108 protein-coding genes and 4 tRNA genes (2 of these 112 running past the window's edge) are annotated in these 112,009 nt (G+C 65.1%); 23 read left to right on the top strand and 89 right to left on the bottom strand.

Annotated elements, in window-relative coordinates:
* The 4 genes from ACNKW1_RS05530 to ACNKW1_RS05545 form a co-directional block, all read right to left on the bottom strand.
* On the bottom strand, positions 1–1,132 hold the 5' portion of the coding sequence (locus ACNKW1_RS05530) for a TIGR03016 family PEP-CTERM system-associated outer membrane protein (protein WP_418363596.1). 389 nt of this gene lie to the left of the window's left edge; 1,132 of the gene's 1,521 nt are visible here — the first part of the coding sequence; its start codon is at positions 1,130–1,132; its stop codon lies off the left edge, out of view.
* Complete coding sequence (locus ACNKW1_RS05535) at positions 1,116–2,072, bottom strand: XrtA-associated tyrosine autokinase (RefSeq protein WP_418363597.1); 957 nt, start codon at positions 2,070–2,072, stop codon at positions 1,116–1,118. The genes ACNKW1_RS05530 and ACNKW1_RS05535 overlap by 17 nt, the downstream gene beginning before the upstream one ends.
* A gap of 13 nt (positions 2,073–2,085) precedes the next feature.
* Positions 2,086–3,630 carry an XrtA system polysaccharide chain length determinant gene (locus ACNKW1_RS05540; protein WP_418363598.1) on the bottom strand — a complete coding sequence of 515 codons (1,545 nt, stop codon included), beginning with the start codon at positions 3,628–3,630 and terminating at the stop codon, positions 2,086–2,088.
* An 86-nt stretch (positions 3,631–3,716) separates the two neighbouring features.
* The gene (locus tag ACNKW1_RS05545; RefSeq protein WP_418363780.1) at positions 3,717–4,298 is read right to left on the bottom strand and encodes an XrtA/PEP-CTERM system exopolysaccharide export protein; all 582 of its coding nucleotides are present in this window, start codon (positions 4,296–4,298) and stop codon (positions 3,717–3,719) included.
* A 355-nt stretch (positions 4,299–4,653) separates the two neighbouring features.
* Between ACNKW1_RS05545 and ACNKW1_RS05550 the strand changes: the two genes are divergently transcribed.
* On the top strand, positions 4,654–5,451 hold the full coding sequence (locus ACNKW1_RS05550) for an N-acyl amino acid synthase FeeM domain-containing protein (protein WP_418363599.1): 798 nt from the start codon (positions 4,654–4,656) through the stop codon (positions 5,449–5,451).
* Positions 5,452–5,504: 53 nt separating this feature from the next.
* On the opposite strand, the gene ACNKW1_RS05555 is transcribed toward ACNKW1_RS05550, so the two are convergent.
* Both ACNKW1_RS05555 and ACNKW1_RS05560 read right to left on the bottom strand, forming a co-directional pair.
* The gene (locus tag ACNKW1_RS05555; protein WP_418363600.1) at positions 5,505–6,887 is read right to left on the bottom strand and encodes a DUF1302 family protein; all 1,383 of its coding nucleotides are present in this window, start codon (positions 6,885–6,887) and stop codon (positions 5,505–5,507) included.
* Between the two features lie 3 nt (positions 6,888–6,890).
* Entirely contained in the window at positions 6,891–7,649 is a 759-nt protein-coding gene (locus ACNKW1_RS05560) for an ABC transporter ATP-binding protein (RefSeq protein ID WP_418363601.1), read from the bottom strand.
* A gap of 44 nt (positions 7,650–7,693) precedes the next feature.
* Between ACNKW1_RS05560 and ACNKW1_RS05565 the strand changes: the two genes are divergently transcribed.
* On the top strand, positions 7,694–8,485 hold the full coding sequence (locus ACNKW1_RS05565; RefSeq protein ID WP_418363602.1) for an outer membrane lipoprotein-sorting protein: 792 nt from the start codon (positions 7,694–7,696) through the stop codon (positions 8,483–8,485).
* Positions 8,486–8,554: 69 nt separating this feature from the next.
* Here ACNKW1_RS05565 and ACNKW1_RS05570 read toward each other — a convergent pair whose 3' ends face one another.
* The 4 genes from ACNKW1_RS05570 to ACNKW1_RS05585 all read right to left on the bottom strand — a co-directional run bounded on the left by ACNKW1_RS05570 (position 8,555) and on the right by ACNKW1_RS05585 (position 13,249).
* On the bottom strand, positions 8,555–9,964 hold the full coding sequence (locus tag ACNKW1_RS05570; RefSeq protein WP_418363603.1) for an MBL fold metallo-hydrolase RNA specificity domain-containing protein: 1,410 nt from the start codon (positions 9,962–9,964) through the stop codon (positions 8,555–8,557).
* A 75-nt stretch (positions 9,965–10,039) separates the two neighbouring features.
* Positions 10,040–11,437 carry a sigma-54-dependent transcriptional regulator gene (locus tag ACNKW1_RS05575; RefSeq protein WP_418363604.1) on the bottom strand — a complete coding sequence of 466 codons (1,398 nt, stop codon included), beginning with the start codon at positions 11,435–11,437 and terminating at the stop codon, positions 10,040–10,042.
* The gene (locus ACNKW1_RS05580; RefSeq protein ID WP_418363781.1) at positions 11,434–12,990 is read right to left on the bottom strand and encodes a sensor histidine kinase; all 1,557 of its coding nucleotides are present in this window, start codon (positions 12,988–12,990) and stop codon (positions 11,434–11,436) included. Before ACNKW1_RS05580 ends, ACNKW1_RS05575 begins: the two co-directional genes overlap by 4 nt.
* A gap of 16 nt (positions 12,991–13,006) precedes the next feature.
* A complete protein-coding gene (locus ACNKW1_RS05585; protein WP_418363605.1) occupies positions 13,007–13,249 on the bottom strand; it encodes a PP0621 family protein in 243 nt (80 codons plus the stop codon).
* Positions 13,250–13,378: 129 nt separating this feature from the next.
* Between ACNKW1_RS05585 and ACNKW1_RS05590 the strand changes: the two genes are divergently transcribed.
* The 3 genes from ACNKW1_RS05590 to ACNKW1_RS05600 all read left to right on the top strand — a co-directional run bounded on the left by ACNKW1_RS05590 (position 13,379) and on the right by ACNKW1_RS05600 (position 16,403).
* Positions 13,379–14,536, top strand: coding sequence for a pyridoxal phosphate-dependent aminotransferase (locus ACNKW1_RS05590; protein ID WP_418363782.1), 1,158 nt, complete (start codon positions 13,379–13,381; stop codon positions 14,534–14,536).
* Between the two features lie 86 nt (positions 14,537–14,622).
* Entirely contained in the window at positions 14,623–15,693 is a 1,071-nt protein-coding gene (gene mtnA, locus ACNKW1_RS05595) for an S-methyl-5-thioribose-1-phosphate isomerase (RefSeq protein WP_418363606.1), read from the top strand.
* The gene (locus ACNKW1_RS05600) at positions 15,690–16,403 is read left to right on the top strand and encodes a class II aldolase/adducin family protein (RefSeq protein WP_418363607.1); all 714 of its coding nucleotides are present in this window, start codon (positions 15,690–15,692) and stop codon (positions 16,401–16,403) included. Before mtnA ends, ACNKW1_RS05600 begins: the two co-directional genes overlap by 4 nt.
* A gap of 79 nt (positions 16,404–16,482) precedes the next feature.
* Here the strand turns inward: ACNKW1_RS05600 and ACNKW1_RS05605 are convergent, their stop codons facing one another.
* The gene (locus ACNKW1_RS05605; protein ID WP_418363608.1) at positions 16,483–17,343 is read right to left on the bottom strand and encodes an NAD(P)-dependent oxidoreductase; all 861 of its coding nucleotides are present in this window, start codon (positions 17,341–17,343) and stop codon (positions 16,483–16,485) included.
* A 20-nt stretch (positions 17,344–17,363) separates the two neighbouring features.
* A complete protein-coding gene (locus tag ACNKW1_RS05610; RefSeq protein WP_418363609.1) occupies positions 17,364–18,245 on the bottom strand; it encodes an NAD(P)-dependent oxidoreductase in 882 nt (293 codons plus the stop codon).
* Positions 18,246–18,370: 125 nt separating this feature from the next.
* Between ACNKW1_RS05610 and ybiB the strand changes: the two genes are divergently transcribed.
* Entirely contained in the window at positions 18,371–19,285 is a 915-nt protein-coding gene (ybiB, locus tag ACNKW1_RS05615) for a DNA-binding protein YbiB (protein ID WP_418363610.1), read from the top strand.
* 16 nt (positions 19,286–19,301) lie between these two features.
* Here ybiB and ACNKW1_RS05620 read toward each other — a convergent pair whose 3' ends face one another.
* A complete protein-coding gene (locus tag ACNKW1_RS05620; protein ID WP_418363611.1) occupies positions 19,302–19,601 on the bottom strand; it encodes a PilZ domain-containing protein in 300 nt (99 codons plus the stop codon).
* Between the two features lie 173 nt (positions 19,602–19,774).
* Between ACNKW1_RS05620 and ACNKW1_RS05625 the strand changes: the two genes are divergently transcribed.
* Positions 19,775–20,143: a PilZ domain-containing protein gene (locus ACNKW1_RS05625; RefSeq protein ID WP_418363612.1), complete on the top strand. Its 369-nt coding sequence runs from the start codon at positions 19,775–19,777 to the stop codon at positions 20,141–20,143.
* A gap of 19 nt (positions 20,144–20,162) precedes the next feature.
* On the opposite strand, the gene ACNKW1_RS05630 is transcribed toward ACNKW1_RS05625, so the two are convergent.
* Together ACNKW1_RS05630 and ACNKW1_RS05635 are read right to left on the bottom strand one after the other, a co-directional pair.
* Positions 20,163–21,053 carry a pirin family protein gene (locus ACNKW1_RS05630; protein ID WP_418363613.1) on the bottom strand — a complete coding sequence of 297 codons (891 nt, stop codon included), beginning with the start codon at positions 21,051–21,053 and terminating at the stop codon, positions 20,163–20,165.
* Between the two features lie 82 nt (positions 21,054–21,135).
* A complete protein-coding gene (locus ACNKW1_RS05635; RefSeq protein ID WP_418363614.1) occupies positions 21,136–21,735 on the bottom strand; it encodes an FMN-dependent NADH-azoreductase in 600 nt (199 codons plus the stop codon).
* Between the two features lie 95 nt (positions 21,736–21,830).
* Here ACNKW1_RS05635 and ACNKW1_RS05640 point away from each other — a divergent pair, with 95 nt between their 5' ends.
* On the top strand, positions 21,831–22,727 hold the full coding sequence (locus tag ACNKW1_RS05640) for a LysR substrate-binding domain-containing protein (RefSeq protein ID WP_418363615.1): 897 nt from the start codon (positions 21,831–21,833) through the stop codon (positions 22,725–22,727).
* Positions 22,728–22,940: 213 nt separating this feature from the next.
* Complete coding sequence (locus tag ACNKW1_RS05645; RefSeq protein ID WP_418363616.1) at positions 22,941–23,447, top strand: disulfide bond formation protein B; 507 nt, start codon at positions 22,941–22,943, stop codon at positions 23,445–23,447.
* Between the two features lie 85 nt (positions 23,448–23,532).
* On the opposite strand, the gene ACNKW1_RS05650 is transcribed toward ACNKW1_RS05645, so the two are convergent.
* The 8 genes from ACNKW1_RS05650 to ACNKW1_RS05685 form a co-directional block, all read right to left on the bottom strand.
* The gene (locus ACNKW1_RS05650; protein ID WP_418363617.1) at positions 23,533–23,754 is read right to left on the bottom strand and encodes a DUF2892 domain-containing protein; all 222 of its coding nucleotides are present in this window, start codon (positions 23,752–23,754) and stop codon (positions 23,533–23,535) included.
* The gene (locus ACNKW1_RS05655) at positions 23,751–27,026 is read right to left on the bottom strand and encodes an efflux RND transporter permease subunit (RefSeq protein ID WP_418363618.1); all 3,276 of its coding nucleotides are present in this window, start codon (positions 27,024–27,026) and stop codon (positions 23,751–23,753) included. The genes ACNKW1_RS05650 and ACNKW1_RS05655 overlap by 4 nt, the downstream gene beginning before the upstream one ends.
* Positions 27,027–27,040: 14 nt before the next feature.
* Entirely contained in the window at positions 27,041–28,126 is a 1,086-nt protein-coding gene (locus ACNKW1_RS05660) for an efflux RND transporter periplasmic adaptor subunit (protein ID WP_418363783.1), read from the bottom strand.
* Positions 28,127–28,187: 61 nt separating this feature from the next.
* Positions 28,188–28,574, bottom strand: a complete 387-nt coding sequence (locus ACNKW1_RS05665) for a sirohydrochlorin chelatase (RefSeq protein WP_418363619.1) — start codon at positions 28,572–28,574, stop codon at positions 28,188–28,190.
* Complete coding sequence (locus ACNKW1_RS05670; RefSeq protein WP_418363620.1) at positions 28,571–29,392, bottom strand: ThiF family adenylyltransferase; 822 nt, start codon at positions 29,390–29,392, stop codon at positions 28,571–28,573. Before ACNKW1_RS05670 ends, ACNKW1_RS05665 begins: the two co-directional genes overlap by 4 nt.
* Positions 29,393–29,403: 11 nt before the next feature.
* Entirely contained in the window at positions 29,404–30,369 is a 966-nt protein-coding gene (locus tag ACNKW1_RS05675; RefSeq protein ID WP_418363621.1) for an MBL fold metallo-hydrolase, read from the bottom strand.
* Between the two features lie 96 nt (positions 30,370–30,465).
* Positions 30,466–30,960, bottom strand: coding sequence for a single-stranded DNA-binding protein (ssb, locus tag ACNKW1_RS05680; protein ID WP_418363622.1), 495 nt, complete (start codon positions 30,958–30,960; stop codon positions 30,466–30,468).
* A gap of 68 nt (positions 30,961–31,028) precedes the next feature.
* Positions 31,029–32,234, bottom strand: coding sequence for an MFS transporter (locus ACNKW1_RS05685; RefSeq protein WP_418363623.1), 1,206 nt, complete (start codon positions 32,232–32,234; stop codon positions 31,029–31,031).
* A gap of 118 nt (positions 32,235–32,352) precedes the next feature.
* On the opposite strand from ACNKW1_RS05685, the gene uvrA reads away from it, so the two are divergent.
* Positions 32,353–35,172: an excinuclease ABC subunit UvrA gene (gene uvrA / locus ACNKW1_RS05690; RefSeq protein WP_418363624.1), complete on the top strand. Its 2,820-nt coding sequence runs from the start codon at positions 32,353–32,355 to the stop codon at positions 35,170–35,172.
* Positions 35,173–35,180: 8 nt separating this feature from the next.
* Here uvrA and galE read toward each other — a convergent pair whose 3' ends face one another.
* From galE to ACNKW1_RS05925, 47 genes are all read right to left on the bottom strand, one after another.
* A complete protein-coding gene (gene galE / locus ACNKW1_RS05695; protein ID WP_418363625.1) occupies positions 35,181–36,203 on the bottom strand; it encodes a UDP-glucose 4-epimerase GalE in 1,023 nt (340 codons plus the stop codon).
* Between the two features lie 129 nt (positions 36,204–36,332).
* Positions 36,333–36,731 carry a 50S ribosomal protein L17 gene (gene rplQ / locus ACNKW1_RS05700; RefSeq protein WP_418363626.1) on the bottom strand — a complete coding sequence of 133 codons (399 nt, stop codon included), beginning with the start codon at positions 36,729–36,731 and terminating at the stop codon, positions 36,333–36,335.
* 25 nt (positions 36,732–36,756) lie between these two features.
* Positions 36,757–37,743, bottom strand: coding sequence for a DNA-directed RNA polymerase subunit alpha (locus ACNKW1_RS05705; protein ID WP_418363627.1), 987 nt, complete (start codon positions 37,741–37,743; stop codon positions 36,757–36,759).
* Positions 37,744–37,776: 33 nt separating this feature from the next.
* Entirely contained in the window at positions 37,777–38,406 is a 630-nt protein-coding gene (gene rpsD / locus ACNKW1_RS05710; RefSeq protein ID WP_418363628.1) for a 30S ribosomal protein S4, read from the bottom strand.
* Between the two features lie 14 nt (positions 38,407–38,420).
* Positions 38,421–38,810, bottom strand: a complete 390-nt coding sequence (rpsK, locus tag ACNKW1_RS05715; RefSeq protein ID WP_418363629.1) for a 30S ribosomal protein S11 — start codon at positions 38,808–38,810, stop codon at positions 38,421–38,423.
* Positions 38,811–38,822: 12 nt separating this feature from the next.
* Entirely contained in the window at positions 38,823–39,185 is a 363-nt protein-coding gene (rpsM, locus tag ACNKW1_RS05720; protein WP_418363630.1) for a 30S ribosomal protein S13, read from the bottom strand.
* Between the two features lie 53 nt (positions 39,186–39,238).
* Positions 39,239–39,352 (bottom strand): 50S ribosomal protein L36, encoded by a 114-nt coding sequence (gene rpmJ, locus ACNKW1_RS05725; RefSeq protein WP_002931619.1) that lies wholly within the window; start codon positions 39,350–39,352, stop codon positions 39,239–39,241.
* 25 nt (positions 39,353–39,377) lie between these two features.
* The gene (gene infA, locus ACNKW1_RS05730; RefSeq protein ID WP_002931617.1) at positions 39,378–39,596 is read right to left on the bottom strand and encodes a translation initiation factor IF-1; all 219 of its coding nucleotides are present in this window, start codon (positions 39,594–39,596) and stop codon (positions 39,378–39,380) included.
* Between the two features lie 3 nt (positions 39,597–39,599).
* A complete protein-coding gene (gene secY, locus ACNKW1_RS05735) occupies positions 39,600–40,862 on the bottom strand; it encodes a preprotein translocase subunit SecY (protein ID WP_418363784.1) in 1,263 nt (420 codons plus the stop codon).
* A gap of 79 nt (positions 40,863–40,941) precedes the next feature.
* Positions 40,942–41,379, bottom strand: a complete 438-nt coding sequence (gene rplO, locus ACNKW1_RS05740; RefSeq protein ID WP_418363631.1) for a 50S ribosomal protein L15 — start codon at positions 41,377–41,379, stop codon at positions 40,942–40,944.
* 1 nt (position 41,380) lies between these two features.
* Entirely contained in the window at positions 41,381–41,563 is a 183-nt protein-coding gene (gene rpmD / locus ACNKW1_RS05745) for a 50S ribosomal protein L30 (protein ID WP_418363632.1), read from the bottom strand.
* A 3-nt stretch (positions 41,564–41,566) separates the two neighbouring features.
* Positions 41,567–42,091: a 30S ribosomal protein S5 gene (rpsE, locus tag ACNKW1_RS05750; protein WP_324537969.1), complete on the bottom strand. Its 525-nt coding sequence runs from the start codon at positions 42,089–42,091 to the stop codon at positions 41,567–41,569.
* A 12-nt stretch (positions 42,092–42,103) separates the two neighbouring features.
* Positions 42,104–42,457: a 50S ribosomal protein L18 gene (rplR, locus tag ACNKW1_RS05755; RefSeq protein WP_418363633.1), complete on the bottom strand. Its 354-nt coding sequence runs from the start codon at positions 42,455–42,457 to the stop codon at positions 42,104–42,106.
* A gap of 11 nt (positions 42,458–42,468) precedes the next feature.
* Complete coding sequence (gene rplF, locus ACNKW1_RS05760) at positions 42,469–43,002, bottom strand: 50S ribosomal protein L6 (protein WP_418363634.1); 534 nt, start codon at positions 43,000–43,002, stop codon at positions 42,469–42,471.
* A gap of 10 nt (positions 43,003–43,012) precedes the next feature.
* A complete protein-coding gene (rpsH, locus tag ACNKW1_RS05765) occupies positions 43,013–43,408 on the bottom strand; it encodes a 30S ribosomal protein S8 (RefSeq protein WP_418363635.1) in 396 nt (131 codons plus the stop codon).
* A 13-nt stretch (positions 43,409–43,421) separates the two neighbouring features.
* Entirely contained in the window at positions 43,422–43,727 is a 306-nt protein-coding gene (gene rpsN / locus ACNKW1_RS05770; protein WP_418363636.1) for a 30S ribosomal protein S14, read from the bottom strand.
* Positions 43,728–43,734: 7 nt separating this feature from the next.
* A complete protein-coding gene (rplE, locus tag ACNKW1_RS05775) occupies positions 43,735–44,274 on the bottom strand; it encodes a 50S ribosomal protein L5 (protein ID WP_418363785.1) in 540 nt (179 codons plus the stop codon).
* Between the two features lie 9 nt (positions 44,275–44,283).
* On the bottom strand, positions 44,284–44,601 hold the full coding sequence (rplX, locus tag ACNKW1_RS05780) for a 50S ribosomal protein L24 (protein ID WP_418363637.1): 318 nt from the start codon (positions 44,599–44,601) through the stop codon (positions 44,284–44,286).
* Positions 44,602–44,612: 11 nt separating this feature from the next.
* A complete protein-coding gene (gene rplN, locus ACNKW1_RS05785; RefSeq protein WP_418363638.1) occupies positions 44,613–44,981 on the bottom strand; it encodes a 50S ribosomal protein L14 in 369 nt (122 codons plus the stop codon).
* Between the two features lie 154 nt (positions 44,982–45,135).
* Entirely contained in the window at positions 45,136–45,405 is a 270-nt protein-coding gene (rpsQ, locus tag ACNKW1_RS05790) for a 30S ribosomal protein S17 (protein ID WP_281050845.1), read from the bottom strand.
* Positions 45,402–45,596, bottom strand: coding sequence for a 50S ribosomal protein L29 (rpmC, locus tag ACNKW1_RS05795; protein WP_418363639.1), 195 nt, complete (start codon positions 45,594–45,596; stop codon positions 45,402–45,404). Before rpmC ends, rpsQ begins: the two co-directional genes overlap by 4 nt.
* A gap of 2 nt (positions 45,597–45,598) precedes the next feature.
* Complete coding sequence (gene rplP / locus ACNKW1_RS05800) at positions 45,599–46,015, bottom strand: 50S ribosomal protein L16 (protein ID WP_002931592.1); 417 nt, start codon at positions 46,013–46,015, stop codon at positions 45,599–45,601.
* A complete protein-coding gene (rpsC, locus tag ACNKW1_RS05805; RefSeq protein WP_418363640.1) occupies positions 46,015–46,785 on the bottom strand; it encodes a 30S ribosomal protein S3 in 771 nt (256 codons plus the stop codon). The genes rplP and rpsC overlap by 1 nt, the downstream gene beginning before the upstream one ends.
* Before the next feature lie 9 nt (positions 46,786–46,794).
* A complete protein-coding gene (gene rplV / locus ACNKW1_RS05810) occupies positions 46,795–47,124 on the bottom strand; it encodes a 50S ribosomal protein L22 (RefSeq protein WP_418363641.1) in 330 nt (109 codons plus the stop codon).
* A 9-nt stretch (positions 47,125–47,133) separates the two neighbouring features.
* Entirely contained in the window at positions 47,134–47,409 is a 276-nt protein-coding gene (gene rpsS / locus ACNKW1_RS05815; protein WP_004258198.1) for a 30S ribosomal protein S19, read from the bottom strand.
* Positions 47,410–47,419: 10 nt separating this feature from the next.
* Positions 47,420–48,247: a 50S ribosomal protein L2 gene (gene rplB, locus ACNKW1_RS05820; RefSeq protein ID WP_418363642.1), complete on the bottom strand. Its 828-nt coding sequence runs from the start codon at positions 48,245–48,247 to the stop codon at positions 47,420–47,422.
* Positions 48,248–48,253: 6 nt separating this feature from the next.
* Positions 48,254–48,550, bottom strand: a complete 297-nt coding sequence (rplW, locus tag ACNKW1_RS05825) for a 50S ribosomal protein L23 (RefSeq protein ID WP_418363786.1) — start codon at positions 48,548–48,550, stop codon at positions 48,254–48,256.
* Positions 48,551–48,555: 5 nt separating this feature from the next.
* Entirely contained in the window at positions 48,556–49,176 is a 621-nt protein-coding gene (rplD, locus tag ACNKW1_RS05830; RefSeq protein ID WP_418363643.1) for a 50S ribosomal protein L4, read from the bottom strand.
* Between the two features lie 10 nt (positions 49,177–49,186).
* Complete coding sequence (gene rplC, locus ACNKW1_RS05835) at positions 49,187–49,825, bottom strand: 50S ribosomal protein L3 (RefSeq protein ID WP_418363644.1); 639 nt, start codon at positions 49,823–49,825, stop codon at positions 49,187–49,189.
* A gap of 111 nt (positions 49,826–49,936) precedes the next feature.
* Positions 49,937–50,248 (bottom strand): 30S ribosomal protein S10, encoded by a 312-nt coding sequence (gene rpsJ, locus ACNKW1_RS05840; RefSeq protein WP_004332388.1) that lies wholly within the window; start codon positions 50,246–50,248, stop codon positions 49,937–49,939.
* Between the two features lie 81 nt (positions 50,249–50,329).
* A complete protein-coding gene (tuf, locus tag ACNKW1_RS05845) occupies positions 50,330–51,520 on the bottom strand; it encodes an elongation factor Tu (protein ID WP_418363645.1) in 1,191 nt (396 codons plus the stop codon).
* Positions 51,521–51,550: 30 nt separating this feature from the next.
* The gene (fusA, locus tag ACNKW1_RS05850) at positions 51,551–53,650 is read right to left on the bottom strand and encodes an elongation factor G (RefSeq protein WP_418363646.1); all 2,100 of its coding nucleotides are present in this window, start codon (positions 53,648–53,650) and stop codon (positions 51,551–51,553) included.
* 109 nt (positions 53,651–53,759) lie between these two features.
* Positions 53,760–54,230 (bottom strand): 30S ribosomal protein S7, encoded by a 471-nt coding sequence (gene rpsG, locus ACNKW1_RS05855; RefSeq protein WP_418363647.1) that lies wholly within the window; start codon positions 54,228–54,230, stop codon positions 53,760–53,762.
* A 33-nt stretch (positions 54,231–54,263) separates the two neighbouring features.
* Positions 54,264–54,641 (bottom strand): 30S ribosomal protein S12, encoded by a 378-nt coding sequence (gene rpsL / locus ACNKW1_RS05860; protein WP_133590486.1) that lies wholly within the window; start codon positions 54,639–54,641, stop codon positions 54,264–54,266.
* A gap of 134 nt (positions 54,642–54,775) precedes the next feature.
* Positions 54,776–58,987, bottom strand: coding sequence for a DNA-directed RNA polymerase subunit beta' (rpoC, locus tag ACNKW1_RS05865; RefSeq protein ID WP_418363648.1), 4,212 nt, complete (start codon positions 58,985–58,987; stop codon positions 54,776–54,778).
* Positions 58,988–59,062: 75 nt separating this feature from the next.
* Positions 59,063–63,196, bottom strand: a complete 4,134-nt coding sequence (gene rpoB, locus ACNKW1_RS05870) for a DNA-directed RNA polymerase subunit beta (protein ID WP_418363649.1) — start codon at positions 63,194–63,196, stop codon at positions 59,063–59,065.
* 210 nt (positions 63,197–63,406) lie between these two features.
* Positions 63,407–63,778 (bottom strand): 50S ribosomal protein L7/L12, encoded by a 372-nt coding sequence (rplL, locus tag ACNKW1_RS05875; RefSeq protein ID WP_418363650.1) that lies wholly within the window; start codon positions 63,776–63,778, stop codon positions 63,407–63,409.
* 57 nt (positions 63,779–63,835) lie between these two features.
* Positions 63,836–64,339 carry a 50S ribosomal protein L10 gene (gene rplJ / locus ACNKW1_RS05880; RefSeq protein ID WP_418363651.1) on the bottom strand — a complete coding sequence of 168 codons (504 nt, stop codon included), beginning with the start codon at positions 64,337–64,339 and terminating at the stop codon, positions 63,836–63,838.
* Positions 64,340–64,581: 242 nt separating this feature from the next.
* On the bottom strand, positions 64,582–65,280 hold the full coding sequence (gene rplA, locus ACNKW1_RS05885; protein WP_418363652.1) for a 50S ribosomal protein L1: 699 nt from the start codon (positions 65,278–65,280) through the stop codon (positions 64,582–64,584).
* 2 nt (positions 65,281–65,282) lie between these two features.
* Positions 65,283–65,714: a 50S ribosomal protein L11 gene (gene rplK, locus ACNKW1_RS05890; RefSeq protein WP_418363653.1), complete on the bottom strand. Its 432-nt coding sequence runs from the start codon at positions 65,712–65,714 to the stop codon at positions 65,283–65,285.
* Positions 65,715–65,818: 104 nt separating this feature from the next.
* Positions 65,819–66,352, bottom strand: coding sequence for a transcription termination/antitermination protein NusG (nusG, locus tag ACNKW1_RS05895; RefSeq protein WP_418363654.1), 534 nt, complete (start codon positions 66,350–66,352; stop codon positions 65,819–65,821).
* A 1-nt stretch (position 66,353) separates the two neighbouring features.
* Positions 66,354–66,701, bottom strand: coding sequence for a preprotein translocase subunit SecE (secE, locus tag ACNKW1_RS05900; RefSeq protein WP_418363655.1), 348 nt, complete (start codon positions 66,699–66,701; stop codon positions 66,354–66,356).
* A gap of 24 nt (positions 66,702–66,725) precedes the next feature.
* A tRNA-Trp gene (locus ACNKW1_RS05905) sits at positions 66,726–66,801 on the bottom strand.
* Between the two features lie 60 nt (positions 66,802–66,861).
* On the bottom strand, positions 66,862–68,052 hold the full coding sequence (gene tuf, locus ACNKW1_RS05910) for an elongation factor Tu (RefSeq protein ID WP_418363645.1): 1,191 nt from the start codon (positions 68,050–68,052) through the stop codon (positions 66,862–66,864).
* Positions 68,053–68,136: 84 nt separating this feature from the next.
* Positions 68,137–68,211 (bottom strand) — tRNA-Thr (locus ACNKW1_RS05915).
* Positions 68,212–68,238: 27 nt separating this feature from the next.
* A tRNA-Gly gene (locus tag ACNKW1_RS05920) sits at positions 68,239–68,312 on the bottom strand.
* A gap of 87 nt (positions 68,313–68,399) precedes the next feature.
* Positions 68,400–68,484 (bottom strand) — tRNA-Tyr (locus ACNKW1_RS05925).
* Positions 68,485–68,776: 292 nt separating this feature from the next.
* Between ACNKW1_RS05925 and ACNKW1_RS05930 the strand changes: the two genes are divergently transcribed.
* From ACNKW1_RS05930 to ACNKW1_RS05940, 3 genes are all read left to right on the top strand, one after another.
* The gene (locus ACNKW1_RS05930; protein WP_418363656.1) at positions 68,777–72,328 is read left to right on the top strand and encodes an indolepyruvate ferredoxin oxidoreductase family protein; all 3,552 of its coding nucleotides are present in this window, start codon (positions 68,777–68,779) and stop codon (positions 72,326–72,328) included.
* 27 nt (positions 72,329–72,355) lie between these two features.
* On the top strand, positions 72,356–73,123 hold the full coding sequence (locus ACNKW1_RS05935; protein WP_418363657.1) for a class I SAM-dependent methyltransferase: 768 nt from the start codon (positions 72,356–72,358) through the stop codon (positions 73,121–73,123).
* Positions 73,124–73,210: 87 nt separating this feature from the next.
* Positions 73,211–73,918 carry a hypothetical protein gene (locus ACNKW1_RS05940; RefSeq protein ID WP_418363658.1) on the top strand — a complete coding sequence of 236 codons (708 nt, stop codon included), beginning with the start codon at positions 73,211–73,213 and terminating at the stop codon, positions 73,916–73,918.
* A 49-nt stretch (positions 73,919–73,967) separates the two neighbouring features.
* Here the strand turns inward: ACNKW1_RS05940 and ACNKW1_RS05945 are convergent, their stop codons facing one another.
* Complete coding sequence (locus ACNKW1_RS05945; RefSeq protein WP_418363659.1) at positions 73,968–74,597, bottom strand: response regulator; 630 nt, start codon at positions 74,595–74,597, stop codon at positions 73,968–73,970.
* 246 nt (positions 74,598–74,843) lie between these two features.
* Here ACNKW1_RS05945 and ACNKW1_RS05950 point away from each other — a divergent pair, with 246 nt between their 5' ends.
* The 3 genes from ACNKW1_RS05950 to ACNKW1_RS05960 all read left to right on the top strand — a co-directional run bounded on the left by ACNKW1_RS05950 (position 74,844) and on the right by ACNKW1_RS05960 (position 78,190).
* Complete coding sequence (locus ACNKW1_RS05950; RefSeq protein WP_418363660.1) at positions 74,844–75,767, top strand: ABC transporter substrate-binding protein; 924 nt, start codon at positions 74,844–74,846, stop codon at positions 75,765–75,767.
* Positions 75,764–77,677 carry an ATP-binding protein gene (locus ACNKW1_RS05955; protein ID WP_418363661.1) on the top strand — a complete coding sequence of 638 codons (1,914 nt, stop codon included), beginning with the start codon at positions 75,764–75,766 and terminating at the stop codon, positions 77,675–77,677. The genes ACNKW1_RS05950 and ACNKW1_RS05955 overlap by 4 nt, the downstream gene beginning before the upstream one ends.
* A 90-nt stretch (positions 77,678–77,767) precedes the next feature.
* Complete coding sequence (locus ACNKW1_RS05960) at positions 77,768–78,190, top strand: PhaM family polyhydroxyalkanoate granule multifunctional regulatory protein (protein ID WP_418363662.1); 423 nt, start codon at positions 77,768–77,770, stop codon at positions 78,188–78,190.
* A 69-nt stretch (positions 78,191–78,259) separates the two neighbouring features.
* Here ACNKW1_RS05960 and ACNKW1_RS05965 read toward each other — a convergent pair whose 3' ends face one another.
* The 8 genes from ACNKW1_RS05965 to ACNKW1_RS06000 all read right to left on the bottom strand — a co-directional run bounded on the left by ACNKW1_RS05965 (position 78,260) and on the right by ACNKW1_RS06000 (position 87,945).
* Positions 78,260–79,447, bottom strand: coding sequence for a CaiB/BaiF CoA transferase family protein (locus tag ACNKW1_RS05965; protein ID WP_418363663.1), 1,188 nt, complete (start codon positions 79,445–79,447; stop codon positions 78,260–78,262).
* Between the two features lie 77 nt (positions 79,448–79,524).
* Positions 79,525–80,760: a phenylacetate--CoA ligase family protein gene (locus ACNKW1_RS05970; RefSeq protein WP_418363664.1), complete on the bottom strand. Its 1,236-nt coding sequence runs from the start codon at positions 80,758–80,760 to the stop codon at positions 79,525–79,527.
* Between the two features lie 52 nt (positions 80,761–80,812).
* Entirely contained in the window at positions 80,813–81,628 is an 816-nt protein-coding gene (locus ACNKW1_RS05975; protein WP_418363665.1) for an ABC transporter ATP-binding protein, read from the bottom strand.
* A gap of 76 nt (positions 81,629–81,704) precedes the next feature.
* Positions 81,705–83,036 (bottom strand): ABC transporter substrate-binding protein, encoded by a 1,332-nt coding sequence (locus ACNKW1_RS05980; RefSeq protein ID WP_418363666.1) that lies wholly within the window; start codon positions 83,034–83,036, stop codon positions 81,705–81,707.
* A gap of 53 nt (positions 83,037–83,089) precedes the next feature.
* Positions 83,090–84,166 carry a branched-chain amino acid ABC transporter permease gene (locus tag ACNKW1_RS05985; protein WP_418363667.1) on the bottom strand — a complete coding sequence of 359 codons (1,077 nt, stop codon included), beginning with the start codon at positions 84,164–84,166 and terminating at the stop codon, positions 83,090–83,092.
* A 15-nt stretch (positions 84,167–84,181) separates the two neighbouring features.
* The gene (locus tag ACNKW1_RS05990) at positions 84,182–85,111 is read right to left on the bottom strand and encodes a branched-chain amino acid ABC transporter permease (RefSeq protein ID WP_418363668.1); all 930 of its coding nucleotides are present in this window, start codon (positions 85,109–85,111) and stop codon (positions 84,182–84,184) included.
* A gap of 12 nt (positions 85,112–85,123) precedes the next feature.
* Positions 85,124–85,948, bottom strand: coding sequence for an ABC transporter ATP-binding protein (locus ACNKW1_RS05995; protein WP_418363669.1), 825 nt, complete (start codon positions 85,946–85,948; stop codon positions 85,124–85,126).
* Positions 85,949–85,959: 11 nt separating this feature from the next.
* Entirely contained in the window at positions 85,960–87,945 is a 1,986-nt protein-coding gene (locus ACNKW1_RS06000) for an AMP-dependent synthetase/ligase (protein WP_418363670.1), read from the bottom strand.
* Positions 87,946–88,265: 320 nt separating this feature from the next.
* Between ACNKW1_RS06000 and ACNKW1_RS06005 the strand changes: the two genes are divergently transcribed.
* Both ACNKW1_RS06005 and ACNKW1_RS06010 read left to right on the top strand, forming a co-directional pair.
* Complete coding sequence (locus ACNKW1_RS06005) at positions 88,266–89,345, top strand: flagellar motor protein MotA (RefSeq protein ID WP_418363671.1); 1,080 nt, start codon at positions 88,266–88,268, stop codon at positions 89,343–89,345.
* 3 nt (positions 89,346–89,348) lie between these two features.
* A complete protein-coding gene (locus tag ACNKW1_RS06010; protein ID WP_418363672.1) occupies positions 89,349–90,473 on the top strand; it encodes a peptidoglycan -binding protein in 1,125 nt (374 codons plus the stop codon).
* 98 nt (positions 90,474–90,571) lie between these two features.
* Here the strand turns inward: ACNKW1_RS06010 and ACNKW1_RS06015 are convergent, their stop codons facing one another.
* Together ACNKW1_RS06015 and icmF are read right to left on the bottom strand one after the other, a co-directional pair.
* A complete protein-coding gene (locus ACNKW1_RS06015) occupies positions 90,572–90,979 on the bottom strand; it encodes a DUF2721 domain-containing protein (RefSeq protein WP_418363673.1) in 408 nt (135 codons plus the stop codon).
* A gap of 201 nt (positions 90,980–91,180) precedes the next feature.
* Positions 91,181–94,447 (bottom strand): fused isobutyryl-CoA mutase/GTPase IcmF, encoded by a 3,267-nt coding sequence (gene icmF, locus ACNKW1_RS06020; protein WP_418363674.1) that lies wholly within the window; start codon positions 94,445–94,447, stop codon positions 91,181–91,183.
* Positions 94,448–94,687: 240 nt separating this feature from the next.
* Here icmF and ACNKW1_RS06025 point away from each other — a divergent pair, with 240 nt between their 5' ends.
* The 4 genes from ACNKW1_RS06025 (at position 94,688) to ACNKW1_RS06040 (ending at position 99,276) form a co-directional block, all read left to right on the top strand.
* Positions 94,688–95,668: an AraC family transcriptional regulator gene (locus tag ACNKW1_RS06025; RefSeq protein ID WP_418363787.1), complete on the top strand. Its 981-nt coding sequence runs from the start codon at positions 94,688–94,690 to the stop codon at positions 95,666–95,668.
* A gap of 167 nt (positions 95,669–95,835) precedes the next feature.
* The gene (locus ACNKW1_RS06030) at positions 95,836–97,932 is read left to right on the top strand and encodes a PAS-domain containing protein (protein ID WP_418363675.1); all 2,097 of its coding nucleotides are present in this window, start codon (positions 95,836–95,838) and stop codon (positions 97,930–97,932) included.
* Positions 97,923–98,651 (top strand): response regulator transcription factor, encoded by a 729-nt coding sequence (locus ACNKW1_RS06035; RefSeq protein ID WP_418363676.1) that lies wholly within the window; start codon positions 97,923–97,925, stop codon positions 98,649–98,651. Before ACNKW1_RS06030 ends, ACNKW1_RS06035 begins: the two co-directional genes overlap by 10 nt.
* Positions 98,652–98,796: 145 nt before the next feature.
* Positions 98,797–99,276, top strand: coding sequence for a VOC family protein (locus ACNKW1_RS06040; protein ID WP_418363677.1), 480 nt, complete (start codon positions 98,797–98,799; stop codon positions 99,274–99,276).
* Between the two features lie 118 nt (positions 99,277–99,394).
* Here the strand turns inward: ACNKW1_RS06040 and ACNKW1_RS06045 are convergent, their stop codons facing one another.
* The 6 genes from ACNKW1_RS06045 to scpA form a co-directional block, all read right to left on the bottom strand.
* Positions 99,395–100,261: a neutral zinc metallopeptidase gene (locus tag ACNKW1_RS06045; protein ID WP_418363678.1), complete on the bottom strand. Its 867-nt coding sequence runs from the start codon at positions 100,259–100,261 to the stop codon at positions 99,395–99,397.
* Positions 100,262–100,360: 99 nt separating this feature from the next.
* Positions 100,361–101,764 carry a KamA family radical SAM protein gene (locus ACNKW1_RS06050; RefSeq protein ID WP_418363679.1) on the bottom strand — a complete coding sequence of 468 codons (1,404 nt, stop codon included), beginning with the start codon at positions 101,762–101,764 and terminating at the stop codon, positions 100,361–100,363.
* Positions 101,765–102,206: 442 nt separating this feature from the next.
* The gene (gene accC / locus ACNKW1_RS06055; RefSeq protein WP_418363680.1) at positions 102,207–104,195 is read right to left on the bottom strand and encodes an acetyl-CoA carboxylase biotin carboxylase subunit; all 1,989 of its coding nucleotides are present in this window, start codon (positions 104,193–104,195) and stop codon (positions 102,207–102,209) included.
* A 22-nt stretch (positions 104,196–104,217) separates the two neighbouring features.
* Positions 104,218–105,750: an acyl-CoA carboxylase subunit beta gene (locus ACNKW1_RS06060; protein WP_418363681.1), complete on the bottom strand. Its 1,533-nt coding sequence runs from the start codon at positions 105,748–105,750 to the stop codon at positions 104,218–104,220.
* A gap of 48 nt (positions 105,751–105,798) precedes the next feature.
* A complete protein-coding gene (gene meaB / locus ACNKW1_RS06065) occupies positions 105,799–106,845 on the bottom strand; it encodes a methylmalonyl Co-A mutase-associated GTPase MeaB (RefSeq protein ID WP_418363682.1) in 1,047 nt (348 codons plus the stop codon).
* Positions 106,846–106,910: 65 nt separating this feature from the next.
* Entirely contained in the window at positions 106,911–109,076 is a 2,166-nt protein-coding gene (gene scpA, locus ACNKW1_RS06070) for a methylmalonyl-CoA mutase (protein ID WP_418363683.1), read from the bottom strand.
* 329 nt (positions 109,077–109,405) lie between these two features.
* Here scpA and ACNKW1_RS06075 point away from each other — a divergent pair, with 329 nt between their 5' ends.
* Positions 109,406–110,083: a GntR family transcriptional regulator gene (locus ACNKW1_RS06075; RefSeq protein ID WP_418363684.1), complete on the top strand. Its 678-nt coding sequence runs from the start codon at positions 109,406–109,408 to the stop codon at positions 110,081–110,083.
* On the opposite strand, the gene ACNKW1_RS06080 is transcribed toward ACNKW1_RS06075, so the two are convergent.
* Together ACNKW1_RS06080 and ACNKW1_RS06085 are read right to left on the bottom strand one after the other, a co-directional pair.
* Complete coding sequence (locus ACNKW1_RS06080; RefSeq protein ID WP_418363685.1) at positions 110,067–111,365, bottom strand: hemolysin family protein; 1,299 nt, start codon at positions 111,363–111,365, stop codon at positions 110,067–110,069. The genes ACNKW1_RS06075 and ACNKW1_RS06080 overlap by 17 nt on opposite strands.
* Before the next feature lie 251 nt (positions 111,366–111,616).
* Positions 111,617–112,009, bottom strand: the final stretch of a protein-coding gene (locus tag ACNKW1_RS06085) for a cation acetate symporter (RefSeq protein ID WP_418363686.1). Its footprint extends 1,287 nt past the window's final position; the window shows 393 of its 1,680 coding nt (coding positions 1,288–1,680); its start codon lies off the right edge, out of view; its stop codon occupies positions 111,617–111,619.

Raw genomic sequence — 112,009 nt, forward strand, 5'->3', positions numbered from 1 at the left:
ACGCCCGCTCCAGGAAGTAGGCATTGGAGCGGATGCCCTGCCCGCCGCGCGCGCGGTACTCGTCCAGCGCGATACGCTCGCGCTCGAGGTCGCTGAGCGTGGGGTCGATGGCGCCGAGGATCTGGTAGATGGCCTGGAACAGGGGGTCGATGGCGTAGCCGCCGGCAAGATCCTGCAGCGAGGAGGAGATGTCGCGCCGCGCGGTGAGCGTGAGCGCCGAGCGTGCCATGCGATGTTGCAGGCTGACGTCGTACCCCGTGCCGAAGATACGGTCCTCGCCGGTAACGGAGATCGCCGTGCGCTCGTTGGGGTACCAGTCGAAGCCGCCCCCCCAGATGGCGCCGCGCTCGCCACTGACCGTGGCGTAGTCGTTGGACTCGTACCCGCCGATGGCGCGCACGCGGAACTGCGGGTCGATGTTCACGAACAGGGTGGCCCGACCGACCTCCTGCTCGACGTCACGGTTGGAGCCTTCATCGTAGCGGGTGTCGGTCCGCACGTACTCCAGCCCCCAACCGAAGAGCCGAAGCGCGACCGGATCGGTGACGCTCGCTTGCCAGGCGCCGCTGCGCTGATCGCCCAGGGTACTGTCACCGCCCGTGAGCCAGCGCTGCTGATAGCCGATCCGGCCCTCCCCGCTGCCGCCGAAGCGGAAGGCGAAGCGCGGCGCGATCGAAAACAGGCGGGTCTCGTTGTTCTCGTCGGTGTCGAGCGTGTCGCCACCGAAACGGCCGCTGAAGGCGGAACGGTTATCGCGGCTGATGGAGGCAGCAACGTCGACGAAAAAGGCGTCCTCGATGGCTTCGAGCGTGCCGCGCCCCTGCAGCGCGAGGTAGGTGGTGTTGTCCTCCGTGCGTTCCGCATGCGCGAGGTTGCGCAGACGCATGTCGAGACCACCACTGAAGCGGCCGGATTCGCGACTGATGGACAGACCGGGTGAGATCTCGGCGATCCAGTCCTTCTGTTTGTTGGTCGCGCTCGTATCGACGTTGTCGGTCCAGGTCAGCCGGTTGTCGAGCGAGGGCTGGATCCGCACCGTCTGCGCCTGCGCGTGCCCCGCCATGCCAAGCGCCAGCAGGGCGGCGCCGAGCAGGGAAAGGCACAGCGTACGAGGTTCAGGCTGCGTTTTCACGGGCCGTTTCGCCATAGCCATATCCGTATCCATATCCGTAGTACGAGCCGTGGCTCTGCCTGCGTGCCTTGTTGAGCATCATGAGCTTGATCGGGCAGCTCTCGATGGTCGCCAGGGCCTGCTTGATGGACGCGTGCGTGGTGCGCTCGGCTTCGACGACGACGACCACCTGCCCCATGTGGGTGGCGAGCACGCGCGACTCGGTCGTGACCAGAAGCGGGGGCGAGTCGAAAATGATGATGCGGTCGGAGTAGCGGGTCGCCATCTGCTTGAGCAGGCGGTTCATGTTCTCGGAAGCGAGCAGTTCGGTCGCGCGCGCATGCGGCATGCCCGCCGGCAGGATGGAGAGCTTCTCGATGTTCGTGCGCAACAGCACATCGCCGAGATCGGTGGCGTCACCCGCGAGCACGTCCATCAGGCCGCGCTCCGGCGGCAGGCCAAGCTGGCGGAACACCGAGGGCCGCGAAACATCGGCATCGACCAGCAGCACGGTGTAGTCGAGCTCCATGGCCATGCTGACCGCCAGGTTGATCGCGCTGAAGGTCTTGCCCTCACCCGGCATGGCGCTGGTGATCATGATCAGGTTGGCGTTCTCGATGCGCGCTTCGCTGGTGTCGGTGGCGTTGCGCAGCAGCGGCCGCTTGATGACGCGGTACTCCTCGGCAATGGCCGAGCGTGGGCGGTCGGGCGTGACCATGCCCTTGGCTTCGAGCATCGCGAGATCGATGTACACGCCGCGCGAGGCATGCGCAGGCTGGGCAGCCGCCGCAGCTTGCGACGGAGCCTCCGACACGGGCGCGGGCTCCGGCACGGGAGCGGCCTTTGCCGCCGCCGGCTCTGCGGCCCGGGCGACCGCCTGCTGCAGCGCTTCGTCGGAGGGCTCGGCAGAGGCCTGCTTGAGTTGGTCAAGCCGCTGTGCGGCTCTTTCGATAAGACTCATCGTGTTGTCCCGTTCAACCCTGAATCAGCCGCAAGGCGACGACTGCGGCGGCGAACGCCCCCGTGTACGCAACCAGCCCCAAACCGAACGCAAACAGGCCGCGCCGCCGCGCCGAAATGCGCTCGGGGGTGGGCAGCATGGACACCATGCCCAGCACCGGCAGGCCGGTGACCTCGCGCAGCATGCGCGGGTCGCTGAATGCGGGACGAAGCTGGCTGATCAGGAAAGTAAGCGCGAAACCCGCGGCCAGGCCTGCCAGACCGGCAAGCGGGATGAGCAGGATGCGGTTGGGCGCGGAGGGCGCGGTGGGCAGCGTGGGCGGGTCGATGACGCGGAAGTCGGCCACCCCGGTCTGGGTGTTCATCTCGACGGCGATGTTGGCGGATTCACGGCGCTCCACGAGGGCATCGTAGTTGCTCTTGTGGACCGCGTAGTCGCGGTTGAGCTGGGCAAGTTCGGCCTCCACCTCGGGCACCATCCGCGCCCGCTCGCCGAGTTGAGAGAGCCGGCTCTGGAACTCCGAGACGCGCGCCCGCAGCGCGGCAACGCGCGACTCGGCCTGGGCGAACGCGAGCTTCATCTGCTGATAGACCGGGTTCGAGTCGAGCGCACCGAACTGGCTGCCACCACCTGCCTGCATGGCCTCGACCTGCTTGAGCTTCTGCGCGTCGAGATCTTCGATGAGGCGGCGGGTGCCGAGCACGTCGGGGTGCTGGTCGGTGTAGCGCAGCAGAAGCTCGTCCAGATTGCGCTTGAGGGTGTCGATGCGGCCGTCGATCTCGGGGATGGACACCGCGGACGCCGAGGGTGTCTGCGGCAGCAGCACCGGCTCCTCACCGACGAGCTGGCGCTGCAGGGAGTCGCGGGCATTCTCGGCTTCGCGCAGTTCGAGCTGAGCCGCCTGAAGTTGCGCATTGAGGGCACCAATCTGCGAGACGTAATCTGCCGCGCCATCGCCCAGCACCCCCATGTTGCGCAGACGGAACTCCTTGACGCGGTTCTCCGCCTCGGTGAGCTTCTGCTCGTAGCTGCGGATCTGCTCCTCGATGAAGCGACGGGCAGCGTCCGCGTCCTGGCGCTTGCTGCCCAGGCCGGACTCGACGAACAGCGACAGCAGCGACTGCACCACACGCTGCGCCTGGTCGGGGCGCGTGTCGGCATAGGACAGGGTGAAGAGGTTGGTGCGGTCGGCCGAGCCGATGCGGAGATCCTTGGACAGGCGGGTGATCAGCGCCTCACGCTCTTCGGTCGAGTGGATGCCGAGGTCGAGGTCGGCCATGGTGATGAGCTTCTCGACGTTGGGGCGGCTGATCAGGGTACGGCTGAGCATGGCGATCTGCTGGTCGACATTGGGCTGCACCGCCAGCCCGGCCATCAGCGGGCGAAGCACCGACTGCGTGTCTACGAACACCCGAGCACTCGACTCGTACTTGTCCGGCATCTTGTAGATGACGACCCCGGCAACGATGCCGACGATCCACGCCAGCGCCAGGCCCCACCAGCGGTAACGCCACATGCCGCGCAGGTAGCCGGTGATCTGCGATACGAGTTCTTCCATGAATCGACTTCACGTGGTTCGCGCCGAACCCCGCCGCGGTCGCAGCGTGGGTCCTGCACGGGGGTTGAGTCGGAAGCGTGACTGGATCAGAACCAGCTCTGCGGGATGATCAGGACGTCGCCCGGACGCATCTCGACGTTGGCCGAGACATCGCCGCGCTTGATCAGATCCTTGATGCGCACGCTGTACTGCTTGTTACCCTCACCGGTGCGCAGGATGCTCGCGCTGTTGCCGTCCGCGAACTGGGTGAGCCCGCCGACCGCGATCATGACGTCGAGCAGCGTCATCTTCTGCGTGTAGGGGAGGATGCGCGGCTGCGCGGCCTCGCCGACGACGCGGATCTGCTCGCTGTAGGGGCCGGAGAATCCGGTGGCGATGACGGTGACCACCGGCTCGCGGATGAACTTGGAGAGTTCCTTTTCGATGTCGCGCGCCAGCGTGGTGGTGTCCTTGCCCTGCGCGACGAGGTCTTCGACCAGTGGGGTGGTGATCTTGCCGTCGGGGCGCACCGGCACCGACATCGACAGCTCTGGGTTGCGCCATACGACGATGTTGAGCGTATCGCCCGAACCTACGACGTAGTTGTATTCCTCGTCCGCTGCTGCGGACGGCGCCGGCGGGAAGGACGAGGCGCACCCGGCGAGCGCACCCGCCGCCCCGACGAGCATCACGACACGAACAATCCTCGACCACATGCCTCGAGCGCTGATGACCATGACAACACCCCTTCAGAGTTCCATGAATTGGGAATGATACGACGATCGATTCAATTATTCGACGCTGAGCGTACCCGATGACAGCGCCCTGCGCACGCCAGGACGCGGGAAAACGCGTTTCAACGATTCAGCGTACCGGCGCAGGCGCATGCAGTTCCAGGAACAATCGCACACAATCGCTTACACTAGGTGCAGGCGCTGCGCTAGCTTGAGGAATGTTTGTTGCAAGACAATGGATGGCAAGCGCGCAGCCCGATCGTGGACACACCCGAAGCTGCCGCACCGCAAACCACACCGGGCACAATCGATGCACACCAACCTCGGCACGGCACACGCCCAGTGTGCCCCCATGGCGGCCGATCTGCTGCACGCCGCAGGCGCGTCACCCGACAAGCGCAATGGACCGCACAGGCCCATCGCGAAGGACTTCACCTGGACGGCACTGCCCCTGCATGCCTTCAGCTTCGAGCGCAAGGGCTACATCATCCGCATCGCGAACGGGAATGACCCGCTGAAGCGCGAGACGGCAAGACTGATCGAGCGCATGTACTCGGCGCGCGGACTCTTCCCCTACGGCACCACGGTCGAACTCGACCGGCGCGACCTGACCATCGTGGCATTGAAGGATCAACGCGCGGTTGCGACCCTGACCGTGCGCCTGGACCACGGCAGCGGATTGCTTGCCGATACCTTATACCGCAAGGAGATCGATGCGATCCGGGCGAAAGGCGGGCGAGTGTGCGAAATTACACAACTCGCGATCGATCCCGAGCTCGGCTCGCAGGACGCACTCGCCGGCCTGCTGCAGGCGCTGTATGCGCTTGCCAGGCTGACCGAGCGCATGAGCGACGTGTTCATCGAGGTGCACCCACGTCATGCACGCTTCTACCAGCGCATTTTCGGCTACCGCCTCGCAGGACCGCGCCTGATCTGCCCGCGCGTGGGCGCGGCGGCCGTGCTGCTGCATCTGTCGCAGAACGAGTTCGAGGACGCCGTGGCCCGCGGCGAACAGACGGAGGATCGCCGCAGCCGTCGCGCAGCGCGGCTGCTGCCGACGAGCAACGACGTGCAGCAACTGCTCCAGGATCTGCAGTCCGCCGGCTGAATACCCGCCTGCCCCTCCCCGCGTTGGCGCCGGGACGCTGGCCGGCTCGACGCTCAGAACCAGTGACGCAGTTCGACGTAGGCGCGGTCGCTGCGGTCGTAGCTGCCAAACAGCCCCGCATCGTCACCGCCGAACACATCCAGGCCCGTCACCATGCGCCAGGCCGGCGCAAACTTCCAGGTGAGCTTGGGGCGCAGCATGTAGTCGCTGCGGTTGAGGCTGGTGACCGCGAGCATCTCGACTTCCACGTCGCTGCCAAAGCTGCGCACGGCCTGGAAGGTCAGCCCTGTTTCGCTACGGTCGCTCGCCATCGCGGGGTGGTGGTCGTCGAGCCAACGCCCGTAGTACTGAGCGTTGAAGCGCCAGTCGCCCACTGGCACATCCACACCGAGGGCATAGTCGACCATGTCGGTAGGGGCTAGCCCGACGGCAACCCCACCGGGCACACCTGCGGGCGTGAAGGTATTGAGGCTGCGGCCGCGCGTATGGACCGCCTCGCCCTTGAGCACAAAGCGCCCCAGATCCTTGCTGAAGGTGCCGCCCACCTGATGCAGCCGGTCGTGGCGCATCGACGCCAGCCCGGGCTGGAGCGCTTCGACGGTGGGCGAGATATCGTGGCTGCGGTAATAGAAGGCGGACAGATCCCAGCCGTCGACCAGGTGCGAGACCCGCAGACCCCAGTTGCCGTCACCAAGGTCGTCGTTGTCAGGCTTGCGCTCATCGACGGCCGTACCCGCCGGAATCCAGGGGAAGGCGTAGAAGTCACCGCCGGGCTTGCCGATCTCGTCATAGGACGGCTTGGGCACCCAGAGCATCTCGAAGTGCGTGTCGCCGCCGAAGTACTCTGCACGCACCGCCCATTGCGCGATGCGCATGCTCTCGAACTCGGGCAGCAGGAAGTCGCGCAGGTCGCGCGCCGACACTACGTCGGCAAAGAAGAAGCCGACCATCTCCCCCCAGATGATCTGCTGGCGCCCGAAGCGGAACTCCCAGTCGCCGTGGCCGACGTCCACGTACGCCTCGCGCAGCAGGAAATCGCGGCGCTGGTCACGGCGTACCGCGGCCGGGTAGCGCCCGTCCTCCAGGTCGAAAGCGCCATCGGCCTCGGCGCGCGCAGTGAGCTTCCAGCGCACGCGCGGGGCAAGCTCGCCACTGCCGGTCACCTCGGCACGCGCGCGCAGATGCGACCAGTGATCGGGCGCGGGCAGCGTATAGGCCGCACTCAGGTCTGCATAGCCGCTCCAGCGAAGGCCGGAGCCTCCCGGCTCGGATGGCGAGCCGACGTCGAGCAAGGCGTCAAGCTCGGCGTCGAGCTCTGCATCCAGCGCCGGCTCCGCTCCGGCCTCCTCGGCGGCCATTGCGGGCATACCTGAGGCTAGGGCTGCGAGGGTCAGGGCGGCAAGCGTACGCCGCGCGTGCTGTGTGAATCCGGGCATTGCTCATTCTTCCTGGGCTTGAGGTGGTTCCTGTACACGCTGGCTGCCGTTCGGGACGAAGGTCCAGTGCTGGGCGTTCTTCATGCCGAGCGCGGTGATCCTGCCGTCGCCGATGCGTACCAGGCGGTCGGCCATGCTCATGACCTTGCGGTCGTGGGTGGAAAAAACGAAGGTGGTGCCGGCGCTGCGATTGATGTCGCGCATCAGCTTGAGGATCTCGGTTCCGGTCTTGCTGTCGAGGTTGGCCGTTGGCTCGTCGGCGAGCACGATCTTCGAGTGCGTGGCCAGGGCGCGGGCGATCGCAACGCGCTGGCGCTGGCCACCGGAGAGCTGGTTGGGGCGATGGTGGGCGTATTTTTCCAGACCGACCACGTCGAGATAGCGGCGCACGCGCTCGGCACGCTCCTTCTTCGAGAGCTCGGGAAACTGCAACAGCGGGTATTCGACGTTCTCCTCGGCCGAGAGCACCGGGAGCAGGTTGAAGGTCTGGAAGATGAAGCCGATGGTCCTGGCGCGCAGGTCCGCGAGCTGGTCGGGCGTGCGGTCGGACACGTCGTGACCGTCGATGACGACGCGCCCCTCATCGGCGGTATCGATACAGCCTATGATGTTGAGCAGAGTGGACTTGCCGCTGCCGGAGGGGCCCGCGATGGCGAGAAACACCCCCTCTTCGATCGACAGCGAGACGTCGTCCAGCGCCAGCACGAGCTGCTCGCCAAGGAGGAAACGCTTGCTGACGTGTTCGATCTGGACGATTGCCATCGCAAGGACCGAGAATGAATGCAAACGCCAAGAGGATAGCACTCATGACGCAAAGCTTACGATTCCGCCGCAGATTCCTCGCCACCCTGGCAGCCGGCCTGTGTGTGCCCGGCGCGCTGATGGCTGCCGACGACGCCGCACCGGCCGCACCGGCGAACGATGACGAGGCCGCCGGGCTCGTGCAACGCGCGGACGCGATCCGTTTTCCGCGCGAGAGCTTCCAGACCGAGATCGTGGTACGCAACCTCAGCGACGGCGTCGAGAAGGACGCGCGCACCTTCCGCGTGCTGTCGCGTGGCAACGAGAACACCATCGTGCTGACGCTCGAGCCCGCCAGCGAGCGCGGCCAGGCACTGCTGATGCGCGGGCGCGACCTGTGGGTGTTCATGCCCAGCGTCTCGCAGCCGGTGCGCCTGTCACTCGCGCAGCGCCTGACCGGGCAGGTGGCCAATGGCGACCTGGCGCGCGCGAACTTCGCCGGCGACTACCGACCGAGCCTCTCCGGGCGCGAGGCGCTGGAGGGCACGGATGCGCTGGTGCTGGATCTGGCGGCGGTGGACCGCTCGGTGACCTATGCGCGCGTGAAGTACTGGATCGCCGCAGCCGACAGCCGGCCGCTGAAAGCGGAGTTCTACGCGCTCTCGGGCCGCTTGCTAAAGACCGCGCGCTACGAGGACTTCCGCGAGATGGCCGGCCAGGTTCGCCCCACCCGGCTGGTGATGGAAGACGCACTCAAGCCGGGCGAGGTGTCGGTGCTGACCTACGAGAACATGAACGTGCGCGATCTGCCCGAACGCATGTTCACCCGCGAGTACCTGCGCCGCCTGCAGCAGTGACGCAACGTCCGCAGCCGCAAGCGCCGCGCGGCAGAAAGGGGGTGACGCGGCAAGCCCCCGAAGCGCTGCTCACAACACCACCCTGACCTTGCCGCCAGTGGCCGCGACGAGATGCCGCGCCAGCGCGGCACGCACGTCGTCCTCGCCATGCACCAGCCGCACCTCGTCCGGCAGGTGGCGCATGCGGGTGACGAAACGGGTCAGATCGTCGCGGTCGGCGTGGGCGGAATAGCCTGACAAGGTGTGGATGCGGGCGCGGATGTCGATGCGCTCGCCGTCGAACTCCACGTAGCCCCCGCGCGGGCCGTAGGTCTGGATCGCGTGACCGGGCGTGCCGCGCGCCTGATAGCCGACAAAAAGCACATCGTGGCGCGGATCGCCCAACATAGCCCTGAGGTAGTTGACCACCCTGCCCCCGGCGCACATGCCGCTTGCCGCGATGACGATGGCCGGCGCGCGATTGCGCGCCAGGCGCTGAACGTTGGCAAGGTGGGCGTCATGCGTGTCGATGGCGACGAGTTGATCGAAGCCCAGCGGCTGACGGCCCGATCGCACGCGGGCACGCGCCTCGGCGTCCCAGAAGGGCTGCAACTCGCGGTACAGCGCGGTGAAGCGCTGCGCGAGCGGCGAATCGAGAAAGATCCGCAGCGCGCCCCACTTTTCTGCGTGCCGGCCGGGGCGCTGGCGCTCGCGGTGCAGGATGTCCTCGAACTCGTACAGCAGTTCCTGCGTGCGGCCGATGCTGAAGGCCGGGATGATGACCGTGCCGCCATCCTCCAGCGCATGCTCCACCACGGTCTGCAGGCGCTTGCGCCGGTTGCGGCGATCCTCGTGGCTGCGGTCGCCGTAGGTGGACTCGAGCACGAGTACGTCGGCCTGCCAGGGCGGGCGCGGCGCCGTCAGCAGCGGCGCATGCGGCGCCCCCAGATCGCCGGAGAAGACGATACGGCGCTTGTCCGGCCAGGCAGCGCCCGATAGCTCGCACTCGACATAGGCCGAACCAAGGATGTGCCCCGCACGCTTGAGCCGGATGCGACAGGTGGCCCCCGCACTGCGGTACAGCGTCTGCCACTTGCCGTAGGGCAGCGGCCGGAGGCGCGGCTCGACCAGGCCGAGATAGCGCTCGACAAGCCGGGCGTCTCGACTCACGCCAACCTGAAAGGCGTCTGCCAGTACCGTGGGCAACAGCCGCGCGGAGGGCTCGCTGCAGAAGATCGGTCCCTTGAAGCCCGCCGCAAGCAGCCAGGGAAGGCGGCCACAGTGGTCGATGTGCACATGCGTGAGCACGAGCGCCCCGATCCCCTGCACCGGAAAGTCAATCTCGAGCCGGTCGGCACCCGCCTTGCCGTCGGGCGCGGTTTCGGTGCCCTGAAACAGGCCGCAGTCGATGAGCAGGCTGTTTTCGCCCTCGATGAAGAGCTGGTGGCACGAGCCGGTAACGCCGTTGCGGGCGCCGTGGTGAAGGATGACCGGGTTCATGACGAAATTCTATTCAAACCCCTTTCGCCAGGCCAGACAAAAATGCAATCAACATCGTAAAAACAGGTCCGCGCGCTACTCCATCCCCCACTTCTGCAGGCGGTAGCGCAGCTGGCGCAGGGTCATGCCGAGGTTGCGCGCGGCCGCGGAGCGGTTCCAGCGCGTCTGCTCGAGGGCACGAATGATGCGCAGGCGTTCAGCCTCATCGACGGAGGCCGCCTGCGGATCATCGAACTCCGGCGGTTCGTCATGGTACGCAGGCATCCCGAACCCGGAGTCGGTGAGCCAGGCCGAGCTCGTCTGGTCGGGATGGAGCTCGATGTCGGCGGCGCCGATCTCGTCGCGGTCGCACAGCGCGCAGGCGCGTTCGAGGAGGTTCTCCAGCTCGCGTACGTTGCCGGGGAAGGCGTAGCCTTGCAGCGCCTGCAGGGCGTCGGAGGCGAGCCGCCGCGGCGTGCCGCCCTCGCGCGCCGCGAGGCGTTCGAGGATGTGCATGGCGAGCTCGGCGATGTCTTCACGACGCTCGCGCAGGGACGGTACGCGCAGGGTGATCACGTTGATGCGGAAGAAGAGGTCCTGACGGAAGCGTCCCTCGGCGACCAGCCGCCCCAGGTCCTGGTGCGAGGCGGAGAGGATGCGCACATCCACCGCCTCCTCGGCGTGGGCACCGACGGGTCGCACTGCGCGCTCCTGGATGGCCCGCAGCAGCTTGACCTGCATGGCCAGCGGCAATTCACCGATCTCGTCCAGGAACAGCGTGCCGCCATTGGCGGCCTGAAAGAGCCCCTCCTTGTCCGCGGCGGCGCCGGTGAAGCTGCCCTTGCGGTGGCCGAAGAATTCGCTTTCCATCAGTTCGGGCGAGATGGCACCGCAGTTCACCGGGACGAAGGGCCGGGTGGCCCGCGCGCCGAGGCTGTGGATGTAGCGCGCGATGACCTCCTTGCCGGTACCCGATTCGCCGTGGATGAACACCGGCGCCTGGTTGCGCGCGAGCTTCTCGGCCTGGGCGCGCAGTTGCAGGAAGGCCGGCGAGTGGCCGATCAGCGCCCGTCCTCCCGCCGGCGGCGTGGCGGGCTCGTCGGCCTGACGCAGGGCGTTGTGGACGAGTTCGCGCAAGGCCTTGAGCTCGACCGGCTTGGTGACGAAATCGAAGGCACCGAGCTTGAGCGCACGGATGGCGGTCTCGATGCTACCGAATGCGGTGATGACGGCAACGGGCAGGCCGGGCTGTGCGCTCTGGATGTGCTCGACGAGCTCGAGACCGTCGCCATCGGGCAGGCGCATGTCGGTGAGGCACAGCCGATAGCGGCGGTCAGCGAGGCACTCGCGCGCCTCGCTGACCGAGCCGGCAGTGTCGCAGGCCAGGCCCATGCGCATGAGCGAGAGCTCGAGCAGTTCGCGAATGTCGTCCTCGTCGTCCACGACGAGCACATCGACGGATTGCGGACGGGAGCGGCGGTCGGCGATTGTCATGGTGTCTGGTGCGCCCGGAGCGTGAAGTCGGCCCCCGGACCGGCGGTCGACAGCTCGAGCTCCGCGTCGTTGGCCTCTGCGAGCTCGCGGGCGATGTAGAGCCCCAGGCCGGTCCCCTTGGGGTGGGTGGTGAAGAAAGGTTCGAACAGGTGCGTGCGGGTATCTTCGTCGAAGCCGGGGCCATCGTCCCGCACGTGCAGCGCCACACGATCGCCCGGCTCCGCCTCCGCATGCAGTTGCACAGCGCCCGGCGTCCGCGAACAGTAGCGTGCAGCATTGGCGAGCAGATTGTCGAGGATCTGGTGCAGGTGCGCGCGGTCGATGGCGAGCGTCAGCGCCGGGTCGATATCCACCGCGTACAGCCCCTCCTCGTTCGCATCGCGGAACACCCGCGCCTCGATCACCTCACGCACGAAATCGGCCAGAGGCAGCGCCTCGGGCATGGCCTGCTCGCGCCGGCCGAGCGCCAGCACGTCGCGGATCATGCGTTCGATGCGCTGCGCGTTGTCGTTGATGATGCGCGCAAGGCGGGCCTGCATTTCGGCGCGCTTCTCGTCGCGCAGCAGTTCGGCCGCCTGAGTGACGGCCGAGAGCGGGTTGCGGATCTCGTGCGCCATGCTCGCAGTGAGCCGGCCGAGTGCTGCCAGCTTGATCTGCTGCAGCCGGCGCTGTATGTCCTCGAAGTCGGTAAGGTAGAGCAGCGTATCGCCTTGCGCGGCGCTTCCGGCATCACCCGGCACCGCGCGACAGCGCAGCAGGCGGCCCGCCGGCCCGACCCGGATCAGTCGCCCCTCCTCGCTGACCGGTGCCTGCAGCATGGGCGCGAAGGCGGCATCCAGATCGGGGAGCGCCAGACCCTCCAGGCCCTCGCAGCGCATGTGCGCCATACCCAGCATGTTCGCCGCCTGCGGATTGGCATGCAGGATTCGCCCGCGGGCATCGACCACGATCACGCCATCCTGCATGTCGCGGATGATGTGTTCACTGACCGCCTGCTGCTTGGCGAGCGCCAGCCCGCGCTCGGCAGCCAGCGTGGCATTGGTACTGGCGCGCAGCGCAAGCAGGCGGGCGACGAGCGCGATGGCGAAGAAGCCCGCGCAGAAGATCCCGACCTGCAGCGAATCGACCGGCTGCAGGCCGCCGACATAGCGCCAGGTGTTCTCGATCAGCACGGCGATGGTGGCGATCGCCGCAGCGAACAGCACCATGCGCCCCTGCACGATCAGGCCCGCACCCGCGAGCATGACCATCATCAGCGCCGGCATGCCGCTGCGGTAGCCGCCACTGACCCACATGATCAGCGCCAGGGCCAGCATGTCGATCACCACCTGCAGCGCCACCGTGCGATCGAAGCCGAGCCTGCGCTGCGCATCCGGAAAGCCCAGCGCAAGCACGGCCAGGAGGTAACCGGAGGCGGTGAGGTAGTAGATGCGCGGGCTCTCGGCGCCAAGCCCGAGTTCGCGTCCAGCGACCAGGAAAAGGCCGGCCAGGATCAGGCGAAAGAGGTTCAGATAACGCAGCGACAGACGCCGCCCGCGATCCGCCTCCGGCATCACCGCACGACGGGCTTCATTCTGTGCGGCGGCCGGCACGGCGGTGTGCCTCGCTGCAGAAGAAATCGTCCTCGCCCCGCACGCCCTCGGATTCGGGCACGATCAGCCCGCAATGCGCGCACTCGCGCATGCGCTCGGCTGCGACGGGCTTGCCGCCTGTCTTGCGCCGGATCGTCTGCTGGTCCTTGAAGCGGCGCAGCGCACCACGCGCCCACCAGATGCCGATGAAGACCAGAGCGATGATGAGCAGATTGCGCACGATAGGAGAGGCGGGAACGGTGGCGCCAGCGGCAGTCGGAAACTGGCGGATTCTAGCATGCAGCGCCCCGGCTCCCCGTCATCCGCCGGGTTTGCGACAATGCGCCCTCCCACCTCGACCACTGCCGCCATGCCGAGCTTCCCCGCCCCCATCGAATCCCGCCTGCCGAACGTGGGCACGACCATCTTTACGGTGATGTCGCGCCTCGCCCAGGAATGCGGTGCGATCAACCTCTCGCAGGGTTTCCCCGACTTCAACGCCGAAGACCTGCTGTTCGAGCGCGTTGCTCACTGGATGCGCGCAGGACACAACCAGTACGCACCCATGGCGGGCTGCCTGCCGCTGCGCGAGGCGATCGCCGCCAAGGTCGAGGCGCTGTACGGCGCGCGCTACGACGTCGAGCATGAGATCACCGTGACCGCTGGCGCCACGCAGGCGCTGTTCACCGCGGTGACCGCCTGCGTGCGCCCGGGAGACGAGGTGATCGTGTTCGAACCGGTGTACGACGCCTACGTACCGGCGATCGAGCTGGCCGGGGGGCGGGTGGTGCGCTTGCGCCTGGCCGCGCCCGATTACCGACCCGACTGGGCTGCGGTGGCGGCAGCGATCACGCCGCGCACACGCATGATCATGATCAACACCCCGCACAACCCCACTGCCACGGTGTGGTCGCGGGACGACCTCGACCAGCTCGCCGCGCTCACCCGCAACACCGGCATCGTGGTGGTCGCGGACGAGGTGTATGAGCACATCGTTTTCGACGGCACCACACACGCGAGCTGTGCCGCGCATGAAGAACTCGCGGCGCGCAGCTTCGTGGTATCGAGCTTCGGGAAGACCTATCACATCACCGGCTGGAAGGTGGGCTACCTGCTTGCGCCGCGCGAACTGATGGCGGAATTCCGCAAGGTGCATCAGTTCAACGTGTTCACGGTGAACACGCCGGTGCAACTCGCGCTCACCGACTACATGGCCGACGCCTCACGCCACCTCGGCCTCGCCGGCTTCTACCAGGCCAAGCGTGATTTCTTCCGCGCAGCGCTCGCCGGCTCACGCTTCGAACTGCTCCCCTCGCGGGGCACCTACTTCCAGCTCGCCCGCTACGAGACAATCTCGGACATGGGGGACGCGACCTTCTGCGAGCATCTGACGCGCAATGTGGGCGTGGCAGCGATTCCGGTATCCGCCTTCTTCGCGGACGGCCGCGACGAGCGCGTGATCCGCTTCTGCTTCGCCAAGAACGAGCGCACGCTCGCCGCAGCCTGCGAGCGGCTGTGCAAGGTTTGAACGCTTGAAGTTCGCGGGTGCGCCTGCTGCCGCAGGAGCCCGCGAATGGAGCGCCTGAACGACCGCCACCTTTTAGAGACGAACCGATGTTCACGCAACCCCTCCCCACCCTGCAGCGCGACGGCGACACCGTCCGCATCCTCGACCAGACCGTGCTGCCCTTCCGCACCGAAACCGTGGTGCTGCGCACGCTGAACGACGCCGCCCACGCCATCCGCAGCATGCAGGTACGCGGCGCACCGCTGATCGGCGCCACCGCCGCCTACGGCGTGTCGCTCGCGCTGATGGAGGGCGGCAGCAACGATGAGGCGCTGACTCACGCTCTCGCGGTACTCGGCGCGACCCGCCCCACCGCGGTGAACCTGCACTGGGCGCTGGACCGCATGAACGCCAGGCTCTCCACCCTGCCCGCAGCCGCACGCCTGCAAGCCGCTTGGGACGAAGCCGAGGCCATCCGCGCCGACGACGCCAAGACCTGTGATGCAATTGGCCAACACGGCCTGGCGCTGATGCGCGACATCGCCGCCCGCCGCGCCGGACCGGTGCGGCTGATGACCCACTGCAACGCAGGCTGGCTCGCCACCTGCGGCGCCGGCACCGCACTTGCGCCGATCTACGCTGCGCAGGCCGCGGGCATCCCGGTGGAGGTCTTCGTCAGCGAAACCCGCCCGCGCAACCAGGGCCTGCTCACCGAGTGGGAGCTGCGCGCCGCCGGTGTCCCCCACACCCTGATCGCCGACAACGCGGCGGGCCTGCTGCTGATGCGGGGCGCGGTCGACCTGGTCATCACCGGCGCCGACCGCATCGCCGCCAACGGCGACGCCGCGAACAAGGTCGGCACCTACCTCAAGGCGCTCGCCGCGCAGGCGGCCGGCGTGCCCTTTTACATCGCCGCGCCGCACTCCACCCTGGACTTCGCATGCCCGCACGGCGCCGCCATCCCGATCGAGGACCGCGGCGCCGACGAGGTCTGCCTCATGCGCGGTACCGATGCCGAAGGTCGCATCACCGACGTGCGCCTGGCGCCAGCCCAGACACTTGCTGCGAACCCGGCCTTCGACGTCACGCCGGCGGCGCTGATCCGCGGCATCATCACCGAACGCGGCATCGCACCCGCAAGTGAGCTGGTGCGGCTTTATCCGGAGCAAAAGGCATGAGCGACACCCCGGGCATCTGCATCCACGAAGAAGGCGGCTGGCAACCCGACGACCCGCTGCGCGCGGAGCTGCTGGCAACCCTGCGCGCGATGGGCGAGGCGCGCCTGAACGTCGGCACCTCGGGCAACGCCAGCGTGCGACTGGGGTCTGCGGCATGCAGCCCGGCAGGCGCGCCGCGCATGCTGATCACCCCCAGCGGCAGGCCTGCCGAGCGCAGCCAGCCGCAGGACATGGTGGTGGTCGAGGCCGACGGCAGCTACGCTGGCCCGCTCGCCCCGTCGTCGGAATGGAAGCTGCACCACGATATCTACGCCGCCCACCCCGCAGCCGGTGCGGTGCTGCACGCGCACGCGCCCTTCGCAACCGCGCTCGCCTGCCAGCGCCGCGAGATCCCGCCCTTCCACTACATGATCGCGCGCTTCGGCGGCAGCACCGTGCGCTGCGCCGACTATGCCACCTTCGGCACCCAGGCGCTGTCGGACGCCACCGCCGCCGCACTGCAGGACCGCAACGCCTGCCTGCTCGCCAACCACGGCATGGTCGTCTACGGCCGCGACCTCGTCCACGCGCTGGCGCTGGCGATCGAGTTCGAGACCCTGTGCGAACAGTACTGGCGCAGCCTGCAGCTCGGCCCGCCGGTGCTGCTGTCCGAGACGGAGATGGCCGAAGTGCTCGAACGTTTCAAGTGGTACGGCAAGCCGCGCAGCTAAGACATCGGCAAAGCAGCGCGGGGAAACCTGCAGAAATCGGGCACGCACCCACCGCGGGGCAGGCTTTCCCGCGAGCGGCCTAACGCTCCAGCACCCGCAGCAGGCTCGAAGTGTCGTCGTTCCCCCACCCTGCATGCATCAGCGCGTTGAGCTGCTGCCAGGCCTGGCCAGCCACCGGCAAGGGCACGCCAAGGCGGGCGGCTTCGTCCATCAGGATGGCGAAATCCTTGTGGTGCAGGCGCGCGGCCACGCCAGCGGAGAAGTCGCACGCGACCATCTTCGCACCCATGGTCTCCAGCACGCGTGAAGCCGCCGAACCGCCCAGCAGCGCCTGGCGCACGGCGGCCAGATCCACGCCGTGCGCTGCGGCAAGGTGCATGGCCTCGGCACAGGCCTGGAGGATGGACACGAGGATCATCTGGTTGCAGGCCTTCGCGACCTGGCCGGCGCCGGGCGGGCCGATATGGACGATGCGCTGGCCGAGCACTTCGAGCAGCGGACGCACGCGGTCAAGCGTCTCCTCGTCCGTACCGGCCATGATCGCCAGCGTCGCATCGCGCGCACCCTGCCCGCCGCCGGATACCGGCGCATCGACCCAGCCGACGCCGCGCTCGGCGTAGCGTGCGGCGAGCGAACGTGCCGTAGCCGGGGCAATGGTGCTCATGTCCACATGGATGCTGCCTGGCGCGAAGCCCTCGGCCAGCCCGCCCGAACCGAAGGCGAGCGCTTCGACGTCGGCGCTGGCGGTGACCACGGTAATGACCACCTCGCTGCGTGCTGCGAGCTCGGCCGGCGTGGCCCTCAACTGCATGCCCTCGGCGACGAGCGCCGCGGCAGACTCCGGGCGACGTGCCCAGATCGCCACCGCGTGGCCAGCTGCGTGCAGGTGGCGCACCATCGGTTCGCCCATCACGCCCAGGCCGATGAATCCGATCTTCATAGGCTTTCCTCCTACCCCGGTCATTCGCCGACACATCCGCTCATGCGCTCGAGGAGCTTGAGCATGGCGACCGAATCATCCTCGCCCAGGCCGCTGCCGGCCATGGCATTGAAGAGCTGCGCGGTGGCCGCGGCGGCCGGCAACGCCAGCCCCAGGCGGTGGGCTTCGTCCAGGACGATGCGCATGTCCTTCTGGTGCATCCAGGCCTTGAAGCCGGGGGTGAAGTTACGCGCAAGCATGCGCCGACCGTGGTTCTCGAGGACACGCGACCAGGCCAGGCCGCCGAGCAGCGCCTCGCGCACGGCGGCGCCATCGACACCGCTCTTGTGCGCGAACACGAGGCCTTCAGCCACCGCAGCCACACCGACGCCGGTGAGGATCTGGTTGCAGGCCTTGGCGACCTGACCGGCGCCGGCTTCACCGATGCGGGTGATCGACCCGCCCATGGCCTCGAACAGCGGCCGCACCTGCGCGCAGGCGGCCTCGTCGCCGCCGACCATGATGGTGAGCGTGCCCGCAATCGCCCCGGGTTCGCCGCCCGACACGGGTGCATCGAGTGCGATCACCCCGCGCACAGCCAGGCGCGCGGCGATGGACTGTGCGGCTGCAGGGGCGATGGTGCTCATGTCGATATGGATGTGCCCCTTGCCCGCCCCCTCCGCCACACCGTCGGGGCCGAGCGTGACCTGCTCGACGTCCGGCGCGTCGGCCACCATGCTGATCGTGATCGGGGCACGGCGCGCCACTTCGGCAGCGCTGGCGCAGTCGCCTGCGCCGGCGTCGAGCAGCGGCTGCATGGACGCCCGCCGCCGGCTCCAGACCTGCACGCGATGACCGGCCTGGATAAGGTTGAGGGCCATGGGCCGGCCCATGAGACCGAGTCCGATGAATCCGACATCCATTGGGTGATGATCCTCCAGCGTTGAGCCAAGCCTGGCCATTCCCGACGGGCCCGCGAGCACCGCGCAGCGACGGCCATGCACCGCCCGACTGGTCGCCACGCAGGAAGCCCGCCATAATCTGCGCCATGAACTACGGCGCAATCATCAAGGAAATCGGTCGAGGCGCCAAGGGCGCTCGCGATCTCGACACGGCCGCCGCTGCGGCGCTTTTCGGCGACATCCTGGACGGCAAGGTGCCCGAACTGGAGTTGGGTGCGATCCTGCTCGCCTTCCGCATCAAGAGCGAGACGCTGCCCGAGCTGCTGGGCTTCAAGCAGGCCATGGACGCGCGCACAGCACAGGTGGAAGTACCCGCCGGGCCGCGCTGCGTGGTGCTGCCAACCTACAACGGCGCGCGCCGGCAGGCGAACCTGATGCCGCTGGTGGCGATGCTGCTGGCGCGCGAGGGCGTGCCAGTACTGATCCAGGGACGCCACGATTTCGAGACGCGGGTGAGTCCGTTCGAGCTGCTCGAAGCGCTCGAGCTGCAGCCCGCAGCCGACGCGGCGCGAGCCTCGGCACAGCTCGCGCAGCGGCGCATCGCGTGCATCGGTGTGGACAAGCTGCTCCCGGGGCTCGACCCGCTGCTCGCCCTGCGCACGCGTATGGGCGTGCGCGCCAGCGGCCATACCATGGCCAAGCTCATCGACCCCTGCCGCGGGCGCAGCGTGCGCGTTGTGGCGGTTACGCACCCCGAATATCTGGAACGCATGGACGCTTTCCTGCGCATTGACGGTGGGCGCGCGATGCTGATGCGCGGGACCGAGGGCGAGATCTACGCGAATCCGCGGCGCTGCCCGGAAATGAAGGTCTATGTGGAGGGTGAGGCTTCGATCGGCGTCGCCGGCGAAGATGGCGGAGCCCCGCCGCTCACCGGCCTGCCGGATGCTCCGTCCGTGCCCGAGAATGCGGCCCTGGTGCGGGCGATGCTGGCTGGCGAGGTGCCCGTACCCGGACCGATCCGGTCGCAGGTCGAAGCCTTGAAGACGCTCGCACGCTGACCCCGCGCCACCGGCGCTACGACAGCACTTGCACAATCGCTCCGCCCAACTCGTACAGCCCGTTGCCGAGCGCATGACAGCGCTTGACCTCGAGTTCCGCGACGAGTGGTGTCGCACCGGTTGGCGAATCCACGGTGACGCGCAGGGTTTCCTGCGCCCGCGGCACGTAGGCGGTGTGCAGCGTCATCCCGCCGACGCTCAGCTCGACACACACGCCGGACACGGCAACGCCGTTGGGGGGATGGATGGTCGCGCGGCAACCGAGCGGTATCCGGCGATCCAGCCTGCGATCGCTTCTGGCCGAGTGATCGTGCATGCGACCCGCTTCCTCGAGATGGACAAGCGGTCATTGTATCGCCCACACCCGGCAGCCCTACCGTGAAGGATTCACGCCTTTGCCCCAGAGCCTGTTGCGCACCTCCGGGCAAGCGCCCAGAATCCTGAAGAGGCCTGCGGGGCCGCCCTGAACTCGATCAAAAGGTCACTGCGATGCACTCCCCGGAAAAGCGGCACTTCTCACGCATTCACTTCAGCCACGGCGCGACCCTGACGTTCGAGGGCGGCGAGCTGCCCTGCGAGGTCGTCGACCTGTCGCTCAAGGGAGCGCATATCCGGCTCCCTGCGGGCAGCCCACCGCTGGCGTCCGGGCTTGCGTGCGCACTCGAGTTGCGCCTTGACGATGGCGAATCCAGGCTGCGCATGGAAGCCACGGTCGCACATTGCCGCGGACGGGATGCCGGGCTCACCTGCACGATGATCGACCTCGACAGCATCACCCGCCTGCGCAGGCTGATCGAGCTCAACCTCGGCGACGACGCCCTGCTGCACCGCGAGCTCCACGAACTGGCTTCCCTGTAGCCCCACGCAGCGCGCAGGCTCAGGCTGCGAGACGGCCTGCTCGGTAGTCGGCGATCGCCTGGTAGATCTCCTGCTCGGTGTTCATCACGAAGGGGCCGTACTGGGCAATGGGCTCGCCGAGCGGGCGCCCGGAGATGAGGAGCGCACGCGCGTCGCCTGCGGCCTCAAGGCACACCCCGTCGCTGGCGTCTTCATTGGCGAGGATGGCCATGTTGCCTGCCCGCACCGATTCTTCGCCGACCTTCAATGCCCCGCGGTAGACATATAGAAATGCATTGTGCGCTGCGGGAATAGGCTGCATGAAGCGGCTACCGGCCGGCAGGTTCAGGTCGAGGTAGAGCGGCGCCGTCACGGCGCGGGTCACCGCACCCGTGACGCCATGGCTCTCTCCAGCGATTACGGTCGCCTCGACGCCCGCCTCGGTGGTGAAGCGAGGCAGCTCGCCCGCAGCGAAGTCGCGATACCATGGCACGCTCATCTTGTCCCGGGCAGGCAGGTTGAGCCAGAGCTGGAAACCCTCCATCACACCCTCCTGCTGCTGTGGGATCTCCGAATGGATCACCCCGCGCCCGGCCGTCATCCATTGCACGCCACCGTTCTCGAGCAGGCCTTCGTGCCCTGCACTGTCACGATGCTTCATGCGGCCAGCAATCATGTAGGTGACGGTCTCGAAACCACGGTGCGGATGGTCGGGAAAACCGGCGATGTAGTCGTCGGCGTTGTCGCTCCCAAACGCATCGAGCATGAGGAAGGGGTCGAGCCGGCGCTGCAGGGACTGGCTGAGCACCCGGGTCAGCTTGACGCCGGCGCCGTCCGAGGTCGGGCGGCCCGTTACCAGGCGCTCCACGCTGCGCGAACGCGCCACGCTTGCGCAGGGAATGCGCGCGGAGGAAAGGGTCGGGGTACTCATCTGCGTTCTCCTTGGGGTCGGGGGTGCGGGGCGGGTGGGCCCGCCCTCGTATCCTGCAGCCGCGGCAAGCCGGTCAAGACGCTCAGGCGAGCGCGGCGTCGATGTCCGCCTCGGCCTCCGCGAAACCTTGCCGTGCTGCCTCGTCGCCCATGTTCAGGCCCTCGGCATAGACAAAGCGAAGCTCACTCAGACCGACGAAGCCAAGCACCGTCTGCAGGTACGGGGTCTGCGTGTCCGTGGGCGTGCCACGATAGCGGCCACCGCGCGCGCACGCGGCGATGACCTTCTTGCCCTTGAGCAGGCCCTCCGGGCCGTTCTCGGTATAGCGGAAGGTGACGCCGACGCGGGCGATGGCATCGATCCAGCTCTTGAGTTGGGTCGAGATGGCGAAGTTGTACATCGGCACCCCGATTACGATCACGTCCGCGCCCTGAACCTCGGCGATAAGGGCATCGCTTTCAGCCACACGCGCAGCCTGTTCCGGCGTGCGCTGCTCGGCCGGCGTAAAGAGCGCACCCAGCGCAGCCTCGTCGACCACCGGAGCAGGCTTGCGCGCGAGATCGCGTACAACGAGCTCGGCAGCGGGGTTCTTCGCAGTCAGACGCGAAACGATCTCGTCGGCGAGGCGGGTGGAATTGGCGCCGGCGGTGCGGGCGCTGCCGTTGATTTGCAGGATCTTCATGTTGGGGTCCTCGTCATTTTGAACTGGATGTTGCACACTGTATTACGAACTTGAAATTGAATTAACCCATCAAAATAGACTTCATTGTTCGGATAATGGAACAAATAGACCCGAATGATCTGCTGATCTTTGCCCGTGTCGTCGACGAAGGCAGCTTCACGGCGGCCGCCGAACGACTCGGGCTACCGAAATCGACCGTTTCGCGCAGACTGTCGCAACTGGAAGAGCGGCTGGGCGAACGTCTGTTGCTGCGCACGACCCGCCGGCTCAGCATCACCGAGTTTGGCACTGCCCTGCTCGAACACGCGCGGCAGGTCGATGCCGAGGTGGAGGCCGTGGGCAACCTGGCCGAGAGCCGGCAGGCACGACCCAGCGGTCGCTTGCGGGTATCGATGCCCAACGATTTCGCCAATCTCCTGCTGACGGACATGCTGGCCGCATTCTCAGCCCTGCACCCTGCAGTCACGCTTGAGCTCGACCTGTCACCGCGCCGGGTGGACCTGCTCGGCGAAGGCTTCGATGTCGCCATACGCCTGGGGACCTTGCCCGACGACGCGCTGCTGGCCGCCCGCAGACTGGCCGTGTTCCCGTGGGGGCTGTATGCCTCGCCCACCTATGTCGCCGAGCATGGCGAGCCGAACGCACCGGAGGACCTGCAGCATCACCGCGCACTGCGCCTGCTCGGGCGCACTGGGGAACCCATCGGCTGGACCTTGCTGCGGGGGAGCGAGCGATGGGAGGGCACGCCCCCCGGCTCGATCACCGCCAATGCGCCCGAGTTGCTGATCCGCTTCGCGCGCGCAGGCGCCGGCATCGCGGCAGTGCCTGATTATTTCGCGACCCCGTACTTGCGCCGCGGCGAACTGCAGCGCGTGATGCCGGACTGGCGCCTGCCCTCGATCACTGCATGGGCCGTGTTCCCCGGACGCAGGCTGATGCCCGCCAAGACCCGCGCATTTCTGGACATGCTGCAGGCGGCCCTCGGCGACTGAGCTCCGTTTGCCCAGCGGGTCGTCTAACGCGGGCGCCACGTGGCGGCCACAGCCCACGAACGATCCGGTTGCTGCGGAATCACATGCCTGCCTACGCTGCCGCCGCACGCTGGCGGCGTCACGACCATGGACATGCCGACCGAGGCCATCCCTTGGCCACACGGATGCGACACCCCGCTTACAATGGGCGCCTGTTACGGAACCTGAATCAAGATGACCCTGCTTCGACAATTCTTCGAGCTGCCCGCACGGGTGCTCTATCTGGCGCTGTTCCTTGTCGCCAGCGGCCTTCTCGGTTTTGGCCTCTATCTGCAGCACGTCGTGGGCCTGGAGCCCTGCCCGATGTGCGTCATGCAGCGTTATGCTTTCGCACTCGCAGCGCTCGTTGCCCTGATCGCAGCCGTCCACGGACCCGGGCGGCGCGGGGTGCGCGTCTATGCAGGATTGATCGGAGTGTCTGCGCTGGTGGGGGGCGGAATCGCGGCGCGCCAGAGCTGGATGCAGATCGATCCGCCCCTGATCCCCGAATGCGGGCCAGGGCTGGAGTTCATGCTCGAGAGCTTTCCGCTTGCACAGGCGCTGCCGATGATCTTCCGCGGTGCGGGCGACTGCACGGCGATCGAGTGGACCTTCCTCGGCCTGTCCATCGCAAACTGGTCGCTGCTCAGTTTCACCGCGACCGTGATCTTCGCCGCCTGGATGCTGCTGCGCCGCAACTGACGTCAACGGCCGGCATCGGCGATGGCCCACCCCTGTGGCCGACATCGCCGACCGACCTCGGTCATTGAAGCCGGCCACTGCAGCATCAGTTGCAACGGGCCGGGCCGTCCTTGACGCCGAGCTTGTGCAGGATGTTCACCAGCGGGCACAACCCGGTGAAAGCGCTCTGGAACAGGTTGAGGCCGACGAAGCCGGTCACCCACAGAAAGTGCTTGCTGACGAAGAGCGGCGAAGCCTCGACGCCAAGCGAGAGCGAAATCAGGACGAAAGCGCCGGCGAAGGCGCGGACGTAGTCATTGGTGGTCATGCGGGGTTCTCCTCGGGATTTTGCAGACGGGCGATGCGGCCGCGCATGGCGGCGTAGTAAAGGACCGGGATCACCACCAGGGTGAGCACGGTGGACACGAAGATGCCGAAGATCAGGCTGATGGCCAGGCCGTTGAAGATCGGGTCGTCGAGGATGAACACCGCGCCGATCATCGCCGCCAGCGCGGTGAGCCCGATCGGCTTGGCGCGCACCGCGGCGGCGCGGATCAGAGCCTCGCCGAACTCCATGCCCTCGGCGACCTGCTGATTGACGAAATCCACCAGCAGGATCGAGTTGCGCACGATGATGCCGGCGAGCGCGATCATGCCGATCATCGAGGTGGCGGTGAATTGCGCGCCGAACAGCGCGTGACCGGGCATCACGCCGACGATGGTGAGCGGGATCGGCGCCATGATGATCAGCGGCACCAGATAGCTCCTGAACTGCGCCACCACCAGCAGGTAGATCAGCACCAGTCCCACGGCGTAGGCGGCGCCCATGTCGCGGAAGGTCTCGTAGGTGATCTGCCACTCGCCGTCCCATTTCAGCTGGTAGCCGGCGTAGGGGTCGTCGGGCTGGCTGATGAACCACTCGCCGAGCGTACCGGCGAGCCCCGGCGCGCCGTCGAGCGCCATGCCATTGACCCGCGAGCGGATGTCGAACATGCCGTAGAGCGGCGAATCCAGCTTGCCACCCATGTCACCGGTCACATACACCACCGGCAGCAGGTCCTTGCGATAGAGGATCTGCTCGCGGCGGGTCTCGGCGACCTGCACGACCTCGGAGATCTTCACCAACTGGCCGGCGTTGTCGCCGCCGCGGGCCCGTACCTGCATCGCGAGCAGGTCGGCAAGGTCGGACTGGCGCACCGCGGGCAGCTGGATGCGCACCGGGATCTCGTACTTGTTGTCGCCGCCATGCACCGGGGTGACGTTCTCGCCGGAGAGCCCCAGGCGCACCACCTCGACGATGTCGGCCTGCGCCACGCCCATGCGCGCGGCCTTGGCCTGGTCAACGCGCAGCACGAGCTTGGGCGCGTCCTCGTCCACCGTGTCGTCGACGCCGACAATGTCCGGGGTGTCCTCGAAGGCCGCGCGCACGCGCCTGGCCACTTCCAGCTGGCCGTCGTAGTCGGGGCCGTAGATCTCGGCGACGATCGGCGACAGCACCGGCGGGCCGGGCGGCACCTCCACCACCTTGACGTTGCCGCCGTTGCGCAGCGCGATTTCGGTGACGGCATCGCGCACCGACACGGCGATCTCGTGGCTCTGGCGCTCGCGCGCGGTCTTGTCGACCAGGTTGACCTGGATGTCGCCCTGCTCGGGGGCACTGCGCAGGTAGTACTGGCGCACCAGGCCGTTGAAGTTGATCGGCGCCGCGGCGCCAGCGTAGGACTGCCAGTCGGTGACCTCGGGCACGGTGGCCAGATGGGCGCCGATCTCGTTGAGCACGCGCGCGGTGTCCTCGACCGGCGTGCCCACCGGCATGTCGAGCACGACCTGGAACTCGCTCTTGTTGTCGAAGGGCAACATCTTCATGACCACGAGCTGCACCACCGGCAACGCGCCCGAAGCGCCGATGAGCGCGAATACGACCACCCACAGGGCCAGCCGGTTACGACCGCCACGACGGGCATCGAACATGGGCGTCATCACGCGGCGGAAGAGGCCGTCGAGCCGCCGGGTCATCTTGTCCTCGCCGCCATGCTGATGGACGTCGACGTTCTTCAACATCTTCTGCGCCAGCCAGGGCGTGACCACGAAGGCCACCACCAGCGAGATGAACATGCCCATTGAGGCATTGATCGGGATCGGGCTCATGTAGGGGCCCATCAGCCCGGTGACGAAGGCCATCGGCAAGAGCGCCGCGATGACGGTGAAGGTGGCGAGGATGGTGGGGCCACCGACCTCGTCGACGGCCTTGGGGATCAGCTTCCACAAGGGCGTGTCGGGCTCGAGGGTGTGCCAGCGGTGGATGTTCTCGACCACCACGATGGCGTCGTCGACCAGGATGCCGATCGAAAAGATGAGCGCGAACAGCGACACCCGGTTGAGCGTGAAGCCCCAGGCCCAGGAGGCGAACAAGGTGGCAGCCAGGGTGAGCGTGACAGCGATGCCGACGATGATGGCCTCGCGCCGGCCGAGCACGAAGAACACCAGCGCCACCACTGCGGCGGTGGCGAAGGCGAGCTTGCCGATCAACTGGTTGGCCTTGTCGTTGGCGGTCTTGCCGTAGTCGCGGGTGACGGTGACCTCCACGCCTTCCGGGATGACGCTCCCGCGCAGGTTCTCCAGGCGCTGCATCGCGGCCTGGGCGACATCGGCGGCGTTGGCTCCGGGCTTCTTCGACAACGCCAGCGTGACAGCCGGGAACAGGCCCTGTTGGCCGATGCCGCGCTGCTCCGCGGCAGCGCCGGTGCCGAACCACACGTACTGCGAAGGCTGGTCGGGACCATCGACGACCTCGGCGACGTCGCGCAGGAACACCGGACGGCGCTCGGAGACACCCACCACAAGCTTGCGCACATCCTCGGCAGATTCCAGGTAGGTGCCGGTCTGCACCAGCACTTCACGATTGCCTGCGACCAGGCTGCCCGCCGGCTGCGAGGCGTTGGCCAGTTGCAGCGCGCCGCGCAGGTCCTGCGCGGTGACGCCGTGCGCGTTCATGCGCTCGATGTCCATGTTCACCCGGATCACGTGGCCGGGGCCGCCCAGGGTGGCAACGTCGCGCGTGCCGGGGATGCGCTTCAGCTCGGTCTCGATCGCGCGCGAAACCTGCTGCAGCGAGAAGGCCGCTCGCTCGGGGTCGGCGGTCCACAGCGTGAAGCTGACGATCGGCACGTCGTCGATGCCCTTGGGCTTGATCAGCGGCTTGCCGACGCCGAGTTGCGGCGACAGCCAGTCTGCATGCGAGTCCACGGTGTCGTAGAGGCGCACCAGTGCAGTCTGGTTGGGGACGCCAACCTCGAATTGAACGGTGACCACCGCCATGCCGGGGCGCGACACGGTATAGACGTGCTCGACGCCGGCGATGCGCGACAGCACCTGCTCGGCCGGCCGCGCCACCAGGGACTCGACATCGCGTGCAGACGCCCCCGGGAAAGGCACCAGCACGTTGGCCATGGTGACGTCGATCTGTGGCTCTTCTTCCTTGGGGGTGATCAGGGTGGCGAAGATGCCGGCGAGCAGCAACACCAGCGCCAGCAGCGGCGTGATCGCGTTGCGCTGGAAGCCGGACGCGATGCGGCCGGAGATGCCGAGACGCTTTTCCATGGTCGCCTCCGGATTCAGCGCGCAGCCGAGCCGGCGCGGGCCTGAATGCCGGCCTGCACCGGGTCTAGGGCGAGGGTTTCGTCCCCCCTAAGGCCGGAGAGCACCTCCACCGCATCACCGCCCTGTTGGGTACGGCCGAGGCGGATCTGACGCAGCCCGAAACCGCCATGGCCATCGGCCACGTAAACTGCGGTGAGCTCGCCCCGACGAAGCACGGAAACGGCAGGAATCACCACCGGTTGGGCCGCTCGGGCCGGCGCCGCCTCACCATGTAAGCGCACCCGTGCGAAGCTGCCCGGCAACACGTCCGCGAGGCCCGCGGGGAGGTCGACGCGAACGCGCACGGTGTGGGTGCGGGCGTCGGCCGTGGGGAGCACGGTGACGGAAGCGGCTTCGATCGTGCGCCCGCTGGCGGGCAGCTCCACACTGGCGCGCAGCGTGCCACCGCCGAGCTCGGCGAGGCGCTGTGGCGCGAGGTCGGCCACTGCACGCATCTGCGCAGGGTCGTACACGGTGAGCAGGCTGCGGCCGGGCTGGGCCATTTCACCGGCTTCGATGTGGCGTACGGCAACCAGGCCGGTGAGCGGCGATGTCACCGTAGCGTAGCCCTGGACGGTGCCTGCCTGCGCACGCTGTGCGCGGGCAGCGCCCAGCTGCGCTTCAGCGGCTTCGTACTGCGTCCGCGCGCCATCGAGCGCCGACTGGCTGAGGAATTTCTGCGCGACCAGCTTGCGCGCACGCTCGTACTCAAGGCGCGCGTTGCCGAGCACGGTCTGCGCCTGCGCGATGCCAGCTTCGGCAGCGGCGACCGCTGCAGCCGCCTCGGCGGGATCGATGCGGACCAGCACCTGCCCGCGCTCGACGCGATCGCCGGCATCTACGCCGAGTTCGAGAATGCGGCCAGGCATTTGCGCCGCGAGGGTCGACTGACGCACCGCCTCGATCGTGGCCTCCGCAGCGATAGAGGGTGCAACCATCTGCGCCTGAATGCGTACGGTGGGCACCTCCGCGCGCGCGGGAAGGCTGAAGCTGGCGATCGCCGCGGCCAGCAGAAGAAGGCCGGGCGCGCGCGCAAGAACGGGGAGCATGACGGGTTTCATGTGCATAAGTATATTCTTATACACGCGCCGGTCAAGCACCTCGGTCAGTTCAGCACCTCGGTCAGTTCAGGCAGCTGGCGGCGTAATCGGCCATCGCGACGACAACCGGCTCGGCCTCGCCGGCCGCAGTGGCGAGGCTGATCTCGCACTCCGGATGAGCAGCACGGGCCTCGTCGAGCAGGATCGGCAGATCGCGCTTGAGGTGACCGCCTTGGGCGAGAAACATGGGCACGACCGCGATTTGCCGCACACCGTCAGCAGCAAGCGCGGCGATGGCCTCGGGCAGGGTCGGGGTCATGAACTCGAGGAACGCCAGCTCGGTACGCGGCGCATCGGGACGCGCCAGCACCGTATCGCGGATGCGGCGCATGGGTCCGGCCCATTCCGGGTCGCGTGCACCATGTCCGAACAGGACGATGGCAGATTGGGATCGGGGTGCTGCGGTCATGAGGCAATCTCCGTAGGAATGTCGGCGGACGCGACACGGCGAACTCCAGCGCGAAGCAGGTGCTCCAGCGCCCGTGCAGCACAGAGCAGGCCGACACTGGCCGTGACGGCCATGCTCGAACCATAGCCTGCGCAAGCGAGACCCTGTGGTGCGGCCCGCCCCGCGCCGGCATCGCAGGGCTGGACCGCAGGAAAGCGCAAGGGTTCGGTCGAGAACACCGCCTCGATACCGAATTTCCTCTTCGGGTCGCGTGTGAAACCGTGTTCCTTGCGCAGGCGCGCGCGCACCTTGGACAGCAAGGGATCCTGGACCGTACGCGAGAGGTCATCCACCATGATGCGCGCCGGGTCCAGCTTGCCGCCCGCCCCACCCGCCATGATCAGCGGAATGCCGCGCTCACGGCTCGCCGCGGCAAGCGCCACCTTCGCCCGTACGTTGTCGATGGCATCGATGACCACGTCGAAGCCTGAAAGCAGCCCGGCTGCATTCTCGGGGGTGACGAAGTCCTCGACCGTGATCACCTCGCAGTGCGGGTTGATGCCGGCGATGCGGGCGGACATTGCATCGACCTTGGCCATGCCAAGCGTATCTTCAAGCGCATGCGCCTGGCGATTGATGTTGGATTCGGCAACGTGGTCGAGGTCGATCAGGGTCAACCGCCCCACCCCGCTGCGTGCCAGCGCTTCGACCACCCAAGAGCCCACGCCGCCGATGCCGATCACGCAGGCGTGCGCCTTGCCGAGCGCCTCCGCGGCGCCGGCGCCATACAGGCGGTCGAGGCCGCCGAAGCGTCGCGCGCGGTCGACATCGGACTGCATGAAGCGCGGGCTCAGGCGTTGACCGCTTCGACGGCGCGCAGACTGTCGAGCCAGACGCCGAGGCCTTGTGCGTTGAGCTCCAGGTCCATGCGCAGCAGTTCGAGCGTATCGTCCTCGCTCAGCGCCCATTTCTGGCGCGCCGCCTCCTCGCGCATGACCTGCTCGAGACCGGCGAGGATCTCGACGTGGCGGGCAACCCCCTCACCGCGTGCGGCCTGCGCGACCGCGACCATGGTATCGATGAGGCGGTGCAGGTCCGCACCGAGGCGCTCGACGTCGGTGACGCGGCTGAAATGGGTCAGGTACATCGCCGTGGGCGACATGGCGAGCATGCGGTCGATGGAGGCATGCATCGCGGCAGGATCGAACTGGGTGGGCGTCGTCGTCGGCACCACGAAGGCGCGGCCATCGGTGTCGAGCTCGCGATAGGACAGGCCAAAGGTGTCGCCGGTGAAGAAGGCGCGTGCGACCGAATCCCACACGCAGATATGGTGGCGAGCGTGGCCGGGCGTGTCGAACACGCGCAGCATGCGGCTACCGAGTTGCACCTCGAGTCCATCGGTCGCCGCGACGATGCGCTCGGCGGGTACCGGAACCAGCTGGCCGTAGAGTTCGAACGCGCGCTCCGCGCCATATACGGCAGAGGTGCCTTCCCACAGCCGGGTCGGGTCCGCCATGTGGCGCACACCGCGCGGGTGGACCAGCAGCTTCGCCCGCGGCAGGGCGCACATCAGGCTCCCGGCGCCGCCTGCGTGATCGAGGTGGATGTGGGTGAGGATCACCCAGTCCACGGCCTCGGGCGCGATGCCGAGTGATGCCAGCGCCGCGAGCACATGAGGTACCGATGCATTGCTGCCGGTATCGACGACCGCCGCGCGGCCGTCCTGCACCACAAGGTGAATTGCGCAAAGCTGTGGCCGGCCGTAGGCCGAGTCGAAGGCGAAGACGCCGTCCTGATAGTCGATCAGATTTTTCATCACCCCTCCTCCAGGCATCGATCTGGGGTCGATTGTCCCGGTTTCAATACGTGCCTCGGCCCGGCGCAACGCGCCAGGCACGGCGGCCAAACGGTGTCAGAAGGGAATGTCGTCGTCGAAATCGCCGAACCCACCGGAGGACTGCGCAGGCTGCTGGGACTGCGGACGTTGTGCGGGCGCGGGGCTGCTGCGCGGCGCAGCGGCGGGAGCATCCCAGCCCGCATCGTTGCCACGCATGGATGCATCGCCGCCCTCGCGGCGCCCGCCGAGCATCTTCATCTCGTCGGCACGGATTTCGGTGGTGTAGCGGTCCTGACCGCTCTGGTCCTGCCACTTGCGCGTACGCAGGCTACCCTCGATGTAAACCTGGCTGCCCTTGCGCAGATACTGCCCGGCGATTTCGGCCAGCTTGCCGTAGAAGGACACGCGGTGCCATTCGGTAGCCTCACGGCGCTCGCCAGTATTCTTGTCGCGCCAGGTCTCGGTAGTGGCCAGACGGATGTTGCAGATCGCGTCGCCGGAGGGGGCGAAGCGGTTTTCCGGATCAGCGCCGAGGTTGCCGATCAGGATGACTTTGTTCAGGGATGCCATCCGGTTCTCCTTTGGAAACGTGAACGGGCAGCGTATGGGCGCCGCCCTTGCATGGTGTACCGCCCCGTTCAGCGCCCGGCAGGCGCCGGCGCGGTACGCAGGGGCGGCGGATTCATCGAGGTCGACAGCGCCAGCCATGCAAGCCCGAGCATGACGCAGAACAGGCTTACCACGCCGGTCCCGAAGGTCTGACCCAGCCAGCCGCCGAGCGCGCCGCCCAGGAACAGGCCGAGCGACTGCAGTGTGTTGTAGACCCCGAGCGCAGTCCCCTTCGCGCCCGGGGCGGCGATACGCGAGATCCACGACGGCTGCGTGGCCTCGAGCACGTTGAAGGCGATGAAGAAGAGGGTCAGCAGCAATGCCAATGGTATCAGCGCATCCCCAAAAAGCCAGAGCCCGAACTGAACGATCACAAGCAACGCGATGGCTGCATTGAAGACCGGCTTCATCTTGTCGTGGCGCTCGGCGAGGATCACCGCAGGCACCATGACGACAAAGGATAGCAGCACCGCCGGGAGGTAGACCTTCCAGTGCTCGGGCACCGGCAGGCCGCCGCTGGCGACCAGCGCCGAGGGGACCAGTACCCACATCGTGGTCTGGATCAGGTGCAGCGCGAACACACCGAAGTTGAGCCGCATCAGCTGGCCGTCACGCAAGACGTCGACGATCCGGCCCGTGGCGCGCGGAACGGGGGGCGCCTCGGGCACCACCTTGAGCAGCACGCCGATGGCGCCTACGGCGAGCACCGCGGTGAGCCAGAAGATGCCGGACATGCCGATTACCGCATAGAGCAGCGGCGCGACCACCATGGAGAGTGCGAACACGAGGCCGATGGAGGAGCCGATCATTGCCATGACCTTGGTGCGATGCTGGTCGCGCGTAAGGTCCGCAGCCAACGCGGTGACGGCCGCGGAAATTGCACCCGCGCCCTGCACCACCCGCCCCACGATGATCATCCAGATGTCATCAGCGATTGCTGCAACGACGCTGCCGACGACGAAGAGCACGAGGCCGAACACGATCACCGGCTTACGCCCGAAGCGGTCGGAGGCGGCGCCGTAGGCGATCTGCAGGAAGGCTTGAGTGAGCCCGTAGGCGCCGATGGCCAGGCCGACGAGCATCAGGTCGTCTCCCCCTGGGATCTGCTCGGCATGAGCGGCGAACACGGGGAGGATCAGGAACAGGCCGAGCATGCGCAGCGCGAAGATAGCCGCCAGGCTCATGCCGGCGCGGCGTTCTTCGCGCGTCATCGGATCGCGTGCGGGAACGGACATACTGGATACCGGCTCGATCAAAGAGCGGGATTCTAACACCCCGCAAACGACTGATGCGATTGCGCCGCCGCCGTTACGAGGGCGTATAGTCTGCCGTTTCCCACGCCTCGAACCCGTCATGGACGAGATCCGCATCCGCGGCGCCCGCACCCACAACCTGAAAAACATCAGCATCGACCTTCCCCGGAACCGCCTGACCGTGATCACAGGCCTGTCGGGCTCGGGGAAGTCCTCGCTCGCCTTCGATACCCTGTATGCGGAGGGCCAGCGCCGCTACGTCGAGTCTCTTTCCGCGTACGCGCGCCAGTTCCTCCAACTCATGGAGAAGCCGGATGTGGACCTGATCGAAGGATTGTCGCCCGCGATCTCGATCGAGCAGAAGGCCACCAGCCATAATCCACGTTCTACGGTCGGAACGGTCACCGAGATCCACGATTACCTCCGCCTGCTGTATGCACGCGCAGGCACACCACACTGCCCCGACCATCCGCAGCACGCGCTGGAAGCGCAGAGTGTGGCGCAGATGGTCGACCACGTGCTCGCACTGCCCGCCGAGACGAAGCTGATGATCCTCGCCCCGGTCGTGAGCGGCCGCAAGGGTGAGCAGAGCGATCTGTTCGCAGAGTTGCGCGCGCAGGGCTTCGTGCGCGTACGGGTGGATGGCGAAGTGATGGAACTCGACGCCATGCAGCCCCTGGAGAAGGGCCGACGGCACGACGTGGCGGTGGTGATCGATCGCGTGAAGCTGCGCCCCGATCTGCGCAGCCGGCTCGCCGAGTCCTTCGAGACCGCGCTCACGCATGCCGACGGGCGGGCGATCGCGGTGGAGATGGAAAGCGGCCGCGAGCACCTGTTCTCGGCTCGCTTCGCCTGCCCTGTGTGCAGCTTCTCACTTGCTGAACTGGAGCCACGGCTGTTCTCTTTCAACAATCCTGCCGGCGCATGCCCCAGGTGCGACGGGCTGGGCCAGGTGGAGTTCTTCGATCCCGTGCGGGTGGTTGCACACCCTGAGCTGTCGCTCGCATCGGGCGCGATCCGCGGCTGGGACCGGCGCAACCAGTTCTACTTCCAGTTGCTGGCAAGCCTGGCCTCGCACTACGGCTTCGATATCGAGACGCCGTGGCGGGCACTGCCGGAAGACCTGCGCGAGGTGGTGCTTTCCGGCTCCGGGCGGACAAAGATCGCTTTCCGCTACATGGCGGACAACGGCAGGATGGTGCTCAAGGAGCACCCCTTCGAGGGCATCCTGCCCAACCTCGAGCGGCGCCTGCGCGAAACCGATTCGCAGGCCGTGCGCGAGGAGTTGTCGAAATACCGTGCCACCCAGCGCTGCCCGGCCTGTCACGGCAGCCGCCTGCGCAGCGAGGCACGCCACGTGCTGATCGGCGGCCACCCCCTGCACGAGGTCGCCGCGATGCCGCTTGGGGCAGCGCATGCGTTCTTCGCCCAGCTCGCGCTGGAAGGCGCACGCGCACACATCGCCGAAAGGATCGTGAGCGAGATCACCGCACGCCTGCGCTTCCTCATCGACGTGGGGCTCGACTACCTGGCGCTCGACCGCGCAGCCGATACGCTCTCGGGCGGCGAAGCGCAGCGCATCCGCCTGGCAAGCCAGATCGGCTCCGGGCTGACGGGCGTGATGTACGTGCTCGACGAACCGTCGATTGGCCTGCATCAGCGTGACAACGACCGCCTGCTTGACACCCTCGCCCGCTTGCGCGACATGGGCAACACGGTGATCGTGGTCGAGCACGACGAGGATGCGATCCGCAGCGCGGACTACGTGGTGGACATGGGCCCCGGGGCAGGCGAGCATGGCGGCCAGATCGTTGCACACGGCACGCCTGCCGAGGTGATTGCCAATCCGGACTCCCTCACCGGCGACTATCTTGCCGGAAGGCGCACGATCGTGCCGCCCGGGCGCCGCACCGCGCCTGATCCGGCGCGCATGGTCCGGATCGCGGGCGCCACGGGCAACAACCTCAAGGCCGTCGACGCGAGCCTGCCGGTTGGATTGCTGACCTGCATCACCGGCGTTTCGGGCTCCGGCAAGTCCACCTTGATCAACGACACGCTCGCCACTGCCGCTGCGCACCAGCTCAACCGCAGCGCGAATGACCCTGCGCCGTACGCCGCGATCGAAGGGCTGGAAGCCTTCGACAAGGTCATCGACGTTGACCAGTCCCCAATCGGCCGCACACCGCGCTCCAACCCCGCCACCTACACGGGGCTGCTGACGCCGATCCGCGAGCTATTCGCCGGCGTGCCCGAGGCGCGGGCGCGCGGCTACGGTCCCGGGCGCTTCTCATTCAACGTGCGCGGCGGGCGCTGCGAGGCCTGCCAGGGCGACGGTCTGGTCAAGGTCGAGATGCATTTCCTGCCCGACCTGTACGTCCCGTGCGATGTCTGCCATGGCACGCGCTACAACCGCGAGACGCTAGAAATCCGATACAAGGGCCGCAACATCCGCGAGGTGCTGGAGATGACGGTGGAGGAGGCGCTCGCCTTCTTCGCACCGGTACCCGCAGTCGCACGCAAGCTCGAAACCCTGACCGACGTCGGCCTCGGCTACATCCGCCTGGGGCAGAGCGCGACGACTCTCTCAGGTGGCGAGGCTCAGCGCATCAAGCTCGCCCTCGAACTCTCCAAGCGCGACACGGGCCGAACCCTGTACATCCTCGACGAGCCGACCACCGGGCTGCACTTCCAGGACATCGAACTGCTGCTGAAGGTTCTGCACCGCCTGCGCGACCACGGCAACACCATCATCGTCATCGAGCACAACCTGGACGTAATCAAAACGGCCGACTGGGTCCTCGACCTGGGCCCAGAGGGCGGCGACCGTGGCGGCACGCTGGTATGCTGCGGAACCCCCGAGCAGATTGCCGAACACCCCGAGAGTCATACGGGCCGCTACCTGCGTCGCATGCTCTCCTGACCAGGGCCTCACCCCCCGGCGTAACCGCGCGGATTGAGGCACTGCCAGCGCCATGCGTCCTCGCACATGGCCTGCAAATCGCGCTCGGCGCGCCAGCCAAGCACTTCTTCTGCGCGGGCGGGATCCGCCCAGCACGCAGCGATGTCTCCCGGTCGGCGCTCGACGATGTCGTAGGGGACTGCGCGCCCACTGGCGGCTTCGAAGGCGCGCACCATCTCCAGCACGCTGTAGCCGCGCCCGGTTCCAAGATTCAGCGTGCTCACGCCAGGCAGCCGTTCAATCCGCTCGAGCGCACGTAAATGGCCCAGCGCAAGATCGACCACATGAATGTAATCGCGCACGCCCGTGCCGTCGCGTGTCGGATAATCGTTGCCGAACACGCGCAGTCGCGGCAGTCGCCCGCCCGCAACCTGACTCACGAAAGGCATCAGGTTGTTCGGCAGACCATCCGGATCCTCCCCGATGCGCCCGCTCACATGCGCACCGACCGGGTTGAAGTATCGCAACAGCACAATATTCCAGCCCGCTTCCGCTTGTGCCACGTCACGCAGGATCTGCTCGCCCATCAGCTTCGTCCAGCCGTAGGGATTGGTTGCAGAAGTCGGAAAATCCTCCCGGATGGGGACGGACGCAGGGTCCCCATATACCGTGGCCGACGAGCTGAACACCATGCGCCGGCAACCGGCAATCTCCATCACCTCAAGCACGCTGATCAGGCCGTGCAGGTTGTTGTCGTAATAGGCGAGCGGCTGAGCGACCGACTCACCAACCGCCTTGCGCGCGGCGAAGTGGATCACCGCCTCGACCGGATGCTGCGCGAAAATATGCTCCAGCGCGGCACGGTCCCTCACATCCGCACGAACGAAGCCGGCAAGCGCGCGACCTCCCAGCTCCTGCATACGCGCAACCGCCGTCATGGAAGCGTTGGACAGATCATCCACCACGACGACGTCACGCCCCGCCTGCAGTAGCTCAACACACGTATGCGAACCGATGTAGCCCGCGCCCCCGGTCACCAGCGTCACGCCCATTCGTTCCAACCCTCCACCATTGCAACGCCTCCAGCCTGCCCGTACACCGCACATGTTTGCGCGGAACGATGCCGCGCGGGCGAAAAAAAACCGGGCGTTGCCCGGTTCTTTCGTTCGCTCGCCGATAACTCAGGCGGCTTCGCTTTCTTCAGCTTCAACCGCCTCACCTTCAGGTCGGTCGAGCAATTCGACATACGCCATCGGCGCGTTGTCGCCATCGCGGAAGCCGCACTTCAGAATACGCAGATAGCCACCGTTACGGCTGGCAAAGCGCGGACCCAGTTCGTCGAAAAGCTTCACGACCATATCACGGTCGCGCAGACGGTCGAACGCCAGACGGCGGTTGGCAACGCTGGGCTTCTTGCCCAGCGTGATCATCGGCTCGACCACACGGCGAAGTTCCTTCGCCTTCGGCAGGGTCGTCTTGATCGCTTCGTGACGCAGCAGCGAATTGGCCATGTTGCGGAACATCGCCTGGCGGTGGCTGCTGGTACGATTCAGCTTGCGAAGACCATTACGGTGACGCATTTCAATTCCTCACTTGCCCGGCGACTCAACCGAGCTTCTCAAGCCCGGCCGGCGGCCAGTTTTCCAGTTTCATGCCAAGCGTCAGCCCGCGAGAGGCCAACACTTCCTTGATCTCGTTGAGCGACTTCCGACCCAGGTTCGGGGTTTTCAGCAACTCGGTCTCGGTGCGCTGGATCAGATCACCGATGTAGTAGATGTTCTCGGCCTTCAGGCAGTTCGCAGAACGCACCGTGAGCTCGAGGTCATCGACCGGGCGCAGCAAAACGGGATCGATCGTCTGCGACGGGGCCTCGACCCGCTCGGGCTGAGTGCCTTCGAGGTCGGCGAACACCGAAAGCTGATCCATCAGCACGCGCGCCGCGTAGCGGATCGCCTCTTCCGGATCAACCGCACCGTTGGTCTCGATATCGATGATCAGACGATCGAGGTCGGTACGCTGCTCGACACGAGCGCTTTCTACCAGGTAGCTGACACGGCGCACAGGGCCGAACGACGCATCGAGAACGATACGGCCGATCTGCTTGCTCTCAGCGCTCTGGGGGCGCGCATTACCCGGTACGTACCCGCGTCCTTCCTCGACCCTGATCTGCATGTCCATCTTGCCACCGGGGGCCAGATGCGCGATCACATGATCGGGGTTGATGATCTCGACGTCGTGACCGAGTTCGATGTCGGCCGCCGTCACCAAGCCCTCGCCGGATTTGGCGAGTCGCACGGTGACTTCGCTGCGCCCGTTGAGCTTGAATACCACACCCTTCAGGTTCAGCAGCAGGTCGACGATGTCTTCGCGCACGCCGTCAAGCGTGGAGTACTCGTGCAGCACCCCTTCGATCGTGACTTCCGTGGCAGCGTGCCCCGGGAGCGACGACAGGAGGATGCGCCGCAGCGCATTCCCCAGCGTATGACCGAACCCGCGCTCGAACGGCTCCATCGTCACCCGCGCCTGGACAGGCGAGGTGCTCTGGACGTCGATGATGCGCGGTTTCAGCAGTGCATTGCTTTGCATCAGCATTTCCTCGGAACTAGAAGAGGATCAGACTCCCGATCAACGGGAGTACAGTTCCACCACCAGGCTCTCGTTGATCGTTGCAGGCAGTTCAGTGCGCACCGGGTAGGCTTTGAAGACACCCTTGCCGGCCTTGGTGTCGACTTGGAGCCACTCGGGGAAACCACGCGACTCGGCAGCCTCGAGGGCGGCCTTGACGCGCAGGTGACCGCGCGCACCTTCGGTCAGTTCGACAACATCGCCCGGGCGAACAACGTACGACGGGATATTCACGCGCTTGCCATTGACCAGCACGCCGTTGTGACGGACCACTTGTCGTGCTTCAGCGCGCGAGGCGCCGAAACCCATGCGGTAGGCGACGGAGTCCAGCCGACCTTCCAGCAACTGAAGCAGGTTTTCACCTGTCTGACCACGGCGACGGTCCGCTTCGGCGTACACCTTGCGGAACTGGCGCTCCAGCACACCGTAAATGCGGCGAATCTTCTGCTTCTCACGCAACTGCACGCCATAACCGGACAGACGCTGCCCGGAACGCTGACCGTGCTGGCCAGGGGCATACGCACGGCGCTCGATGGCGCACTTGTCGGTGAAACACTTTTCGCCCTTCAGGAACAGCTTTTCGCCTTCGCGACGGCACTGACGGCACTTAGGATCGAGATTACGAGCCACTTATCAACTCCTTGTCAGATACGACGCTTCTTCGGCGGACGGCAGCCGTTATGCGGGATGGGGGTGATGTCCGTGATGCTGGAAATCTTGATCCCCAGCGCATTGAGCGCACGAACCGAGGACTCGCGCCCAGGACCGGGGCCCTTGATGCGCACTTCCAGGTTCTTGATGCCACATTCCTGGGCAGCCTTGCCAGCCGCTTCGGCAGCGACCTGAGCGGCGAACGGCGTGCTCTTGCGCGAGCCCTTGAAGCCCGCACCGCCCGAAGTCGCCCACGACAGAGCGTTACCCTGACGATCGGTGATGGTGATGATGGTGTTGTTGAAGCTCGCGTGAACGTGAGCGATGCCTTCGGCAACGTTCTTTTTGACCTTCTTGCGAACCTTCGTTCCAGTCTTAGCCATTATCGGTTCCTATTACTTCTTGCCGGCGATCGGCTTGCGCGGACCCTTGCGGGTACGGGCATTGGTGCGGGTGCGCTGGCCACGAAGCGGCAGCCCACGGCGATGACGCACGCCGCGGTAGCAGCCCAGGTCCATCAGGCGCTTGATGTTCATGGTGACTTCACGACGCAGGTCGCCTTCGACGACGAAACGACCGACTTCGTCACGCAGCTTTTCCATGTCCGACTCGGTCAGATCCTTGACCTTGACCGAACGCACGATGCCTGCGGCGTCGCAAATTCTCTGAGCACGCGAACGGCCGATCCCATAGATGGCGGTCAGCGCGATCTCGGCATGCTTGTGATTGGGAATATTAACCCCAGCAATACGGGCCATCCGTATACCCCGAAACGAAAAACGTTAAATTCTAATGCCTGGCGTTGAGTAGATCAACCCTGGCGTTGCTTGTGCCGCGGATCGCTGCAAATGACGCGAACCACACCCTTGCGGCGGATAATCTTGCAGTTGCGGCAGAGCCGCTTGACCGATGCCTGCACTCTCATGATGTTGCTCCTGTTTCTCTAATCTTCACTTGGTCCGGAAAACGATCCGGCCCTTGGTCAGGTCGTAGGGGGTGAGCTGTACGGTCACCTTGTCCCCGGGGAGGATGCGGATGTAGTGCATCCGCATCTTCCCGGAGATATGGCCGAGCACCATGTGACCGTTTTCAAGCCTGACGCGGAACGTTGCATTGGGGAGGTTCTCGGTCACCTCTCCCTGCATCTCGATTACATCTTCCTTCGCCATGGCTCACCTTCCGGGGATACCCGCCCCCTTGAAGTTCGCTTTCTTCAGCAGACTCTCGTACTGGTGCGACATCACGAATGCCTGGACCTGAGCCATGAAGTCCATCGTAACCACCACGATGATCAGCAGCGAAGTGCCACCGAAATAGAACGGCACGTTCCACTTCAGGATCAGGAACTCCGGCAGAAGGCAAACCAGCGTGATGTACACCGCACCGGCCAGCGTCAGCCGCATGAGAATCTTGTCAATGTAGCGCGCGGTCTGATCGCCAGGACGAATCCCGGGAACAAAGGCCCCGCTCTTCTTCAGGTTGTCTGCCGTCTCACGCGCATTGAAGACCAGCGCCGTGTAGAAGAAGCAGAAGAAAATAATCGCCAGCGCATAGAGCATCACGTAGATGGGCTGACCCGGAGAGAGCGTGGAAGCGATGTCTCGCAGCCAGTACATCCCCTCCGACGAACCAAACCACTGCCCCAGCGTGGCAGGGAACAGAATGATGCTCGACGCGAAGATCGGCGGAATCACGCCAGACATGTTCAGCTTCAGGGGAAGGTGGGAACTTTGCCCCCCATACACCTTGTTGCCGACCTGCCGTTTGGCGTAATTCACCAGGATCTTCCGCTGCCCACGCTCCACGAAAACCACAAAGGCCGTCACCAGCACCACGAGAATGCAGATGAAGAGCGCCGTAAAGGGGTGCATCGATCCTGTCCGAACCAACTCGAACAAACCGCCAATCGCACTCGGCAAGCCCGCTATGATGCCGGCGAAGATGATGATCGAGATGCCATTACCGATGCCACGCTCGGTGATCTGCTCACCCAGCCACATCAGGAACATCGTACCGGTCACCAGCGTCGCGACGGTCACGAATCGGAACATGACCCCCGGCTCGAGCACCAGACCAGGCTGCCCTTCGAGCGCGATCGCGATACCCAGCGACTGCGCCAACGCCAGCAGCAAGGTGCCGTACCGCGTGTACTGCGTGATCTTGCGTCTACCCGCCTCCCCTTCCTTCTTCAACGCTTCCAGAGAAGGCACCGCCACGGTCATCAACTGCATGATGATGGACGCGGAGATGTAGGGCATGATGCCCAGCGCGAAGATGGTGAAGCGAGACAGCGCGCCACCCGAAAACAGGTTGAACACGCCAAGGATTCCACCCTGCTGGGACTGGAACAACTCTGCCAGCCCCTGCGGGTCGATACCAGGCACCGGAATGTGCGCGCCGATCCGATACACGATCAACGCGCCCATGAGGAACATCAACCGGCGCTTGAGATCGCCGAATTTCCCCGCGCTTCCCAGCGTGGCAGCAGGATTCGCCACAGCGTATGCCCTTTTCTTACTCGGCCGCCACGGAACCGCCGGCAGCTTCGATCGCCGCCTTGGCACCCGCAGTCGCACCCACGCCGCGCAGGATCACCTTGCGGCTTATGGAACCCGAAACGACGACCTTGGCCGACAGAGCATCGGCGGCGATGACGCCCGCCTGCTTGAGCGTCAGCAGATCGATCTCGTCTACCGGGAGCTTGTCCAGTTCGGACAGGCGCACCTCGACATTGCGAGCCCGCGTCAGCGAAACGAAACCGCGCTTCGGCAGCCGGCGTTGCAGCGGCATCTGACCGCCCTCGAAGCCGACCTTGTGGAACCCGCCGGCGCGGGATTTCTGACCCTTGTGGCCGCGGCCGCAGGTCTTGCCCAAGCCGCTGCCCATTCCGCGACCGACACGGCGCGCAACTTTCTTGGAGCCTTCACCGGGCTTGATGGTATTCAGGCGCATTTCAACCCTCACACTTCAGCAGGTAGGACACCTTGTTGACCATGCCCCGGACTTCCGGGGTATCCGCCAGCTCGACCGTGTGGTTGAGCCGGCGCAGACCCAGCCCGCGCACAGTGGCACGATGGGACTGCTTGGTACCGATCACGCTCTTCACGAGCGTCACCCTGATTTTCTTGTCCGACATCTCTTACCCCAGGATCTCTTCGACGGACTTGCCGCGCTTGGCAGCGATCTCCGCCGGGGTGTTGATCGCCATCAGGCCATTGATGGTGGCACGGACGACGTTGTACGGATTGGCAGAGCCGATGCACTTGCAAATCACATCGGTCACACCCATGACTTCGAACACGGCGCGCATCGGACCGCCGGCGATGATGCCGGTACCAGCGGGAGCCGGCTGCATCAGCACGGAAGCCGCGCCGTGTTTGCCGATCACCGTATGCTGCAAGGTCCCGTTCTTGAGCGAGACCTTACGCATCTTGCGACGCGCTTCGTCCATCGCCTTCTGCACCGCCACCGGAACTTCGCGGGACTTCCCCTTGCCCATGCCGATCGCGCCGTCACCGTCACCGACGACGGTCAGTGCCGCGAAGCCGAGGATACGACCGCCCTTTACGACCTTGGTCACGCGATTGATCGCGACCATTTTTTCCTTCAGGCCGTCATCGCGCTCGTCGGAGGCTTGCGCACGTTTGGTTTGCTGCTTGGCCATACGATTCCTCGCTTAGAACTTGAGACCGCCTTCACGGGCGGCCTCGGCCAGCGCCTTCACGCGGCCGTGATACAGGAAGCCCGAGCGGTCGAAGGAGACCTGCTCCACACCGGCTGCTTTTGCACGCTCGGCGATGAGCTTGCCCACCACCTCCGCGGCCGCCTTGTTGCCGCCATTGGCGACCTTGGCGCGCACATCGGCTTCGACGGTCGATGCAGCGGCGAGAACGCGCGCTCCGCAGCCGGAGATGACCTGAGCGTAGATATGGCAGTTGGACCGGAACACCGTCAGGCGAACCGCCTTGAGCTCCGCAATCTTGGCGCGAGTTTTGCGCGCGCGACGGAGACGAGTTTCTTTCTTGTTCATGACGAACCGCCTTACTTCTTCTTGGTTTCCTTGAGCACCACCACTTCGTCCGAATAACGGACGCCCTTGCCCTTGTAGGGCTCGGGAGCGCGGTAGGCCCGCACCTCGGCAGCGACCTGGCCGACCTTCTGCTTGTCGACCCCTTTGATCAGGATCTCGGTCTGAGTCGGCGTCTCGACCTTCACACCTTCGGGCATCTGATGCACGACCGGGTGAGAGAAGCCGAGTGACAGATTGAGCTTGTCACCCTGCGCTTGCGCACGATAACCGACGCCCACCAGGGTCAGCTTGCGCTCGAAACCCTTACTCACGCCGGTAACCATATTGTTCACCAACGCACGCACGGTGCCAGACATGGCGCGCGCATTGGCAACACCGTCGCGCGCCTTGCACACGATCGCATCGCCTTCGCGCGCAACCTGCACGGCACCCGTCAGCGCCTGGCGCAGCGAGCCGAGCGGACCTTTCACTGCGATCTCAGCGTCGGAAATCATAACTTCCACGCCCTGCGGGATCGCCACCGGATTCTTGGCTACACGAGACATCGTATCCCCCTTACGCGACCAGGCAGATGACCTCGCCACCCACGCGGCCAGCGCGTGCGGAGCGGTCGGTCATCACGCCACGCGGCGTGGAAACAATGGCGACGCCAAGGCCGTTCATCACGCGCGGCAGGTCATCGCTACCCTTGTAGATGCGCAGCCCAGGACGGCTCACACGCTCGAGACGCTCAATGACCGGGCGCCCGGCGTAATACTTGAGCGTAACGTCGAGCGAAGGCTTGCCGCCCTCTTCGCGCACCGCGAAACCATCGATGTAACCTTCGTCATGCAGAACTTTGGCGATCGCAACCTTCAGCTTCGACGAAGGCATCGACACCGAGGCCTTCTGGGCCTGCTGGCCGTTGCGGATGCGCGTCAGCATGTCGGCGATCGGATCGGACATACTCATCTTCGATTTCTCCTTACCAGCTCGCCTTGGTCATACCAGGAACTTCACCACGGAAAGCAATTTCACGCAGCTTGTTACGGCACAGACCGAACTTGCGGAACACGCCACGCGGGCGCCCGGTGAGCGCACAACGATTGCGCTGACGGGTCGGATTCGCGTTGCGCGGCAGTTGCTGCAGGGCCAGACGGGCGGCCATGCGTTCTTCTTCGGACAGACTGGTGTCCTTGATCGTCGCGACCAGGGCGGCACGCTTGGCAGCGAATTTTTCCACCAGCTGCGCGCGCTTCGCTTCGCGGTTGATCAGAGCGAGTTTCGCCATATCACCCTCAATTCTTGAACGGGAACTTGAACGCGGCGAGGAGAGCACGAGCCTCCTCGTCGTTCTTGGCCGTCGTCGTGATGCTGATGTTCATCCCGCGCAGCGCATCGATCTTGTCGTACTCGATCTCAGGAAAAATGATCTGTTCCTTGACACCGAGGTTGTAATTGCCGCGACCATCAAAACCCTTCGACGCGATACCGCGGAAGTCACGGACGCGCGGCAGGGCAATCGTGATCAGACGATCGAGGAATTCGAACATGCGCGGCCCACGCAGGGTCACCATGCAGCCAATCGGATAACCGTCGCGAATCTTGAAACCGGCGATCGACTTGCGAGCTTTGGTGGACACTGGCTTCTGACCGGCGATCTTGGTCATGTCGCCAATGGCGTTCTCGAGAATCTTCTTGTCGCCAACCGCCTCACCGACACCCATATTGAGGGTGATCTTGGTGATGCGAGGAACTTCCATCACGGACTTGTAGCCGAACTGCTGCCTCAGCGCAGGCGCGACCTCATCCTTGTAAACCTGTTGCAAGCGAGCCATCGTCACTCCTTAGGCGTTCACCAGCTCGCCGTTCGACTTGAAGAAACGAACCTTGCGGCCATCTTCAAGCGTCTTGATCCCGACTCGATCACCCTTCTGGGTGGCGGGATTGAACAGCGCGACGTTCGACACATGGATGGGCATCTCCTTCTCGACGATGCCACCCACTTCACCTTTCAGCGGATTCGGGCGCACGTGTTTCTTCACCCGATTCACACCCTCGACCACGACGCGCTCGTCATCGACGCGGCGCAGCACAGTGCCACGACGGCCACGATCCTTGCCCGTCAGCACCATTACTTCGTCACCCTTGCGGATCTTGTTCATCTATCGACTCCTCAGAGCACTTCGGGCGCCAGCGAGACGATCTTCATGAACCGCTCGGTGCGCAGCTCGCGCGTGACCGGCCCAAAGATACGGGTGCCGATCGGCTCAAGCTTGTTGTTCAGAAGCACGGCCGCATTGTTGTCGAACTTGATCAGCGAGCCGTCAGGACGACGAACGCCCTTGGCAGTGCGAACCACGACCGCGTTGTAGACGTCACCCTTCTTGGCGCGACCACGCGGCGCAGCATCCTTCACGGTAACCTTGATGATGTCGCCCACGCCGGCATAGCGACGCTTCGAACCACCCAGGACCTTGATGCACATCACCGAGCGTGCGCCGGAGTTATCGGCCACGTCCAGCCTGGACTGCATTTGAATCATGAAAATATCTCCAACTTATCCCGCATCTGCGGACAGTCTTGGAACCCGTCAGGGTAGGATGCCCCGAGCGAGCCCCGGAGCAAAGAGGCAAAAGTATAACAGCCTGGCGCGTGCGCGCCAAGCTGTTTTTCTTGCGACCTGCCAGTAACTCAATTCAGATGATACGAGCCTTCTCGAGCACCTTGGCCACCCGCCAGGTCTTGGTGCGCGAGATCGGGCGGCACTCCTCGATCTCGACGAGGTCGCCCTGCGCGGCAATGCCGTCTTCCACGTGAGCGTGGTACTTTGCCGAACGGGTGATGATCTTGCCGTACAGCGGGTGCTTCACCCGACGCTCGACAAGAACGGTCACCGTCTTCTGCATCTTGTCGCTCACCACACGCCCAACCAGCGCGCGGCGAACCTTCTCAACCTGTTCGCTCATTGCTGACCCGCCTTTTCGCGCAGAATGGTACGCACGCGCGCGATATCGCGACGAACCTTACCAATCTGACTCGTATTGCCCAGCTGCTGCGTAGCGTGCTGCATGCGCAGCGAAAACTGCGCCTTGAGCAGCTCGAGGAGCTCCTTGTTCAACTCATCTGCGCTCTTGGCGCGGAGTTCAGTAGCGTTCATGTTCAACCCCCAATCTGACGGGTAACGAACACGGTCTCGATCGGAAGCTTGGCGGCAGCGAGCCGGAAAGCCTCACGAGCGAGCTCTTCGGCCACGCCGTCCATTTCATAGAGCACCTTGCCCGGCTGGATCTCGGCGACCCAGTACTCGGGGTTACCCTTACCGTTACCCATCCGGACTTCGGCCGGCTTCTTCGAGATCGGCTTGTCCGGGAAGATGCGAATCCAGATGCGACCACCACGCTTGATATGACGCGTCATCGCACGACGGGCCGACTCGATTTGACGCGCGGTCAGACGACCGCGGCCAACGGCCTTCAGCCCGTACTCGCCGAAGGACACCTTGGCGCCGCGGGTAGCGACACCGGTGTTGCGGCCCTTCTGCTCCTTACGGTACTTCCTTCTAGTCGGCTGCAGCATCATTCACTCCTGCTTTCTTCTTGCCGGCCTTCGCCACGACGAGCGGGACGACGACCCGGACGACCTTCGCCGTCACGCGGCGCGCCACGGCGGCCACGGCGGTTATCCACTTCCGGCTCGGCGGCGACGGGCTGCTCGTTGCGACCCAGCATCTCACCCTTGAACACCCACACCTTGATGCCAATGATGCCGTAGGTGGTCTGCGCTTCGGAGACGCCATAATCGATATTCGCGCGCAGGGTGTGCAGCGGAACACGGCCTTCACGATACCACTCGGTACGCGCGATCTCGGCGCCATTCAGGCGACCGGAGCTCATGATCTTGATGCCCTGTGCACCCAAGCGCATCGCGTTCTGCATGGCCCGCTTCATTGCGCGGCGGAACATGATGCGCTTCTCGAGTTGCTGGGCGATCGAATCAGCGATGAGCTTCGCGTCGAGTTCGGGCTTGCGCACTTCCTCGATATTCACGTGAACCGGAACGCCTACGATCTTCTGCAGATCGCGCTTGAGTGCCTCGATGTCTTCGCCCTTCTTGCCGATCACGACGCCCGGACGCGCGCTGAACAGCGTAATGCGGGCATTCTTGGCCGGCCGCTCGATCAGCACGCGGCCGAGCGATGCGTGCGCGAGGCGCTTCTTGAGGTACTCGCGAACCTTCAGGTCCTCGTGCAGCATGCCCGAGAAGTCCTTGCTGGAAGCAAACCAGCGCGAACCCCAGTCACGCGTGACGGCGAGGCGGAAGCCAGTGGGATGGATTTTCTGACCCATGTTTACTCCTTACTCGCCAACGGTCACGTAGACGTGGCAGGTGGGCTTGAGGATGCGGTTGCCGCGACCCTTCGCACGCGCAGTGAAGCGCTTGAGCGTCATGCCCTCTTCCACGTGAATGGCCTTGACCTTCAGCGTGTCGATATCGGCGCCGTCGTTGTGCTCGGCATTCGCGATTGCCGACTCGAGCACCTTGCGAATGATCTTCGCGCCCTTCTTGGGCGAGAAGGCCAGCGTGTTGAGCGCCTGATCGACGCGTTTGCCCCGAACCAGGTCGGCCACCAGGCGACCCTTCTGGGCCGACAGGCGAACGCCACGGAGAATTGCTTTGGTTTCCATGTCGCCCCCTTAACGCTTGGCTTTCTTGCTGGCGGCGTGACCCTTGAAGGTACGCGTGAGCGCGAATTCGCCGAGCTTGTGTCCGACCATGTTCTCGGTCACGAACACGGGAATGTGCTGCTTGCCGTTGTGCACCGCGATTGTCAGACCGATGAAATCGGGCAGAATCGTGGAGCGACGCGACCAGGTCTTGATCGGGCGCTTGTCGTTGCTCGTCCGTGCCGCGTCGACCTTCTTGAGCAGGTGCGCGTCGATGAACGGGCCTTTCTTGATAGAACGTGCCATCTTTTACCCCTTAACGCTTGTGACGACGCTGCACGATCATGTTGTCGGTGCGCTTGTTCGAGCGCGTCCGATAACCCTTGCTCGGCGTACCCCACGGGCTGACCGGCTCGCGCGCTTCGCCGGTCCGGCCCTCGCCGCCACCATGCGGGTGGTCGACCGGGTTCATCGCCACACCGCGAACGGTCGGGCGGATGCCGCGCCAACGGTTCGCGCCGGCCTTGCCGATCTTGCGCAGACCATGCTCTTCGTTGCCGACTTCACCGATGGTCGCGCGGCACTCGACATGCACGCGACGGATCTCGCCCGAGCGCAGGCGCAGCTGTGCGTACGAACCTTCACGCGCGAGCAGCTGAACCGAGGTGCCCGCAGCACGCGCAAGCTGAGCACCTTTGCCGGGAACCATCTCGATGCAGTGGATCGTCGAGCCGACCGGGATGTTACGAATCGGCAGCGCGTTACCCGGCTTGATAGGCGCCTCGGAGCCGCTAACCAGTTGCTGACCGACTTCCACGCCACGCGGTGCGATGATGTAGCGACGCTCGCCATCCGCGTAGCACAGCAGCGCGATGTGCGCGGAGCGATTGGGGTCGTACTCGATACGTTCGACCTTGGCGGGAATACCATCCTTATTGCGACGGAAGTCGACCAGGCGATAGTGTTGCTTGTGACCACCACCCTGGTGGCGCACCGTGATGCGACCGTTATTGTTACGGCCGGCATTCTTGCTCTGCTTCTCGACCAGCGCCGCGATCGGACGCCCCTTGTAGAGGTCGGCATTGACGACCTTTACCTGGGCACGACGGCCAGCGGAAGTGGGCTTGAGTTTAACGATTGCCATGATCTATCACTCCCCCGCCGCGAAGTTGATTTCCTGACCGGGCTTCAGGCACACGAAGGCCTTCTTCCAGTCCTTGCGGCGACCCATGGTCTTGCCAAAGCGCTTGGCTTTGCCCTTCACGTTCAGAACCTGAACCGACTTCACCTCGACCTTGAACAGCGACTCGACAGCTGCCTTCACTTCGGGCTTGGTTGCATCGGAAGCGACCTTGAACACCACCTGCTCGTTCTTGTCGGCAACATACGTTGCCTTTTCGGAGATCTGCGGAGCGAGCAGCACCTGCAGCAGACGTTCCTGAGTGATCGCGCTCATTGCCACGCTTCCTCCATCTTCGCCAGCGCGCCCTTGGTGACCAGCACCTTCGGGAAGCGCACGAGCGACACCGGATCCGCCTCGTTCACTTCCAGCACCAGAACCTGATGAAGGTTGCGCGAGGACAGGAACAGGTTCTCATCCATTTCGTCGGTAATGACCAGAACCGAGTCCAGGCCCATACCCTTGAGCTTCTGCGACAGCAAGCGGGTCTTCGGCGCCTCGACGCTGAAGTTCTCCACGATGGCCAGACGGTCCTCGCGAGCAAGCTGCGACAGGATCGCAGCGACACCGGCGCGGTACATCTTGCGGTTCACCTTCTGCGAGAAGTTCTCGTCCGGGGTGTTCGGGAAGATCTTGCCGCCTCCGCGCCACAGCGGGCTGGAAGCCATACCAGCACGGGCGTTACCCGTACCCTTCTGACGGAACGGCTTGCGAGTCGACTTGGCGATCTCCGAGCGGTCCTTTTGCTTGCGGTTACCCGAGCGCGCGTTCGCCATGTAGGCGGTCACGACCTGGTGCACAAGCGCTTCATTGTACTCACGGCCGAACAGCACGTCGGACGCCTGAAGCGTCGATGCTGCCTGACCCTGATCATTCAAGAGTTTCAGTTCCATTGCGCGCTCCTCAGGCCTTGACCGCCGGACGGACGACGACGTCGCCACCCTTGGCACCCGGCACCGCACCCTTCACGAGAAGGAGCTGGCGCTCGACATCCACGCGAACGACTTCGAGCCCCTGGGTCGTGCGCTGCACGTTGCCATACTGGCCGGCCATGCGCTTACCCGGAAACACGCGACCCGGATCCTGCGCCATACCGATGGAACCCGGCGAGTTGTGCGAGATGGAGTTGCCGTGCGAGGCACGGTTCGACGAGAAGTTGTGACGCTTGATCGGGCCGGAAAAGCCCTTGCCGATCGTCACACCGGTCACATCAACCTTTTGACCGACCTGGAAGAGGTCTGCGCCCAGCAGGTCGCCGACATTCATGCCGCCTGCCTGCTCGCCTTCAACGCGGAACTCCTTCATGCCGCGACTGGGCTCGACGCCCGCCTTGGCAAGATGACCCGCGACCGGCTTGGTGATACGGCTGGCGCGACGCCTGCCGAAAGCAACCTGAACCGCGGCATAGCCGTCGGTTTCGGTCGTCTTGATCTGGGACACACGATTGTCCGACACGTCCAGCACCGTCACCGGAATGGTCTTGCCATCCTCAGCGAAGATGCGAGTCATGCCGACCTTGCGTCCTACAAGGCCTAGACTCATTTTTTTCTCCTGAATCCCGGTTGCGATTGACCGGGGGTCACAATTATTGCACCCAAAGGCACAAAGGCCGGATTATACCGGCCTGTTCAAAGCTTCCGCAAGCAAAAGCGCTTATTGGAGCTTGATCTCGACGTCCACGCCAGCCGGAAGATCCAGCTTCATCAGAGCGTCAACCGTTTTATCGGTCGGATCGATGATGTCCATCAGGCGCTGATGGGTGCGGATTTCCATCTGATCGCGCGAAGCCTTGTTAACGTGCGGCGAACGCAGCAGGTCGAAACGTTCGATGCGAGTCGGCAGCGGGACGGGGCCGCGAACGACGGCGCCCGTGCGCTTGGCCGTTTCGACGATTTCCAACGCGGACTGGTCGATCAGACGGTAATCGAATGCTTTCAGGCGAATGCGGATTTTCTGGTTCTGCATGTTTATTCCAAAAGAGCGGATGTTTCAGACAAAGAGCACAAAGAGCGTGGGCGGCCCCAAAGGGCCGCCCCGGTTCGAGCATTACTCGATGATCTTGGCGACGACGCCGGCGCCGACGGTACGGCCGCCTTCACGGATCGCGAAGCGCAGGCCTTCTTCCATGGCGATCGGGGCGATCAGCTTGACGGTGATCGACACGTTGTCGCCCGGCATGACCATCTCGGTGCCTTCCGGCAGCGCGATCGAACCGGTCACGTCCGTGGTACGGAAGTAGAACTGCGGACGGTAGTTGTTGAAGAACGGCGTATGACGACCGCCTTCTTCCTTCGACAGCACGTAGATCTCGCCCGTGAAGTGCGTGTGCGGGGTGATCGAACCCGGCTTGCACAGCACTTGACCACGCTCGACGTCTTCACGCTTGGTGCCGCGCAGCAGCACGCCCACGTTGTCGCCCGCCTGGCCCTGGTCCAGCAGCTTGCGAAACATCTCGACGCCGGTGCAGGTGGTCTTGACGGTCGGGCGGATGCCGACAATCTCGATTTCCTCGCCAACCTTGACGATGCCGCGCTCGACACGACCGGTCACCACGGTGCCGCGACCCGAGATCGAGAACACGTCTTCGATCGGCAGCAGGAAGGGCTTGTCGATCGCACGTTCCGGGGTCGGGATGTACGAATCCAGCGCAGCGGCCAGCTCGAAGATCGCCGGCTCGCCGATCGGCGACTGGTCGCCCTCGAGCGCCTTCAGTGCCGAACCCTTGACGATGGGGATGTCATCGCCCGGGAAGTCGTACTTCGACAGAAGCTCGCGCACTTCCATCTCCACCAGCTCGAGCAGCTCTTCGTCGTCGACCATGTCGCACTTGTTCAGGAAGACGATGATGTAGGGCACGCCGACCTGACGGGCCAGCAGGATGTGCTCGCGGGTCTGCGGCATCGGACCGTCCGCGGCCGAGCACACCAGGATCGCGCCATCCATCTGGGCGGCACCGGTGATCATGTTCTTCACGTAGTCGGCGTGACCCGGGCAATCAACGTGCGCGTAGTGACGGGTTTCCGTCTCGTACTCGACGTGCGCCGTGTTGATGGTGATGCCACGCGCCTTTTCTTCGGGCGCCGCGTCGATCTGATCGTACGCCTTGGCTTCGCCGCCGAACTTCTTCGACAGGATCGTGGTGATCGCAGCGGTCAGCGTGGTCTTGCCGTGGTCAACGTGGCCGATGGTGCCGACGTTCACGTGGGGCTTGGTACGTTCGAACTTACCCTTTGCCATGTTCGTGAGTCCTTGAGTTGAGTGTGTTGATTACTTACGGCTGCTGATGACGGCTTCGGCCACGCTCTTCGGAGCTTCGGCGTAGTGCTTGAACTCCATCGAGTAGGTCGCACGACCCTGGGTCAGCGAGCGCAACTGAGTAGCGTAGCCGAACATCTCGGCCAGCGGCACCTCGGCCTTGATTTCCTTCATTCCGCCCGGGATGTCATCCATACCCTGAACGATGCCACGACGACCAGACAGGTCACCCATGACGTTACCCATATAGTCTTCCGGCGTCTCGACCACGACCGCCATCATCGGCTCGAGCAGCACGGGGCTGGCCTTACGCATGGCTTCCTTGAACGCCATCGAACCCGCCATCTTGAAGGCGTTTTCGTTGGAGTCGACATCGTGATAGGAACCGAAGTGCAGCGTGACCTTGACGTCAACCACCGGGAATCCAGCGAGCACGCCATTCGGCAGGGTTTCCTGGATGCCCTTGTCCACCGCAGGGATGTACTCGCGCGGAACCACGCCACCCTTGACGGCATCCACGAACTCGTAGCCCTTACCCTGTTCAGCCGGTTCGAGGTTGATAACGACGTGCCCGTACTGACCACGACCACCGGACTGCTTGACGAACTTGCCTTCGACGTCGTTTGCCGCCTTGCGGATGGTCTCGCGGTAGGCGACCTGGGGCGCGCCGACGTTGGCCTCGACGTTGAACTCGCGCTTCATGCGGTCAACGATGATCTCGAGGTGAAGTTCACCCATCCCCGAAATGATGGTCTGCCCCGACTCCTCGTCGGTGCGCACACGGAAGGACGGATCTTCGGCCGCCAGGCGCGACAGCGCAAGGCCCATCTTTTCCTGGTCGCTCTTGGTCTTCGGCTCGACGGCGACGTGGATCACAGGATCCGGGAACACCATGCGCTCAAGGATGACCGGCGCGCTCGTGTCGCACAGAGTTTCACCCGTGGTGACATCCTTGAGGCCGACAACGGCGGCAATGTCACCGGCGAGCACCTCCTTGATCTCTTCACGGTCGTTGGCGTGCATCTGCAGGATGCGGCCAATGCGTTCCTTGCGGTTCTTCACCGAGTTCAACACGGTCGAACCCGATTCGAGCACACCCGAATACACGCGAATGAAGGTCAACTGGCCAACAAAGGGGTCAGTCATGAGCTTGAACGCGAGCGCGGAGAACTTCTCGTCGTCACGTGCATGACGAACCACTTCCTTCTCATCGTCATCGACGCCCGCGACCGGCGGAATGTCGATCGGCGACGGCAGGTACTGAATCACGGCGTCGAGCATGCGCTGCACACCCTTGTTCTTGAACGCAGTGCCGCACAGCATCGGCTGGATCTCGCAAGCGAGGGTCCGCGCACGCAAACCCGCGATGACTTCTTCCTCAGAAAGCTCGCCTTCCTCGAGATACTTGTTCATCAGGTCTTCATTGGCTTCGGCAGCCGCCTCGACCATGCTCGCGCGCCACTCTTCGGCCGTTGCGAGCAACTCTGCCGGAATTTCGTGGTACTCGAACTTCATGCCCTGGGAGGCTTCGTCCCAAATGATCGCCTTCATCTTCAGCAGATCGACGACACCCTTGAAGGTATCCTCCGCACCGATGGGGATTACCACCGGAACAGGATTGGCCTTCAGGCGATTCTTCATCTGGTCAACGACCTTGAAGAAGTTCGCGCCCGAGCGGTCCATCTTGTTAACGAAGGCGAGGCGCGGCACCTTGTACTTGGTCGCCTGACGCCACACGGTCTCCGACTGAGGCTGAACGCCACCCACCGCGCAGTACACCATGCAGGCACCGTCGAGCACACGCATCGAACGCTCCACCTCGATGGTGAAGTCGACGTGTCCCGGAGTGTCGATGATGTTGAAACGGTGTTCAGGGAGGGATTGATCCATACCCTTCCAGAAGCAGGTCACCGCTGCCGAGGTGATGGTGATGCCGCGCTCCTGCTCCTGCACCATCCAGTCCGTCGTGGCTGCGCCATCGTGCACCTCACCGAGCTTATGGCTCACGCCGGTGTAGAAGAGGATGCGCTCGGTCGTAGTCGTCTTGCCGGCGTCGATGTGAGCGGAGATACCGATGTTGCGGTAGCGCTCGATGGGAGTCTTGCGAGCCACGTTATAACCTGCCTTCAGTTAGTCGCGCACCAGGCGCGATGAACGAGTTTCTTGCGTTGGAAAACAATCGAGCCCTATACAGGGCCCGAGTTACCGCTGCCGATCAGAATCAGAAGCGGAAGTGCGAGAACGCCTTGTTGGCTTCAGCCATGCGGTGAACTTCTTCGCGCTTCTTCATGGCGGCACCGCGACCCTCAGCCGCCTCGAGCAGCTCGCCAGCCAGGCGCTGAGCCATCGACTTCTCGGCACGCTTGCGCGCGGCTTCACGCAGCCAGCGCATCGACAGCGCCATCCGGCGCGACGGACGAACCTCGACCGGAACCTGGTAGTTGGCACCGCCAACACGACGGCTCTTGACCTCGACCACCGGTTTCACGTTACCCACAGCGCTCGAGAAGACTTCGAGCGGATCCTTACCGGACTTGGTCGAGATGTGCTCGAAGGCACCATAGACGATGCGCTCGGCCACAGCCTTCTTGCCCGACTGCATGATGACGTTGATGAACTTGGAGACATCCTGGTTACCGAACTTCGGATCCGGCAGGACCTCGCGCTTGGGTACTTCACGACGACGCGGCATGACAACCTCTCGCTAAATTTCTGTGACCGACAATCAGGCTTTCTTCGGGCGCTTGGCACCGTACTTCGAGCGCGACTGCTTACGATCCTTGACACCCTGCAGATCGAGGGAGCCACGGACGATGTGATAGCGCACACCCGGAAGGTCCTTTACACGACCGCCACGGATCAGCACCACGGAGTGCTCCTGGAGGTTGTGACCTTCACCGCCAATGTACGAGATGACCTCAAAACCATTGGTGAGACGAACCTTGGCGACCTTACGCAGCGCCGAGTTCGGCTTCTTCGGGGTCGTGGTATACACGCGAGTGCAGACGCCGCGCTTCTGCGGGCAAGCTTCAAGCGCCGGAACCTTGCTCTTGGTAACTTCCATTTGGCGCGGCTTGCGGACAAGCTGATTGATTGTTGGCATAGCTTAAGAATTTCCCATAAGACCGCGGCAGCCCACCATGGGCCGCCGCGGGCGGATTATTCCGGCTGCGACTGACTACGATTGGTCAGTCCACAAAAAAGAGGCCGGAGTTTATTCCGAGGTTGGTCCGAAAGTCAACTCGCCTCGATGTCCTGCTGCGTTTCAGCAACATCTGCTGCCGCCCAGGCATGCTCGGCGCCGAGATCCACGCCCTGCTCCTGTGCCTTGCGGCTGCGGTGATAGGCGAGACCCGTACCGGCCGGGATCAGGCGTCCGACGATGACGTTCTCTTTCAGGCCGCGCAGTTCGTCGCGCTTGCCCATGATCGCCGCTTCGGTCAGCACGCGGGTGGTTTCCTGGAAGGACGCTGCGGAAATGAAGGAATCCGTCGACAGCGAGGCCTTGGTGATGCCCAGCAGCACGTTCTCGTACTGCGCCGGCAGCTTGCCATCGGCTTCCACACGGTCGTTCTCGTCCAGCACCTCGGAGCGTTCGACCTGCTCCTCGCGGATGAACTTGGTATCGCCCGGATCCGTAATCACCACGCGGCGCAGCATCTGACGAACAATCACCTCGATGTGCTTGTCGTTGATCTTCACGCCCTGGAGCCGGTACACGTCCTGCACCTCGTCGATGACGTAGCGGGCCAGTTCGCTGATGCCCTGCAAACGCAGGATGTCGTGCGGGTCAGCCGGACCGTCGACGATGAGTTCGCCCTTGTTCACCACCTGACCGTCGTGCACCATAAGGTGCTTGTCCTTCGGAATCAGGAACTCGTGCGAAGTGCCGTCCGGCTCGGTGATGACCAGACGCTGCTTGCCCTTGGTCTCCTTGCCGAAGGATACGGTGCCGGTGCACTCGGCAAGCATGCCGGCGTCCTTGGGTGCCCGTGCCTCGAACAGCTCGGCAACACGCGGCAGACCGCCGGTAATGTCGCGGGTCTTGGCCGATTCCTGCGGAATGCGCGCCAGGATGTCACCCACATTGATCTGCTGACCGTCCTTCACCGTGATCAGCGAACCGACCTGGAAGGTGATGGCCACCGAATGCTCGGTGCCGGCGATCTTCACTTCCTCACCGTTCTCGTCGAGCAGCTTGACCTGAGGACGCACGCCCTTCGTGGCGCCGGTGGTGTTGCGGCGCTTTGCATCGATGACCACCAGGGTCGAAAGGCCCGTCACCTCGTCGATCTGCTTGGCGACGGTGACCCCCTCTTCCACGTTCTCGAACTTCACCGTACCGGTGTATTCGGTGACGATCGGACGGGTGTGCGGATCCCAGCTTGCCAGTTGGGTCCCCGCCTTGACGGCGGCGCCGTCATCAACGAGCAGCAGCGCCCCGTACGGAAGCTTGTGACGCTCGCGCTCGCGACCAAGGTCGTCGGCCACCACAAGTTCAGCCGAACGCGCGATGACGATCTTTTCGCCCTTCGGGTTCGCTACGTAACGCATGTTGCCCGCAAAGCGGATGGAACCCGCAGATTTGGCTTCGACCCCGCTGGCAGCAGCCGCCCGAGAAGCCGCACCACCGACGTGGAAGGTACGCATGGTGAGCTGAGTACCCGGCTCGCCGATCGACTGCGCAGCGATCACGCCCACAGCCTCACCAGCGTTGACCATGCTGCCGCGACCCAGATCTCGGCCGTAGCACTTTGCACACAATCCGTAGCGGGTTTCGCACGTCAGCGGAGTACGGACCTTGACCTCGTCCACACCCAGGCTTTCGATGAGATCGACGGCGTCCTCGTCTAGCAGGCTGCCCGCTTCGATGACGGTTTCCTGCGTCTCGGGGTTGACCACGTCGTCGACGCACACGCGGCCGAGGATGCGCTCACGCAGCGGCTCCACCACCTCGCCGCCCTCGATCAGGGCCTTCATGGCGAAGCCTTCGCGCGTGCCGCAGTCGTCCTCGATCACGACCAGATCCTGAGTCACGTCGACCAGACGACGGGTCAGGTAGCCCGAGTTCGCGGTCTTCAGCGCGGTATCGGCAAGACCCTTACGGGCGCCGTGCGTCGAGATGAAGTACTGCAGAACGTTGAGGCCTTCCCGGAAATTGGTGGTGATCGGCGTCTCGATGATGGAGCCGTCCGGCTTGGCCATCAGGCCACGCATGCCGGCGAGCTGTCGGATCTGTGCCGCGGAGCCGCGTGCCCCCGAGTCGGCCATCATGTAGATCGCGTTGAAGGACTCCTGGCGGACCGTCCTGCCCTCGCGGTCAACCACCTCTTCGGAGCCGAGTTGTTCCATCATGGCCTTGGCGACCTGGTCACCGCAGCGGCCCCAGATGTCCACGACCTTGTTGTAGCGCTCGCCGTCGGTCACCAGACCTGAGGTGTATTGCTGGGCGATCTCCTTCACTTCGGCCTCGGCGGCGCGGATCAGGTCGTGCTTGGCGTTGGGCACCAGCATGTCCTTGACCGCGATCGACAGACCCGCGCGTGTGGCGAGGCCATAGCCGAACTGCATCAGCTTGTCGGCGAAGATCACCGTTGCACGCAAGCCGCAGCGACGGAACGAGGCGTTGATGAGCTTGGAGATTTCCTTTTTCTTCAGCGGCTTGTCGATCACGCTGAAGGGCAGTCCAGCCGGCAGGATCTCGGACAGGATCGCCCGACCCGCGGTGGTGTTGTGACGCACGACTTTCTCGATGCGCTCGCCGTTGGGACCGAGATCGGCCTCCTTCAAGCGCACGGTGACGCGCGCATGCAGCGCGATCTGGCCCGATTCGTAGGCGCGCTTCACTTCCGAAACGTCAGTGAAGATCATGCCCTCGCCCGGCACGTTGATGCCTTCACGGGTGGCGTAATACAGACCCAGAACGATGTCTTGCGACGGCACGATGATCGGCTCGCCGTTGGCGGGCGACAGTACGTTGTTGGAGGCCAGCATCAGGGTGCGGGCTTCCATCTGCGCTTCGAGCGACAGCGGAACGTGGACGGCCATCTGGTCGCCGTCGAAGTCGGCGTTGAACGCGACGCAGACCAGCGGGTGGAGCTGGATTGCCTTGCCTTCGATCAGTACCGGCTCAAAGGCCTGGATGCCAAGACGGTGCAGGGTCGGTGCGCGGTTCAGCAGCACCGGATGCTCGCGGATCACCTCTTCGAGGATGTCCCACACCACCGGCTCCTGAGACTCCACCATCTTCTTGGCCTGCTTGATGGTCGTGGCCAGCCCCATCAGTTCGAGCTTGTTGAAGATGAAGGGCTTGAACAGCTCCAGCGCCATCAGCTTGGGCAGACCGCACTGGTGCAGCTTGAGCTGCGGACCGACGGTAATCACCGAACGGCCCGAGTAGTCGACCCGCTTGCCGAGCAGGTTCTGACGGAATCGGCCGCCCTTGCCCTTGATCATGTCGGCCAGCGACTTCAGCGGGCGCTTGTTGGCCCCGGTCATGGCCTTGCCACGGCGGCCGTTGTCGAGCAGCGAGTCGACGGCTTCCTGCAGCATGCGCTTCTCGTTGCGCACGATGATGTCGGGCGCCTTCAGCTCGAGCAGGCGCTTGAGGCGGTTGTTACGGTTGATGACGCGACGATACAGATCGTTCAGGTCGGACGTCGCGAAGCGGCCACCATCCAGCGGCACCAGCGGGCGCAGGTCGGGCGGCAGCACCGGCAGCACTTCCAGCACCATCCACTCGGGCTTGATGCCGGACTGCTGGAAGGCCTCGAGCACCTTCAGACGCTTGGAGAACTTCTTGATCTTGGCTTCGGAGTTGGTGGTCTCCAGGTCGCCGCGCAGCTTCTCGGCCTCCAGGTTGATGTCCAGGCTGCGCAGCAGCGCAGCGACACCCTCGGCACCCATCACGGCGTCGAACTCGTCGCCGTACTCCTCGACCTTGGCCAGATAGTCGTCCTCGGTCAGCAGCTGGCCGCGATTGAGCGGGGTCATGCCGGGCTCGACCACCACGAAGGCTTCGAAGTAGAGCACGCGCTCGATGTCGCGCAGCGTCATGTCGAGCACCATGCCGAGACGGCTCGGCAGGCTCTTCAGGAACCAGATGTGGGCGACCGGCGAGGCCAGCTCGATGTGGCCCATGCGCTCGCGGCGCACTTTGGAAAGCGTCACCTCGACGCCGCACTTCTCGCAGATCACGCCACGGTGCTTGAGGCGCTTGTACTTGCCGCACAGGCACTCGTAGTCCTTCACCGGGCCAAAGATCTTGGCGCAGAACAGGCCGTCACGCTCCGGCTTGAAAGTGCGGTAGTTGATGGTCTCGGGCTTCTTCACCTCACCGTAGGACCAGGACCGGATCTTGTCCGGCGACGCGAGACCGATGGTGATCGCGTCGAACTCTTCCTCGTTCGGCAGGGTTTGCTTGAACAGGTCAGCGAGCAGGCTCTTCATTGTTCACTCCATGCGGGGGCGCAACCGCTCGGGTCAACGCCCCCTGGATTCATTCGCAGGGTTGTCGGGGACGGCTTATCCGCGGTCGAGATCGATGTCGATCGCGAGCGAACGGATTTCCTTCACCAGCACATTGAAGGACTCCGGCATGCCGGAATCGATCTTGTGCTCGCCCTTGACGATGTTTTCGTACACCTTGGTTCGGCCGGTCACGTCGTCCGACTTGACCGTGAGCATCTCCTGCAGCGTGTAGGCCGCGCCATAGGCTTCGAGGGCCCACACTTCCATCTCGCCGAAACGCTGTCCACCGAACTGCGCCTTGCCGCCCAGCGGCTGCTGGGTGACGAGCGAGTACGGACCGGTCGAACGCGCGTGCATCTTGTCATCGACCAGGTGGTGCAGCTTCAGCACATGCTTGTAGCCCACGGTGACCTTGCGTTCGAACGCCTCGCCGGTGCGACCATCGAAGAGGGTGACCTGGCCTCCCGTCGGCAGGCCAGCGAGCTCCAGCATCTTCTGGATCTCTTCCTCCTTTGCGCCATCGAACACCGGGGTTGCGAAGGGCACGCCCTTCTTCAGGTTCGACGCAAGCTCGCGCACCTCGTCATCGGCAAAGGTGTCGAGCGCCTCCGGCTTGCCGCTCGTGTTGTAGATCTGCTCGAGGAAGCCGCGCAGTTCGGTCGCGGAAGCCTGCGCCTGCAGCATCCTGTCGATCTGCTGGCCGAGCCCCTTCGCGGCCCAGCCGAGGTGGGTCTCGAGAATCTGACCGATGTTCATCCGCGACGGCACGCCGAGCGGGTTGAGCACGATGTCCAGCGGGGTGCCGTCTTCCATGTACGGCATGTCCTCGACCGGCACGATCTTCGAAACGACACCCTTGTTGCCGTGACGGCCGGCCATCTTGTCACCCGGCTGCAGGCGGCGCTTGACGGCCAGGTATACCTTGACCATCTTCTGCACACCCGGGGGCAGCTCGTCACCCTGGGTGAGCTTCTTCTTCTTGATCTCGAAGGCCTGCTCGAAGTCCTTGCGCGTATTCTCCAGGCCTTCGCGCACCGCCTCGAGCTGTACCGCCAAGGTCTCGTCCGCCAAGCGGATGTCGAACCAGTGGTAAAGCTCGAGACCGTCGAGGTAGGCGTCGGTGAGCGCAGTACCCTTGGCGAGCTTCTTCGGGCCGCCGTTGGCGACCTGGCCGACGATCATGCGGCGGATACGGGCAAAAGCATCCCGTTCCACGATACGCATCTGATCCGCAAGGTCCGTCTTGAAGCTGCGCAGCTGGTCGTCGATGATCGACTGCGCGCGCTTGTCGCGCTCGATGCCCTCACGGGTGAAGACCTGAACGTCGATCACCGTTCCGACCATGCCCGAAGGCACGCGCAGCGAGGTGTCCTTCACATCGGACGCCTTCTCACCAAAGATCGCGCGCAGCAGCTTCTCTTCCGGCGTCAGCTGTGTCTCGCCCTTGGGCGTGACCTTGCCAACGAGCACATCACCTGCTTCGACCTCGGCGCCGATATACACGATGCCGGACTCGTCCAGGCGCGAAAGCTGCGCCTCGCCCAGCGAAGCGATGTCGCGGGTGATCTCCTCGGGTCCGAGCTTGGTGTCGCGTGCCACGACCGTCAGTTCCTCGACGTGGATCGAGGTGAAGCGGTCGTCGGCGACCACACGCTCGGAGATGAGGATCGAGTCCTCGAAGTTGTAGCCGTTCCAGGGCATGAAGCCGACCAGCATGTTCTGGCCCAGCGCCAGCTCGCCCAGGTCGGTGGAAGCACCGTCGGCCACCACGTCGCCCTTGGCGATGCGGTCACCGACCTTCACCACAGGACGCTGGTTGATGTTGGTGTTCTGGTTGGAACGGGTGTACTTGATCATGTTGTAGATGTCGACGCCAACCTCGCCCGGCAGGGTTTCGTCGTCATTCACCCGGATCACGACCCGGTTGGCATCCACATAGTCCACCATGCCGCCGCGCGTCGCCTGCACCGCAGTACCCGAGTCCACCGCGACGCGGCGCTCGATGCCGGTGCCGACGAGCGGCTTCTCCGGTCGCAGGCAGGGCACGGCCTGGCGCTGCATGTTCGCGCCCATCAGCGCGCGGTTGGCGTCATCGTGCTCGAGGAATGGAATCAGTGAGGCCGCAACGGACACGATCTGGCCCGGCGCCACGTCCATGTACTGCACCATGTCCGCGGTGGCGAGCAGGAACTCGCCCTTGCTGCGGCACGAAACCAGGTCGCCCGCCAGCATGCCGGCGGCGTCGATTTCAGCGTTCGCCTGCGCGATCACGTACTGGCCCTCCTCGATCGCCGACAGGAAGTCGATCTGGTCGGTGACCTTGCCGTCGACCACCTTGCGATACGGGGTCTCGAGGAAGCCGTGACGGTTCGTGCGCGCATAGACGGCCAGCGAGTTGATCAGACCGATGTTCGGACCTTCCGGCGTCTCGATCGGGCACACGCGACCGTAGTGCGTCGGATGCACGTCGCGCACCTCGAAGCCGGCTCGCTCGCGCGTCAGGCCGCCCGGGCCCAGCGCGGAGACGCGGCGCTTGTGCGTGATCTCGGACAGCGGGTTGGTCTGGTCCATGAACTGCGACAACTGGCTGGAGCCGAAGAACTCCTTGATCGCAGCCGAGATCGGCTTGGCGTTGATCAGGTCGTGCGGCATCAGGTTGTCGGACTCGGCCTGCGACAGGCGCTCCTTGACGGCGCGCTCGACGCGCACCAGACCCGCGCGGAACTGGTTCTCGGCCAGTTCACCGACGGACCGCACACGGCGGTTGCCGAGGTGGTCAATGTCGTCGATCTCGCCACGGCCGTTGCGCAGTTCGACCAGCACGCCGACCACCGCCAGGATGTCGTCGTTGGTGAGCACACCAGGCCCGTCCTCGCCCTGCGGACCGACACGCTCGTGGAAGCGCTTGAGCCAGCCCGGCGCCTTGTCGTCGATCTTCTCGGGGTAGGCGCGGCGGTTGAACTTCATGCGGCCGACGGAGGACAGGTCGTAGCGCTCCTCGGCATAGAACAGGCCCTGGAAGAGACCTTCCACCGCATCCTCGGTGGGCGGCTCGCCCGGACGCATCATGCGGTAGATCGCGACCCGCGCCGCCCACTGGTCCGCCGTTTCGTCGATGCGCAGGGTCTGCGAGATGTAGCCGCCGCGGTCGAGGTCGTTGATGTACAGCGTGCGCAGTTCGGTCACGTTGGCAAGGCGCAGTTTATCGAGCAGATCCTCGGTGATCTCATCGTTTGCGCGCGCCAGGACCTCACCGGTCTCGGGATCCGCGATGTCATTGGCGATCACGCGGCCAAGGATGAAGTCGTCCGGTACCGCCATGGTCTTCACGCCGGCCTGGTCGATCTCACGGATGTGCTTGGAGGTGATGCGCTTGTCGCGCGCGACGATGATCTTGCCGTCCGGGGTCGTGATGTCGAAGCGCGCCATCTCGCCGCGCAGCCGCTCGGGCACCAGTTCGAACTGCGCACCCTCGCCCTGCAGGTGGAAGGTGTCCGTATCGTGGAAGGTGGCGAGAATCTCTTCCGGGGTCAGGCCGATCGCGCGCAGCAGGATCGTCACCGGCATCTTGCGTCGGCGGTCGACGCGGAAGTAGAGGTAGTCCTTCGGGTCGTACTCGAAGTCCAGCCACGAGCCACGGTAGGGGATGATGCGCGCCGAGAACAACAGCTTGCCCGAGGAGTGGGTCTTGCCGCGGTCGTGCTCGAAGAACACGCCCGGCGAGCGGTGCAACTGCGAGACGATGACGCGCTCGGTGCCATTGATGACGAAGGAGCCGGTGTTGGTCATGAGCGGAATCTCGCCCATGTAGACCTCCTGCTCCTTCACCTCCTTGATGGTTTCCTTTGGCGCCTCGCGGTCCATGATGACCAGGCGCACGCGCGCGCGCAGGGGCGACGCGAAAGTCAGGCCACGCTGCTGGCATTCCTTCACATCGAAGGCCGGCTCGCCCAGCATGTACTGCACGTACTCGAGACGCGCGTTGCCGCTGTGACTCGAGATCGGGAAGATCGAGGTGAACGCGGCCTGCAGACCCTGGTTACGCCGCGCTTCGGGCGGGGTGTCCGCTTGCAGGAATTCGGCAAAGGACTCGATCTGGGTGGCGAGCAGGAAAGGCGCATCAAGCACGGCCGCGCGCTTGGCGAAGCTCTTGCGGATACGTTTCTTTTCGGTGTAGGAATACGCCATGGATGCTCCGGCTAGAGGGCTAACATCGGAAAGACAGGACACAACGTTCGGGCGGTTCCGGTAGCTTGCAGCCCGCTGCTGCAGGGCGACCGGTCGATCTACAAACGCTCTGGCCTGTCATCGAAAACTGCGGATCTCACGCAATCTCGATCACAAAGCACGAAAGGGCCGGCACTCCTGAGAGTGCCAGCCCAACTGGGAAGTCGAATATTACTTGATTTCGACCTTGGCGCCAGCTTCTTCCAGTTGCTTCTTCAGCGCTTCGGCGTCAGCCTTCGGAGCGCCTTCCTTCACGGTCTTCGGCGCGCCGTCGACCACGTCCTTGGCTTCCTTCAGACCCAGGCCGGTAGCGGCACGGACGACCTTGATGACCTCGACCTTCTTGGCGCCTGCTTCAAGCAGCACGACGTCGAACTCGGTCTTCTCTTCAACCGGGGCAGCGGCAGCGGCACCCGGGGCAGCCACGGCGAGCGAGGCAGCGGACACACCGAACTTCTCTTCGAACGCCTTGACGAGGTCGTTCAGGTCCATCACGGTCATGCCAGCAACGGCTTCCAGGATGTCTTCTTTGCTGATTGCCATTTGAGATAACTCCAGAATCGGTATTTTTTAGGGAAACGTAGTAGCGAGAGTTCGCGATCAGGCGGCCGCGCCTTCTTCCTCGCGCTTCTTGGCGAGGGCGGCCAGCGCGCCAGCAAAGCCGGAAACCGGCGCCTGCATGACACCCAGCAGCTTGGCGAGCAGCTCTTCGCGACTCGGGATCGAGGCGAGCGCCTGAATGCCAGCCTTGTCGAGCGTATTGCCCGCGTAGGAACCAGCGCGCAGGACGATCTTGTCGTTACCCTTGGCGAAGTCGTTGAGCACCTTGGCAGCAGCGACCGGATCGGCCGAGATGCCATAGATCAGCGGGCCGGTCAGATCGCCTGCCAGCCCCTCGAACGGGGTACCGGCGATTGCGCGACGGACTAGGGTGTTCTTCAGCACACGCAGGTAAACACCAGACTCGCGGGCCTTCGCACGCAGCGTGGTGAGATCGCCCACCGCAATGCCGCGATACTCGGCCACCGCGATCGTCTGAGCGTTGGCCACCTGTGCCGACACCTCAGCCACTACGGCTTTCTTGTCATCGAGATTGAGACCCATAGGTCTTTCCTCCTTTCAAGTCAACACGCGAACCGATACTGTGGTTCGCACCCACGGCGACCTTGATCAGGAGCGGGGCCGGATAAACGGCCAAATCCTGTTCTGAGCACACCGTCTGCGCAGGCCATTTTCATGCTTAAACGCGAACACGAGGAACGCGCACCTGCGGTCTTTGACGATCCGCAGCGCTTTTGCCGCTGCGGCTCAAAGTACTTCGGGCGCCCGCAGGGGCGCCCTTGCAATCACGCAGCGTTGACGCTGCTGGGCTCCACGCGCACACCGGCACCCATGGTGCTGGAGACGGCGATACGGCGGAGATAGATGCCCTTGGCGGCAGCCGGCTTGGCCTTGACCAGCGCGTCGATGAAGGCGGACAGGTTCTGCTGCAGTGCATCGAGTTCGAACGAAGCACGACCGATGGTGGCATGCACGAGGCCCGCCTTGTCCGTGCGGTACTGGACCTGACCGGCCTTCGCGTTCTTGACGGCGGTCGCCACGTCCATGGTCACGGTACCGACCTTCGGGTTCGGCATCAAACCGCGCGGACCGAGGATCTGGCCCAATTGACCAACCACGCGCATGGCGTCAGGGGTCGCGATGCAGACGTCAAAGTTCAGGTTACCCGCCTTGACCTGCTCGGCCAGGTCGTCGAAACCGACGACTTCGGCACCCGCGGCGCGTGCGGCTTCGGCCTTGTCGCCCTGGGCAAACACGGCCACGCGCACCGACTTGCCGGTACCGGCGGGCAGCACGACAGAACCGCGAACGACCTGGTCGGATTTGCGCGCATCGACGCCGAGGTTCACGGCGATGTCGATCGACTCGTCGAACTTGGCGGTGGCGCACTCCTTGACCAGACGCAGGGCGTCGGCGACCGGATACGCCTGATTGCGATCAACCTTGGCGCGCAGCGCCTGAACTCGCTTGGACAGCTTCGCCATGATTACAGGCCCTCCACGGTGATGCCCATGCTGCGGGCGGAACCGGCGATGGTGCGCACGGCGGCTTCGAGGTCGGCAGCGGTAAGGTCCGGCTGCTTGGCCTTGGCGATGTCTTCGACCTGGGCACGAGTGATCTTGCCCACCTTGTCGGTGTGCGGCTTGGCGGAACCCTTCTGGATGCCGGCGGCCTTCTTGATCAGGATCGTCGCCGGCGGCGTCTTCATGATGAACGTGAAGGACTTGTCGGCGAAGGCGGTGATCACCACCGGAATCGGCAGACCCGGCTCAAGGCCCTGGGTCTTGGCGTTGAACGCCTTGCAGAACTCCATGATGTTCAGACCGCGCTGACCGAGCGCCGGACCGATGGGGGGGCTGGGGTTGGCCTTACCGGCCGGAACCTGCAGCTTGATGTAGCCAATGATTTTCTTTGCCATTGCGGCTTGCTCCTGTGATGAGTGCTAGCGCGCCGGAAGTACCGGCGCTCCTCGCTTCGCCCGCGTGAACGGGCTACAGCAGACCCGGGGGTCTGCCGTTTTGCTCAGGCCTTCTCGACCTGGGCGAAATCCAGCTCGACCGGCGTGGCGCGACCAAAGATGGTCACCGACACGCGCAATTTGTTCTTCTCGTAGTTCGCATCCTCGACCGAACCATGGAAGTCGGTGAACGGACCTTCCTTGACCCGAACCACCTCACCGATCTCGAACAGCACCTTCGGACGAGGCTTATCCACCCCCTCCTGCATCTGCTGCATGATCTTCTCGACCTCCTTCTCCGAGATCGGCGCGGGCTTGTTCGCGGTACCGCCCACAAAGCCAGTAACCTTGGGCGTGGACTTCACCAGGTGCCAGCTCTCGTCATTCATCTCCATCTCGACGAGGACGTAGCCCGGGAAGAACTTGCGCTCGGTCACGGTCTTCTGGCCACCACGCAGTTCAACCACCTCCTCCACCGGAACGAGGATCTGGCCAAAACTATCCTGCATGCCCGAGCGATTCACCCGCTCGATGAGGGCGCGCTGAACGGACTTCTCGAAGCCCGAATAGGCATGAACCACATACCAACGTTTGGTCATATCACTTCCAACCCAGAATGAGGTCGTACAGAACCCACTCCAGGCTCTTGTCCGTCAGCCAGAGAAAGACCGCAGTCGCAACAGCAAACGCGAATACCAGACCGGTGGTCTGCGTGGTTTCCTTGCGGCTCGGCCAGACGACTTTCTTGGTTTCGGTGATCGACTCACGCGCAAAGCCTATGAAGCGCTTGCCGGGTTCGGAGACCGAAGCCACGGCAATACCCAGCCCCAGACCCGCCAGGACGGAGAGAACACGCAGGACGAGCGGCTGCTCGGAAAGCACATAGAAGCCGACCACGCCGGCTGCCAACAGTGCCAGCGCCAGCGCGAATTTCAACTTATCGGCCATTGCGGATGAACACCCGGAAAAATATGGCAGGGGCAGAGGGAATCGAACCCCCAACCTTCGGTTTTGGAGACCGACGCTCTGCCAGTTGAGCTATACCCCTGCAGCAGAGACTGCAAAGCGCACCCTTGCGGGTGCGCCAATCTGGCAATCAGCGAGACGATTACTCGATGATCTTGGCGACGACGCCGGCGCCGACGGTACGGCCGCCTTCGCGGATCGCGAAGCGCAGGCCCTCTTCCATGGCGATCGGGGCGATCAGCTTGACGGTGATCGACACGTTGTCGCCCGGCATGACCATCTCGGTGCCTTCCGGCAGCGCGATCGAACCGGTCACGTCCGTGGTACGGAAGTAGAACTGCGGACGGTAGTTATTGAAGAACGGCGTGTGACGACCGCCTTCTTCCTTCGACAGCACGTAGATCTCGCCCGTGAAGTGCGTGTGCGGGGTGATCGAACCCGGCTTGCACAGCACCTGACCACGCTCGACGTCTTCACGCTTGGTGCCGCGCAGCAGCACGCCCACGTTGTCGCCCGCCTGGCCCTGGTCCAGCAGCTTGCGGAACATCTCGACGCCGGTGCAGGTGGTCTTGACGGTCGGACGGATGCCGACAATCTCGATTTCCTCGCCAACCTTGACGATGCCGCGCTCGACACGACCGGTCACCACGGTGCCGCGACCCGAGATCGAGAACACGTCTTCGATCGGCAGCAGGAAGGGCTTGTCGATCGCACGTTCCGGAGTCGGGATGTACGAATCCAGCGCAGCGGCCAGTTCGAAGATCGCCGGCTCGCCGATCGGCGACTGGTCGCCCTCGAGCGCCTTCAGCGCCGAACCCTTGACGATGGGGATGTCATCGCCCGGGAAGTCGTACTTCGACAGAAGCTCGCGCACTTCCATCTCCACCAGCTCGAGCAGCTCTTCGTCGTCGACCATGTCGCACTTGTTCAGGAAGACGATGATGTAGGGCACACCGACCTGACGGGCCAGCAGGATGTGCTCGCGGGTCTGCGGCATCGGACCGTCCGCGGCCGAGCACACCAGGATCGCACCATCCATCTGGGCGGCACCGGTGATCATGTTCTTCACGTAGTCGGCGTGACCCGGGCAATCAACGTGCGCGTAGTGACGGGTTTCCGTCTCGTACTCGACGTGCGCCGTGTTGATGGTGATGCCACGCGCCTTTTCTTCGGGCGCCGCGTCGATCTGATCGTACGCCTTGGCTTCGCCGCCGAACTTCTTCGACAGGATCGTGGTGATCGCAGCGGTCAGCGTGGTCTTGCCGTGGTCAACGTGGCCGATGGTGCCGACGTTTACGTGCGGCTTGGTGCGCTCGAACTTACCCTTAGCCATATCGCTATCCTTAAAATCAGAACCAGAAAAACCAGCACGGCGACCACACACGTTGGCCGCCGTCCAGGCCAGGCAGAAAATAAGTGGTGCCCATGACGTGGATTGAACACGTGGCCTCTCCCTTACCAAGGGAGTGCTCTACCACTGAGCTACATGGGCTCCGAAACTCTACAGATACAGCGCTGCTGGAGCGGGTGAAGGGAATCGAACCCTCGTCATAAGCTTGGAAGGCTTCTGCTCTACCATTGAGCTACACCCGCACATGCCTGCAACTACGCTCGCCCGCACTGCTCACAACCAACTGCCGCACTGCCATCGCCCGTGATTGACACGGCGCGACTGAAACTTGGTGGAGGGAGAAGGATTCGAACCTTCGAAGGCTGAGCCGTCAGATTTACAGTCTGATCCCGTTGACCGCTTGGGTATCCCTCCGTCCGGGAAGCCCCGCACTATAGTGCCCACCTCGGTCTGTGTCAAATCTTTTTGCGCAGAATTTCGCACGGCAACGGAAGGGTTCGATGGGTCGTGCCCTGCGCACGCAGTTGCGCTCTGCCCTGTGATCCAGGGTGAGCTTGCCCAGCGGCGGTTCAGGGTATTCATTGATTGAGGGCGTGCCTGTGTGCGCCTAGGCTTCATCGACGCAACGCCCGGCAGTGGCCCACAAGGCCGCCACAGGGCGCTGCGCAGCACCCGGAGCACTATCTTGGGCATGGAGGAAAAGACCATGACGGAAGCGGAGCCCCGCAGGCAGGCACACGCCCCGAGCCTGGAAGACAAGTACACGCTGGCTTCGGGCCGCGTCTACCTCACCGGCTATCAGGCACTGGTTCGCCTGTTGCTGATCCAGAAGGCGCGCGACGAGGCCGCGGGCCTCAATACCGCGGGCTTCGTCTCCGGCTACCGCGGCTCACCGCTGGGCGGACTCGATCAGACGCTGTGGAAGGCACGCCAGCACCTGCAGTCGCGCCACATCGTGTTCCAGCCGGGCGTCAACGAGGACCTGGCCGCCACCGCGGTCTGGGGTACGCAACAGGTGAGCCTGAGCGCCCAGGCCGAGTACCAAGGCGTGTTCGCGCTCTGGTATGGCAAGGGGCCGGGAGTGGACCGCTGTGGAGACGTGTTTCGCCACGCAAACGCGGCCGGCAGTTCGCGCTACGGCGGCGTAGTGGTGGTGGCAGGCGACGACCATGCGGCCAAATCTTCGACACTTCCTCACCAGACGGATCACTTCTTCAAGTCGATGATGATGCCGGTGCTGGCACCGGCAGGCGTGCAGGAGTACATCGACTTCGGCGTACACGGCTATGCGCTTTCGCGCTACTCGGGGTGCTGGGTGGCGTTCAAGGCGCTTGCGGACACGGTCGAAACCTCAGCCTCGGTCGAGGTTGACCCGAATCGCGTGCAGGTGGTGATTCCGTCCGATTTCGCGTTGCCTGCGGACGGACTCAACATCCGCTGGCCCGATCCGCCGCTGGTGCAGGAGAAGCGCCTGCTGCACTACAAGCTCTACGCCGCGCTTGCCTATGCGCGCGCGAACGGACTGAACCGCATCGTCATCGACGCCCCTTCCCCGCGTCTCGGGATCATCACCTGCGGCAAGAGCTATCTCGATGTGCGACAGGCCTTCGACGACCTTGGCATCGACGACACGCTCGCCGCCGAGATCGGGATACGCCTGTACAAGGTGGGTATGGTGTGGCCGCTCGAAGCCGACGGCGTGCGCCATTTCGCCTCGGGGCTGGACGAAATCCTGGTGGTTGAGGAGAAGCGCCAGTTGCTCGAATACCAACTCAAGGAGGAGCTTTACAACTGGCGTGAGGACGTGCGTCCGCGCGTCATCGGCAAATTCGACGAGAAGGGCGAATGGGCGCGCATCGTCCGCGCCGACGGCACCGTGGATCACGGCGAATGGCTGCTGCCCGCGGCCGGCGAACTCACCCCGGCGATGATTGCGCGCGTGGTCGCCGCGCGCATCGACCGCTTCTTCACCTCCGATCGCATCCGCGCCCGCCTCGCCTTCCTGGAGGCCAAGGAGGCCGCACTCGAACAACGCGACTTCAGCACAGACCGGGTCCCGACCTTCTGCTCAGGCTGCCCGCACAACACCTCCACGCATGTGCCCGAGGGCAGCCGCGCAGTGGCGGGCATCGGCTGCCATTACATGGTCACCTGGATGCCGGAGCGGCGCACCTCCACGTTCACCCACATGGGCGGCGAGGGCGTGCCCTGGGTGGGGCAGGCCCCCTTCACGCGCGAGAAGCACATCTTCGCCAACCTGGGGGACGGCACCTACTTCCACTCCGGGTTGATGGCAATCCGCCAGGCGGTGGCGGCGAAGGTGAACATCACATACAAGATCCTCTACAACGACGCAGTCGCCATGACCGGCGGCCAACCTCACGACGGGCCGCTCGACGTGCCCACCATCGTGCGCCAGTTGCACGCCGAGGGTGTGCACAACATCGTCGTCGTCACCGACGGCACCGATCGTGCCTACGGCCCGGCCGACATCCCGCACGTTCCGATCCGCCACCGCGACGAACTCGACGCCATCCAGCGCGAGTTGCGCGAATCCGGCGGCGTAACCGCGCTGATCTACGACCAGACCTGCGCCGCCGAGAAACGCAGGCGCCGCAAGCGCGGCACCTTCCCAGACCCGGCACGCCGCGTCTTCATCAACGAGGCGGTGTGCGAGGGCTGCGGCGACTGTGGCGTGCAGTCGAACTGCATGTCGATCCTGCCGGTAGAGACGGAGTTCGGCCGCAAGCGCCAGATCGACCAGTCCTCGTGCAACAAGGATTACACCTGCCTCAAGGGCTTCTGTCCGAGCTTCATCACCATCGAGGGCGGGCAGTTGCGCAAGGGCAAGGCACTGGCCGGCGACGATCGTCACTTCGGATCTCCGCCGGCACCGGCGCTGCCCGCCACGACACAGCCCTTCGGCATTCTGGTCACCGGGGTCGGCGGCACCGGCGTGATCACCATCGGTGCCCTGATCGGCATGGCGGCCCACCTCGACGGCAAAGGGGTCACCGTGCTCGACATGACCGGCCTGGCGCAGAAGGGTGGGTCGGTATACAGCCACATCCGCATCGCCGACCGCCCTGAGGATCTGCACGCAGTACGGATCGCCGCCGGGGAGGCGAATGCCGTAATCGGCGGCGATCTTATCGTCAGCGCCAGCATCGAGGCGCTGGCCAAGATGGCCGCGGGACACACGCGTGCCGTCATCAACCTCGCCGAAACCCCGACTTCGGCGTTCGCCCGCGACCCCGACTGGCAGTTTCCACTCGAGCGCATGCGCAAGACCATCGCGGAGGCGCTCGGGGTGCAGGACCTTGCAGCACAGGGCGCGCCTCTGCGCTTTGTGGATGCACAGACGCTGGCCACCCGGCTGCTCGGCGACGGCATCGCCACCAACCTCTTCCTGCTCGGTTTTGCCTGGCAGCAGGGCATGGTGCCCGTATCGGAGGCCGCATTGATGCAGGCCATCGAACTCAACGGCGTTGCGATCGAGATGAACCGCCAGGCCTTCCTGTGGGGACGCCGGGCAGCGCACGACCTCGCTGCAGCGGAAAGCCACGCCCGGCCCGCCCCCCAGCGCCCGGCCCAACGGCCTGGACTGGACGCACTCGTCGCACGCCGCGTCGAGATGCTCACCGCCTACCAGGACGCCGCGTACGCTGCCCGCTACCGCAGCCTGGTCGAGCGCGTACGCGATATCGAAGCCCGGCAGGCGGGCACCGGCAGCACCCGACTCGCTGAAGCCGTCGCACACAACTACTTCAAGCTGCTCGCCTACAAGGATGAGTATGAAGTGGCACGGCTCTATACCGACCCTGCGTTCTGGGCGCAGGTCGAGGCGAGCTTCGAGGGCGATTACAGCGTGCGTTTCCATCTCGCCGCGCCCTTGCTCGCACGCCCGGATCCGAATACGGGACACGTCGCCAAGAGGGCCTTCGGCCCGGGCATGATGCGGATCTTCCGCCTGCTCGCCCGCCTCAAGGGTTTGCGCGGGACGCGCTGGGACCTCTTCGGCCACACTGCTGAACGCCGCGCCGAGCGCGCCCTGATCGCCGACTACGAAGCCGACATTGCCGAAATGCTGGACACGCTGAGCGACGATCGCCTGCCGTTGGCACTCGAGATCGCCAGACTGCCGGAGACCATCCGCGGCTTTGGACACGTCAAGGCACACGCCATGAAGACTGCGGCCAGGCAACGGAGCACGCTGCTGTCACGCTGGCGGCACACACCGCACGGGGCGCTATCATGAGCGCCCAGTTCGCGCCCTCTGCCCACCATGCCTCCAGCCCTCAAAGCCCTTCTCGCCCAGATCATTGGCCTCGCCGGAGCCTTCGCGCTTGCGCGCGTGGGCGCGGTGACCGGCCTCTGGGCGCTGGTTGCAACGCAGGCCCTGCTCGCATGTGCCGCCTCAGCCGCACTGCGCAGCGCGCGCTGGTGGCTGCCGATTCATCTCGCATTTCTGCCTGCAGTGGTGGGGGTGCTCGGCCTGGGGCTGCGCCCGGAGTGGTTTCTCGCGGCCTTCCTGATGCTGGCGCTGGTGTACTGGAGCAGCTACCGAACCCAGGTTCCGCTCTATCTCAGCAACCGCCAGACCGCCGCTGCGGTAGCTGGCCTGATCCCGCCGCGGGCCGCGAAGGTGCTCGACATCGGCGCAGGAACCGGCTCCCTGCTGCGTCCGCTTGCGTCCAGCCGTCCCGACTGCGCGTTCACCGGCATCGAACTGGCGCCGGCCGCCTGGCTCATCGGCCGCCTGCTCGCCGGCAAGCAGGCCAATCTCGCGCTCCTGCGCGGCGATTTCTTTGCGCACGACTGGTCCGGCTACGATCTCGTCTACGCTTTCCTGTCGCCCGTCCCCATGCCCCGGGTGTGGGAGAAGGCCTGCAAGGGGATGCGGAGCGGCAGCCTTCTGGTGAGCAACAGCTTCCAGGTACCCGGCCGCGAGCCCGATGAAGTGATCGAGGTCGCCGACCGCCGCAATACGCGGCTGTTCGTGTACCGCATCGGTCCGGCGCAACGGCATCGAAGCGGTGAAATGACGCACTGAAACGCCGCTTTTCCGCCGCTTGCGCATTCCGCCCAGACCGGATAATGCACAGCATGAAACGGTCAGCTGGCAAAGGAATGTAGCGACATGGCGGAGATCATCTGCGTAATCGGCAACAAAGGTGGAACAGGCAAGACCACGCTCTCGCACATGCTGTGCCAGGGTCTGGGCCTGCTCGGACAGCGCGCCGCGTGCGTGCTCACCGACACTTCGCGCGAGCCGCTGACCCCGGGAGGGCGACGCTATGTGATCGCCGACGCCCGCACGCGTGACGCACTCACCAAAGTCGTCGACAAACTGCGCACGCTCGACAACTGGATCGGCGTCATCGACGGCGGCGGCAACCGGACCGAGATGGACCGAAAGCTCTACGCCCTATCGGATATCGTGCTGCTGCCATTCCGCGAGTCGCACGAAGACATCCGCACCGTGCTGCGCGACCTGGAGATGTTCCCCCGCGCCTACGCCATTCCCACCCAATGGCCGCACAACGCCTGGCAGCGCGAGGCCGCCGACCGCACCGTCGCGCAGTTGCTCGGGGCCTACCGCCATCGCATCCTGCGCCCGGTCAATGCCTTGTCCTCTTCGAAGCTGCTGCTGCAGAAGCAGGTTCCCGAGCAGTTGCCAACGCCGCTTGCAAATGCATGCCGCGCACTCGCGCGCCAAGTACTTGAAGTGCTGGAAATCGACTTCGCCGACACGTATGCGGAGGACGAGCGGGATGCCGAAGGCGAGCGCCTGCCCGCTGCCGAAATGCCGCTGCGCCTGAGCCACGGCGCCCGCCGCCCGCACTGAGGTACGACCCGGCGCCCACGACGGGCTCCAATCCGCCGCAGAAAGCACCTCAGAGCGTCGCGCCGCTGCGAGCGAGCGCCACCAGCGCCTGCGACCGACTGCCCACGCCGAGCGCACGGTAGATCGCGGTCATGTGGACCTTGACCGTACCTTCGCTCAAACCAAGCAGCTCTGCGATCTCACGGTTGCTGCGCCCGCCCACGAGCAATTCGAGCACGCGCCCTTGCGCCGCCGTCAGGCCAAAACGCTCCGCGGGCGTCAGGCCCCGCGCGGACGATGGACGGCCCCCCGTGCCGCAGGGCGTCGGCATGCCGCCGTCGAGCGCTTCGCGCACCGCCTGGGCCAGCACCTCTCCCGAGCTGGCCTTGGACACGAAGCCAGACGCTCCGGCCTTGAGCGCACGCCGGACCGATGCCTCGTCATCCATGGCCGAGACCACGATCGCCGGGATGTCCGGAAAGCGCTTGGCAAAGATCGACAGCAGCGAAAAGCCGTTCATGCCGGGCAACATCAGATCGATGATCGCCAGATCGACGTCTTCCCCGCGCTCCAGCAGCGCAAGTGCCTCATCGGCGCTGCCGGCCTCGATGCACTCCATGCCGGCCTCGACATGGGCCACGCGCTGGGCCATGGCCTCGCGCACAAGCGCGTGGTCCTCGATGATCAGAATCCTGGTCATAGCCCTCCAGTCGTACCCATTGCCGATTCGGTGACGCGTCCAACATATCACGACACGGGCTAACCCCCTCTATTCCATTCCGGAAAAAGCGGCGAGAATCGGCCCCCTGTTCCTTCCATCCGCCCGCTCGCCCAGCGCCGGTCCGCAACCCGGCCACCCACGATTGCCGCACATGCCCCGCCACCCCGATCGCCACAACCCGTTCCCCCGCATCGACCGGAGCCGGTGCACGCGGGTCGTGACGGCATGACCCGCGTGTCACGCCTGCTGTGCGTGCTTGCCGCCGGACTGATGCAGGTGACGGCGGCCGTTGCGCAAGCTCCGGTGCTCGTGCTCGCGCAGGGCGAAGACCCGGTGCATCAGGAAGCGGTGCGCGCCTTCAGCGCACGGCTGCAGGACATCGCTCCACAACTCACCGTCGCGGTACGGGAAGGCGGCGAGGTCGAGCGCGACGAGCTCGACACGGCGGCGCTTGTCGTGACGCTCGGGAGCGAAGCGGCCACCAACGCCGCACGCGCGGGATCCACGGCACCCATCCTGCATGCGCTGCTGTCGCGCAACGCCCTCGAAGGCCTCGAGCGCGGCGCTGCCTCCGGCCCATTCACGGCAATCGTGCTGGATCAGCCCGCAGCCCGCCAGGTGGCCCTGCTGCGCATGGCCCTCCCCGCACACACGCATATCGCCACCCTCTACGGCACCGCGAGCACGGCACACGCAAAGGCGCTGGCCGCTGCCGCCAGCACGGAGGGCCTTAGCGTGCGCACTGCGCTCGTGCGTAGTGAAGACGAACTCTACCCCGGGCTGCAGAAGGCGCTGCAGGCGCCGGCCGTGCTCGTGAGCCTGCCCGACACCACGGTGTTCAACCGCTACACAGTGCAGAACATCCTCATGACTGCCTACCGGCTGCGCTCACCGGTGCTGGGCCATTCCGCCGCCTATGTCCGCGCCGGAGCCGTGCTGGGCCTGTACACAAGTGCCACGCAGGCCGGGCACGAGGCCGCCGGGCTCGCGGCGCGCCTGCTCGCTGGCGACCCCATGCCGCCTCCGGCAGCACCGCGGCTATTCGAGGTTGGCGTCAACACCACCGTCGCACGCGCACTCGGACTCCAGCTGCAGCCAGCGGAGACGCTCACCCGCGCACTGATGCAGACCGAGGACGGCCAACGATGATCGGCCGCTGGGGCATCCGTGCACGGGTCACCTTCGTTGCCTTCGTCCCGATGCTGGTGCTCGCGACACTGATGACGGCAACCCACACCGGCCTGCGTCTCGCAGACCTGGACGAGGCACTCCGCGCACGCGCGCACGCCCATGCGCGACAGCTCGCGATCGCGAGCGAGTTTCCGCTCTTTTCCGGTGACCGCCTGCGCCTGCAGCAGATGTCCGAGGCACTGCTGCAGGAGGACGATATCGCAGCGGTGGCGATCGTCGGTGCCGAGGGCGCCATCCTTGCCAGCGCGGGCCAGCTTGCACCCTCGATGCCGGCGCCGCCAGTTGTCGCGCCGGATCGCGCGCAGACGGTCGCCGGCGAACGCTGGCTGCGCATCGTGGAGCCAATCCGCGCCAGCGAGTTGCCGATAGAGGACGCCTTCGAGCACCCTTCCTCCGCGACCACAAGACACAGGACGCCAGGTCTGGTGCTGGTCGACGTCTCACTCGAGCGCCTTCGTGCCCGTCACGCTGAACTGCTGCGCATCGCTGCGGGCTGGATGCTGGTCGTCGCCCTCGGCAGCCTGTTGCTGGCACGGCGCATGAGTCGCAGCGTCAGCGGACCGATCCGTGCGGTTGCCGACACGGTGCAGCGCATCGGCCGCGGCGAGCTTGATCAGCGCGTGGCCCCCAGCGGCGGAGGCAGTCTGCGCGCCTTGGCCGAAGGCGTGAACGAAATGGCTGCACGACTTGCCGACGCCCGCGCACTCATGAGCCGCCGCATCGATGAGGCCACGCTGGCGTTGCGCGCACGGACAGAGGAAGCCGAGCGCGCAAGTCTGGCGAAATCCCGCTTCCTCGCCGCAGCAAGCCACGACCTGCGACAGCCCCTGCACGCCCTCGGACTGTTTCTATCCCAACTCGCACATCAGGATCTGGACGCGCGCAGCCGCCAGATCACCGAAAGGCTGGTCGCCTCGACCGAGGCGATGGAGGGGCTGCTCGACAGCTTGCTCGACATTTCGCGCCTCGACGCCGGCGTCCTGGCGCCGAGCCCGGTGGCCTTCGACCTGCGGGGTAAGCTCGAACACATGCTCGCCCGGCACGCAGCCGACGCCGCCGAGCATGGTCTGGCGCTCCGCCTGCACTGCCCGCCCTGCTGGGCGCTCACCGACCCTCAGCTGTTCGAACGGATCGTGGACAACCTTCTCGGCAACGCCGTCCGTTACACCCCCTCCGGAACCGTCCTGCTCGCCTGCCGACGGCGCGGACAGAACTGGCGCGTGGAGGTACGCGACAGCGGCATCGGCATCCATGAGGACGCACAGCAGATCATCTTCCACGAGTTCGTCCAGCTCGAGAATGCCGAACGAGCGCGGGACAAGGGCATGGGCCTCGGGCTGGCGATCGTGCGCCGCCTGGTCGACCTGCTCGGACTCGAACTCTCGCTTCGCTCGGCCCCCGGCCGCGGCTCCGTGTTCGCGATCGAGCTTCAGGCCGCGGCACAGCCGAAACAGGTCGAGATCGATCAGGAAGCGCGGGCGATGGGCAACTTCGATGGGCTCCAGGTGCTCGCGGTGGATGACGATCCGCTCGCACTCGACGCCATGAGCCGTCTGCTCACCACGTGGGGCTGCGAGGTGCATCCGGCTCACGATGCCGAGGAGGCGATGGGGTGGCTGCGTAAGGGGGTCGTACCCGACATCCTCGTCACCGATCTGCGCCTGCGCGGCGAACGTGACGGGCTCGCACTCATGGACGAAGCCCGCGCCGTGCCCGGCCTGAGCCGGATGCCCGCGATCCTGGTGAGTGGCGACACCGCGCCCGAAACACTGGAGCGCGTCCATGCCGCCGGAGCCCACGTCCTTCACAAACCCGCTCGCCCTGCCCGGCTGCGGGCCCTCATCCACCGCCTGGTCGGCGTGAGCTGACGCGCGCCGCTGCGCATCGGGGCGCGTCACCGGCCGCCTCGCTTCGGTTAATATGAACGCATCAGTCCATTACCGAGCGGAGCGCAGACCATGTCTCAGGACCAGAACGCACAAGACCCCCTCGAATTCGTCCGGGGCATGTGGGGCCAGATGGGTTTCTCGCTGCCCGGCATGGTCACCCCGACCCTGGATGTCGATGAACTCGACAAGCGCATCAAGGACATGCGCGCAGTCGAAGGCTGGCTGAAGATGAACCTCAACATGTTGCAGATGAGCATCCAGGGGCTCGAGATGCAGCGCGCCGCACTCGCTGCGGTCAAGGCCATGAGCCAACAGGCCGCAGGCGAGTCGGGTGGGGAAACCGAGGGCAACCCCTTTGCCGCTGCAGCGTCGATGTGGCCGTGGAGCATGATGACCGGCGCTCCCACCGCAGAACAGGCTCCCACGCCCGAGGACGGCAGCGCCAAGAGCGGCGCACGTGGAACGCGACGCAAGACCGCACCGGACAAGTGACCGTGAGGGCATCCGCCCCCGCGGCGAATGCCCGATCTCGGCGACATCCAGAGGACGCCGCACCCTGCCTCAGACGACCCCTTGCGCCTGCAGGCGAGCGATCTCCGCATCGGACAGGCCGAGTGCCGCGAGAATCTGCGCGCTGTGCATCCCCACGCGCGCCGGCGCCGGACGCGCTTCTTGCGCAGCCGTCGGCTGCATTTGCAGCAGAGGGCCGAACTGGCGTACCCCGTCGACCTCCATGACCATGCCCCGCGCCCTGAGCTGCTCGTTTTCCAGACTCTCCTCCAGGCGCAACACGGGCGTTACGCAGCAATCCACAGCATCGAACACGGCGATCCATTCGCGCTGGCTGCGGCTGCGGAAGATCTCCGCGAGCGCACTCCGCACCCGCGCACCCGCCTCACCCTCGGCAAGGTGCCCCGGCTCGAGGTCCGGGCGCCCCAGCGTGCTGCACAGCAGCTTCCAGAACTTCTCTTCCAGCGCCCCCACCGCCATGTGGCGGCCGTCTGCGGTTTCATAGACGCCGTAGCACGGTACGCCACCACTGAGCAGCGCTTCGCCGCGCGGCCTGACCCGCCCGTGGGCGAGCACCTCGGTGAGCGGGAAAATCGCATGGGCGAAGCTGGCATCGGTCATCGAGACGTCCACATGGCGCCCGCTGCCGCTTCGCTGTGCGGCGAAGAGCGCGACCATGATGCCCATCGCGGCGCTCATGGTTCCACCGAGCAGATCGCCTACCTGAACGTTGGAGAGCGCCGGCGCGCTGCCGGCCAGGCCGATCTGGTCCAGCACGCCCGCGTAGCCGAGGTAATTGATGTCGTGGCCCGCACGTGCCGCATACGGGCCGGTCTGGCCGTAGCCAGTGATACTGCACAGCACCAGACGAGGATTGCGCGCGGCAAGCACATCGTAGCCCAGGCCCAGGCGCGCCATCACGCCGGGGCGAAAGCCCTCGACGACGACGTCCGCGCACTCCACGAGGCGCAGGAAAAGATCGCGCCCCTCGGGGTGCTTGAGGTCCAGACGCAGGCTCTGCTTGTTGCGATTGACGATCTGGTAGAACCAGCTCGTTTCACCGCCCATCGCGCCCATCGTGCGCGCGTAGTCGCCCGCGCCGGTGTCCTCGACCTTGATCACCTCGGCACCGAAGTCGCCAAGGTGCTGGGTCGCCAGTGGCCCCGGCAGGAGACGAGTGAGATCCAGGATACGCACGCCCTCGAGCGGGGCGCGCGGCGCGGTTTCGCGATCGTGCATGCAGCCTCCGGTAATACGGACGGCCACCGCGCCCGGTGGCCGCCGGGCGCAACCGCCCGAGGCGGCCACGCGTGACGTTACTGATAGACCCTGAGGTCGTCGATGACCTTGCCATCGTTGGCAAGTGCGCCCGACGGCAGGAAGGCGACCTCGCCGCGCAGCTTGGTGACCTCGCGGATGCTGGCCGAGATGGCGCTGGCCAGCGCTTCGCTGCCACCGCCAGCCGCCTCGCACATCAGGGTCATGCGGTCGTTGAGGCCCGGATTATCCACCACGAGGCGGGCACGGGTCACCTCCGGGTGGCGGCGCACCACCTGCGCGACCTGGCCGGGATGCACGAACATGCCCTTGACCTTTGTGGTCTGGTCGGCACGTCCCATCCATCCCTTGATGCGTACGTTCGTCCGGCCGCAGGGTGAGCTGCCGGGCAGCACGGCGGACAGGTCGCCGGTGCCGAACCGGATCAGCGGATAGTCGGGATTGAAGGTGGTCACCACCACCTCGCCCACTTCACCGGGCGCAACCGGGTCACCCGTACCCGGACGCACGATCTCGAGCAGGATATCCTCATCCACCACCATGCCCTCGCGAGCAGGGGTTTCATAGGCAATCAGGCCGATGTCCGCGGTAGCATAGGCTTGGCAGGCCTCGATCCCGCGCGCGGCGAAGGCTTCGCGCACGCTGGGCGGAAAGGCTTCACCCGAGACGAAGGCCTTGGTGAAGGATACGACAACGCCCAACTCGTCTGCCTTGTCGAGCAGGATGCGCAGAAAGGATGGCGTGCCCACGTATGCGTTCGGCCGAAGGTCGGCGATTGCCGCAAGCTGCTGCTCGGTCTGCCCCACGCCGGCCGGGAAAACCGTGCAGCCGAGGGCGTGCGCGGCAGTCTCCATCATCGATCCGGCGGGCGTGAAGTGGTAGGAGAAGGTGTTGTGCACCAGATCGCCGGCACGGAAACCCGCGGCGAACAACGCACGCGCCAGGCGGTAGTAGTCGGGTCCCGCACCCTCGGGTTCGTAGAGCGGACCGGGCGAGGCAAACACGCGCCGGCAGGCCGCGCCCCAGCCGATCGCCGCAAACCCGCCAAAGGGGCGTGCGCCCTTCTGCAGTTCAAGGAGTTCGGACTTGCGGATGACCGGCAGTGTAGCGAGCGCCGCGCGGCTGGTGACCGAGTCCGGGTCAACGTCGGCCAGCAGCCGCCCGAAGGCAGGTGCTGCAGCACGTGCGTGTGCGATCTGCGCCGGTAGCCGGGCCAGCAACTCGCGTTCGCGGATCTCGGGGTCGCGGGTTTCCCGCGCATCGTGGAAAGTCATCTCGGCATCCCTGCTCGCTGGGTGGTTGTCTCGGATTCGGGCCTGCACCGGCTCAGCTCAGCCACCGCTTGCGGCGGCGGTAATGCTTGATGTCGCGGAAGCTCTTGCGCCCCTCACCCGAGAGCCCGAGGTAGAACTCCTTGACGTCCTCGTTGGTGGACAACTCGCTCGCCGCGCCTTCCATGACGATGCGGCCGTTCTCCATGATGTAGCCGAAATCGGCGTAGCGAAGCGCGACCATGGTGTTCTGTTCGGCGAGCAGAAAGCTCACCTTTTCCTTGGTGTTGAGATCCTTCACGATCTCGAACACCTCTTCGACGATCAGCGGCGCCAGGCCCATCGAAGGTTCGTCGAGCAGCACCAGCTTCGGCTTGGCCATGATTGCGCGCCCGATCGCGCACATCTGCTGTTCACCGCCCGAGGTATAGGCTGCCTGGCTGTTGCGGCGCGTCTTCAGGCGGGGGAAATAGGTGTAGACCTTCTCCAGCGTCTCCTCGACCGCGGCCTTGCCGTCGGTGCGTGTGTAGGCGCCGGTGCGCAGGTTCTCCTCGATGGTCAGGTGGCCGAAACAATGGCGGCCCTCCATGACCTGCACGACGCCGCGCTTGACGAGGTCGGCGGGGGTCAGCGCTTCGACGCGCTCGCCCTTGTATTCGACCGAACCCTTGGTCACCTCGCCGCGTTCGCCCTTGAGCAGGTTGCTGACCGCACGCAGGGTGGTGGTCTTGCCCGCGCCGTTGCCGCCCAGCAGCGCAACGATGCTGCCCTCCTGCACCGAAAGCGACACGCCCTTCAGCACGAGGATGACGTGGTTGTAGATGACCTCGATGTTATTGACGCTGAGGAAGGCTGGGTTGGGTGCGTTCATGTTCGATTCCAGGGAAAGTCCTCCGCACCACGCGGTGCGGAGGCACGTTTCAACTCAGTTTCAACGCGGTTTCGACTTATTCCGCGCACTGCTCCGCGGTACGGCGCTGGATGCCCTTCTCAGCCGCATACTTGCTCGCCGCCTCGAGCACCATCGGACGCAGCACCTTGTCGTCGGCCTGATACCAGTCGGAACTGAACGCCCACTTGCTGCCGTCCCAGGAGTGCACGCGCACCCACGACGCACCCATGTGGTCGGTGCAGGAGGTCTGCACCGGGCGCATCACGCCGGCGAAGCCCATGGCGTCGAGCTTGCCCTGGTCGAGGTTGAGATTCTCCAGACCCCAGCGCACCTGCTCGCCGGTCATGACCTTGCCCTTGCCGTAGCGCTCCTGCGCCTGGCGCACGCCTTCCACGCCCAGCATGGCCGAGATCAGGCCGCGCATGTACAGCACGGAGCCAACCTCATCCTTCGGACCCGTACCCTGGCCCTTGTCGTGCACCATGGCGAGCATGTCCTTGACGACCTTGCTGTTCGGCTCGGCGCCGTGCTGCAGCGCAAGCGCGCTGTAGCCCTTGGCACCGGCACCGACGTCCTTGACGTCCGGTTCCGCGCCCGCCCACCAGATACCCAGCATCTTCTCACGCGGATAGCCGGTGGCCTGCGCTTCCTTGATTGCGGTGGAGTTCATCACGCCCCAGCCCCACAGCAACACATGGTCCGGACGATCGCGGCGAATCTGCAGCCAGGTGGCCTTCTGCTCCACGCCCGGGTGGGCGACCGGCAGGAGTTGCAGATCGAAGCCGTGCATCTTGGCACGCTCCTGCAGCACCGGGATCGGCTCCTTGCCGAAGGGGCTGTCGTGATAGACGAGCGCAATCTTCTTGCCCTTGAGATTGTCCAGCCCACCCATCTCCTTGGCGACGTGCTGGATGGCAACGTCCGCACCGACCCAGTAGGTGCCCAGCAGCGGGAAGTTCCAGGTGAACACCGAGCCATCCTGCGACTCGCTGCGGCCATAGCCGGCGGTGATCAGCGGGATCTTGTCGGCCGTCGCCTTGTCGGTGAGCGCGAAGGTCACCCCGGTCGAAAGGCTCTGGAACAGCGTTGCGTTCTTGCCCTTCAGGCGCTCGTAACACTCCACGCCGCGGTCGGTGGCGTAGCCGAACTCGCACTCCTCGTACGAGAGCTTGACGCCGTTGACGCCGCCCTGGGCGTTGATCAGCTTCAGGTAATCGACATAACCGTTGGCCCAGGGGTTGCCGTTGGCGGCATAGGCGCCGGTGCGATAGACCAGCACCGGAAAGAACTGCTCCTGCGCTTGAGCCTGGGCGGCGGTGGGGAACACGGCGGACGACAGGCCCACCGACGCGATGGCGGCCGCGAGGGCCAGGGAACGGAATTTCATGAGTCTCCTCCTTTTATATGCTGCATGGGCACTGCGGGAAATGAAACGCTGCATCAGTGCGGGAAGGGCCACAGACGCAGCTTCTGCTTGGCGATCGACCACAGACGGGCGAGGCCATGCGGCTCGACGATCAGGAAGAAGATGATCAGCGAACCGAAGATGATGAACTCGGCATGGGACACGCCGGCGGTCGATACCGAAATGCCGACCAGGCCACCGAGGAAGGGCAGGAACTGGTTCAGGAAGATCGGCAGGACGACGATGAAGGCCGCGCCGAAGAAGCTGCCCATGATCGACCCCATGCCACCGATGATGACCATGAACAGCAGTTGGAAGGAGCGATCGACCGAGAACGCCGCCGGCTCCCACGACCCCAGGTAGACGAACCCCCACAGCGCACCGGCCACGCCGACGAAGAAGGAGCTGACCGCAAACGCCGATAGCTTGGAGAACATCGGGCGGATGCCGATGACCTCGGCGGCCACGTCCATGTCGCGGATCGCCATCCACTGGCGGCCAATGGCCGCGCGGGTCAGGTTCTTGGCGATCACCGCGAACACCACCACGAAGGCGAGGCAGAACAGGTACTTCTCCACCGGCGAGTCGATCACCCAGCCCAGCACCTCGAGTTTGGCAACCGACACCGAACCGGACGAGGAGTAGTTGGTGAACCAGCCGATGCGCAGGAAGGCCCAGTCGCACAGGAACTGCGCCGCCAACGTCGCCACTGCAAGGTAGAGGCCGCGCACGCGCAGGCTGGGGATGCCGAACAGGATGCCGAACGCCGCCGCCGCTGCACCCCCGAGCAGCATCGCCAGCACCAGCGGCATGCCATCGATGCGCACCATGAAGTTGTAAGCAGCATACGCCCCGATCGCCATGAAGGCGCCCGCCCCCAGCGTGATCTGGCCGCAATAGCCGACCAGCAGGTTCACCCCCAGCGCGGCCAGCGACAGCACCAGGAAGGGAATCAGGATGGCGCGGAACATGTACTCGTCGGCCAGCATCGGCACCGCAAGCACGGCGAAGGCGATCAACCCGTAGACGAACCACTTGTCCTGGGCGATGGTGAAAATTTGTTGGTCGGCCGCGTAGCTCGTCTTGAACTGGCCGTTTTCGCGATAGAACACTGTTATGTCTCCCGGTCAGACGCGGTTGATGATCTTTTCGCCGAACAGACCCTGCGGTCGGAACAGCAGCACAATCAGCGCCATCACATAGGCGAACCAGATCTCGATGCCGCCACCGACGAAGGGGCCGAGGTACACCTCGGAGAGCTTCTCGCCGACGCCGATGATCAGGCCGCCGACGATCGCGCCCGGCACTGAGGTCAGGCCGCCGAGAATCACCACCGGCAACGCACGCAGGGCGACGGTGACGAGCGAGAACTGCACGCCCATCTTGGAGCCCCAGATGATGCCGGCCACCAGCGCCACCAGACCCGCCACGCACCACACGATCACCCAGGTCTTGTTGAGCGGGATGCCCACCGACTGCGCCGCCTGATGGTCGTCCGCCACCGCACGCAGGGCGCGGCCGATCGCGGTCTTCTGGAAGAAGATGGTGAGGCCGCCCACCAGCACCGCCGCCAGCGCCGCAGCGATGAAGTCCTCCTTGTTGATCATGACGCCGCCTTCGATGAGGCCCTCGAACATGATCACCGGATCCTTCGGCATGCCCACGTTGATCGAGTAGATCTCGCTGCCGAAGAAGGTCTGGCCGAGGCCCTCGAGCACATAGGCGATACCCAGCGTCACCATCAGCAGCGTTGCGCCCTCCTGGTTCACCAGTTTGCGCAGCACGAAGCGCTCCACCGCCCAGGCCACCGCAAACATGACCAGGCCAGCACCGACGATGCCGATCACGTTGGCCAGGAAGAGGCTGTCACCGCCGAGTGCCGCGTTGCTCCACTCGGAGAAGCGGGCCATCGCCAGCGCAGCCACCAGTACCATCGCCCCCTGGGCGAAGTTGAACACCCCCGAGGCCTTGAAGATGAGCACGAAGCCCAGGGCGACCAGCGCATACAACATGCCGGTCATCAGCCCACCCAACATCGTTTCGATAAAGAATCCCATGTCCCGCTCCGCTCAGTGACCGCTGCCCAGGTAGGCGTTGATGACATCCTGGTTGTTCCGGACTTCGTCCGGCGTCCCGTCGCCGATCTTCTTGCCGTAATCGAGCACCACCACGCGGTCGGAGATGTCCATGACCACGCCCATGTCGTGTTCGATCAGCACGATCGTGGTGCCAAACTGGTCGCTGATGTCGAGGATGAAGCGGCACATGTCTTGCTTTTCCTCAACGTTCATGCCCGCCATCGGCTCGTCGAGCAGCAGGATCTGCGGCTCCATCGCCAGCGCGCGACCGAGGTCGACACGCTTCTGCAGACCGTAGGGCAGCGCCCCCACGGGCGTCTTGCGGATGTGCTGGATCTCGAGGAAGTCGATGATCTCCTCGACCTTCTCGCGGTGCGCGATCTCCTCGCGCAGCGCCGGACCGAGCCAAAGCGCCTGCTGGAAGATGTTGCACTTCATCTTCAGGTTGCGCCCGGTCATGATGTTGTCGAGCACGCTCATGCCCTTGAACAGCGCGATGTTCTGGAAGGTGCGTGCGATCCCCTGCTGGGCCGCCATGTGCGGCTCCATCTTCTTGCGCTCCTCGCCGCGGAACATGATGCGGCCTTCCTGCGGGTGGTAGACGCCGTTGATCACGTTCAGCATCGAACTCTTGCCCGCGCCGTTGGGGCCGATGATGGCCCGCACCTCGTGCTCGCGGATGTTGAAGCTGATGTCGGTGAGCGCCTTGACGCCCCCGAAACGCAGCGAAATGTTCTGCAGGTCGAGGATCACGTCGCCGAACCGGCGCCCGGCCTGCGCCCCGGTCGGGGCGGTGTTCATGTCGGTCATGTTCATGCCTCGTCTCCTCAGGCCGCCTGCTTGCCGGCCTGCGCCGCGAAGGTCTTCACTTCCTCGATGCGAAGATCGGCGGAAACCTTGCCGGTGCGGCCGTCCTCGTATTTCACCTGGGTCTCGATGTACTGGCTCTTGCGGCCCTCGAACAGGGCATCGATCAGCACACCGTACTTCTCCGCGATGAAGTTGCGCCGCACCTTGCGCGTGCGGGTCAGTTCCCCGTCATCGGCATCGAGTTCCTTGTGCAGGATCAGGAAGCGCTTGATCTGCGAGCCGCTCATGTTGGGGTCCGCGGCCAGATCGGCATTGACCTTCTCCACGCAGTCACGGATCAGTTCGTACACCGCACCCTGCTGGGCGAGGTCGGCGTAGCCGGAGTAGGCCATGCCCTTCTTCTCCGCCCAGTTGCCCACCGCCTCGAGGTCGATGTTGATGAAGGCGGTCGCGAACGCCTTGCCGTTACCGAAGGTGACCGCTTCCTTTACATGCTGGAAGAACTTGAGCTTGTTCTCGATGTAGTTGGGCGCAAACATCGTGCCGTCGGCCATCTTGCCGACATCCTTGGCGCGGTCGATGATCTTCAGGTGCCCATCCTCGTCGAAGAAGCCGGCGTCGCCAGTCATGAAGTAGCCTTCGGCGTTGATCGACTCGGCAGTGGCGTCCGGGCGCTTGTAATAGGCCTTGAGCAGCATCGGCCCCTTGACCAGGATCTCGCCGTTGTCGGCGAGCTTGACCTCGACGAAAGGCGCCGGCTTGCCCACCGAATCAAGCTTGATCTCTCCGTCGGGCTGCAGGCACACATAGGCGCAGGTCTCGGTCTGGCCGTAGAGCTGCTTGAGGTTGATGCCGATCGAGCGGTAGAAGCGGAACAGGTCCGGACCGATCGCCGCACCTGCGGTGTAGGCGACGCGGATCCGGCTCATGCCGAGCACGTTCTTCAGCGGCCCGTACACCAGCAGGTTGCCCAGCCAGTACTGGAAGCGATCGCCCCCCGACACCGGCTTGCCGTCCAGAATGTCGGCGCCACAGCGACGGGCGACGTCCATGAAGTGGTGGAAGACCTTGCGCTTGAGGCTACCGGCATCCTCCATGCGAATCATGACCTGGGTGAGCAGGTTCTCGAACACGCGCGGCGGGGCGAAGTAGTAGGTCGGGCCGATCTCGCGCAGGTCGGTCATCACCGTTTCACCCGACTCCGGGCAATTGATGGTGAATCCGGCGACCGTGGCCTGCGCGAACGAGAACAGGTGATCCCCCACCCAGGCCATCGGCAGGTAGGACAGGATGTCCTCCTTGTCGGTGAGCTTGTCGAACAGGATCGCACCGCGCGCCGCGGCGACGAAAGCGCCGTGCGTCTGGCACACGCCCTTGGGCTTGCCGGTGGTGCCCGAGGTGTACAGCATGATCGAGATGTCGTCGGAGGCGCCCTTGTCGATCTCGCCCGTCAGGAAGTCCGGCTGGTTGCGGTCGTGAATGCGGCCCATCTCCTGCAACTCATCCAGCCCCTTGAGCATGGTCTGGGCGTAGTGGCGCATGCCCCGCGGGTCGTCGTAGATCACGTGCTCCAGCATCGGCGCCTCGGGCAGGATCTCGAGCATCTTGTCGACCTGCTCCTGATCCTCGACCACCGCGAAGCGGATCTCGGCATCCTGCAGCACATAGACCATCTCCTGCGCCACCGCATCCTGGTACAACATGACCGGGATGCCGCCAAGGCACTGGCATGCCGCGACGGACCAGTACAGGCGCGGACGGTTGTCACCGACGATGGCGAGCCGGTCGCCGCGCTTGAAGCCGAGTTCCGCCAGCCCGCAGGCGATTGCACGAACATTCTCGGCAACCTGCGCCCACGTGTAGGTCTGCCAGATTCCGTACGCCTTCTCTCGCATCGCCGCCTGCTGCGGACGTACCTGTGCGTGATGCATCAGGTAGCGCGGGAAGGTGTCCAGCACCACTTCGCCCTGACGGTGGTCGGACGCGCTCATGCGTGTGTCCATTCCACACTCCTCCTTTGGTTGTCCCTGTCTGGACGCTGCGCCGCGGCCGCTTCGTGATCTTGTCGTGGCTCGGGCGGGACGCCGACGAGCGTCCGATCCAGTTGAGGCTGGAGTGTGGCAAGGCACCTTTCCGCAACTGTTTGTGGAATGTACTGAATTGTTGCAACCGGGCGAAAAGTGCCGGCGCCTCGCAACTGGAGCCTCCAATCGACAAATCAGCGGTTGCCGGACTGACTGGGCAAGCCCGTTCGCGCTAGACTCGCGCCTGCCCGGTCTTTCGCTCCGGGCAGATGCCGTCACCCTCACCCGGAACACGCCCGATGGAACGCAAGGACTTCACCAAACCCGTCCACGTCACGACCTGGATGGCCGTCTTTCTCGCACTTGTGGCCGTTCTCGCGGCCGCGCTCGTTCCCCAGCTCAAGCATGCGTTTCTCGCCAACGGCGCCTTCAACGGCGTGATCCTGTTCGTGCTTGCCGTGGGCATCCTCGTCAACCTGCGCCAGGTCTGGCGACTGCAGCGCGAAGTGCTGTGGATCGAGGCGTTCCAGCAGTCGGACGGGGGCCCGGCGCAAACCGGCCTGCGTCCGGTCCTGCTCGCTCCGATGGCCCGCCTGCTGTCCAGCCGCAAGCGCGGTCAGTTCCACCTCTCCCCGGCATCCACCCGCTCGATCCTCGACAGCGTGCAGATCCGCCTCGAGGAACAGCGCGATCTGTCCCGCTACCTGATCGGGCTGCTGATCTTCCTCGGCCTGCTCGGCACCTTCTGGGGACTGCTCGCAACCATCCGCTCGATCGGCGAGATCATCGGCAACCTGAGCGTGGGCAGCGACCCGGTGGCCATGTTCGAGGCGCTCAAGACCAAGCTCGACGCGCCCCTGGGTGGCATGGCGACCAGTTTCTCGACCTCGTTGTTCGGTCTTGCCGGCTCGCTCGTCGTCGGCTTCCTCGACCTCCAGTCCGGCCACGCGCAGAACCGTTTCTACAATGAACTTGAAGAGTGGCTCTCGAACATCACCAAGCTGCCCTCGGGCGTCGGCATGGAGGGCGAGGGCAACGTACCCGCCTACGTACAGGCGCTGCTCGAGCAGACCGCCGAGAGCATCGAGCGCATGCAGCGCTCGGCGGCCGAGTCCGAGCGCGAGCGTCGTGTCACCGCCGAGCACCTGGGCGAGCTCAACAACCAGCTCACCCGCCTGGCCGACCTCATCGGCCGCGAATCACGTGATCTGTCCGCACTCTCGGCCACCCAGGACGACCTGCGCGGCCTGATCCGCCAGCTTGCCCAGCAGCCCGCACAGGGCGCGCAGTTCACCGAGGACCTGCGCGCCGAGCTGCGCCTGCTCTCGCGAACCATCGGCGCAGCGCTGGGCGGTGCTTCCGGCAACAAGGCGGACTGAGCCATGGCCCGACTCGCCCGCCGCCGGCCACTGGACTTCTGGCCCGGCTTCGTGGACGCGCTCGCATCACTGCTGATGGTGATGGTGTTCGTGATCCTGGTGTTCGTGATCGGCCAGTTCGTGCTCGCCGACGCGGTCAGCGGCCGCGACCGCGCGCTCGCCCAACTGAACGCCGAGCTCGCCGTACTCGCGCAGACCCTGAGCCTGGAGAAGTCCGCGCGCGAACGTGCGGACGTCATGGTGGGCGAGCTGAGCGCCTCACTCACCGCCTCGGAGCGAGAGCGCGAAGCGCTGAGCAGCGAGCTGCTCGCCTCGCGCGACGAACTGCACGCTGCGCAGGACGAGGCCAAGACGCAGCGCGAGGAGGCCGCGCGCCTGTCGGCCGACATCGCGGCGCTCCAGAAGCTCAAGGCCGAACTCGAGGCCGAGGCCGCGCGCCTGGCGGGTGCGCTCGATACCTCGGAGCGTGGGCTGAAGGAACAGCAGGAGATGTCGGCCGCTGCGATCGCTCAGGTCGAACTGCTCAATCGCCAGCTTGCCGCGGTGCGCGAACAGCTCGAACAGCTCAACAATGCGCTGGCCAGCGCCGAGGCCGCAGCACGCGACAAGGACCTCAAGCTCGAAGAGCTCGGGCGCGAGCTCAACCTCGCGCTGGCCGCCCGCGTGAAGGAACTCGCACGTTACCGCTCCGAGTTCTTCGGGCGTTTGCAGGCCGTACTCGGCGACCGCAAGGACGTGCAGATCGTCGGCGACCGCTTCGTTTTTTCCAGCGAGGTGCTGTTCCCCACGGCCTCGGACGAGGTCAGCCCCGACGGGTTCATTCAGCTCACCCGTCTGGCAGAAACCCTGAAAACCCTCTCTGCGGAGATGCCGAAGGATCTGCCCTGGGTGCTCCAGGTCGATGGCCATACCGATCGCCGGCCGATCTCCACCGCGCGCTTCCCATCGAACTGGGAGCTTTCGACCGCGCGTGCGCTCGCCATCGTGAAATTCCTGCGCAGCCAGGGCGTTCCGCCCGAGCGCCTCGCCGCCACCGGCTATGGCGAGTTCCACCCGCTGGACACGGCAGGCACCGAGGCGGCCCACGCGCGCAACCGGCGCATCGAGCTCAAGCTGACCAGCCGCTGAGCGCGCCGCAGCCGTGCTGTTCGTCGTGGGTGCGGGCAACCCCGCCCCACGACGAACAGCGGCGCCGCCCACCGTACGCGCTTCAGGTCCAGCCGGTTTCAGGCGCCGCGGTCCCGCCTGCTTCCGGCCTTCTCGAGATCCTGCACCACCACCGACAGCGCCTCGGTCGAGATCAGCACCTCGATCAGCGACAGCACGAGCGACATCGCCAGGATCACGATGCTGATCCCGAACATCCATTGCCCCGCGGTCTGCGCCTCGACGAAGAGCGCAAACATCGACAGCGCACAGAGCAGGAAGCTGAGCACCCCGAAGCCCTGCATGTACTGGGTCAGCATGATCCGCCGCTTCAACCCTGGCAGTTGGCACTGCACCAACGGCGCCGCGCGATCGCTGGAGGCGTTGAGTTGCCGGATCACCTGCGCGAGCGTGAGGAAGCGGTTCGTATATGCGAGCAAGAGCAGTGAAATCGCCGGGAACAGCAGCGCAGGGGTGGTGAGGTTCATCGCGAATCCGGGCCTGTTGCGGAACACCGCATTCTATCGCCCAGCGCAGAGTGCGCCCCACGAGAAGAGCGCCCGACGGTCTCAAGGGCCCCAGGTGCCAGCGAATGGAGGCACAGCATGGGGGCCCCGAATCGGGGTGGTAAAAAAAACGGCGCCGAAGCGCCGTGTCCCAATTGGGAGAGGGGGGAGAAACCTTGAGGCTTACATGCTACGGCGGTACTGGCCACCGACCTTGTACAGCGCCTCGGTGATCTGGCCCAGCGAGCAATAGCGCACCGCATCGACCAGCACTTCGAACACGTTGCTGTTGTCGATGACGGCCTGCTGCAGCTTGGCCTGCCACTTGGGCGCCTCGGCCTTGTTGCGGGCGTGGAAGTCGGCGAGGCGCTTCAACTGGCCCTGCTTCTCTTCCTCGGTCGAACGCGCCAGCTCGATCTCCTGCTGGGCCTGGCCCTTCGGGTTGAGGAAGGTGTTCACGCCAATGATCGGGTAGGAGCCGTCGTGCTTCTTGTGCTCGTAGTAGAGCGACTCCTCCTGGATCTTGCCGCGCTGGTAGCCGGTCTCCATCGCGCCGAGCACGCCGCCGCGCGACGCGATGGCCTCGAACTCCTTGAGCACCGCTTCTTCGACGAGGTCGGTGAGTTCCTCGATGATGAAGGCGCCCTGGTTCGGGTTCTCGTTCTTGGCCAGACCCCACTCGCGGTTGATGATTAGCTGGATCGCCATCGCGCGCCGCACGGACTCTTCGGTCGGGGTGGTGATCGCCTCGTCGTAGGCGTTGGTGTGCAGCGAGTTGCAGTTGTCGTAGATCGCGATCAGCGCCTGCAGCGTGGTGCGGATGTCGTTGAAGTCCATCTCCTGCGCATGCAGCGAGCGGCCCGAAGTCTGCACGTGGTACTTCAGCTTCTGGCTGCGCTCGTTGGCGCCGTACTTGTTCTTCATCGCCACCGCCCAGATGCGGCGGGCGACGCGGCCGATCACCGAGTACTCGGGGTCCATGCCGTTGCTGAAGAAGAAGGACAGGTTGGGCGCGAAATCGTCGATGTGCATGCCGCGCGCCAGGTACGACTCGACGTAGGTGAAGCCGTTCGACAGCGTGAAGGCGAGCTGGCTGATCGGGTTCGCGCCGGCCTCGGCGATGTGGTAGCCGGAGATCGACACCGAGTAGAAGTTCTGCACCTTGTTATGGACGAAGTACTCCTGGATGTCGCCCATCATCTTGAGCGCGAACTCGGTGCTGAAGATGCAGGTGTTCTGGCCCTGATCTTCCTTCAGGATGTCGGCCTGCACCGTGCCGCGCACGGTCGACAGCGTCCAGGCCTTGATCTTGGCGTACTCGTCCTCGGTCGGGTCGCGACCGTTGTCGGCCTTGAACTTGGCGATCTGCTGGTCGAGCGCGGTGTTGAAGAAGAAGGCCAGGATGATCGGCGCCGGGCCGTTGATCGTCATCGACACCGAGGTGGTCGGCGCGCACAGGTCGAAGCCGTCGTACAGCACCTTCATGTCGTCGAGCGTGGCGATGGACACGCCGGAGTTGCCGATCTTGCCGTAGATGTCCGGACGCAGGTCGGGGTCGCAGCCGTACAGGGTGACCGAGTCGAAGGCGGTCGACAGGCGGTGCGCCGGCATGCCCTCGGACACCTTCTTGAAGCGGCGGTTGGTGCGGAAGGCGTCGCCCTCGCCCGCGAACATGCGGGTCGGGTCCTCGCCTTCGCGCTTGAACGCGAACACACCGGCGGTGTAGGGGAAGGAGCCGGGAACGTTCTCCTTCATCAGGAACTTGAGCGTCTCGCCCTCGTCCTCGAAGTTGGGCAACGCCACCTTGCGGATCTTGCTGCCCGACAGCGAGGTGTGGGTGAGCTGGGTACGGATCTCCTTGTCGCGGATCTTCACCACGTACTCGTCCGCTGCGTACAGCGCCTTCTCGGTCGGCCACTGCTCGAGCAGCTTCTTGGCCTGCGGGGTGAGTTCGCCGTCCTTCCAGTTGATCAGCTCGTCGAACGAGCCGGCATCCTTGCCGCACTGCTCGAACAGGCCCTTCGCGATCTTCAGCGACTGGCGCTCGCGTGCGACGCGCGCCTGCTGCTCGACCTGCTTGTGATAGCCGCGGACGGTGTCGGCGATCTCGGCCAGGTAGCGGGTACGGTCAGCCGGGACGATGGCGCGCCCTTCGGACGAGGCGCGGACCTTCACCACCGGCAGCTTGCTCTTGGCGACCTTCAGGCCCTTGCCCACCAGCGCCGGCAGCATGGCCTGGTACAGCGCGGTGACGCCGTCGTCGTTGAAGCGCGCGGCCATGGTGCCGAACACGGGCATCTCTTCCGGACGCTGGCTGAACAGCTCGCGGTTGCGCTGGTACTGCTTGGCGACGTCGCGCAGCGCATCCTGCGCGCCCTTGCGGTCGAACTTGTTGATGGCGACGAAGTCGGCGAAGTCGAGCATGTCGATCTTCTCGAGTTGGCTGGCGGCGCCGAACTCGGGGGTCATCACGTACAGCGACAGATCGACGAAGGGCACGATCGCGGCGTTGCCCTGGCCGATGCCGGAGGTCTCGACCACCACCAGGTCGAAGCCCGCCAGCTTGCACGCAGCGATGACTTCGGGCAGCGCGGCCGAGACTTCCGAACCGGTGTCGCGGGTGGCGAGCGAGCGCATGTAGATGTTGTCGTGCTCGATCGCGTTCATGCGGATGCGGTCGCCCAGCAGCGCGCCGCCGGTACGCTTGCGCGAGGGGTCGATCGACACGATTGCGAGCTTGAGCTTGTCGTCCTGGTCGAGACGGAAGCGGCGCACGAGCTCGTCGGTGAGCGAGGACTTGCCCGCACCGCCGGTGCCGGTGATGCCCAGCGTCGGCACCTTGGTCTTGGCCGCGGCGTCGATCAGCGCTTTCTTGACGTCGTCGCCATAGCCACCATTCTCGAGCGCGGTGATGATCTGTGCCAGCGCACGACGGTCGCCGGCGGCGAGCGCCTTCAGCACCGCATCGGCCTTTTGTGGCGCAGCCTTGGTGACGTCGAGATCACAGCGCTCGACGACGCTGTTGATCATGCCCTGCAGGCCCATCTTGGCGCCGTCCTCGGGCGAGAAGATGTGGGTGACGCCGTATTCGTGCAATTCCTTGATCTCAGCTGGCACGATCACGCCGCCGCCGCCGCCGAAGACCTTGATGTTCTCGCCGCCGTTGGCCTTGAGCAGGTCGATCATGTACTTGAAGAACTCGACGTGACCGCCCTGGTAGCTGGTGATCGCGATGCCCTGCACATCTTCCTGCAGCGCGGCGTTGACGATCTCGCCCACCGAACGGTTGTGACCGAGATGGATCACCTCGGAGCCGGTCGACTGCAGGATGCGGCGCATGATGTTGATCGAGGCATCGTGGCCGTCGAACAGTGCCGCGGCGGTGACGAAGCGCACCTTGTTCTTGGGCTTGTAGGGCGAGAGCTTGTGCGCAACGCTCAGGTCGGTCATGTCGAACCTCTCCATGGAATGGGCTAACTCTGCAATTTTAGAAGGCCCGCGAGCGGTTCGCCATTGCGCTTGCGGACGCCGATCGTGCAAAATCTGCCAATCTATATCGATTCCATGCCGATCCGAAGCGTCATGCCTGCCCAGTTCCCGGCTTCCAAGCAAGCGCACATCGCGCCTCCTGCGCCGTCGGCGCGCAGCCGACGGCGCAGGGCAACGGTTGCCACGGGCTTCGTCACCGGCATGCTTTCGGGCCTTCAGGGGCGCGGCGTGGACACCGCGCCCCTGCTCGCGCGCGCCGGCATCGCCCTTGCAGATACCGCCAGCCGCGTGCCAGTCGAACGCTACGCGGTGCTGTACAACCTGTGCATCGAAGCCCTGCAGGACGAAGCGTTCGGGCTGCTGCCACAACCCATGCCGGTGGGCAGCTTCGAGTTCCTGTGCCGCGCCATGCTGGGCGCCCCCACGCTGGAAGAGGCGCTCAATCGCGCCATCCGTTTCCTGCGCATCGTGCTTCCGGCCTTTCAGGTCCGTATACAGCGTGATGGTGCACGCGCCGAGCTCGTGCTGGACGACGGCGGCAGCCTCGGCGACGCGCGGGATTCACCCGCTCGCGTGTTCGCCTACGAATGGCTGCTGCGTCTGCTGCACGGCGTGGCAAGCTGGTTCGTAGGCCGAGGCCTGGCACTCGACGCGGTGGAGTTCCCCTACTCCCGCCCGCAGCATGCGGAGGACTACGCCCTGGTCTACACCGAGCACTCGCACTTCGACGCCGCACAGCTGGTGGCCCGGCTGCAGGCAAACCTGCTCGATCTGCCGCTGCGCCGCGACGAGGCAGCGCTCGCTGGTTTTCTCCACGGCGCACCGGGCAAGATCACCATGCTCTACCGCCGCGACCGCGAAATGGTGTTCCGCGTGCGCGACATCCTGCGCGACGCCCTGCCACTGAACCTATCGCTCGAGGACGTTGCCGACCGTCTGCACCTGTCCCCCCGCACCCTGCACCGGCGGCTCGAGGAGGAAGGCTCGGGCTTTCGCACCATCAAGGAGGCCACGCGACGCGACATCGCCTATGCGCGCCTGGCCAAGACACAGCACCCCGTCGCAAACATCGCGGCCGAACTGGGTTACGCTGATCCGTCCACCTTCTACCGCGCCTTTGTCGCCTGGTCGGGGATGTCTCCGGAGCGCTTTCGGAACCAGGCGCGCCCGCGCGCACGCTGAGCGGCGCATGGTGCGTTGCGAGGTTGACGTTAACGTCAATCTTTCGCCAACATAGTCCGGCGACGCGCCGCCCACATGCGGGATCCCGCCCATTACGGGAACGGCCGAATCGTGCAAAGATTCCGGGCACAGGATCCCGGCCACGTCAAGGACACACGGAGACAGCCTTGGGCAGCACGTCCCCCGCTGAAGACAACGGCACCCCCGCGGCGGCATTGTCACCCGAGCAGCGCAGGCGCTACGACCTGCTGCTGGCAGGGTTGGATCTGCTCGACCAGGCCATTGCCGTATTCGACGCCACGCCGAAACTCGTCACCTGGAACAAGGCGCTGCTGCGCCTGCTCGACTTTCCCGAGTCGATGGTGCGCGTGGGCACGCCCTTCGAGGCTTTCGTCCGCTTCAACGCCGAGCGCGGCGAGTACGGCCCGGGAGACATCGAACCCCTGATCCGGGAGCGCATGGCCGCCGCGCGCAGCTTCGAGCCGCACTACGTCGAGCGCGCGCGCCCGAATGGACGCATCCTCGCTGTCCGGGGCGTGCCGATCCCCAACCTCGGCTTCGTCTCGCTCTGGACCGACATCACCGAACAGCGTCGCTACGCGGCGGTGATCGAGGAGCAGAACACCCGGCTCGAGGCGCGTGTGCGCGAACGCACCTCCGAGTTGCAGGCGGCCAACGCACGTCTCGCGCAGGCGAACATCGAGATCGACGACATCGCCGGCGCACTACGTCGCAGCGAGAACCGGCTGCAACTGATCATCGACTCGATCCCGGCCCTGATCGCCTACGTGGACCGCGACAACATCTATCGCTTCGCGAACAAGGGCTACGCGGATTGGTTCGGGCTGACCAAGGAGTCGATTACCGGTCGCAGCATCGAGCAGGTGTTCGGGCAGGAGATCTTCACGCAGATCCTGCCTTACCTCGAGCGTGCGCGGGATGGCGAGCAGGTCAGCTACGAGTACGCCCGCCAGCTCGGCGACGGGCGCACCGTGCATGCACGCAGCGTGATCGTGCCCGAGTTCGCCTCCGACGGCACCACCGTGGGCTTCTTCGTGATGTCGACCGACATCACCGAGCAGAAGGCCAGTCAGGCCGCCCTGGTGCAGGCGCAGAAGATGGAGGCTGTCGGACAACTGACCGGCGGCCTTGCGCACGACTTCAACAACCTGCTCACCATCATCATCGGCAACCTGTCCGCGCTGCAGCAGCGCATCGGTGGCGGTGCGGGCGCCGAGTTCGTCGACCCATCCCTTCAGGCAGCGCGCCGCGGTGCGGAGCTGATCCGCCGCCTGCTCACCTTCTCGCGTCGGCAGACGCTGGAGCCGCGCGCAGTCGAGGTCGGCGCGCTGGTGCACAACATGACCCACCTGCTCGCGCGCACACTGGGCGAAACCATCCGCATCCACCTGCGCATGCCCCAGGCGCCGCTGCATGCGCTCGTGGACCCACACCAACTCGAGAACGCGATCCTGAACCTCGCAATCAACGCACGCGACGCCATGCCGGAGGGTGGCGAACTCACCATCGCGGTGGCGCCGCGCAAGCTCGACAAGGCACTCTCGACCGTGGTCGAGGTACCACCGGGCGACTACGTACAGATCGACGTGGGCGACAGCGGAAAGGGCATCGAGCCCGCAGTGCTGCAGCGCGTGTTCGAACCCTTCTTCACCACAAAACCCTTCGGCGGCGGCAGCGGCCTCGGGCTGTCGATGGTGTACGGCTTCGTACGCCAGTCGGGAGGCAACATCCGCATCCGCAGCACGCCCGGACGTGGCACGCATGTGCGCTTCGTGCTGCCGACAACAAGCGAAACAGCGATTGCCGAGAGCGCCGCACCGCGCCCCGCCGCCAACCTCACCGCCCTGTCCGGACCGGTGCTGCTGGTGGAGGACGAGCCCGAGGTGCGCAAGGTCATCCGCCTGCAGCTCACCACGCTCGGGTACACCGTGATCGAGGCTGCAGACGGCGTGGAGGCGCTCGGCCTGCTGCAGAATGTGGACGACATCGCGCTGCTGGTCAGCGACACGGTCATGCCCGGCGGCATCGGAGGACGCGAACTGGCGCGTCGCGCGCGCGCCCTTCGCGCGGATCTGCCGATCCTGCTCGTCACCGGGTACGCAAGCGAAACCGCACACGCAGACGATCTGCCTGCAGGCGTTCCGACCCTGCGCAAACCCTTCGACCAGGCCGCACTCGCCAGCGTGCTCGCTTCGGTTCTGACCTCGAATGCCCCGACGGAGACTGCCCCGCAATGCCCATGAGCCCGACCGACACCGCGCAGCCGACCATCTTTGTGCTCGAGGACGATCCCGATGTCGCGCGCCTGACCTGCATGAGCCTGGGCGAGTACGGTTTTCGCTGCGAACACATGAGCACCGGCCGCCAGTTGCTCATGCGTTCGCGGCAGACGGCGCCCGAGCTGTGCATCATCGACCTCGGTCTGCCGGACATGGACGGCATGCAGGTCGTACGCGAGCTCCAGGAGGGCAGCCCCTGCGCCGTGCTCATCCTCACCGGCCGCAACGACGTTACCGACCGTGTGCTCGGGCTCGAGCTCGGTGCGGACGATTACATCGTCAAGCCTTTCGAGCCACGCGAGCTTGTCGCACGCGTGCGTTCCATCCTGCGTCGCTATCAGCGCAGCGCAAGCCCATCCCAGGCGGACGCCCCCAACAGCGCACGCTTCGCCGGCTGGGAATTCGACGCCGCCCAGCACGCGCTCACCGCTCCAGACGGGCGCACGCTCTCACTCTCGGCAGCCGAGGCGGGCCTGTTGCTGACGCTGTTGCGCAGGCCGAACAAGATCCTTTCTCGCGAGCAGTTGCTCGGCGACCGCGACCTCGACCCCTTCGACCGCAGCATCGACGTGCGAATCTCGCGTCTGCGGCGCAAGCTCGACGACGACCCGCAGAACCCACGCCTGATCAAGACCGTCTACGGTGCCGGCTACCTCTTTTCGGCGCAGGTCGAGTGGTGCTGAGGGAGAAATGGCGAGCCGAAGGGCGAGCGGGCCGGAAACGATCGGCCAACGAATGGCGCAGACGAGACCCGCGTACGGGCATCCGCAGCGTCGGCCTTGCTGGCTATAATTATGAATTCTTAACTTCAGATCACAGGTACCCGCCATGTCCCAGCGCCCGTTCAAGATCCTCGGCATTCAGCAGATCGCCATCGGTGGTCCGAGCAAGGAAAAGCTCAAGACCCTGTGGGTCGACATGCTTGGGCTGGAAGTCACCGGGAACTTCGTCTCCGAACGCGAGAACGTGGACGAGGACATCTGCGCCATGGGCAGCGGCCCGTTCAAGGTCGAGGTGGACCTGATGCAGCCGCTGGACCCGGAGAAGAAGCCCGCGGTGCACGCTACGCCCCTGAACCATGTCGGCCTGTGGGTGGACGACCTCCCCAAGGCGGTGGAGTGGCTGAACGCCAGCGGCGTGCGCTTCGCACCGGGCGGAATCCGGCGCGGCGCGGCCGGCTACGACATCACCTTCCTGCACCCGAAGGGCAACGAGGCGTTCCCGATCGGTGGCGAGGGCGTGCTGGTCGAGCTGGTTCAGGCCCCACAGGAGGTCATCGAGGCCTTCGCCCGGCTCGCCGGCAACTGATCCACTGCACCCGAAGGCACAAGGGCCTGCCAAGGCCGGCCCGCCTTCGGGCTTCCCGGCGCTGAAGCCGCCGGGTTCAGGCGCTTCGTCCGCAAAATGCGCCCGCGTACGAGCCCTCTCAGAGCGATGACGCGGAGAAGGTGTCGCAACTGCGCAGCGCCCCGCTCTGCAGTCCATTGCCGAACCAGCGTGCGCGTTGGGCCGCGCTGCCGTGCGTGAAGCTGTCCGGCACCGCATATCCCTGCGCACGCTTCTGCATGCGGTCGTCACCGACCGCGCTCGCAGCCGCCAGCCCCTCCTCGATATCGCCCGCCTCCAGCACCTGCCGCGCGCGCTGTGCGTGGTGTGCCCAGACACCCGCGAGGCAGTCGGCCTGGAGCTCGAGCCGCACCGAAAGCTGGTTCGCCTCACGCTCCGAAACCTGCTGACGGGTCTGTTGCACCTTGTCCAGAATGCCGAGCAGGTGCTGCACATGATGGCCGACCTCGTGCGCGATCACATAGGCTTGGGCGAAGTCCCCTGGCGCGCCGAAGCGCCGATGCAGCTCATCGAAGAAGGAGAGATCGAGATAGACCTTGCCGTCCGCCGGACAGTAGAACGGCCCCATCTCTGCCTGGCCGACACCGCAGGCGCTGCGCGTGGCGCCGGTGTAGAGCACCAGCCCCGGCTCACGATACTGCGCACCGCCAGCCTTGAAGATCGGCCCCCAGGTGTCCTCGGTATCCGCCAGCACCATGGACACGAAACGCGCCATCCCGTCTTCCGCCTCCGTGCGCGGCGAAGCCGTCCGAGGCGATTCGACGGCAGGGGGCGCCGCCACGTCGGCGGTGTTGAGCACTAGGCTCGGATCGATGCCGAAATACATCGCGACCAGCGCCAGAATAAGGGTGCCGATCCCGATCTTTCCGCCGCCGCCGAGCCTTCGACCGCCTTGCCCTCGCCGGTCCTCGACGTTGCGGCTTTCCCTGCCATTACGGAAATCCATGCCCCTGCTCCCCGCGCCGATCGATGATTCGATCATAGCAGCCCGAACGGAAGAAGGGCCCGCGCAGGCGAGCCCTTCCCGGTGCAGGGGATACCCGGATCAGGCAGCCGCCAGGCGGTCTTCCCGGATCGCGTCGTACTCGTCCTGCCAGAACCACTTGGTCTCGCCGAACGCGGGCACGAGCTGATCCAGCCAGGTCGCCTCTTCGTCGTACTTCGCGAAGAAGGGGCGCTGCACCCAGTCGGGATTGCGCCCCTGGATGAAGCGCAGCACGAACACCTTCTCTCCCGCGATCTCGGTCACCCCCTGAATCTCCACCTTGCCCGGGCTTGCGCTCATGCTCGGGCCGCGCGCGGTACGGGCGAGGCCCGACACCTGCTGGATCGCCTGCTGGTAGATCTCCCAGGCGCGCGCGAGCGGCACCTCGAAGTAGTTTCGCGCGCCGGTGTCGCGTTCGACGAACATGTAGTACGGCACCAGTCCGAGCTTGACCTCCATCTTCCACAGCTTGGCCCACACCGCCGGGTCGTCGTTGATATGCGCGATCAGCGGCCCCTGCGCGCGGATCACCGCACCCGTCGCGCGCACGCGGCGGACCGCGGCCTGCGCAACCTCGGTGTCGAGTTCCTTCCAATGGTTGTAGTGCGCCATGATGGCGACGTGCTTGCCGGCCTCGACCAGTTGCGTGAGCAGGCGCATCAGGTCATCGGCATCTTCGGCCCCCAGGAAGCGGTGCGGCCAGAAAGTCAGCGCCTTGGTACCGATCCGGATGGTCTGGATGTGATCGAACTCGGGCCGCAGCAGCGGCTCGAGGTAGTCGCGCAGATGCCGCGTCCTCATCACCATCGGATCGCCGCCGGTGACAAGCAGGTCGGTGAGCTCGGTATGCTTGCGCAGATAGTCGTGCAGCGCGTTCGCCTCGGACGAGGCGATGCGCAACTCCTTGTCGCCAACGAACTGTGCCCAGCGGAAGCAGAAGGTGCAGTAGCTGTGGCAAGTCTGTCCCTGGCTGGGGAAGAACAACACCGTTTCGCGGTACTTGTGCTGCATGCCATCGAGCGGCTTGCCGTGTTCGTCGAGCGGCATGTTCATCTGCATCTGGTCGGCCGGATGCGGATTGAGCGCGTGGCGCACTTCGGCGATCGCACCCTCGAGCACATCCTTCGGCGCCTCGCTGCGCACCAGCTCGGCGATACGCGCATAGTGCTGCGGGGCGAGCATGCCGCGCTGCGGAAAGGTGAGCTGGAAGATCGGGTCGGCAGGGACATTGCTCCAGTCGATCAATTCGTCGATCACGTACTGGTTCACACGGAAAGGCAACACCGACGAAACCACCTTCATCTCGAAGCGTTGCTCCGGAGACAGCTGCGAAAGCTGTTCGATCCGGTCCAGATCACGCTGGGTATACACCTTGAATGGCACCGGCTCGAAGAATCCGGCAGCAGCCTTGGGAGCCGCGGCGCGGCTGGATACGGCCTTGAGTGCATGCACTTGAGCGCTCATGAAAGGTCCTCCTGGTCTGTTCTTGTCTCGCGGAACGGTCTCGCGCCGCCCACGGCACCGCACCGCATGTCGGAACATCGGCGCGTGGCTTGCATGGATGATGTGGAAGGGCCCTGCGGAATCAGGCTGCTGGGCAGCCCGGGGCCTGGATTGCACACCCCCTGGGAGAGGGGGCGGATGAGCGACCTGGATGATAGGTCACAAATTTGTTTTGCACAAATTTACAGATGCGTGGATGTGACCGGGCACGCATCCGAAAGTTCACTGCGCGCGCGCGCCAGCGCCTCCGATGGACGTTTCCTAAGGCCACACTGCCCGACCGCACAGGGCAGCAAATGCGCGAAGAACCAAAAAAAAGGCCTGCTTGCGCAGGCCCCGTGCCGACAGGCACCCGGGCGTTGCCCGGGTCTCCCTCCCCATCGATCGAAAGAAGTGAGTCCGATTACTCGAACTCGATGATCACTTCATCCACGGACAGGCTGGCACCCGGCTTCGCGACGATCTTCTTCACCTTGCCGTCCTGCTCGGCCTTGAGCACGTTCTCCATCTTCATCGCTTCGATGATGGCGAGCTTCTCGCCCGCCTTCACTTCCTGCCCCTCGCTCACCGAAACCTCGCGCAGCAGGCCCGGCATCGGCGACAGCAGGAACTTCGACAGGTCGGGCGGAAGCTTCTCCGGCATCAGCGACAGCAGGTGTGCGGCGCGCACCGTCATGACCATGGGCTCCACCTGCAGCCCGAAATGCGAGATGCAGTAACGCAGGCCGCGGCGCTCGATCTGCAGGCCGATCGGTGCGCCATTGACGGTGCCGGAGAACAACAGGTCGCCGAAGGCCCAGTCGGAAACGATGTTGTAGGTCTTGCCCTCGTGGGTAACAGCGAGCCCCCCCTCGACCGCAGCGACGTGCATCGGATACTGCTTACCGCCCATGACCACCACCCAATCCGTGGCCACCTTGCGGCCATGGCCGGAGAGTTGCCCCTCGATCTGCACCGCACGCTCGATGTAGCGCATGCGCGCGAAGGTGGCGACCGCGGCCAGCAGCGCCGGATCATCATGCGGCACCATCGAGGCGTCGAAGCCTTGCGGATACTCCTCCGCGATGAAGCCGGTGTTGAAGTTGCCCGAGCAGAAGCGCGGATGCTGCAGCAGCGCGGCCTGGAAGGGAATGTTCGAACTGATGCCGCGAATCACGAAGGCGTTGAGCGCGTCCCGCATGCGCTCGATGGCTTCCTGGCGGTCCTTGCCGTGCACGATGAGCTTGGCGATCATCGAGTCGTAGAACATCGAGATCTCGCCGCCTTCATACACGCCGGTGTCGACACGCACGCCATTGCCCTCGGCCGGCGCCTGGAACTTCACCAGGCGGCCGGTGGACGGCAGGAAGCCGCGGAACGGGTCTTCGGCGTTGATGCGGCATTCCATCGACCAGCCGTCGATCTTCACGTCGGCCTGGCTGAGGGGCAGCTTCTCGCCATACGCCACGCGGATCATCTGCTCGACGAGGTCGAGGCCGGTGATCAGCTCGGTGACCGGGTGCTCGACCTGCAGGCGGGTGTTCATCTCCAGGAAGTAGAACTCCTTGGTGGCGCCGGAGACGACGAACTCGACCGTGCCGGCAGACTCGTAGTTCACCGCACGCGCCAGCGCCACGGCCTGCTCGCCCATCGCCTTGCGCATCTCGGGGTCGACGAAGGGGCTCGGCGCCTCCTCGATGACCTTCTGGTGACGACGCTGGATCGAGCAGTCGCGCTCGTTCAGATAGACGTAGTTGCCGTGCGAATCGCCCAGCACCTGGATCTCGATGTGGCGCGGCTCGAGCACGTACTTCTCGATGAAGACGCGGTCGTCACCGAAGGCGTTGCGCGCTTCGTTGACGCAGGAGGCGAAGCCTTCATGCGCTTCCTTGTCGTTGAAGGCCACGCGCAGACCCTTGCCGCCACCACCGGCGGAGGCCTTGATCATCACCGGGTAGCCGATCTTCTTCGCGATCTCGACGGCCTCGTCGGGGCCGGAGATCGCGTCGTTGTAGCCGGGAATGGTGTTCACGCCCGCTTCGATCGCCAGCTTCTTCGACTCGATCTTGTCGCCCATCTTGGCGACCGAGTAATGCTTCGGGCCAATGAACTTGATGCCTTCTTCTTCCAGGCGGCGCGAGAACTCGGCGTTCTCGGACAGAAAGCCGTAGCCCGGATGCACCGCCTCGGCGCCGGTCTGCTTGCAGGCGGCGATGATCTTGTCGATCACCAGATAAGACTCTTTGGACGGCGCCGGGCCGATGCAGACGGCCTCATCAGCCATCTCCACGAATAGCGCGGCCTTGTCCGCCTCGGAATGCACCGCGACGGTGGCGATGCCCATCTTGCGGGCGGTCTTGATGACGCGGCAGGCAATCTCGCCACGGTTTGCAATCAGGATCTTCTTGAACATGTGACTATTCCTCGTACGCGGATCAGAGCGGGATGTTGCCGTGCTTGCGCCACGGGTTGTCCAGCTGCTTGTCGCGCAGCATGGCCAGCGAACGGCAGACGCGCTTGCGCGTGTTGTGCGGCATGATCACGTCGTCGATGAAGCCGCGGTGCGCCGCGACGAAGGGGTTGGCGAAACGCGCCTTGTATTCGGCCTCGCGCTGGGCGAGCTTCTCGGCGTCGTTCTTTTCTTCGCGGAAGATGATCTCGACCGCGCCCTTGGCGCCCATCACCGCGATCTCGGCGCTCGGCCAGGCGAGGTTGACGTCACCGCGCAGATGCTTGGACGACATCACGTCGTAGGCACCGCCGTAGGCCTTGCGGGTGATGATGGTGACCTTGGGCACGGTGCACTCGGCGTAGGCATAGAGCAGCTTGGCGCCGTGCTTGATGATGCCGCCGTACTCCTGCGAGGTGCCGGGCATGAAGCCCGGAACGTCCACCAGCGTGACCACCGGGATGTTGAAGGCGTCGCAGAAGCGCACGAAGCGGGCAGCCTTGATCGAGCTCTTGATGTCGAGGCAACCGGCCAGCACCAGCGGCTGGTTGGCGACGATACCCACCGGCTGGCCTTCCATGCGTGCCAGGCCGATGATGATGTTCTTGGCGTAATCGGGCTGCAGCTCGAAGAAATCGCCGTCATCGACCATCTTGACGATCAGCTCCTTCATGTCGTACGGCTGGTTGGGATTCTCCGGGACCAGGGTGTCGAGCGACATCTCGATGCGATCGGCCGGGTCGGCGCACGGGATGACCGGCGGCTTCTCGCGGTTGCTCGCGGGCAAGAAGCCGACCAGACGGCGGGTCATCATCAAGGCCTCGACGTCATTCTCGAACGCGAGGTCGGCCACACCCGACTTGGTGTTGTGGGTGATCGCGCCGCCCAGCTCCTCGGCCGTGACCTCCTCGTGGGTCACGGTCTTCACGACCTCGGGGCCGGTCACGAACATGTAGGACGAGTCCTTGACCATGAAGATGAAGTCGGTCATCGCCGGGCTATACACCGCACCGCCGGCGCAGGGCCCCATGATCAGGGAGATCTGAGGGATCACGCCCGAGGCCAGCACGTTGCGCTGGAACACGTCGGCATAGCCGCCAAGCGAGTCGACCCCCTCCTGGATGCGGGCGCCGCCCGAGTCGTTGAGCCCGATCACGGGCGCACCGACCTTCATCGCGTGGTCCATGACCTTGCAGATCTTCTCTGCGTGGGTCTCCGACAGCGAGCCGCCGAACACGGTGAAGTCCTGCGAAAACACGAACACCAGCCGACCGTTGACCGTGCCGTACCCGGTCACCACGCCGTCACCGGGGATGTGGTCGGCGTCCATGCCGAACTCGGTGCAGCGGTGCTCCTTGTACATGTCCCACTCTTCGAAGCTGTCGTCGTCGAGCAGCAGCTCAATGCGCTCGCGCGCGGTGAGCTTTCCCTTGCGGTGCTGCGCGTCGATGCGCTTCTGGCCGCCACCGAGGCGGGCCAGTTCGCGCTTCTCCTCGAGCTGGCGAATGATGTTTTGCATGAGTGTGATCTCCTGTCAGATCTTGAGTTTGGCCGACCGGCTGCGCCGTCAGCCCTGTTCGCGGGTCTGGAGGTGGCCAAGCAGGCGCAGGGCTGCGGCCGCGGGCGTACTTCCCCCCTCCTCGACTGCGCGCGCGAGGACGGGAAGCTCCTCGCGCACGCGTGGATGGCTGCGGAAACGGCTGCGCAGCCCGGAATCGATCATTTCCCACATCCAGGCCAGGGCCTGGTGGCGGCGCTTGGCATCGAACTCGCCGGAGGCGGTCAGCGCCTTGCGGTACGCCGACACCGTGTTCCAGAACTCGGCGATGCCTTCCTTCTTCAGCGCGGAGAGCGTCAGCACCGGCACCGTCCAGTTGGGGCTGGCCGGACGCAGCATGTGCAGCGCGGTCTTGATCTGTGACTTCGCGCGCATCGCCGCGGAGGGGTCGATGTCGGCCTTGTTGATGACGATCAGGTCGGCAATCTCCATGATTCCCTTCTTGATCGCCTGCAGATCATCTCCCGCGTTGGGCAGTTGCAGCAGGCAGAAGATATCGGTCATGCCCGCCACCGCCGTCTCGCTCTGGCCCACGCCCACCGTCTCGACGATGATCACATCGAAGCCGGCCGCTTCGCACACCAGAAGGGTCTCGCGCGTCTTCTCCGCCACGCCGCCCAGGCTGCAGGCCGAGGGGCTGGGGCGAATGAAGGCGGCAGGATTCTGCGACAGCAACTCCATACGCGTCTTGTCGCCGAGGATCGAGCCCCCGGTCACCGACGACGATGGGTCCACCGCAAGCACCGCCACGCGCAAGCCCTGCTCGATCAGATACAGGCCCAGCGCCTCGATGAAGGTGGACTTGCCCACCCCGGGGACGCCGGAAATACCCACCCGCATCGCCCCGCCGGTATGCGGCAGCAGGCTTTCAATCACCTGCCGTGCGCGCGCCTTGTGGTCCTCGCGCTGCGATTCGATCAGCGTGATGGTCTTGGCAAGCGGTCGCAGCTGGCGCGCCAGCACGCCATCGACCAGTACCTGATCGACGGCATCGAGCGGCTCGGCGGTGGCGGCGGACATGGCGGAGGGCCGCAGTTCGGGCTTGTTCATCGGCATCGGTAACGGATATCGCGCGGCCCCGGTCGGCGGGACGAGCCGACCGGGGCCTGGGTTGCGCAAACTCAGGCCTTGCCGCGAGCGGCGCGGATCTGCTTGAGCACCTCGCGAGCAGCGGCCGGAATCGGCGTGCCCGGGCCGAAGATTCCCTTCGCGCCGGCAGCATACAGCGTGTCGTAGTCCTGCGCCGGAATCACGCCGCCAACGAACGTGATGATGTCGTCCGCGCCGAGGCGCTTGAGCTCGTTGATGACGGCCGGCACCAGGGTCTTGTGGCCAGCGGCGAGGCTGGAGCAGCCGACCGCATGCACGTCGTTCTCGACCGCGTGGCGGGCGGCTTCTTCCGGGGTCTGGAAGAGCGGGCCGATGTCGATGTCGAAGCCGAGGTCGGCGAAGGCCGAGGCCACCACCTTGGCGCCGCGGTCGTGGCCGTCCTGGCCGAGCTTGGCGATCATCACGCGCGGGCGGCGGCCTTCCTCGGCGATGAAGGCCTCGATGTCGGCCTTGAGGGCCTTCCAGTCTTCCTGTTCTTCCACGACGGCTCCATAGACGCCGGACACGGCTTGCGGGTTGGCACGATAGCGGCCGAAGACCTTCTCCAGCGCATCGGAGATCTCGCCCACGGTGGCGCGCAGACGGATGGCCTTGACCGCGAGGTCGAGCAGGTTGCCTTCGCTCGTCTCGGCGCACCGGGTCAGCGCGTCGAGCGCGGTCTGTACCGCAGCCGCGTCGCGTGTCGAGCGGATCTTGTTCAGACGGGCGATCTGGGCCTCACGCACCGCGTGGTTGTCGATGTCGAGAATGTCGATCGGGTCTTCCTTGGCGAGCTTGTACTTGTTCACCCCGACGATGACGTCCTTGCCCGAATCGATACGTGCCTGCTTGTCGGCGGCGCACTCCTCGACCTTCATCTTGGCCCAGCCGGATTCGACCGCCTTGGTCATGCCGCCCATGGACTCGATCTCCTCGATCAGCGCCCAGGCCTTGTCGGCCATGTCCTGGGTGAGCTTTTCCATCATGTACGAGCCGGCCCACGGATCGACCACGTTACAGATGTGCGTCTCTTCCTGGATGATGATCTGGGTGTTGCGCGCGATGCGCGCGGAGAACTCGGTCGGCAGCGCGATCGCTTCATCGAGTGCGTTGGTGTGCAGCGACTGCGTGCCGCCGAACACCGCGGCCATGGCCTCGATGGTGGTGCGCACGACGTTGTTGTACGGGTCCTGCTCGGTGAGCGACCAGCCCGAGGTCTGCGAGTGTGTGCGCAGCATCATCGACTTGGGGCTCTTCGGATTGAACTGCTTCATGATGCGCCACCACAGCAGCCGCGCTGCGCGCATCTTGGCGATCTCAAGGTAGAAGTTCATGCCCACCGCCCAGAAGAAGGACAGGCGGCCGGCGAAGGTGTCGACGTCCATGCCGCTGGCGATGCCGGTGCGAACGTATTCCAGACCGTCAGCGAGCGTGAAGGCCAACTCGATGGCCTGGTTCGCGCCCGCCTCCTGGATGTGGTAGCCGGAAATCGAGATGCTGTTGAACTTCGGCATGTGCTGCGCGGTGTAGCCGAAGATGTCGGCGATGATCTTCATCGACGGGGTGGGCGGATAGATGTAGGTGTTCCGCACCATGAATTCTTTGAGGATGTCGTTCTGGATCGTTCCCGAGAGCTTGTCCTGACTGACGCCCTGCTCCTCGGCTGCGACGATGTAGCCGGCGAGGATGGGCAGCACGGCGCCGTTCATGGTCATCGACACCGACACCTTGTCGAGCGGGATCTGGTCGAACAGGATCTTCATGTCCTCGACCGAATCGATCGCCACGCCGGCCTTGCCGACGTCGCCGGTCACGCGCGGGTGGTCGGAGTCGTAGCCGCGGTGGGTGGCCAGGTCGAAGGCCACCGACACGCCCTGGCCGCCGGCGGCGAGCGCCTTGCGGTAGAAGGCGTTGGACGCCTCCGCGGTGGAGAAGCCGGCGTACTGGCGTATGGTCCACGGCTTGACGGCGTACATGGTGGGCTGCGGGCCGCGCAGGAAGGGCTCGAAACCGGGCAGCGTGTCGGCATGCTGCAGGTCTTCGGTGTCGGCCCGGGTGTACAGCGGCTTGACGGTCAGCCCCTCGGGCGTGATCCAGTTGAGCTTTTCGATGTCACCGCCAGGGGCCTGCTTGGCGGCGGCTTTTTTCCAGGCCTCGAGATCGGGCTGGGGATAGACGGGCTCGTTGGCGTTCGACATGAAAACCTCTTCGATTCGGCAGCGGTCGCTGCCTGCGTAGGACATGGATGGGTGCACCGTCGCTGTTCAGAAGGACGCATACTCCCTCTCTTCGACGACGGGGCCGCCCGCGGCACCTGCCGCGAGCGGCCGTCGACGTTCCGGCATCCGCCGCGCCCCCTCTCCTTTCATCGACCGGGGCCGACGCCTCCCAAGACGCGCGGTGCACTGGAACTTGACTTGCTCAGCTGTAAAATAATACTTTATCCATAATTATGGACGCAATGGGGAGTTGTCGAAGAACGACAGCCATTGCTCCCGCCTCCACCGCACACGCCCGAACACCGCACATGAACGCGTCACGCATCGCGCCGATCGCCCTCTATCAGGAAGTCGCAGAACGCCTCCGGCAGCGCATCTTCTCGCACGAACTGCCTCCCGGCACCTGGGTCGACGAACAGGCGCTGGCCGAGCAGTATGGCATCTCGCGCACCCCGTTGCGCGAGGCGCTCAAGGTCCTCGCCTCGGAAGGCCTGGTGACGCTGAAGCCGCGCCGCGGCTGCTACGTCACCGAAATCTCCGAGCGCGATCTGGACGAAGTGTTCAGCGTCATGTCGATGCTGGAAGGCGAATGCGCACGTCTCTCGGCGACGAAGGCGACCGAGGGGGATTTCGTCCGTCTGCGCGGTATCCATGCGGATCTGGAGAAGGCTGCCGAAAAGGGCAACATCGACCGCTTCTTCGAGGCCAACCAGGCCTTTCACCTCGCCTTGCAGGAGATCGCGGACAACCGCTGGCTGCTGCACGTGATCGAGGACCTGCGCAAGGTGATCAAGCTGTCCCGCCATCACTCCCTGTTCTCGGAGGGACGGCTGGAGCAATCGCTGGCCGAGCACCGCGACATCATGGAGGCGCTGCTCGCACGCGACAGCGCGCGCGCGGAAAAGCACATGCGCACGCACATCCTCAGCGGCCGCGCCGCCCTCGCCCGCATCGCGGAGATGCGCAGCGCTACGCAGCCGGTGTGACCCCTTCGCGCGTCACCAGCACCTGGTCGATGCGGTAGTTGTCGATATCGACCACCTCGAACTTGTAACCGGCGTAGAGCACGAAGTCGGTGCGCTTGGGCACCTTGCGCAGCCTGTACATCAGGAATCCGGCCACCGTTTCGTAGTTCTGGAAGCCCTCGAACACCTCGATGTCGAGCGCCTGCATGACGTCCTCGATCGGCGTGACGCCGTCGATGAGCCAGGAATGCTCGTCTCGCCGGACGATCAGCTCTTCCTGGAAGGGGCTGACCAGGTCGCCCATCACCGTGTTCATGACGTCCTGCAGCGCGAGCAGCCCGACCACCAGCGCATACTCGTTTAGCACCAGGGCGAAGTCCTCCTTTGCGTCGCGAAAGCGCTCCAGTGCCTCGAACAGGGTAAGCGTATCCGGCAGCATCAGCACCTTGCGCACGATCGGCTGGGTGCGCAACGAAAGGTCCTGACCCTGCACGATGCGCGGCAGGATGTCCTTCGCATCCACATAGCCGATCACGCTGTCGATGCCGTCCTCGCACACCGGGAACTTGCCGTGCGGGTGCTCGGCGATCTTGCGCCGGATGCTCTCCTCCGATTCGGAGAGGGTCAGGAAGACAATGCTCTCGCGCGAGGTCATCGCCGAGGGCACGATGCGCGAGTCGAGTTCAAACACGTTGCTGATCAGGTGCTGCTCCTGACGCAGCAGGGCGCCGGCCTGTGCCCCTGCATCGGCCATGGCCATGATGTCGTCGGCGGTGATGTCCTCGATGCGCGCACTCGGCAGCTTGAGCCAGCGGAAGAGTAGGTTTGCGGCCCCGCTGAAGACCCACACCAGCGGCGCGAACAGCCACATGCACACCTGCATCGGCTGCACCACCGCCACCGCAATACGCTCGGGCTGCACCATCGCCAGCCGCTTGGGCATGAGGTCGGCGAACAGCACGAACAGAGAGGTCACGAACACGAAGGAGAAGATGAAGGCGACCGTATCGCGCATCGAGCCGTCGTAGACCGGCCGCAGCAGTTCAACCACGTAGGGCGAGAGCGCCTGCTCGCCGACCACGCCGCCGAGGATCGCGACCGCATTGAGCCCGATCTGCACCACAGTGAAGAAATTGCCGGGGTTGTCCTGCAGCGCCAGCACGCGCTGCGCGTTGACCTGTCCCCCTTCGGCCATCAAACGCAGCTTGATCTTGCGCGAGGCAGCGAGGGAGATCTCGGACATCGAGAAGAAAGCGCTGACCGCGATCAGCAGAAGAATGACGAAAAGCTCGTTGATTGGCACGACGACTCCTTTGGGATGAAGGCCCCGCCGGAAGGCAAAACCACAGGGTGATGGCGCCCGAGTCTATCACTCGAGCCTCACCGGAGCGGCCGTACGCCCGTGAACGAAAAAGCCCGCCCCCACGCTGTGCCGTGGGAGCGGGCCTGTGCCGCGAATGCCTTCCTGTTCGCGGGCAAGCCCGCTTGCCAAGAGGCAATCGTTGTCTCGCGCCGCGCATCACCCGCGCTGGGCGGGCGAGGCAGCGCCGTCGATCAGTGCGACGATGCGGTCGCTGCACCCACGCCGGTCTGGGCGCGAACGTACTGATCCTCGAAGGCTTCCTTCTCGGCCTCGGCCGCCTTGCTCTTGTCGAGCGTGGAGAACAGCCAGGTCATGAAGAAGGCGATCGGCATCGAGAACAGCGCCGGCTGGGTGTAGGGGAAGATCGCCGACTCGAAGTGCAGCACGTCGACCCAGACAGACTTCGACAGGAGCACGAAGATCACCGCGCTGACCAGGCCGGAGTAGCCGCCCATGAGCGCACCCCGGGTGGTCAGGCCCTTCCAGTACATCGACAGGATCAGCACCGGGAAGTTGGCCGAAGCCGCCACGCCGAAGGCGAGCGCGACCATGAACGCGATGTTCATCTTCTCGAAGGCCATGCC

This window comes from Thauera sp. WH-2, assembly GCF_048321015.1.
GTDB lineage: Bacteria > Pseudomonadota > Gammaproteobacteria > Burkholderiales > Rhodocyclaceae > Thauera.

What these genes read in the sequence shown, in the direction of transcription:
- scpA (WP_418363683.1), bottom strand. Translation starts at nt 109,076, where the DNA reads ATGTCGAACGCCAACGAGCCCGTCTATCCCCAGCCCGATCTCGAGGCC.
- rplE (WP_418363785.1), bottom strand. Translation starts at nt 44,274, where the DNA reads ATGGCTCGCTTGCAACAGGTTTACAAGGATGAGGTCGCGCCTGCGCTG.
- ACNKW1_RS05935 (WP_418363657.1), top strand. Translation starts at nt 72,356, where the DNA reads ATGCCTCCAGCCCTCAAAGCCCTTCTCGCCCAGATCATTGGCCTCGCC.
- ACNKW1_RS05660 (WP_418363783.1), bottom strand. Translation starts at nt 28,126, where the DNA reads ATGAAACCCGTCATGCTCCCCGTTCTTGCGCGCGCGCCCGGCCTTCTT.
- ACNKW1_RS05945 (WP_418363659.1), bottom strand. Translation starts at nt 74,597, where the DNA reads ATGACCAGGATTCTGATCATCGAGGACCACGCGCTTGTGCGCGAGGCC.
- ACNKW1_RS05620 (WP_418363611.1), bottom strand. Translation starts at nt 19,601, where the DNA reads ATGCACGATCACTCGGCCAGAAGCGATCGCAGGCTGGATCGCCGGATA.
- ACNKW1_RS05970 (WP_418363664.1), bottom strand. Translation starts at nt 80,760, where the DNA reads ATGACTTTCCACGATGCGCGGGAAACCCGCGACCCCGAGATCCGCGAA.
- rpsN (WP_418363636.1), bottom strand. Translation starts at nt 43,727, where the DNA reads ATGGCGAAACTCGCTCTGATCAACCGCGAAGCGAAGCGCGCGCAGCTG.
- ACNKW1_RS06015 (WP_418363673.1), bottom strand. Translation starts at nt 90,979, where the DNA reads ATGAACCTCACCACCCCTGCGCTGCTGTTCCCGGCGATTTCACTGCTC.
- ACNKW1_RS05605 (WP_418363608.1), bottom strand. Translation starts at nt 17,343, where the DNA reads ATGAAGATCGGATTCATCGGCCTGGGCGTGATGGGCGAACCGATGGTG.
- ACNKW1_RS06010 (WP_418363672.1), top strand. Translation starts at nt 89,349, where the DNA reads ATGGCCCGACTCGCCCGCCGCCGGCCACTGGACTTCTGGCCCGGCTTC.
- ACNKW1_RS05640 (WP_418363615.1), top strand. Translation starts at nt 21,831, where the DNA reads ATGGAACAAATAGACCCGAATGATCTGCTGATCTTTGCCCGTGTCGTC.
- ACNKW1_RS05545 (WP_418363780.1), bottom strand. Translation starts at nt 4,298, where the DNA reads ATGCTCGTCGGGGCGGCGGGTGCGCTCGCCGGGTGCGCCTCGTCCTTC.
- ACNKW1_RS06050 (WP_418363679.1), bottom strand. Translation starts at nt 101,764, where the DNA reads ATGAGCGCTCAAGTGCATGCACTCAAGGCCGTATCCAGCCGCGCCGCG.
- galE (WP_418363625.1), bottom strand. Translation starts at nt 36,203, where the DNA reads ATGGGCGTGACGCTGGTGACCGGGGGCGCGGGCTACATCGGTTCGCAT.
- rpoC (WP_418363648.1), bottom strand. Translation starts at nt 58,987, where the DNA reads ATGAAGAGCCTGCTCGCTGACCTGTTCAAGCAAACCCTGCCGAACGAG.
- rplV (WP_418363641.1), bottom strand. Translation starts at nt 47,124, where the DNA reads ATGGAAACCAAAGCAATTCTCCGTGGCGTTCGCCTGTCGGCCCAGAAG.
- ACNKW1_RS06045 (WP_418363678.1), bottom strand. Translation starts at nt 100,261, where the DNA reads ATGGATTTCCGTAATGGCAGGGAAAGCCGCAACGTCGAGGACCGGCGA.
- rpsH (WP_418363635.1), bottom strand. Translation starts at nt 43,408, where the DNA reads ATGAGTATGTCCGATCCGATCGCCGACATGCTGACGCGCATCCGCAAC.
- ACNKW1_RS05665 (WP_418363619.1), bottom strand. Translation starts at nt 28,574, where the DNA reads ATGACCGCAGCACCCCGATCCCAATCTGCCATCGTCCTGTTCGGACAT.
- ACNKW1_RS05555 (WP_418363600.1), bottom strand. Translation starts at nt 6,887, where the DNA reads ATGCCCGGATTCACACAGCACGCGCGGCGTACGCTTGCCGCCCTGACC.
- ACNKW1_RS05560 (WP_418363601.1), bottom strand. Translation starts at nt 7,649, where the DNA reads ATGGCAATCGTCCAGATCGAACACGTCAGCAAGCGTTTCCTCCTTGGC.
- mtnA (WP_418363606.1), top strand. Translation starts at nt 14,623, where the DNA reads ATGTTCACGCAACCCCTCCCCACCCTGCAGCGCGACGGCGACACCGTC.
- ACNKW1_RS05590 (WP_418363782.1), top strand. Translation starts at nt 13,379, where the DNA reads ATGCCGAGCTTCCCCGCCCCCATCGAATCCCGCCTGCCGAACGTGGGC.
- ssb (WP_418363622.1), bottom strand. Translation starts at nt 30,960, where the DNA reads ATGGCATCCCTGAACAAAGTCATCCTGATCGGCAACCTCGGCGCTGAT.
- rpsJ (WP_004332388.1), bottom strand. Translation starts at nt 50,248, where the DNA reads ATGCAGAACCAGAAAATCCGCATTCGCCTGAAAGCATTCGATTACCGT.
- rpsM (WP_418363630.1), bottom strand. Translation starts at nt 39,185, where the DNA reads ATGGCCCGTATTGCTGGGGTTAATATTCCCAATCACAAGCATGCCGAG.
- rpoB (WP_418363649.1), bottom strand. Translation starts at nt 63,196, where the DNA reads ATGGCGTATTCCTACACCGAAAAGAAACGTATCCGCAAGAGCTTCGCC.
- ACNKW1_RS05625 (WP_418363612.1), top strand. Translation starts at nt 19,775, where the DNA reads ATGCACTCCCCGGAAAAGCGGCACTTCTCACGCATTCACTTCAGCCAC.
- rplX (WP_418363637.1), bottom strand. Translation starts at nt 44,601, where the DNA reads ATGAACAAGATCCGCAAGGGTGACGAAGTAATGGTGCTGACGGGCAAG.
- ACNKW1_RS05575 (WP_418363604.1), bottom strand. Translation starts at nt 11,437, where the DNA reads ATGACAATCGCCGACCGCCGCTCCCGTCCGCAATCCGTCGATGTGCTC.
- rplK (WP_418363653.1), bottom strand. Translation starts at nt 65,714, where the DNA reads ATGGCAAAGAAAATCATTGGCTACATCAAGCTGCAGGTTCCGGCCGGT.
- ACNKW1_RS05550 (WP_418363599.1), top strand. Translation starts at nt 4,654, where the DNA reads ATGCACACCAACCTCGGCACGGCACACGCCCAGTGTGCCCCCATGGCG.
- ACNKW1_RS05635 (WP_418363614.1), bottom strand. Translation starts at nt 21,735, where the DNA reads ATGAAGATCCTGCAAATCAACGGCAGCGCCCGCACCGCCGGCGCCAAT.
- ACNKW1_RS05565 (WP_418363602.1), top strand. Translation starts at nt 7,694, where the DNA reads ATGACGCAAAGCTTACGATTCCGCCGCAGATTCCTCGCCACCCTGGCA.
- ACNKW1_RS05975 (WP_418363665.1), bottom strand. Translation starts at nt 81,628, where the DNA reads ATGAACGCACCCAACCCAGCCTTCCTCAGCGTCAATAACATCGAGGTC.
- infA (WP_002931617.1), bottom strand. Translation starts at nt 39,596, where the DNA reads ATGGCGAAGGAAGATGTAATCGAGATGCAGGGAGAGGTGACCGAGAAC.
- rplD (WP_418363643.1), bottom strand. Translation starts at nt 49,176, where the DNA reads ATGGAACTGAAACTCTTGAATGATCAGGGTCAGGCAGCATCGACGCTT.
- ACNKW1_RS06000 (WP_418363670.1), bottom strand. Translation starts at nt 87,945, where the DNA reads ATGGACACACGCATGAGCGCGTCCGACCACCGTCAGGGCGAAGTGGTG.
- ACNKW1_RS05675 (WP_418363621.1), bottom strand. Translation starts at nt 30,369, where the DNA reads ATGAAAAATCTGATCGACTATCAGGACGGCGTCTTCGCCTTCGACTCG.
- ACNKW1_RS05670 (WP_418363620.1), bottom strand. Translation starts at nt 29,392, where the DNA reads ATGCAGTCCGATGTCGACCGCGCGCGACGCTTCGGCGGCCTCGACCGC.
- ACNKW1_RS05570 (WP_418363603.1), bottom strand. Translation starts at nt 9,964, where the DNA reads ATGAACCCGGTCATCCTTCACCACGGCGCCCGCAACGGCGTTACCGGC.
- secE (WP_418363655.1), bottom strand. Translation starts at nt 66,701, where the DNA reads ATGGCCGATAAGTTGAAATTCGCGCTGGCGCTGGCACTGTTGGCAGCC.
- rplL (WP_418363650.1), bottom strand. Translation starts at nt 63,778, where the DNA reads ATGGCAATCAGCAAAGAAGACATCCTGGAAGCCGTTGCTGGCATGACC.
- ACNKW1_RS05940 (WP_418363658.1), top strand. Translation starts at nt 73,211, where the DNA reads ATGGCGGAGATCATCTGCGTAATCGGCAACAAAGGTGGAACAGGCAAG.
- nusG (WP_418363654.1), bottom strand. Translation starts at nt 66,352, where the DNA reads ATGACCAAACGTTGGTATGTGGTTCATGCCTATTCGGGCTTCGAGAAG.
- ACNKW1_RS05685 (WP_418363623.1), bottom strand. Translation starts at nt 32,234, where the DNA reads ATGTCCGTTCCCGCACGCGATCCGATGACGCGCGAAGAACGCCGCGCC.
- ACNKW1_RS05965 (WP_418363663.1), bottom strand. Translation starts at nt 79,447, where the DNA reads ATGCACGATCGCGAAACCGCGCCGCGCGCCCCGCTCGAGGGCGTGCGT.
- ACNKW1_RS05610 (WP_418363609.1), bottom strand. Translation starts at nt 18,245, where the DNA reads ATGGATGTCGGATTCATCGGACTCGGTCTCATGGGCCGGCCCATGGCC.
- ACNKW1_RS05645 (WP_418363616.1), top strand. Translation starts at nt 22,941, where the DNA reads ATGACCCTGCTTCGACAATTCTTCGAGCTGCCCGCACGGGTGCTCTAT.
- ACNKW1_RS06060 (WP_418363681.1), bottom strand. Translation starts at nt 105,750, where the DNA reads ATGCAAAACATCATTCGCCAGCTCGAGGAGAAGCGCGAACTGGCCCGC.
- tuf (WP_418363645.1), bottom strand. Translation starts at nt 68,052, where the DNA reads ATGGCTAAGGGTAAGTTCGAGCGCACCAAGCCGCACGTAAACGTCGGC.
- ACNKW1_RS06005 (WP_418363671.1), top strand. Translation starts at nt 88,266, where the DNA reads ATGGAACGCAAGGACTTCACCAAACCCGTCCACGTCACGACCTGGATG.
- ACNKW1_RS05650 (WP_418363617.1), bottom strand. Translation starts at nt 23,754, where the DNA reads ATGACCACCAATGACTACGTCCGCGCCTTCGCCGGCGCTTTCGTCCTG.
- ACNKW1_RS05600 (WP_418363607.1), top strand. Translation starts at nt 15,690, where the DNA reads ATGAGCGACACCCCGGGCATCTGCATCCACGAAGAAGGCGGCTGGCAA.
- ACNKW1_RS05960 (WP_418363662.1), top strand. Translation starts at nt 77,768, where the DNA reads ATGTCTCAGGACCAGAACGCACAAGACCCCCTCGAATTCGTCCGGGGC.
- meaB (WP_418363682.1), bottom strand. Translation starts at nt 106,845, where the DNA reads ATGCCGATGAACAAGCCCGAACTGCGGCCCTCCGCCATGTCCGCCGCC.
- ACNKW1_RS06075 (WP_418363684.1), top strand. Translation starts at nt 109,406, where the DNA reads ATGAACGCGTCACGCATCGCGCCGATCGCCCTCTATCAGGAAGTCGCA.
- ACNKW1_RS05995 (WP_418363669.1), bottom strand. Translation starts at nt 85,948, where the DNA reads ATGAACATGACCGACATGAACACCGCCCCGACCGGGGCGCAGGCCGGG.
- rplA (WP_418363652.1), bottom strand. Translation starts at nt 65,280, where the DNA reads ATGGCGAAGCTGTCCAAGCGAGTTCAGGCGCTGCGCGCCAAGGTTGAT.
- rpsE (WP_324537969.1), bottom strand. Translation starts at nt 42,091, where the DNA reads ATGGCCAAGCAGCAAACCAAACGTGCGCAAGCCTCCGACGAGCGCGAT.
- rplN (WP_418363638.1), bottom strand. Translation starts at nt 44,981, where the DNA reads ATGATTCAAATGCAGTCCAGGCTGGACGTGGCCGATAACTCCGGCGCA.
- ACNKW1_RS05950 (WP_418363660.1), top strand. Translation starts at nt 74,844, where the DNA reads ATGACCCGCGTGTCACGCCTGCTGTGCGTGCTTGCCGCCGGACTGATG.
- ACNKW1_RS05540 (WP_418363598.1), bottom strand. Translation starts at nt 3,630, where the DNA reads ATGGAAGAACTCGTATCGCAGATCACCGGCTACCTGCGCGGCATGTGG.
- ACNKW1_RS05535 (WP_418363597.1), bottom strand. Translation starts at nt 2,072, where the DNA reads ATGAGTCTTATCGAAAGAGCCGCACAGCGGCTTGACCAACTCAAGCAG.
- ACNKW1_RS06035 (WP_418363676.1), top strand. Translation starts at nt 97,923, where the DNA reads ATGCCCATGAGCCCGACCGACACCGCGCAGCCGACCATCTTTGTGCTC.
- uvrA (WP_418363624.1), top strand. Translation starts at nt 32,353, where the DNA reads ATGGACGAGATCCGCATCCGCGGCGCCCGCACCCACAACCTGAAAAAC.
- rpsC (WP_418363640.1), bottom strand. Translation starts at nt 46,785, where the DNA reads ATGGGTCAGAAAATCCATCCCACTGGCTTCCGCCTCGCCGTCACGCGT.
- rplJ (WP_418363651.1), bottom strand. Translation starts at nt 64,339, where the DNA reads ATGGGTCTCAATCTCGATGACAAGAAAGCCGTAGTGGCTGAGGTGTCG.
- accC (WP_418363680.1), bottom strand. Translation starts at nt 104,195, where the DNA reads ATGTTCAAGAAGATCCTGATTGCAAACCGTGGCGAGATTGCCTGCCGC.
- rplQ (WP_418363626.1), bottom strand. Translation starts at nt 36,731, where the DNA reads ATGCGTCACCGTAATGGTCTTCGCAAGCTGAATCGTACCAGCAGCCAC.
- ACNKW1_RS05705 (WP_418363627.1), bottom strand. Translation starts at nt 37,743, where the DNA reads ATGCTGATGCAAAGCAATGCACTGCTGAAACCGCGCATCATCGACGTC.
- rpmD (WP_418363632.1), bottom strand. Translation starts at nt 41,563, where the DNA reads ATGTCGGACAAGAAAATCAGGGTGACGCTCGTGAAGAGCGTGATCGGT.
- ACNKW1_RS05655 (WP_418363618.1), bottom strand. Translation starts at nt 27,026, where the DNA reads ATGGAAAAGCGTCTCGGCATCTCCGGCCGCATCGCGTCCGGCTTCCAG.
- rplP (WP_002931592.1), bottom strand. Translation starts at nt 46,015, where the DNA reads ATGCTGCAGCCGACTAGAAGGAAGTACCGTAAGGAGCAGAAGGGCCGC.
- rpmC (WP_418363639.1), bottom strand. Translation starts at nt 45,596, where the DNA reads ATGAACGCTACTGAACTCCGCGCCAAGAGCGCAGATGAGTTGAACAAG.
- ACNKW1_RS05630 (WP_418363613.1), bottom strand. Translation starts at nt 21,053, where the DNA reads ATGAGTACCCCGACCCTTTCCTCCGCGCGCATTCCCTGCGCAAGCGTG.
- ACNKW1_RS05955 (WP_418363661.1), top strand. Translation starts at nt 75,764, where the DNA reads ATGATCGGCCGCTGGGGCATCCGTGCACGGGTCACCTTCGTTGCCTTC.
- rplO (WP_418363631.1), bottom strand. Translation starts at nt 41,379, where the DNA reads ATGCGCCTGAATACCATCAAGCCCGGTGAAGGCTCCAAGAAAGTTGCG.
- ACNKW1_RS06040 (WP_418363677.1), top strand. Translation starts at nt 98,797, where the DNA reads ATGTCCCAGCGCCCGTTCAAGATCCTCGGCATTCAGCAGATCGCCATC.
- tuf (WP_418363645.1), bottom strand. Translation starts at nt 51,520, where the DNA reads ATGGCAAAGGGTAAGTTCGAACGTACCAAGCCCCACGTGAACGTCGGC.
- rpsQ (WP_281050845.1), bottom strand. Translation starts at nt 45,405, where the DNA reads ATGAGCGAACAGGTTGAGAAGGTTCGCCGCGCGCTGGTTGGGCGTGTG.
- secY (WP_418363784.1), bottom strand. Translation starts at nt 40,862, where the DNA reads ATGTTCCTCATGGGCGCGTTGATCGTGTATCGGATCGGCGCGCACATT.
- rplB (WP_418363642.1), bottom strand. Translation starts at nt 48,247, where the DNA reads ATGGCAATCGTTAAACTCAAGCCCACTTCCGCTGGCCGTCGTGCCCAG.
- rpsK (WP_418363629.1), bottom strand. Translation starts at nt 38,810, where the DNA reads ATGGCTAAGACTGGAACGAAGGTTCGCAAGAAGGTCAAAAAGAACGTT.
- rplF (WP_418363634.1), bottom strand. Translation starts at nt 43,002, where the DNA reads ATGTCTCGTGTAGCCAAGAATCCGGTGGCGATCCCGCAGGGCGTGGAA.
- rpsG (WP_418363647.1), bottom strand. Translation starts at nt 54,230, where the DNA reads ATGCCGCGTCGTCGTGAAGTACCCAAGCGCGAGGTCCTGCCGGATCCG.
- ACNKW1_RS06025 (WP_418363787.1), top strand. Translation starts at nt 94,688, where the DNA reads ATGCTTTCGGGCCTTCAGGGGCGCGGCGTGGACACCGCGCCCCTGCTC.
- rplC (WP_418363644.1), bottom strand. Translation starts at nt 49,825, where the DNA reads ATGAGTCTAGGCCTTGTAGGACGCAAGGTCGGCATGACTCGCATCTTC.
- ybiB (WP_418363610.1), top strand. Translation starts at nt 18,371, where the DNA reads ATGAACTACGGCGCAATCATCAAGGAAATCGGTCGAGGCGCCAAGGGC.
- rpsL (WP_133590486.1), bottom strand. Translation starts at nt 54,641, where the DNA reads ATGCCAACAATCAATCAGCTTGTCCGCAAGCCGCGCCAAATGGAAGTT.
- rpmJ (WP_002931619.1), bottom strand. Translation starts at nt 39,352, where the DNA reads ATGAGAGTGCAGGCATCGGTCAAGCGGCTCTGCCGCAACTGCAAGATT.
- rplR (WP_418363633.1), bottom strand. Translation starts at nt 42,457, where the DNA reads ATGAACAAGAAAGAAACTCGTCTCCGTCGCGCGCGCAAAACTCGCGCC.
- ACNKW1_RS05930 (WP_418363656.1), top strand. Translation starts at nt 68,777, where the DNA reads ATGACGGAAGCGGAGCCCCGCAGGCAGGCACACGCCCCGAGCCTGGAA.
- ACNKW1_RS05580 (WP_418363781.1), bottom strand. Translation starts at nt 12,990, where the DNA reads ATGCCGGAGGCGGATCGCGGGCGGCGTCTGTCGCTGCGTTATCTGAAC.
- ACNKW1_RS05980 (WP_418363666.1), bottom strand. Translation starts at nt 83,036, where the DNA reads ATGAAATTCCGTTCCCTGGCCCTCGCGGCCGCCATCGCGTCGGTGGGC.
- ACNKW1_RS05990 (WP_418363668.1), bottom strand. Translation starts at nt 85,111, where the DNA reads ATGGGATTCTTTATCGAAACGATGTTGGGTGGGCTGATGACCGGCATG.
- icmF (WP_418363674.1), bottom strand. Translation starts at nt 94,447, where the DNA reads ATGACCGACCTGAGCGTTGCGCACAAGCTCTCGCCCTACAAGCCCAAG.
- rpsS (WP_004258198.1), bottom strand. Translation starts at nt 47,409, where the DNA reads ATGGCACGTTCTATCAAGAAAGGCCCGTTCATCGACGCGCACCTGCTC.